Source organism: Imperialibacter sp. (genome assembly GCF_040222815.1).
Lineage (GTDB): Bacteria > Bacteroidota > Bacteroidia > Cytophagales > Cyclobacteriaceae > Imperialibacter.
In genome coordinates this window covers 288,357-403,699 of record NZ_JAVKCH010000057.1, presented here as the reverse complement: position 1 = coordinate 403,699, position 115,343 = coordinate 288,357, and the positions used below count along the sequence as shown (strand labels likewise).

102 protein-coding genes and 1 tRNA gene (2 of these 103 cut by a window edge) are annotated in these 115,343 nt (G+C 43.1%); 14 read left to right on the top strand and 89 right to left on the bottom strand.

Annotated elements, in window-relative coordinates; genetic code table 11:
- On the bottom strand, positions 1 to 592 hold the 5' end (the start) of the coding sequence (locus RIF36_RS27795; protein ID WP_350091897.1) for a sensor histidine kinase. Its footprint begins 677 nt before the window's first position; 592 of the gene's 1,269 nt are visible here — the first part of the coding sequence; it begins with the start codon at positions 590 to 592; its stop codon lies off the left edge, out of view.
- Between the two features lie 142 nt (positions 593 to 734).
- Between RIF36_RS27795 and RIF36_RS27790 the strand changes: the two genes are divergently transcribed.
- From RIF36_RS27790 to RIF36_RS27770, 5 genes are all read left to right on the top strand, one after another.
- A complete protein-coding gene (locus RIF36_RS27790; protein WP_350072547.1) occupies positions 735 to 1,115 on the top strand; it encodes a DUF1573 domain-containing protein in 381 nt (126 codons plus the stop codon).
- Between the two features lie 97 nt (positions 1,116 to 1,212).
- Positions 1,213 to 1,365, top strand: a complete 153-nt coding sequence (locus RIF36_RS27785; protein WP_350072549.1) for a hypothetical protein — start codon at positions 1,213 to 1,215, stop codon at positions 1,363 to 1,365.
- A 95-nt stretch (positions 1,366 to 1,460) separates the two neighbouring features.
- Positions 1,461 to 1,538 (top strand) — tRNA-Val (locus tag RIF36_RS27780).
- 68 nt (positions 1,539 to 1,606) lie between these two features.
- On the top strand, positions 1,607 to 2,524 hold the full coding sequence (locus tag RIF36_RS27775; RefSeq protein WP_350072551.1) for a hypothetical protein: 918 nt from the start codon (positions 1,607 to 1,609) through the stop codon (positions 2,522 to 2,524).
- Positions 2,525 to 2,645: 121 nt separating this feature from the next.
- Complete coding sequence (locus RIF36_RS27770; protein ID WP_350072553.1) at positions 2,646 to 3,476, top strand: universal stress protein; 831 nt, start codon at positions 2,646 to 2,648, stop codon at positions 3,474 to 3,476.
- Between the two features lie 56 nt (positions 3,477 to 3,532).
- Here the strand turns inward: RIF36_RS27770 and chrA are convergent, their stop codons facing one another.
- From chrA to RIF36_RS27735, 7 genes are all read right to left on the bottom strand, one after another.
- Entirely contained in the window at positions 3,533 to 4,726 is a 1,194-nt protein-coding gene (gene chrA, locus RIF36_RS27765) for a chromate efflux transporter (protein WP_350072555.1), read from the bottom strand.
- 7 nt (positions 4,727 to 4,733) lie between these two features.
- A complete protein-coding gene (locus RIF36_RS27760) occupies positions 4,734 to 5,705 on the bottom strand; it encodes an isopenicillin N synthase family dioxygenase (RefSeq protein ID WP_350121966.1) in 972 nt (323 codons plus the stop codon).
- Between the two features lie 109 nt (positions 5,706 to 5,814).
- The gene (locus RIF36_RS27755; RefSeq protein WP_350091912.1) at positions 5,815 to 6,273 is read right to left on the bottom strand and encodes a DUF4399 domain-containing protein; all 459 of its coding nucleotides are present in this window, start codon (positions 6,271 to 6,273) and stop codon (positions 5,815 to 5,817) included.
- A gap of 88 nt (positions 6,274 to 6,361) precedes the next feature.
- Positions 6,362 to 7,054, bottom strand: a complete 693-nt coding sequence (gene recO, locus RIF36_RS27750; RefSeq protein ID WP_350121968.1) for a DNA repair protein RecO — start codon at positions 7,052 to 7,054, stop codon at positions 6,362 to 6,364.
- A 4-nt stretch (positions 7,055 to 7,058) separates the two neighbouring features.
- The gene (gene porZ / locus RIF36_RS27745) at positions 7,059 to 9,326 is read right to left on the bottom strand and encodes a type IX secretion system anionic LPS delivery protein PorZ (protein ID WP_350149716.1); all 2,268 of its coding nucleotides are present in this window, start codon (positions 9,324 to 9,326) and stop codon (positions 7,059 to 7,061) included.
- Positions 9,271 to 9,870: a thymidine kinase gene (locus RIF36_RS27740; protein WP_350072563.1), complete on the bottom strand. Its 600-nt coding sequence runs from the start codon at positions 9,868 to 9,870 to the stop codon at positions 9,271 to 9,273. The genes porZ and RIF36_RS27740 overlap by 56 nt, the downstream gene beginning before the upstream one ends.
- Positions 9,871 to 9,878: 8 nt before the next feature.
- Entirely contained in the window at positions 9,879 to 10,202 is a 324-nt protein-coding gene (locus RIF36_RS27735; protein WP_350121972.1) for a 2Fe-2S iron-sulfur cluster-binding protein, read from the bottom strand.
- A gap of 30 nt (positions 10,203 to 10,232) precedes the next feature.
- On the opposite strand from RIF36_RS27735, the gene RIF36_RS27730 reads away from it, so the two are divergent.
- Positions 10,233 to 11,534 carry a DUF8457 domain-containing protein gene (locus tag RIF36_RS27730; RefSeq protein WP_350121974.1) on the top strand — a complete coding sequence of 434 codons (1,302 nt, stop codon included), beginning with the start codon at positions 10,233 to 10,235 and terminating at the stop codon, positions 11,532 to 11,534.
- 7 nt (positions 11,535 to 11,541) lie between these two features.
- On the opposite strand, the gene rodA is transcribed toward RIF36_RS27730, so the two are convergent.
- From rodA to RIF36_RS27650, 16 genes are all read right to left on the bottom strand, one after another.
- Positions 11,542 to 12,819 carry a rod shape-determining protein RodA gene (rodA, locus tag RIF36_RS27725; protein WP_350072569.1) on the bottom strand — a complete coding sequence of 426 codons (1,278 nt, stop codon included), beginning with the start codon at positions 12,817 to 12,819 and terminating at the stop codon, positions 11,542 to 11,544.
- On the bottom strand, positions 12,788 to 14,620 hold the full coding sequence (locus RIF36_RS27720; RefSeq protein WP_152001380.1) for a peptidoglycan D,D-transpeptidase FtsI family protein: 1,833 nt from the start codon (positions 14,618 to 14,620) through the stop codon (positions 12,788 to 12,790). Before RIF36_RS27720 ends, rodA begins: the two co-directional genes overlap by 32 nt.
- A complete protein-coding gene (locus RIF36_RS27715; protein WP_152001379.1) occupies positions 14,617 to 15,141 on the bottom strand; it encodes a rod shape-determining protein MreD in 525 nt (174 codons plus the stop codon). Before RIF36_RS27715 ends, RIF36_RS27720 begins: the two co-directional genes overlap by 4 nt.
- The gene (gene mreC, locus RIF36_RS27710) at positions 15,134 to 15,976 is read right to left on the bottom strand and encodes a rod shape-determining protein MreC (protein ID WP_350091936.1); all 843 of its coding nucleotides are present in this window, start codon (positions 15,974 to 15,976) and stop codon (positions 15,134 to 15,136) included. The genes RIF36_RS27715 and mreC overlap by 8 nt, the downstream gene beginning before the upstream one ends.
- 7 nt (positions 15,977 to 15,983) lie before the next feature.
- Positions 15,984 to 17,012 (bottom strand): rod shape-determining protein, encoded by a 1,029-nt coding sequence (locus tag RIF36_RS27705; RefSeq protein ID WP_152001377.1) that lies wholly within the window; start codon positions 17,010 to 17,012, stop codon positions 15,984 to 15,986.
- Between the two features lie 86 nt (positions 17,013 to 17,098).
- Positions 17,099 to 18,625, bottom strand: coding sequence for a bifunctional phosphoribosylaminoimidazolecarboxamide formyltransferase/IMP cyclohydrolase (gene purH, locus RIF36_RS27700; RefSeq protein WP_350121976.1), 1,527 nt, complete (start codon positions 18,623 to 18,625; stop codon positions 17,099 to 17,101).
- 83 nt (positions 18,626 to 18,708) lie between these two features.
- The gene (gene purN / locus RIF36_RS27695) at positions 18,709 to 19,278 is read right to left on the bottom strand and encodes a phosphoribosylglycinamide formyltransferase (RefSeq protein ID WP_350121978.1); all 570 of its coding nucleotides are present in this window, start codon (positions 19,276 to 19,278) and stop codon (positions 18,709 to 18,711) included.
- Between the two features lie 5 nt (positions 19,279 to 19,283).
- Entirely contained in the window at positions 19,284 to 20,165 is an 882-nt protein-coding gene (locus tag RIF36_RS27690) for a geranylgeranylglycerol-phosphate geranylgeranyltransferase (protein WP_350121980.1), read from the bottom strand.
- 48 nt (positions 20,166 to 20,213) lie between these two features.
- Positions 20,214 to 21,017 (bottom strand): Rossmann-like and DUF2520 domain-containing protein, encoded by an 804-nt coding sequence (locus tag RIF36_RS27685; protein WP_350121982.1) that lies wholly within the window; start codon positions 21,015 to 21,017, stop codon positions 20,214 to 20,216.
- Positions 21,017 to 22,309 carry an aminotransferase class V-fold PLP-dependent enzyme gene (locus RIF36_RS27680; RefSeq protein WP_350121984.1) on the bottom strand — a complete coding sequence of 431 codons (1,293 nt, stop codon included), beginning with the start codon at positions 22,307 to 22,309 and terminating at the stop codon, positions 21,017 to 21,019. The genes RIF36_RS27685 and RIF36_RS27680 overlap by 1 nt, the downstream gene beginning before the upstream one ends.
- 186 nt (positions 22,310 to 22,495) lie before the next feature.
- Positions 22,496 to 25,027: a heme lyase CcmF/NrfE family subunit gene (locus RIF36_RS27675; RefSeq protein WP_350072585.1), complete on the bottom strand. Its 2,532-nt coding sequence runs from the start codon at positions 25,025 to 25,027 to the stop codon at positions 22,496 to 22,498.
- A gap of 13 nt (positions 25,028 to 25,040) precedes the next feature.
- Complete coding sequence (locus RIF36_RS27670; protein ID WP_350072587.1) at positions 25,041 to 25,457, bottom strand: cytochrome c maturation protein CcmE domain-containing protein; 417 nt, start codon at positions 25,455 to 25,457, stop codon at positions 25,041 to 25,043.
- Between the two features lie 33 nt (positions 25,458 to 25,490).
- Positions 25,491 to 25,760, bottom strand: a complete 270-nt coding sequence (locus tag RIF36_RS27665) for a CcmD family protein (protein ID WP_350072589.1) — start codon at positions 25,758 to 25,760, stop codon at positions 25,491 to 25,493.
- Between the two features lies 1 nt (position 25,761).
- Positions 25,762 to 26,421: a cytochrome c biogenesis protein CcsA gene (gene ccsA, locus RIF36_RS27660; protein ID WP_350073777.1), complete on the bottom strand. Its 660-nt coding sequence runs from the start codon at positions 26,419 to 26,421 to the stop codon at positions 25,762 to 25,764.
- A gap of 13 nt (positions 26,422 to 26,434) precedes the next feature.
- Entirely contained in the window at positions 26,435 to 27,103 is a 669-nt protein-coding gene (locus tag RIF36_RS27655; RefSeq protein WP_350072591.1) for a heme exporter protein CcmB, read from the bottom strand.
- Positions 27,104 to 27,283: 180 nt separating this feature from the next.
- Positions 27,284 to 30,085 carry a DUF7133 domain-containing protein gene (locus tag RIF36_RS27650; protein WP_350149715.1) on the bottom strand — a complete coding sequence of 934 codons (2,802 nt, stop codon included), beginning with the start codon at positions 30,083 to 30,085 and terminating at the stop codon, positions 27,284 to 27,286.
- A gap of 224 nt (positions 30,086 to 30,309) precedes the next feature.
- Between RIF36_RS27650 and RIF36_RS27645 the strand changes: the two genes are divergently transcribed.
- Positions 30,310 to 31,200: a sugar phosphate isomerase/epimerase family protein gene (locus tag RIF36_RS27645; protein ID WP_350121988.1), complete on the top strand. Its 891-nt coding sequence runs from the start codon at positions 30,310 to 30,312 to the stop codon at positions 31,198 to 31,200.
- Positions 31,201 to 31,475: 275 nt separating this feature from the next.
- On the opposite strand, the gene RIF36_RS27640 is transcribed toward RIF36_RS27645, so the two are convergent.
- From RIF36_RS27640 to RIF36_RS27425, 44 genes are all read right to left on the bottom strand, one after another.
- The gene (locus tag RIF36_RS27640) at positions 31,476 to 31,844 is read right to left on the bottom strand and encodes a hypothetical protein (protein WP_350121990.1); all 369 of its coding nucleotides are present in this window, start codon (positions 31,842 to 31,844) and stop codon (positions 31,476 to 31,478) included.
- A gap of 342 nt (positions 31,845 to 32,186) precedes the next feature.
- On the bottom strand, positions 32,187 to 34,847 hold the full coding sequence (locus RIF36_RS27635; RefSeq protein WP_350121992.1) for an ABC transporter permease: 2,661 nt from the start codon (positions 34,845 to 34,847) through the stop codon (positions 32,187 to 32,189).
- A complete protein-coding gene (locus RIF36_RS27630; RefSeq protein WP_350121994.1) occupies positions 34,844 to 35,176 on the bottom strand; it encodes a PadR family transcriptional regulator in 333 nt (110 codons plus the stop codon). Before RIF36_RS27630 ends, RIF36_RS27635 begins: the two co-directional genes overlap by 4 nt.
- Positions 35,177 to 35,393: 217 nt before the next feature.
- The gene (locus tag RIF36_RS27625) at positions 35,394 to 37,274 is read right to left on the bottom strand and encodes a polysaccharide biosynthesis protein (RefSeq protein ID WP_350072602.1); all 1,881 of its coding nucleotides are present in this window, start codon (positions 37,272 to 37,274) and stop codon (positions 35,394 to 35,396) included.
- A gap of 60 nt (positions 37,275 to 37,334) precedes the next feature.
- A complete protein-coding gene (locus tag RIF36_RS27620) occupies positions 37,335 to 37,964 on the bottom strand; it encodes a sugar transferase (RefSeq protein WP_350072604.1) in 630 nt (209 codons plus the stop codon).
- A gap of 1 nt (position 37,965) precedes the next feature.
- On the bottom strand, positions 37,966 to 39,180 hold the full coding sequence (locus RIF36_RS27615; RefSeq protein WP_350121996.1) for a DegT/DnrJ/EryC1/StrS family aminotransferase: 1,215 nt from the start codon (positions 39,178 to 39,180) through the stop codon (positions 37,966 to 37,968).
- Positions 39,177 to 40,022, bottom strand: coding sequence for a sulfotransferase family protein (locus RIF36_RS27610; RefSeq protein WP_350121998.1), 846 nt, complete (start codon positions 40,020 to 40,022; stop codon positions 39,177 to 39,179). Before RIF36_RS27610 ends, RIF36_RS27615 begins: the two co-directional genes overlap by 4 nt.
- Positions 39,997 to 40,686, bottom strand: coding sequence for a glycosyltransferase (locus RIF36_RS28450; RefSeq protein ID WP_502880865.1), 690 nt, complete (start codon positions 40,684 to 40,686; stop codon positions 39,997 to 39,999). The genes RIF36_RS27610 and RIF36_RS28450 overlap by 26 nt, the downstream gene beginning before the upstream one ends.
- Before the next feature lie 508 nt (positions 40,687 to 41,194).
- Positions 41,195 to 42,034, bottom strand: a complete 840-nt coding sequence (locus RIF36_RS27600; RefSeq protein WP_350072612.1) for a glycosyltransferase family 4 protein — start codon at positions 42,032 to 42,034, stop codon at positions 41,195 to 41,197.
- A 289-nt stretch (positions 42,035 to 42,323) separates the two neighbouring features.
- Entirely contained in the window at positions 42,324 to 43,136 is an 813-nt protein-coding gene (locus RIF36_RS27595) for a sulfotransferase domain-containing protein (protein WP_350122000.1), read from the bottom strand.
- Entirely contained in the window at positions 43,090 to 43,974 is an 885-nt protein-coding gene (locus tag RIF36_RS27590) for a sulfotransferase domain-containing protein (protein ID WP_350072616.1), read from the bottom strand. The genes RIF36_RS27595 and RIF36_RS27590 overlap by 47 nt, the downstream gene beginning before the upstream one ends.
- 29 nt (positions 43,975 to 44,003) lie before the next feature.
- On the bottom strand, positions 44,004 to 45,431 hold the full coding sequence (gene wzy, locus RIF36_RS27585) for an O-antigen polysaccharide polymerase Wzy (RefSeq protein ID WP_350072618.1): 1,428 nt from the start codon (positions 45,429 to 45,431) through the stop codon (positions 44,004 to 44,006).
- 25 nt (positions 45,432 to 45,456) lie between these two features.
- Positions 45,457 to 46,341, bottom strand: coding sequence for a sulfotransferase domain-containing protein (locus RIF36_RS27580; protein ID WP_350072620.1), 885 nt, complete (start codon positions 46,339 to 46,341; stop codon positions 45,457 to 45,459).
- A complete protein-coding gene (locus tag RIF36_RS27575; protein ID WP_350072622.1) occupies positions 46,328 to 47,674 on the bottom strand; it encodes a lipopolysaccharide biosynthesis protein in 1,347 nt (448 codons plus the stop codon). Before RIF36_RS27575 ends, RIF36_RS27580 begins: the two co-directional genes overlap by 14 nt.
- A gap of 45 nt (positions 47,675 to 47,719) precedes the next feature.
- The gene (locus RIF36_RS27570) at positions 47,720 to 49,990 is read right to left on the bottom strand and encodes a GumC family protein (protein WP_350122002.1); all 2,271 of its coding nucleotides are present in this window, start codon (positions 49,988 to 49,990) and stop codon (positions 47,720 to 47,722) included.
- A gap of 239 nt (positions 49,991 to 50,229) precedes the next feature.
- The gene (locus tag RIF36_RS27565; RefSeq protein ID WP_350072626.1) at positions 50,230 to 51,036 is read right to left on the bottom strand and encodes a polysaccharide biosynthesis/export family protein; all 807 of its coding nucleotides are present in this window, start codon (positions 51,034 to 51,036) and stop codon (positions 50,230 to 50,232) included.
- Between the two features lie 45 nt (positions 51,037 to 51,081).
- Positions 51,082 to 51,825 carry a glycosyltransferase family 2 protein gene (locus tag RIF36_RS27560; protein ID WP_350072628.1) on the bottom strand — a complete coding sequence of 248 codons (744 nt, stop codon included), beginning with the start codon at positions 51,823 to 51,825 and terminating at the stop codon, positions 51,082 to 51,084.
- A 122-nt stretch (positions 51,826 to 51,947) separates the two neighbouring features.
- Positions 51,948 to 52,859: a hypothetical protein gene (locus tag RIF36_RS27555; RefSeq protein ID WP_350072630.1), complete on the bottom strand. Its 912-nt coding sequence runs from the start codon at positions 52,857 to 52,859 to the stop codon at positions 51,948 to 51,950.
- 2 nt (positions 52,860 to 52,861) lie between these two features.
- A complete protein-coding gene (locus RIF36_RS27550; RefSeq protein WP_350072632.1) occupies positions 52,862 to 54,055 on the bottom strand; it encodes an MBOAT family O-acyltransferase in 1,194 nt (397 codons plus the stop codon).
- 227 nt (positions 54,056 to 54,282) lie between these two features.
- On the bottom strand, positions 54,283 to 55,500 hold the full coding sequence (locus RIF36_RS27545; protein ID WP_350149714.1) for an O-antigen ligase family protein: 1,218 nt from the start codon (positions 55,498 to 55,500) through the stop codon (positions 54,283 to 54,285).
- 45 nt (positions 55,501 to 55,545) lie between these two features.
- The gene (locus RIF36_RS27540) at positions 55,546 to 56,454 is read right to left on the bottom strand and encodes a glycosyltransferase family 2 protein (RefSeq protein ID WP_350072636.1); all 909 of its coding nucleotides are present in this window, start codon (positions 56,452 to 56,454) and stop codon (positions 55,546 to 55,548) included.
- A gap of 8 nt (positions 56,455 to 56,462) precedes the next feature.
- Positions 56,463 to 57,542 (bottom strand): glycosyltransferase family 4 protein, encoded by a 1,080-nt coding sequence (locus RIF36_RS27535; RefSeq protein WP_350072638.1) that lies wholly within the window; start codon positions 57,540 to 57,542, stop codon positions 56,463 to 56,465.
- Positions 57,543 to 57,569: 27 nt separating this feature from the next.
- On the bottom strand, positions 57,570 to 58,487 hold the full coding sequence (locus tag RIF36_RS27530; RefSeq protein ID WP_350072640.1) for a glycosyltransferase family 2 protein: 918 nt from the start codon (positions 58,485 to 58,487) through the stop codon (positions 57,570 to 57,572).
- Positions 58,488 to 58,501: 14 nt separating this feature from the next.
- Entirely contained in the window at positions 58,502 to 59,620 is a 1,119-nt protein-coding gene (locus RIF36_RS27525; protein WP_350072642.1) for a glycosyltransferase, read from the bottom strand.
- A 37-nt stretch (positions 59,621 to 59,657) separates the two neighbouring features.
- Complete coding sequence (locus tag RIF36_RS27520) at positions 59,658 to 60,869, bottom strand: glycosyltransferase (protein WP_350072643.1); 1,212 nt, start codon at positions 60,867 to 60,869, stop codon at positions 59,658 to 59,660.
- Positions 60,848 to 61,819 (bottom strand): glycosyltransferase family 2 protein, encoded by a 972-nt coding sequence (locus RIF36_RS27515; RefSeq protein WP_350122006.1) that lies wholly within the window; start codon positions 61,817 to 61,819, stop codon positions 60,848 to 60,850. The genes RIF36_RS27520 and RIF36_RS27515 overlap by 22 nt, the downstream gene beginning before the upstream one ends.
- A 23-nt stretch (positions 61,820 to 61,842) precedes the next feature.
- Positions 61,843 to 62,685: a glycosyltransferase family 2 protein gene (locus RIF36_RS27510; protein WP_350122008.1), complete on the bottom strand. Its 843-nt coding sequence runs from the start codon at positions 62,683 to 62,685 to the stop codon at positions 61,843 to 61,845.
- Positions 62,686 to 62,689: 4 nt separating this feature from the next.
- Positions 62,690 to 63,484, bottom strand: coding sequence for a glycosyltransferase family 2 protein (locus RIF36_RS27505; RefSeq protein ID WP_350122010.1), 795 nt, complete (start codon positions 63,482 to 63,484; stop codon positions 62,690 to 62,692).
- Positions 63,477 to 64,643 carry a glycosyltransferase gene (locus RIF36_RS27500; protein ID WP_350122012.1) on the bottom strand — a complete coding sequence of 389 codons (1,167 nt, stop codon included), beginning with the start codon at positions 64,641 to 64,643 and terminating at the stop codon, positions 63,477 to 63,479. The genes RIF36_RS27505 and RIF36_RS27500 overlap by 8 nt, the downstream gene beginning before the upstream one ends.
- Entirely contained in the window at positions 64,628 to 65,515 is an 888-nt protein-coding gene (locus tag RIF36_RS27495) for an NAD-dependent epimerase/dehydratase family protein (RefSeq protein WP_350072653.1), read from the bottom strand. The genes RIF36_RS27500 and RIF36_RS27495 overlap by 16 nt, the downstream gene beginning before the upstream one ends.
- A complete protein-coding gene (locus tag RIF36_RS27490) occupies positions 65,516 to 66,157 on the bottom strand; it encodes an acyltransferase (protein WP_350122014.1) in 642 nt (213 codons plus the stop codon).
- A gap of 6 nt (positions 66,158 to 66,163) precedes the next feature.
- Positions 66,164 to 67,018: a glycosyltransferase gene (locus RIF36_RS27485; protein WP_350072657.1), complete on the bottom strand. Its 855-nt coding sequence runs from the start codon at positions 67,016 to 67,018 to the stop codon at positions 66,164 to 66,166.
- Positions 67,019 to 67,025: 7 nt separating this feature from the next.
- Complete coding sequence (locus tag RIF36_RS27480) at positions 67,026 to 68,225, bottom strand: GNAT family N-acetyltransferase (protein WP_350072658.1); 1,200 nt, start codon at positions 68,223 to 68,225, stop codon at positions 67,026 to 67,028.
- 12 nt (positions 68,226 to 68,237) lie between these two features.
- A complete protein-coding gene (locus RIF36_RS27475) occupies positions 68,238 to 69,197 on the bottom strand; it encodes a glycoside hydrolase family protein (protein ID WP_350072660.1) in 960 nt (319 codons plus the stop codon).
- Positions 69,198 to 69,209: 12 nt separating this feature from the next.
- Positions 69,210 to 70,163, bottom strand: a complete 954-nt coding sequence (locus RIF36_RS27470; protein WP_350149713.1) for a glycoside hydrolase family protein — start codon at positions 70,161 to 70,163, stop codon at positions 69,210 to 69,212.
- A 2-nt stretch (positions 70,164 to 70,165) separates the two neighbouring features.
- Positions 70,166 to 70,876, bottom strand: coding sequence for a WbqC family protein (locus RIF36_RS27465; RefSeq protein WP_350072664.1), 711 nt, complete (start codon positions 70,874 to 70,876; stop codon positions 70,166 to 70,168).
- Between the two features lies 1 nt (position 70,877).
- Complete coding sequence (locus RIF36_RS27460) at positions 70,878 to 71,957, bottom strand: DegT/DnrJ/EryC1/StrS family aminotransferase (RefSeq protein WP_350072666.1); 1,080 nt, start codon at positions 71,955 to 71,957, stop codon at positions 70,878 to 70,880.
- A gap of 1 nt (position 71,958) precedes the next feature.
- The gene (locus RIF36_RS27455) at positions 71,959 to 73,230 is read right to left on the bottom strand and encodes an ABC transporter ATP-binding protein (protein ID WP_350122018.1); all 1,272 of its coding nucleotides are present in this window, start codon (positions 73,228 to 73,230) and stop codon (positions 71,959 to 71,961) included.
- The gene (locus RIF36_RS27450) at positions 73,227 to 73,976 is read right to left on the bottom strand and encodes an ABC transporter permease (RefSeq protein WP_350149719.1); all 750 of its coding nucleotides are present in this window, start codon (positions 73,974 to 73,976) and stop codon (positions 73,227 to 73,229) included. Before RIF36_RS27450 ends, RIF36_RS27455 begins: the two co-directional genes overlap by 4 nt.
- Positions 73,977 to 74,079: 103 nt before the next feature.
- Complete coding sequence (gene gmd / locus RIF36_RS27445) at positions 74,080 to 75,225, bottom strand: GDP-mannose 4,6-dehydratase (RefSeq protein ID WP_350072669.1); 1,146 nt, start codon at positions 75,223 to 75,225, stop codon at positions 74,080 to 74,082.
- A 611-nt stretch (positions 75,226 to 75,836) separates the two neighbouring features.
- On the bottom strand, positions 75,837 to 76,982 hold the full coding sequence (locus tag RIF36_RS27440; RefSeq protein ID WP_350072671.1) for a Wzz/FepE/Etk N-terminal domain-containing protein: 1,146 nt from the start codon (positions 76,980 to 76,982) through the stop codon (positions 75,837 to 75,839).
- 11 nt (positions 76,983 to 76,993) lie between these two features.
- Positions 76,994 to 79,648, bottom strand: coding sequence for an SLBB domain-containing protein (locus RIF36_RS27435; protein WP_350072673.1), 2,655 nt, complete (start codon positions 79,646 to 79,648; stop codon positions 76,994 to 76,996).
- 319 nt (positions 79,649 to 79,967) lie between these two features.
- Positions 79,968 to 81,617 (bottom strand): capsule assembly Wzi family protein, encoded by a 1,650-nt coding sequence (locus RIF36_RS27430; protein WP_350122020.1) that lies wholly within the window; start codon positions 81,615 to 81,617, stop codon positions 79,968 to 79,970.
- Between the two features lie 249 nt (positions 81,618 to 81,866).
- Complete coding sequence (locus RIF36_RS27425) at positions 81,867 to 82,682, bottom strand: class I SAM-dependent methyltransferase (RefSeq protein WP_350122022.1); 816 nt, start codon at positions 82,680 to 82,682, stop codon at positions 81,867 to 81,869.
- A gap of 155 nt (positions 82,683 to 82,837) precedes the next feature.
- Here RIF36_RS27425 and RIF36_RS27420 point away from each other — a divergent pair, with 155 nt between their 5' ends.
- Both RIF36_RS27420 and RIF36_RS27415 read left to right on the top strand, forming a co-directional pair.
- The gene (locus RIF36_RS27420; RefSeq protein ID WP_350149718.1) at positions 82,838 to 84,298 is read left to right on the top strand and encodes a flippase; all 1,461 of its coding nucleotides are present in this window, start codon (positions 82,838 to 82,840) and stop codon (positions 84,296 to 84,298) included.
- A gap of 14 nt (positions 84,299 to 84,312) precedes the next feature.
- Complete coding sequence (locus RIF36_RS27415; RefSeq protein WP_350072681.1) at positions 84,313 to 85,224, top strand: glycosyltransferase family 2 protein; 912 nt, start codon at positions 84,313 to 84,315, stop codon at positions 85,222 to 85,224.
- Here the strand turns inward: RIF36_RS27415 and RIF36_RS27410 are convergent.
- From RIF36_RS27410 to RIF36_RS27400, 3 genes are all read right to left on the bottom strand, one after another.
- Complete coding sequence (locus tag RIF36_RS27410) at positions 85,185 to 86,822, bottom strand: capsule assembly Wzi family protein (RefSeq protein WP_502880869.1); 1,638 nt, start codon at positions 86,820 to 86,822, stop codon at positions 85,185 to 85,187. The genes RIF36_RS27415 and RIF36_RS27410 overlap by 40 nt on opposite strands.
- A gap of 299 nt (positions 86,823 to 87,121) precedes the next feature.
- Positions 87,122 to 87,766, bottom strand: a complete 645-nt coding sequence (locus RIF36_RS27405; RefSeq protein WP_350149712.1) for a hypothetical protein — start codon at positions 87,764 to 87,766, stop codon at positions 87,122 to 87,124.
- A gap of 11 nt (positions 87,767 to 87,777) precedes the next feature.
- On the bottom strand, positions 87,778 to 88,896 hold the full coding sequence (locus RIF36_RS27400) for a glycosyltransferase (RefSeq protein WP_350072684.1): 1,119 nt from the start codon (positions 88,894 to 88,896) through the stop codon (positions 87,778 to 87,780).
- A 73-nt stretch (positions 88,897 to 88,969) separates the two neighbouring features.
- Here RIF36_RS27400 and RIF36_RS27395 point away from each other — a divergent pair, with 73 nt between their 5' ends.
- Genes RIF36_RS27395 through RIF36_RS27380 form a run of 4 tightly spaced genes read left to right on the top strand, consistent with a single transcriptional unit; the run spans position 88,970 to position 92,402 of the window.
- On the top strand, positions 88,970 to 89,932 hold the full coding sequence (locus tag RIF36_RS27395) for a glycosyltransferase family 2 protein (protein WP_350072686.1): 963 nt from the start codon (positions 88,970 to 88,972) through the stop codon (positions 89,930 to 89,932).
- Positions 89,925 to 90,089: a hypothetical protein gene (locus RIF36_RS27390; protein WP_350072688.1), complete on the top strand. Its 165-nt coding sequence runs from the start codon at positions 89,925 to 89,927 to the stop codon at positions 90,087 to 90,089. Before RIF36_RS27395 ends, RIF36_RS27390 begins: the two co-directional genes overlap by 8 nt.
- Before the next feature lie 23 nt (positions 90,090 to 90,112).
- Positions 90,113 to 91,255, top strand: coding sequence for a glycosyltransferase family 4 protein (locus RIF36_RS27385; protein ID WP_350072689.1), 1,143 nt, complete (start codon positions 90,113 to 90,115; stop codon positions 91,253 to 91,255).
- Positions 91,236 to 92,402: a glycosyltransferase family 9 protein gene (locus tag RIF36_RS27380; RefSeq protein WP_350072691.1), complete on the top strand. Its 1,167-nt coding sequence runs from the start codon at positions 91,236 to 91,238 to the stop codon at positions 92,400 to 92,402. Before RIF36_RS27385 ends, RIF36_RS27380 begins: the two co-directional genes overlap by 20 nt.
- 1 nt (position 92,403) lies before the next feature.
- Here RIF36_RS27380 and RIF36_RS27375 read toward each other — a convergent pair whose 3' ends face one another.
- From RIF36_RS27375 to RIF36_RS27290, 18 genes are all read right to left on the bottom strand, one after another.
- On the bottom strand, positions 92,404 to 93,345 hold the full coding sequence (locus RIF36_RS27375) for a class I SAM-dependent methyltransferase (RefSeq protein WP_350072692.1): 942 nt from the start codon (positions 93,343 to 93,345) through the stop codon (positions 92,404 to 92,406).
- Positions 93,342 to 94,748: an O-antigen ligase family protein gene (locus tag RIF36_RS27370; protein ID WP_350072694.1), complete on the bottom strand. Its 1,407-nt coding sequence runs from the start codon at positions 94,746 to 94,748 to the stop codon at positions 93,342 to 93,344. Before RIF36_RS27370 ends, RIF36_RS27375 begins: the two co-directional genes overlap by 4 nt.
- Before the next feature lie 74 nt (positions 94,749 to 94,822).
- A complete protein-coding gene (locus RIF36_RS27365; RefSeq protein WP_350072696.1) occupies positions 94,823 to 95,893 on the bottom strand; it encodes an exopolysaccharide biosynthesis protein in 1,071 nt (356 codons plus the stop codon).
- Between the two features lie 6 nt (positions 95,894 to 95,899).
- On the bottom strand, positions 95,900 to 98,500 hold the full coding sequence (locus RIF36_RS27360) for an SLBB domain-containing protein (RefSeq protein WP_350122026.1): 2,601 nt from the start codon (positions 98,498 to 98,500) through the stop codon (positions 95,900 to 95,902).
- 139 nt (positions 98,501 to 98,639) lie between these two features.
- Positions 98,640 to 99,422 carry a 3'(2'),5'-bisphosphate nucleotidase CysQ gene (gene cysQ, locus RIF36_RS27355; RefSeq protein WP_350122028.1) on the bottom strand — a complete coding sequence of 261 codons (783 nt, stop codon included), beginning with the start codon at positions 99,420 to 99,422 and terminating at the stop codon, positions 98,640 to 98,642.
- Positions 99,422 to 100,684, bottom strand: a complete 1,263-nt coding sequence (gene cysN / locus RIF36_RS27350) for a sulfate adenylyltransferase subunit CysN (protein WP_350072702.1) — start codon at positions 100,682 to 100,684, stop codon at positions 99,422 to 99,424. Before cysN ends, cysQ begins: the two co-directional genes overlap by 1 nt.
- A 10-nt stretch (positions 100,685 to 100,694) precedes the next feature.
- Positions 100,695 to 101,600, bottom strand: a complete 906-nt coding sequence (gene cysD, locus RIF36_RS27345; RefSeq protein ID WP_350072704.1) for a sulfate adenylyltransferase subunit CysD — start codon at positions 101,598 to 101,600, stop codon at positions 100,695 to 100,697.
- On the bottom strand, positions 101,600 to 102,208 hold the full coding sequence (cysC, locus tag RIF36_RS27340) for an adenylyl-sulfate kinase (RefSeq protein ID WP_350086439.1): 609 nt from the start codon (positions 102,206 to 102,208) through the stop codon (positions 101,600 to 101,602). Before cysC ends, cysD begins: the two co-directional genes overlap by 1 nt.
- Positions 102,209 to 102,368: 160 nt before the next feature.
- The gene (locus RIF36_RS27335; RefSeq protein WP_350122030.1) at positions 102,369 to 103,037 is read right to left on the bottom strand and encodes a DUF4097 family beta strand repeat-containing protein; all 669 of its coding nucleotides are present in this window, start codon (positions 103,035 to 103,037) and stop codon (positions 102,369 to 102,371) included.
- A 7-nt stretch (positions 103,038 to 103,044) separates the two neighbouring features.
- Positions 103,045 to 103,905 (bottom strand): DUF4097 family beta strand repeat-containing protein, encoded by an 861-nt coding sequence (locus tag RIF36_RS27330; RefSeq protein ID WP_350122032.1) that lies wholly within the window; start codon positions 103,903 to 103,905, stop codon positions 103,045 to 103,047.
- Between the two features lie 38 nt (positions 103,906 to 103,943).
- Positions 103,944 to 104,741, bottom strand: a complete 798-nt coding sequence (locus tag RIF36_RS27325) for a zf-HC2 domain-containing protein (protein WP_350122034.1) — start codon at positions 104,739 to 104,741, stop codon at positions 103,944 to 103,946.
- On the bottom strand, positions 104,728 to 105,270 hold the full coding sequence (locus tag RIF36_RS27320) for an RNA polymerase sigma factor (RefSeq protein WP_350073782.1): 543 nt from the start codon (positions 105,268 to 105,270) through the stop codon (positions 104,728 to 104,730). The genes RIF36_RS27325 and RIF36_RS27320 overlap by 14 nt, the downstream gene beginning before the upstream one ends.
- Positions 105,271 to 105,583: 313 nt before the next feature.
- Complete coding sequence (locus RIF36_RS27315; RefSeq protein WP_350122036.1) at positions 105,584 to 106,231, bottom strand: hypothetical protein; 648 nt, start codon at positions 106,229 to 106,231, stop codon at positions 105,584 to 105,586.
- Between the two features lie 96 nt (positions 106,232 to 106,327).
- Positions 106,328 to 106,666, bottom strand: coding sequence for an SCP2 sterol-binding domain-containing protein (locus RIF36_RS27310; RefSeq protein WP_350072718.1), 339 nt, complete (start codon positions 106,664 to 106,666; stop codon positions 106,328 to 106,330).
- A gap of 190 nt (positions 106,667 to 106,856) precedes the next feature.
- Positions 106,857 to 108,992, bottom strand: a complete 2,136-nt coding sequence (locus RIF36_RS27305; RefSeq protein ID WP_350122038.1) for a 3-hydroxyacyl-CoA dehydrogenase NAD-binding domain-containing protein — start codon at positions 108,990 to 108,992, stop codon at positions 106,857 to 106,859.
- Between the two features lie 110 nt (positions 108,993 to 109,102).
- The gene (locus RIF36_RS27300) at positions 109,103 to 110,527 is read right to left on the bottom strand and encodes a DUF4403 family protein (RefSeq protein WP_350122040.1); all 1,425 of its coding nucleotides are present in this window, start codon (positions 110,525 to 110,527) and stop codon (positions 109,103 to 109,105) included.
- Entirely contained in the window at positions 110,527 to 111,825 is a 1,299-nt protein-coding gene (locus RIF36_RS27295) for an acetyl-CoA C-acyltransferase (RefSeq protein ID WP_350122042.1), read from the bottom strand. The genes RIF36_RS27300 and RIF36_RS27295 overlap by 1 nt, the downstream gene beginning before the upstream one ends.
- 91 nt (positions 111,826 to 111,916) lie before the next feature.
- On the bottom strand, positions 111,917 to 114,940 hold the full coding sequence (locus RIF36_RS27290; RefSeq protein WP_350122044.1) for an AsmA family protein: 3,024 nt from the start codon (positions 114,938 to 114,940) through the stop codon (positions 111,917 to 111,919).
- A 172-nt stretch (positions 114,941 to 115,112) separates the two neighbouring features.
- Between RIF36_RS27290 and RIF36_RS27285 the strand changes: the two genes are divergently transcribed.
- Positions 115,113 to 115,343, top strand: partial view of a DUF4230 domain-containing protein gene (locus RIF36_RS27285; protein ID WP_339784531.1) — the start only. It continues 414 nt past the right edge of the window; 231 of the gene's 645 nt are visible here — the first part of the coding sequence; the start codon lies at positions 115,113 to 115,115; its stop codon lies off the right edge, out of view.

The window sequence follows — 115,343 nt, the reverse complement described above, 5'->3', positions numbered from 1 at the left end:
AATCCCGCTGAATTTCCGAAAGTCGTTTCTGCCTTGTCATCACCACCATGGCGTATGCAAAAAATCCGATCACAAGGAGCAGCCCGCCCGAAGAGTACACCAGAAAGTCCATCCTGCCCAAAAGGTATCCTTGTCTTGAAGGAAACAGCACCCCAAAATAATACTGGTCTTCTTTTAGTGACGGGAAGCTCGCCTTGACCAGCTTCCCTTTGTTTTCTGAAACCTGATTTCCATATACCATGAGTTGCGACTGACAATCGTATATGCCATACTCAAAATCGGTGAAAATATTTCGCTTGTTCAATTCGGCTTTCAAGAAGTATTCCAGGGTTCGGGGCTGTAATGCCTGTGAAGTTCGTACGATATAGTAATTAGCCGATATCTGCTCAATGGGGTTGTAGGCTGGCACATCCAGGCCATCGGTTTGGCACAGCGACTCCACAACATTGCGTAGTGCGAGATGAAGATTATGGTCGAAAGTTCTGGATTCGGCAATGTAGGCCTGCCTGATCCAAAGAAATTGAATCAGCAGAACCCCGGCTACTGAGAGTGCTCCGAGTGAGGTGATAAGCCTGATTGAACGAGTCCTCATGATTCAAAATTAAACAATCCATTGATGAACAGTGTGTCATTAACATTTCATTAACACTTGTTATGCTTTCATTAACAGCCTTTTAAAGCTTCAGTACGGACATTTGAATCATTATTTATTTTTTCACTAAAACACATTAATTATGAAAAAGAACATTGTTGCACTGGCAGGGCTCTTTATTGCCTTTATCGCTCTTTCAAGTTTTCATCCCGCTGATGAATCATTGACATTCAAGGCAATGACTTACGACTTTGGTAAGATCGAAAAGGGAGCTCCCGCAAGCCACAACTTTGATTTCACCAACCCATCCAGTGAGTCAATTACCATCACTAAAGTGACAGCTTCTTGTGGGTGCACCGTAACGGACTATACGAAGGGTAGCATTGGAGAGGGTAGTGAAGGGTTTGTGAAAGCTACTTATAATGCTGCAAAGACAGGGGCTTTTAGTAAGACTGTGAGCGTTTATCACAGTGGCTCCGAGGCCCCTATTGTGCTGACCATTAAAGGAGAAGTAGTAGAATAGTGATATAAGGGTATAGCGTCTGATTTATGTTTCAGCGCTATACCCTTCCCATTTTTTAACCTGACCGAGAAAGGAGCAGACGGTGAAAAGGCAGACCATGAAGTATTTTACCAGCCCAAAAGACCAGCCCACATGGGTTCGCAATACATTGACTATTGTGGCCGTAGTCGTGGGTGTGGTAGTTGGCATAACTGCCATTTTCGAAAAGCCCATCATCAAGGCAGCGACCGACTTTTTTAGCGCTTGCTAATCGGACCTCCCCATTTAAGCCTTTGTTTATTTCGAATTGTTTCTCAAACTTTGCTGGCTAGCAAGTCGCATGTTGCAGCTTCGATGTGTCATTTTGGGAAGTTAGCTCAGTTGGTTTAGAGCACCGCCTTGACAGGGCGGGGGTCGCAGGTTCGAGTCCTGTACTTCCCACCAATGCAGCCGATAACAACCCGGGCTTTCAGATGCTTAGTTTCTACCCAGCCTCTCTAAACAAGGTTTTGATGTCATTTAGAATCGCTTTTTATGCCCTTTGCTTTATAGCTTTGGCAGCTTGCCATGGCAAAAGCGATAGGAGTGACTATGCTGAGGAAAAAGCGAGAGCACCCTTCGAGGCGGCTACCTCAATGGGAATCATAAAAGAAAGTAGCCTCGATGAGATTTCAGGGATAGTGGCCAGTCAGAAATACCCCGGCTTTTATTGGGTGCACAATGATAGTGGCGGCAGTCCTTCCGTTTACCTGATCGATAGTCTTGCTCAGCTCAAAGCTGAAGTAAGGTTGGAGGGAGTGATCAACCGTGACTGGGAGGATATCGCCATTGGTCCAGGGCTGGACGAAGGCTATTTGCTTTACGTTGGTGAAATTGGTGACAATAGAGCTGCTTATGGCAATTATTCAATCTATTCGTTTCCAGAACCTGAATTGAATATATCCGAAGGCGTTCAATCCCTCGGTATCAGCGATTTTTCCACCTATCAATTTCAGTACCCTGATGGTGCCCGGGATGCGGAAACCTTGCTGGTCGACCCCACCAATAGTGACATCATTGTTATATCTAAAAGAGGGGACAATGTTATTGTTTATCACTGGCCTTTTGCGGAGCAGACCCCCGAACCTTATGTGCTGCACAAGGTGGGTGGCATCCCGTTCTGGATGATTGTGTCGGGAGACATATCGCCAGATGGACAGGAGCTTTTACTTAAAAACTACGAGTCGATATTTTACTGGAAGAAGGAGCCCGGCGTTCCCTGGCTGGAAGCGATCATGACGAACCCTCACAGACTTCCGTACCAACCGGAACCACAGGGGGAGGCCGTTGCGTTTACAACAAGCGGCCGTGGCTACGTCACGCTAAGTGAAGGAAAAGGTTTCCATGACTCTCAGCACCTCTATTTCTACCGAAGAAAAAGTGAGGAATAAACGTTATTGGGTTTACACAAACTGACCAATGTCAGGTTTTCTGAATATTGAGGTCATGTCAGGGGGAATTGGGAAGCTTTAAGTTTACTTTTAATTAGCAACCTTGTAATCCGACAAAGACATGAACATTAAGAACATACTTGTACCGACAGACTTCTCTCCGTGTTCGAAGAATGCTGTTAGAATTGCAGTAGGCCTTAGCAAGAAGCTAGGTGCTAAAATCCACCTTATCAATGCCATTCATGTGCCAACGCCGCATATGGACATCGGCGGCCAGGCCATTATTGAACCAATGCTGGAAGAGTACGAGGAGGAAATTGACAAGAAATTTGACGCTTTGGACGAAGAAATTCCAGGGCTGAAGGATGTTAAGCATGATCATAGAGCCTATGTATCTTTCACCATTGACGCTATTTATACGGCGATGGAAACCAAGAAAGTTGATATGATTGTGATGGGCACAAAAGGCAGTCATGATACGCTTGAGAAGTTGCTCGGAGGAGTAAGCAGTGAAGTAATTCGAATTGCTGATGTGCCGGTGCTGGTGGTGCCTGAAACTACCAAAGAATTCAAACCAAGGAAGATTGTATTTGCCGCTGACTTTAATAAGATCGAGTCAATAGGACGGCTAAGTCCGCTCAAGGATATTGCCGAGCTTTTCGAAGCTGAAATCACAATCGTCAATGTTACTGAGGATGACAAATTTCCATTTAGTCGCCTGGTGGAGAGCTTCAAAGTCGACAAATTTCTTAAGAACATTAAGCACTCTTTCGAGACTACAAAGAATGATGATGTAAGAGCCGGGCTTTTTGAATTTGCCGAAAAAAACTCAGCTGACATGATTGCCATGATGCCTAGAAAGCATTCTCTTTTTGAAAAGATTTTCAAAAGCAGTGTTACAAAAAAAGTAGCCATGGGTGTCAAGGTGCCTTTGCTCACCTTTCACGAGTAACACAATATAGATGGCTATTTGGCATCAAGACCCTGAGTACAAGCACTCAGGGTTTTTTATTGGCCTTTGAATACAAAACCCAGGGCAAAGCCAATAAGAATTATAATGGGGCGAGGCATTTTAGTGAACTGAAGCACCAGGAAAGTAATAATGATCACCAGAATATTGAGGAGGTTTTGCTCCAGGGGCTGGTAAAGCAAAAAAGCCGCTGCCACTACCATGCCCGCACTGGCGGCGTTGATCCCCTCCAGTGAGGCTTTCACAGGCCGGTATTTTTTAAGCTGATCCCAAAATCTGGATACGAAGAAGATCAGGAAAGTGCCTGGGAGAAACACACCTATGGAGGCGATAACTGCACCCATTATTTCACCGCTTGTCCCCCATTCCCGCATGGTAAGAGCTCCGATAAAAGCACTGAAAGAAAAAGTAGGGCCCGGAATCGCTTGTACCAGGGCGTAGCCAGAAAGGAATTCCTCTGAGCTGAGGTAGCTTTTGAATTCCACAAACTCCGTATACAGAAAGGGAACAAGTACCTGCCCTCCGCCAAAGATGAGGCTTCCGTTCCGGTAAAAGTTCTCAAATAACCTTATTGGCAGCGTGATGGCCTGGTACTTTGTCGCTGCGCCAAGTAGCGCTGCAAATATCAGCACGCCTCCCCAGAGGAAAAAGTTGGCCCATACGATGTTTATCTTTTGACGCTCTTCTTTTTCGTGCCTTTTGTATTTGGTGGAAGAGATTACTCCACCTGCTAGCAGAAGTACGGGGAACAAATAGGGGGAGCTGATAAAATAGGAAATTACTGCTGATCCAATCGCTAAAAAAATGCTTGTCCGGCTTTTTACCACCTTGCCCCAGATAAGCACGGCTGAATAAGCCACAAAGGCAATCGCCATGGGCTGGATGAACCGGGTAAAATGTAGGCTGAGCTCTTTCACCTGCAGGCTGTTGATCAGGATGGCGGCCGCCGTCATAACCGTTACAGCCGGCAAAATCCAAACCAGCAACGTCAGATAGGCCAAAGGCGGCCCGCCTCTTTTGAAGCCTATGGCGGTAATTGTTTGGGTGGAGGTGGGGCCCGGTAGCAGGTTGCACAGCGCATGCAGCTCAATCAACTCCTCTTCTGTTAAATATGCCCTGAGCTTCACCATCCTGTCGAGAATGATGGCAAAATGTGCTTGTGCTCCACCAAACGAGGTTATGGCGAGGATGAAAACGTCTTTGAGAAAGATGAAATTGCGAATATTGCGCATGGCAATACTATTTCTTGAGGCCTATTTCAGCTAGCCTCTGGTGGAGGAAGGCTCCAGCTGTTATGTCATCGTATTTTTTGGGATGTTCACTATCAACACAGCTTTCCAGGCAGGTGAGATCCATGTCGGACCGGGGATGCATAAAAAACGGAATAGAATACCTAGAGGTATGCATGAGCGCTCTTGGAGGGTTTACTACCCGGTGGATAGTGCTTTTAAGCTTGTCGTTGGTCAACCTGGCGAGCATATCGCCCACGTTCACAACCAACTGCTCAGGTAGTGCCGTAATTGGGATCCACTTTCCGTCCCGCCTCAAAACCTGGAGGCCGTCTGCGCTGGCTCCCATCAGCAGCGTAATTAGGTTGATGTCACCATGTTCGGCCGCCCTTACTGCATCGGCAGGAATGGCGTCGGGATTCTCAATCGGAAAATAATGAATCGGTCTCAGGATACTGTTCCCATTTTTTACCTTTGATTCAAAATAGTCTTCCTCTAGCTCAAGATACAATGCAATGGCTCTCAGCATCGCTCTTCCTGCATTTTCAATAGTTCTGTAAGCTGTCAGGGCAATTCCTTCGAATTCTGGAATCTCTTCAGGCCAAATATTGTCAGGGTACTCCTCTTTGATCGGGTCGTTGTCGGTTACTTCCTGGCCGATATGATAAAACTCTTTTAAATCGCCGGTCGACCTTCCCTTCGCATGCTCCTTTCCCTTGGAAATATACCCCCTTTGACCAGCCAGCTCCGGCTTTTCATATTTTTGTTTTACTGCGTCAGGTTCGTCAAAGAACTTCTTGATGATACTGTAGAGCTTTTGCTGTAATTCGTCGGTCAAGCCGTGATTTTTGATAGAAACAAAGCCTATGTTGTTGTATGCTTCCCCGAGTTTCTCAACAAATTTTTTCTTTTTTTCAGCGTCTCCGGAAGTGAAATCAGCCAAATCGAGAGAGGGAACCGCATCAAATAGGACCTGGGCCATAGTTGCTTGTATTTTGTATAATGATAGTGAAAAACGAAAAAAAAAGCCACCATACTTAGTCAACGTGAGTTGGAAGCTAGCATGGTGGCTTTTAGCTGTTTTATAGAAATTACTTCACCGTAATCTTGATGCTGGCGGCCATGTCAGGGCCATACGATGTGTGTACTCCATCAGCAAATTGCAGCGAGATAGTGTAGTCGCCTGGAGCAAGCTCAAGCTGAGTGTCAGTCTGTCCTTTGCCAAAATGAATGGTTGAATCACTGGCAGGAATTACCTCACCTTTTGGCCAAAATTCCTGATTGATAAGTATGTGATGATGGCCAAATCCTTCTTTTACCTGTCCTGCTGGTTCAACCTGCATGCCTTCCACACCCATTTCCACAAATACAGGGCTGCTTACCGTGGCTCCGTCGGCAGGAGATTTGAAAAACACCCGGGGCTTAACTGCTTCGGCAACGGTTTCTGTTGCTTCCGGAGTGCTGGCCGTCTCTTCTGTGTTTTCTGTTTTTGGACTGGAGCATGCATATACACCAAATGCTACCATAGCTCCTAAAAGAATTTTTCTCATAATTGACAATTTTTGTTGGTTCGTGTAAAATTATAACTCTTACCACGAAATAACCATCATAGCAGCAAATAGATTCGTGAGGTAAAGCTTAATGAAGAATTTGTCGCAAGACCTCCACCGACTTGAGCGAGCCCAGAGTGCCAAGGTGGTGATCGTAGAAGCTGATGACATTTTTCAGAGCCTCTCTTTTAATCTCCAGGGTGGTTTTCTTTTCGTGAGCGTAGGGAGCGTTGTACAAAAACTCAATAAACTCCAGCACCTCTTTCGAGAGCAGATCACTTTTCGTCAGGTGATACACCTGCTGGTACAGGTCTTCGGTGTTGACCAGGTCGAAGCCCAGGTATTGCGTAAGCTTGACAAGAAACTGTAAATGAAAGCTTTCAAAATTGGCAGTTAGCGTATCGAACTCTTGGAGGGATTTTGCTACGAAATCAAACTGACCGGCGTGATCATGCTCGTTTTCCCTTACGATCTTGCTCAGTACCTCACCCAAAAAGATGCCGATAGTGGTTTTTCGTATTTCAAAGGGAATATGTTGATACGGATAAAAACACTTTATTTCTGAAATACGATTGAGTTGCGCTCCGTCTTTATGATAGATTACCAAATCCAATAATGTGAGTGGCTGGTATAGCGCCATCTTTCCTTTTGATTTGGCCGACCTTACTCCATTAACAATGTAAGACTGCAAACCAAAATCCTCGGTATAAATGCGGGAGATAATCGACGTGTCCCGGTACTTGATGTAGTTGATAGCTATGCCACGGGTTTTCTGTAACATGCCTTTAGTTGATTACGGCTATTTTGCCGACTACAGATTGGCTGCCGTCTCGGGTAGCAGCAAACACAATGTAAATGCCCGAAGCAACCCTGGTTCCGTTGTAGTCGGCCAGGTTCCAGGTCGCCGTTCCGCCGGTGCTGACCATTTCTCTGACCAGGCGACCTGCTTCGTTGGTGATTTTAACAACTGTGTCGTAGGCGAGACCCTCGATGGCCACCACACCATTGAAGCCAGGCCTTACAGGGTTTGGGAAGATTTTTGCTTTTTGCACGACTCTGCTCGGAGCTGTTGCCGTTGTTCTGTACGACAATAAGCCGCCGGAAGTAAGCACGAAGAGCTCACCCGAGCTATTATTAATTGTCAATTGCTGCACATCGTTGGCGGCTAACGGGCTACTTTCTCTTGTAAATGAGGTAAGCGTTCCTACCCCATATTCATCTAGAAGGAACAAGCCTTTGTCTGTGCCAATCCACTTTCTGTTTGCGCCGTCTATTTCTATCGCCTGAACAGGTTCGTCGTTCAATACAAAAGCGTTCTCTGCCACCGGATAGGAGATCAAAAGATCGACTGGGTCTAACACCTCGTAGGTGTTGGCTACAATGGCCAGGCCGCCTGATGTAGCCAGCCAGGTGTAGTCGTCTTGGTCGAAAGCGATGTCAGCCACTGTTGACGAAGGAAGGCCAGATCCTGTGTTAATGATTCTGTATTCTTTCGAGTCGATGTTGAAAACTATTACACCGCTATTTGAGGAGTGTGGCAAAATTCCCCAGAAATCGCCGTAACTGTTTTGCTGAAGGGAAACGGCTGGCGGCAATGTGTCCGGGATAAAGCTAAGAGGCTCCCAGCTTCCGTCGGCAAGCATCAACATGTACTTGTTGCTGGCCTGATTGGAGCAGATAATCAGGTTGTTATTTTGATCCACGGCCATGGCCGTAACTGGCACAAAGCCGTTGGTCGCTTGAATGAGGCTGCCCGGCGTTTGGTGGTCGATGAGCTTACCTGAGCTGTTTTGAATAATGCCTTTTCCATAGACCAGGACATAATAATCGTCGGGGTCACCTGCCGAAGCAATCGAAGAAGCATCCTTAAAGAGCGAAAGACTTCCTGACAGAACAGGCTCCCAGCCCTCCTTTGTGAAAGTCGATACTGAAGCGTTTCGGTTAAAAGGAATAAGGCCATTGTACTCAAAACCACCACTCAGGGTAAAAACTTTATTCCCAATCGCCGAAACATCGGCAATGGCACTTTCGAACGGGCCATTCACCACGTGATAGGTGATTCCCTCTGCGGTAGACTTACCCAAACCGTTTTTTTCATCTGCAAACCAGATGGTTCCCTCGTCAGCAAAGGCGTCTGCCACCACAGTGCTGTTTCCCAGGGTAAAGGCGGAGGTTTGGCCATTCACAGATCGTTTGGAGACTTGATTCCCTTTTCCATAGAGCAACTCTCCATTTTGCAGCGTGAGAAACTCTGGTTTTGTAGTAAAAGAGATTTCTTTCCAGCCACTTCCTTCATTTACCCATAACCGCCCTTGCGTGCTGGCAGCGTAGGAAATTTCATCCGAAACTTCAATGAAATCAATTTGGCTCACCCCTTCAAGCGATCGCTTCCAATTGCGGAAGTCCAGTAGATTAGTATTGTTTCGGCGGCCTGAAATAATGCCGGCTGTGGTAGCAAGCACAATGCTATCTCCTTTGATGCCTCCATCCAGAATGCCTACGCTCGTTCCGTTTCTTCCCAGCTCCCGATAGTCATTCACAACCTGAAATGAGTGCAGGTCAATTTCCAGCATGCCAAAGCTGGTAGTGGCGAAAAAGGTTTCTTCCCCGACGAAGATATTGTTAATTACTTTACTGGAAGTGATATTGGCACGCATCAGGTCGTTGACATTAATAGTCTCTGACTCTTTGAGGATATCAATATTGCCATTGGCATAGCCAATGAGAAGAGAGCTGCTTGACTCATGCGCCGCAAGTGCTGTGATACCCACATCGCTTAAACCATTGGCTTTGGTGATTTTTCTGATAGCCATGTTTTCACTGTCAACCTCTATCAGGCTATGAAAGGCGTTGCTGTAGATTCGTTCCTTTAGCTTGACTACTCCATATCCCTGGTTATAATTGAAGTGCGTTCGCCACTGCCCCACAGGTATGTCGTTTTGCCCTTGGGCAACAGCGGTCAACAGGAGAAGTGCAAAAGAGACTAGCGAACTTTTTCTATTTCTTGTCATTACCCATAGCTTCCCAAAAGCATTTGCGGCACCTTGCTTCATAGGCTTCTTTTTCACCGAGCATTATTTTATTGTTTCCCAACGAAGTACGATATGAGTAGGAAGCAACGTCGCCACAGTTCATACATATTGCGTGAATTTTTGTCACAAATTCTGCGACAGCCATTAGCTGTGGCATACAGCCAAATGGCTTGCCCATAAAGTCCATATCGAGGCCAGCCAGTATCACTCTCTTGCCTTTATTTGCAAGTGCTACACTTACGTTAACGATTTCGTCATCAAAAAATTGAGCTTCGTCTATGCCTACCACCTGGCTCTCTCCGGCCAGCAAAATAACATCGTCGGCAAATTGTACAGGGGTTGACCGGATGCTTCGGTCGTTGTGCGACACCACATTTTTGTCGTGGTATCTTTTCTCAATGGCAGGTTTGAATATCTCCACTTTCTGTCCAGCAATTACCGCCCTGTTCAATCGCCTGATGAGCTCTTCTGTTTTACCCGAAAACATGGAGCCACAGATTACCTCAATCCAGCCCGACCGACGGCTTTCCCTTCCCGACCCTTCTAAATGTGGCTCTATTAGCATTCTTTCCTTTATCCTGTGTAGTCAATATGCGGGAATTTATTCTCATCCGCTACACTTATTTCAATATCGTTCGAGACCCTGCACTGGCAGGCAAGTCGCTCATTGCTTTCCAGCCTACCCATTTCCACATACTTTTTTTCCGCTTCGGTCAGTTCACCAAGCAATGCCAGCCCTTCATGAACGATCGCCTTGCAGGTTGTACATCGCCCTTTGCCGCCGCAGGCGTGCATCCAGTCAATGTAGTTTTCCTGCAAAATAGAAAGGAGGGTTCGGCCACTATTTTCGCTGAATAGGCGTTTGTTATTCAGGTTTTGTATAACGATCTTGGGCATAAAACTAGCTTTGCAAAAGAAACAAAATATATGCGGGAGAGCAAACTGAATCATGAGGCTATAGAAGCGTTTGCTGAATTGTTTACAAAGAGAGCTTGTGATTCTTTCTTTGAAGGCACTGATACTATTTCGGGGAAGGAAATAGTGGATTTAACTCCTGTAAAGCAGGTGAATTATTTTGTGTTGAAAATTCTTTTTCGCAAATGGCAAAAAGAGACGCTGCGCCTACAGAGCCCCTATTTTAATTATAAAAATGAGGATGTTCGCAAGGCTCTTCTATCATTTATGAATGCGCTTTCCCAGCAGATAAAGGTTAATAGGGTGAACTTTGAGCCTTTGCTACAGCAAGCTACCAGGGAAGCAATTTTACTGATTGTGTCTCCCTACGATTTTTTCAGAGAGGAATTGACCGGGCACGAAAGCGGCAAGCTGAATGACAAGTATTTGAAAAACAGTTCAAAATACATTAAGGTCAATCAAGAAATTTTTGAAAGCTATGTGGCGCTTTTTGGGGAGAAAGCGGAGGGCGACTTGTCGCATGACGACGCTGTTGTCTTACTCGATGAGCTTTTTGCTGCTGGAGACCTCTCCATTGAAAACCGCCAGGAGTATGAGGAGAGGTTTAGCGAAGTAGCACAGGTTGATTTCTCAACTTTTGTAGAGGAGGAGGATTCGTCGGAAGAAGATGACGACGACAATGATGATGATTTTGATGAAAATCCGGAAGAGGAAGAGAGTGAAACCTCAGAAGACGAGGACGATGATAGCTCAATGACTGTGGAAGACAGAGGCCCAGCCGAAACTGCAGAAGAGGACGAAGATGATGAGTTGATACGTTTTGTTGACGAGGAGGAAGGCGAGGAGGAAGACGAGAAACCCTCCTATGATGCCCTGGAAGAAGTGCAGGAAACGCAGGCAGAGGAGGAGGTTAAGGGCAAGGGTTCATTTGAGTTTTTGGGAGATGAAGAAAGCGATGATGACGCTGAGCCGGATGCTGCACCCTTGAACAAGCAGTTTTCGTCTGAAAAAACGCCGCTCCATGAGCAACTAAAAGCCGAGCAAAGGCCTTCTTTGGCTGAGGTGCATCAAAGTCAAAAAATTGATAGCATAGCTGGCAGCATTACGGTTAACCAACGTTATATGTTTGTTAACGAGTTGTTTGACGGTGACAGTGATGTTTTTCTGGCCGCAATGAAGAAAGTGGAGGGCTGCGATAGTTTCGACGATGCTGTTGAACTCCTTATCCAAACCTATTCCAAAAAACTGGAATGGGACATGAACGCTCCTGAGGTAAAGGAGCTCCTTAAAATTGTCTTCAAAAAGTTTCGCTAGCCGTCTTTCAAGATCTTGTGAAGATTTGCATGCGGTGTGCGTCCAGCTTCAAAAAGATAAACAGCAATATGGTGAATGCCCACAGTGAGGAGCCGCCATAGCTGAAAAAAGGCAGTGGAATGCCAATAACAGGAAACAGCCCGATGGTCATGGCAATGTTAAAGGCAAAGTGAAAGAACAAAATGGACGCTACCCCATAACCATATACCCGGGCAAATTTGGATTTTTGGCGTTCAGCCAGCTGGGTAATTCGCAGGAGCAGCGCTAGAAAAGCGGCGATCAAAATAAGTCCACCAAACCAGCCGTGCTCCTCTCCAACAGTACAAAAGATATTGTCCGTGCTCTGGTCTGGCACAAAGTCGAACTTCGTTTGTGTGCCTTGCAGGTAGCCCTTACCAAACAGGCCACCAGAACCAATGGCAATCTTAGACTGGGTCACCTGCCAGCCAGCGCCGAGTGGATCAGCGTTCGGGTCGATGAGTTGCATCACCCGTTTTTGCTGGTGGGGCTTCAGCACTTTGTTCATAATAAAATCGACACTCTGAACAAAGCCAAACATGAACACAGTCGACACGATGACAACGCCAATTTTTTTGATATTTCTGCCAGACAATGCCGCAGCCAAAAGACCGAGCGTTAAGAGCCCGATAATGAGCACCAGCTTATTCACCAGCAGTGTAAGAATGAAAAGGAGCACGAATGCAAAGCCAATCATGAAGAAGACAGGGCTTAGCCCTTCCCTGTAAAGCACAATGATAAAGCAGGCAAACACCATGGCAGTTCCGGTGTCGCCCTGTAGCAAAATCAGAGCCGCTGGCACGGCAATAATGCCCAGGCTCATCAGTTGGGTGCTGATTTTCTCGAACTTGATGGTTGGCTGGCTGAGAAACTTTGCCAGCGCCAGTGCAGTCGCAAATTTTGCAAACTCCGAAGGCTGGATGCCAAAAGCACCTATACCAAACCACGATTTGGAGCCCTTCACCTCGGAGCCGAAAATAAGCACGCTGACAAGCATGACCACAATGACACCCAGCACAATGAAGGCAAATGAGTCGTAAAACCTGAAATCAATAATGCTTATGACGAGGATAATTAGGACGCTGGTACTGATCCAAATCAGCTGGCGGCCTGAGTTGATGCTGAAATCAAAGATGCTGGCGCCGAGTTCATCATCGTACACAGCTGCATATATGTTTAACCACCCCAGGAGCACAAGGAGGAAGTACAGAGAGACTGCGAGCCAGTCAAACTGGTTAGAGGTTAAACTTAGCCTTCTCGTCCGCATCTAGAAAATCTCCTTTTAGTACGTAGGGTTCCATTCTCAACTTTGCCTTTTCTCCCTTGAGGTATTTTTCGATAATAAGGCCGGAGATAGCTGCTGCCGCTCTTGCGCCCTGGCCTGCATTTTCTACGTACACTGACACAGCAATCCGTGGGTTATCCATCGGCGCAAAAGCGATGAAGGCCGAGTGATCGGGGCTATTGGCGTTTTGTACGGTACCGGTCTTACCACAAACGATGATATCGTCCAGTTTGGCTCTGTATTGGCCAGTGCCGTGTTCTACTACGTTATGCATGGCTTCAACAGCAATATCAAAGTATTCGGGATTGATACCGGTGTGGTGCTGCACTTCATATTCCGGCCTGGGCTTGCCTGTGTCGCTTATCGCTTTTACGAGGTGAGGGGTGTAATAGTAACCACGATTGGCCACGGTGGCAGTAAAATTGGCCATTTGCAGCGGAACGACCAGGTTCTCGCCCTCGCCTATGGCAATGGAATAGATGTTAGAATATTTCCAGGGTTGATTGTTATAAGCCCTGTCGTAGTAAGCTACGTTGGGCACCATACCACCTTTTTCATTGGGTAAATCTATTCCCAGTGTGCTGCCAAAACCAAAGTTGGCTACTCTGCCCCGCCATTTCTCAAGCCCAATTCGGGTATCTTCGTAGGTATCCCTGGAGACATCCTGATTCACTACCCGCTTCAATACCTGATGAAAATACGGATTGCAAGACATGGTGATGGCCCCCAGCAAATTCTCAGATGGGCCATGATAATGGCAACCAATCACACTCTGGTTGCAGGCGATCACCGTGTTGGGGGTAATCACTCCTTCCTGCAAGCCGATCATGGCCTGCATGATTTTAAAAACTGAGCCGGGTCGGTACATGGCCATCAGGGGCCTGTTAAAAAGGGGAACCAGACTGTCTTGGGAAAGCTTCGTAAAGTTGGTGCCAAAATCCCTGCCGCTCAACACCGCCGGATCGTACGACGGACCAGACACAAAAACCAGGATTTCCCCAGTGGCTGGCTCAATGGCTACAATGCTTCCCACTTTTCCTGCCAATAGCTTTTCTGCATATTGCTGAAGCTCAATGTCCAGGGTTGTGGTAATGTTTTCGCCAGGAATACTTAATGTGTCGTATAACCCGTCTTTGAAGCTCCCCTTATCAACCCCACGAACGTTAACAAGTTTGTACTTCACACCTCTTTTGCCTCTCAGTTCTCTCTCATACGACAACTCGAGGCCGCTGATGCCGATGTGGTCTCCCTGGCTATAGTAACCAGTGCGGTCAGCGTCAAGTTGCCTTTTGCTAATTTCACCAGTATAGCCCAGGGCGTTGGCGGCGCTTTTTGTGGTGTAGCCCCGCACTGTTCTGGCCGACACATAAAATCCGGGAAAGTCGATGAGGTAGTCCTGTGTTTTCGCAAATTCTTCCGGCGACAGAAGGTTCACAATTTTTGATGCCTTTATGGGGCTGTATTTTCTCGCTGCATTTAGCCGTTCGATCAAGTCAGCTTTGGATATATTGAACAGGCGGCAGAACTTGGCGGTATCGAGGTTTTCGATTTCCTTGGGCACACCAAGAATATCATACACCGGGCTGTTGTACACCAGCAGTTTGCCATTGCGGTCATACACTTCGCCCCTGTACGGATACTCAATTACCTTTTGAATGATGTTACTATCAGCAGCACTTTTGTAGCTGGTGTCAACTATCTGGATAATGAACAGCCTGACGAGCAGGATAACACCCACCAGCACCATTCCAGTTTGGATATATAGTTTTCTGCTATCGTTCATAGCCGGCTACCTTTCTGAGGCATTCTTATATATAGTATGATCAAGCTCACCACAAGTGTGAAAATTGAACTCATAGTTGCTTTACCTAAAGTTACCCAAAACATCCCCAGATTTCCTGCTTCTATAAAGAAAAGCGCTACATGATGGATAAAGATCAGAGGAATAAAATAGGATAGTACCCATCCCCAACCCAGCTCGGCAGCCGATATTTGCGTTCCAGCGTCGTACCCACCGCCTGGAGTTAGTATTCTGATCAGCCCCGGTCGCAAGTACATTACTAACACAGCACTGGCCGCATGAATTCCAGGCGTGTCATAAAAAGTGTCAATTGAGATTCCGTACAAAAAACCAGTAGCCATTAATGCTATGGCAGATACCTCAAGAGGAATAAGAAGCAAGGGTAGGATATAGATGAAGCAAGATGAATAGTTGCCCAAAATGAGGTTTTTGAGAACAGTCACCTGGAGTAATCCAAGAATAATAAATGCGGCAGCCAGACTTATGTAATTGCTTCTATTCATAATCTGGAATAGTTACTTGTTCGAGTGAGTCTTTTTCTTCGGCCAACAGATTTTTCACTACATACACGTATCTGAGACTGTAGAAGTCGGTAGCGAGCTTCACCTTAACTGTGTAAAACGTGGCGTCATCAGAAATAGTAAATTCTGAGATGGTACCTGCCTGATAGCCTTCCGGGAAAATGGTATTGAATCCGGAGGTAACAATGGTGTCTCCCACCTGGAGGTTTACATGTCGGGGGACGTATTGCAGATCAGCGTAAAGGGCATCTCCCGATGTCCAGCGCAAAGTGCCGTACACCTGATTTCGTTTGACGGCCGTGGATATCAAAAACTCAGTGTGCAGCAGCGAAATCACCGATGAAAAATGCTTCGAAGAATATTTTACTTTGCCCACAATTCCCTGGGGCCCTACCACACCCATACCCGGGACTATGCCGTCATCCGACCCCTTGTTGATTGTAAGATAGTTGTTGACCCTTCTAGTGGAATTATTGATGACTTTGGCAGCCAACATTTCATATACATAATTAGATGAGTCTATTGAAACTGAGTCAACCCTGATCGGGTCTATTCCTTTGGGGGGTTGATTCAACAACATTTCGTGCAGTTGGCGGTTTTCTTCAGCCAGTTGTGCGTTTACCTTACCCAGAGAGAAGTAGTCAGATACATTAGATGAAACGCTCAGCACATTGGCGGCCAGCCGGTTGGACGAGTTGAAAAACTTCGCCCCCAAATAGCTTCTGTCGTTTAAGACCAGCCAAAAACTTATTACCTCTAAAAACAGAAAGGTTAGAAAAGCCCTATTTCGGTAGAGAAATTGGAATAATGAATACATTCAATGGTTAGGTCATCAAAACCGCTTTGTATGCATTAAGATTTTTCAAGGCAAGGCCGGTTCCTCGCACAACAGCTCTTAATGGATCATCTGCAATGTGGATCGGAAGTTTAGTTTTCATGGCCAGGCGCTTGTCGAGACCTCTCAGCAGCGCACCGCCACCCGTCAAATGAATGCCGTTGTCATAGATGTCCGCAGAAAGCTCCGGAGGGGAAATTTCCAAAGCTTTGAGTACGGCTTCTTCTATTTTCGATACAGACTTGTCTATGGCGAAAGCGATTTCAGAATAGGAAATCTTGATCACTTTTGGAATGCCCGTCATCAAGTCACGGCCTCTGATTTCAAAATCTTCGGGCCCTTCGTCGAGTTCAGTAAGGGCCGAGCCAACTTCGATCTTTACTCTCTCAGCGGTACGCTCACCAATCAGCAGGTTGTGCTGGCGGCGCATATAGTCGAGAATGTCTTTGTTGAAGGTGTCGCCGGCTACCCGGATCGACTGGTCGCACACAATGCCCGAAAGTGCGATGACAGCAATCTCAGTGGTACCACCTCCGATGTCCACTATCATGGAACCAACAGGTCTTTCGATGTCGATGCCAATACCGATGGCCGCAGCTATCGGCTCCGGAATCATGTAAACCTCTTTGGCACCGGCGTGCTCAGCGGAGTCACGTACCGCTCTTTTTTCCACTTCAGTAATGCCGGACGGGATGCAAATAACCATCCTGTGGGAGCTTGGGAAAAAGGACTTACCACCCTGATGGATCATTTTGATCATGCCTCTGATCATGTGCTCAGCAGCATGGAAGTCGGCAATCACGCCGTCTTTTAACGGACGGATAGTTTTGATGTTCTCGTGAGTTTTTTCATGCATTTGCATGGCCTCACGTCCTATCGCTAATACTTTGTTGGTGTTTTTGTCAATGGCAATAATCGAGGGCTCGTCAACTACAATTTTGTCCTTATGAATGATAAGGGTGTTGGCCGTGCCCAAGTCTATGGCTATATCGCTGGAGAAAAAATCTAAGAATCCCATTGTTTATTTTAATTCGCTCAATTACGCTGAAAACGTGTCGAAAATACAAATTTGAGACTAATAATCTCGTTGTGTTTTAATATTAATCAATGTTTGAAATGGCGATACCCGGTAAACACCATAGATAGGCCATGTTGGTCGCAATAATCGATCGACGCCTGGTCTTTGATAGAACCACCTGGCTGAATTACCGATACAATGCCAGCCTTGTCCGCAATCTCTACACAGTCGGGAAAAGGAAAGAAAGCATCAGACGCCATAACTGCACCCTTTAGGTCAAAGCCAAAACTTCTGGCCTTTTCAATGGCCTGGTTCAGTGAATCAACTCTGGATGTTTGTCCAACACCACTCGCCAATAGTTGATTGCCTTTGGCGAGTACAATAGTATTAGATTTGGTGTGCTTGGCCAGCTTGCTGGCAAACAGCAACGCATCAATTTGCTCACCAGTGGGCTCGGCCTTTGTCACCACCTTAAGGTCTTTTTTGCCATCGGTATGCAGGTCACGATCCTGCACAAGCACGCCATTCAAAATGGTTTTCGCCTGCTTGGTTGTGTCGATCCCAGCCTTTTGCTTCATTATGATTCTGTTCTTCTTTGATTTAAGCAGCTCTAAAGCAGCCTCATCATAAGACGGGGCAATCAGCACCTCAAAAAACAGCTTGTTTAGTTCCTCTGCCGTTTCCAGGTCAATTTTTTTATTGGTTGCCAGCACGCCGCCAAAGGCAGAAACAGTGTCGGCTTCAAATGCTTTGAGATAGGCCTCTTTCACAGTTGAAGCCACAGCCACGCCACAAGCATTGGTATGTTTGATGATGATAAAGGCCGTTTCTTTCGGGAATTCCTCCACAAGTGAAACAGCTGCATCAATGTCCACGAGGTTGTTGTATGAAAGCTCTTTGCCATTGAGCTGATCAAACATTTTGGCCATGTCGCCATAGAAAACGCCCTTTTGGTGAGGGTTTTCGCCGTAGCGAAGGGTGGTTGCTTCGTCCTCGGCCATTCGCAACGATGGAATTTCGTCGTCCTGATTGAAGTAGTTGAATATGGCCGTATCATAGCCCGAGCTTATTCTGAAGGCATGGGCAGCAAATTTCTTTCTGTCAGTTTCGGAGGTCTCACCCTTCTTCTCTTCAAGCAGGGTGCTCAAGTTTGGATAAAGGTCTCTCGATGCCACTATGGTGACGTCGTGGAAATTTTTGGCCGCCGCCCTGATGAGCGAAATGCCTCCAATATCAATTTTTTCTATGATTTCCTCTGAGGTTCCCCCCGCTGCCACTGTTTCTTCAAATGGGTACAGGTCAACAATGACTAAATCTATAGATGGAATTTCAAATTTTCCGGCCTCTTCAATATCAGAATAGTTGCCTCGGCGGTAGAGAATGCCGCCAAATATTTTTGGATGGAGCGTTTTCACCCTGCCCCCGAAGATTGACGGGTAGGCTGTAAGCGACTCAACTGGTGTCACTTTTATGCCAAGCTTTTCAATGAATGATTGGGTGCCTCCGGTGGAGTATAACTTTACACCCAGCGAGTGAAGTTGGCGGATAATTGGCTCAAGTCCATCCTTGTAATAAACTGATATTAAAGCAGAAGTGATTTTTTTTTGGCTCATTTACGGTTAGGAAAATTAAGGTGCAAAGCTAATAAAATTTGCCTGCGTGAGGCATTGTTAGGTTGAAAAAAACCCTGTGTTTTTTACTGAATCACCTGATCGTGTATTACTTGAGGAAAATAGGCGTATTCAAGCTGATGAATTTTGGCAGCCAGGCTTTGCGGCGTTTCGTCCTTTTCAATATCGCATGATGCCTGGAAGAGGATTTTGCCTTCATCATATTTTTCATTCACCAAATGGATAGTAATGCCGCTGTCCTTTTCACCTGCCTGAATTACGGCCTGGTGAACTCTGTCGCCATACATGCCTTTGCCACCGAACTTGGGCAGCAGTGCCGGGTGTATGTTGATAATTTTGTCAGGGAAAGCTTTAATGAGATTGTCAGGAATAAGCCAAAGGAATCCAGCTAGAACCACCCAGTCAACGCTGTGAGCTTTTAGTACTTCCAGCACATTATTGTTTTCGTAAAAGTCAGGTCTCGAAAAAACATGAGAAGGAATTCCCAGTTTTTTGGCTCGGTCAAGCGCTCCTGCATCCTTTTTATTTGACAGGATGAGCTCAACGGCTACGTCGCTGCTACCTTTGAAGTGGTTGACAATGTTTTCTGCGTTTGTTCCACTTCCGGAGGCAAATATGGCCAGGTTCTTTTTCATGATTTTTAATTGGCGGCAAAGAAAGCCATACTGATGATACCACTCAATATAAATAGCTTACAAAAGGTACTTAGGTTGGCAAATTTGTCTTTGGTATCTGCTCTCAAAAAGTAGATGATGAAGAGAGAAGCTGGAATGATCATCACCATGAAGTAGGTATTGAGTATTTCGTTTTTTGCCTTGAAAACGAAGTAGAATATGCTCGCAACGAAGACAATGAGCAGCAAAAACACAAACTGCTTTGTTTTGCGAATGCCCCACACGATGGGAAGCGTCTTACAGCCGAAAGTTTCGTCGCCTTTCAGGTCTTCCATGTCTTTGATAATTTCCCTTACCAGCGTAATGCCAAAGGCAAAATAGGCGTAGGTAAAGATCAGCCAATTTTTTTCTCCAAAGAAAACCGCCACCACTAGCACCGACACGCCAGTGAGTAATGCAATGCTGAAGTTACCAACAAAGGGAAGTCGCTTGAGTTGGTTGGAATAGAGCCACAATGTGAACGCAGAGAAACAGTGGATGAGCCCGATCCAGGGAGACAGGAAAAAGCCGATGAGTATGCCTGCCAGGTTAAGCCCCAGCTGCCAAATCATGGCAATTCTGCGCTTTAGAATCCTGCCTACGATCACCCGCTCGGGCTTGTTGATGTAGTCGATTTTTACGTCGTAGTAATCGTTGATGATGTAGCCAGCCGCAGCAAGCATGAGTGTGGAGCTGGTGAGCCAGAACAAGCCCGTGTGAGTGAAAATTGCCCATAAACCGTGAGTGGAGGTCGTAAGAAAGAGGGCCGTCATGTATTGAGTGAGGGCAATAATAAGAAGGTTAGGAAACCTTGTCAGCCTAAAAAGACCGGTGAATGAGAAATTCCTGGGCCGGGACGACTTTGCCATTTCCTCCAATTAAGGTTCAAAGAAAGTGCAGAACCACTGGATTTCAAACTACACGTCCGACTCATATTTGCTGTCGATGATTTCCTGAGAAATCATGCGGTACATTCTTTGCAGCGATTCGTCATCGGCTAGAAGTAAGGTCTGAGCATCGATAGTAGCGAAATCTTCTCTTGCTGCCGGGCCGGTTTGCGCATTTTCAGGCCCGATTTCAAAAGCTTTTCGAATAGTTTCCACCACAAGAGGTTTCAGTATATCCAGAGAAATGTCGTCTTTTTCAAGCACCCGCTCGGCCGACCTCAGCATAAAGTTGGTAAAGTTGCTGGCAAACACGGCCGCCACGTGCAGGTTCTTCCTTTCTTCCTCTTCCATGAACACCGGCTCTGAGCCAAGAGATGCCACTACACGGTTAAGGATTTCCAGTGTGTAATCGTTGGAGCCTTCTATAATAATCGGAAGCTGCGAAAAGCTGATAGCTGCGCCATGGCTAAAGCTCTGAAGCGGCCATAATACACCAAAGTTTTCGGCGGCAGTCACCTCTAGTATGCTCATGGGTGTGGCGCCCGATGTGTGAACAACGATGGCCTCGTCGGGAAGCACAATTTCGGTGGCCACCTGCTCTATGGCTTCGTCGGGCACGGCGATAACGAAGAAGTTGCAGTCGCTGTCGGAAAAATCGAGGCTATTGACCAGCTGACTTGAATAGAGGTTATAGGCCAGCTTCTCCGCTGATTTTTGAGAAGGGTTGAAAATTTCGGCAATCCGGTGACCGCCTTTTTCCAGGGCCATGGCCAGTTGCGTGCCCAGCCTGCCCGAACCGATAAGAGCTACTCTGAAGGAAAATCGTTCTGCCATTAACTGTCCGCTATTTTGTGTATTGCGGCAGCTAATTTATCTAATTCACTGGTAAGTGTATACACGTGTGGCGTTACTCTTACTCCTTTGATGTTTTCCCACACAATGCCCACCACGTGGATTTTGTAGTCGTTGAACAGACGGGTAGCGATTTCGCCGGGCTCTTTGCCCTCGACGGCGAAGTTGCCAAGGGCACAGCTAAAGTCGGGTTTGAGAGAAATGTTGAGTTTGACTTTCGGGTGGTCTTTTACCTTTTCGCACCAATAATTTTTGAGGTACCGCAGCCTTTCTTCTTTTCTTTTTGGGCCTATGGCATTGTGAAAGTCAATGGCCTGACCAATGGCCTGCTCTGGCGCAAAGGAGCGGGTACCAAGCGATTCAAACTTGCGAATATTATCACCCCTGGGGTTATCGTTAGTGAAAATAGGCCAGATTTCAGTGATGCGCTCTTTTCGCAGGTAGAGCATGCCGGTGCCAAACGGGGCGCAGAGCCATTTGTGGAGGCTGGTGCCGTAGGCATCACAGCCAAAGTCGGGTACCTTGAAATCCATATGGGCAAATGTGTGGGCGCCGTCCACCAGCGAGAAGATATTTCTTTTTTTCGCCTCTTCGCAAAGTCTCTTCACGGGCATGATCTGCCCGTTCCAGTTGATCATGTGGGTGATGTGAAAGACTTTGGTTTTCGGTGTTACGGCATCGGTAAATGCTTTAACAATGTAGTCGGCATTTTCGGTTGGCATATCGAGGTTGAGCCATACCAGCTTAATGCCGTCTCTAAGCTCACGCTGCTTCCAGGCATTGATCATGTTGGGATAGTCCTGCTTTGTTAGGATTACTTCGTCGCCTTTTTTCAGGTCCATGCCATAGATCACCGTATCCAGTGCTTCGGTGGCATTCCGGTTAATGGCGACTTCTTCAGGACTGCAACCCGCTAAACTTGCCAGTTTTTCACGTAAAGGCTCACGACCCTGGTCGAGAATGCCCCACATATAGTAAGAGGGAGCTTCATTGCTGAGGTGATAGTAGCGATCGTTGGCTTCCTGCACCACTTTGGGCTGGGGGCTTACACCGCCATTGTTGAGATTGATGATGGAGGGAGATACAGTATATGCCTGGCGCACTGCTGCCCAGGAGAGTTCGTCTTCGGCGGCGGTAATGGGGTCGAGCGATTGCAGGGATTTCAATCCATCCGCCACTTCGAAAGAGGCAGCTTTTGCAGCCATGCCCGACAAAGACAAGGCCCCGGCTGCGGCACTCATTTGCCTGAAAAAAGATCTTCTGGATGCCTTCATAGGTCGATTGATTGTTCGCCTATGAAGGTAGTAAAATTGACTTGATTGTTGAACGACTTTACTTGAGTGGCCTGCTAAAACCTTCCGGGGGTTCACTTTTGCCGTAATGTTTCCTAAAGTTTAAGAACGGCCCCTATAGGCCCGGAGACCCTTGAAGGGTTACTAAATTAAAAGTAATTGAGTGGTTTATTCCTCCTGCCCCTTGTCTCTCATTTTGATAAACTCGACGTAGCGCCTGCGAATAGCCATGGCGAAACCTAGCACCATCACAAGTGTGCCAGTCCAAAGTATGTTGATGTAAGGCTTAACTACTGCCTCCAGAATGACCCACTCTTTTTGTGTGGTGTTGATGCCAAAAGTGAAGCTATTGCTTTCAGGATGCACGTTAACGAAAGTAATTTTTGCACCCACATCATTTACCTCCTCTGGTATCAGGCCGATCATTCTGTCCTTGATCAGATAAATAGGCTCCACGATATAGTCTTCATCACTTCCACTGATAACGATTCTCGCCTTGATTGCTACGTCTTCCGGCCCCAATGTCACTTGTGGAATTTCCGTTATTCTTTCAATGCCCTGCACCCTGGCCACGAAGTCGTTCACAAAAAAAGTCTCTCCAACCTTTACAGTCACTTCTTCCGTTTCGCTCCACTCTGTTTCAGATTCAGGATCCGGGAAGGTTCTTACGTGGGTATATAAATCGGAGGTGAGCGTTCTTTTTATGTCCGGAGAATAAACTTGTCCCATGGATTCGTTCATCTGGAGCCTGGGATACAAATTAAAAGTCTGCCCGTTCTTTTTTGAGTATTCTATTTCAAAGAAAATGTTTTCCGGGTTGTCAATCTCCAGCGTATCTCCTTCGGAGAAGTATTTCTTTCCCTTCCACGTAATGTCCTTTCTTGCTACCACTTTGTGCTTATCTCCAAAGGCCTCGATGGCGCTGGTGCTCACGTAGCCAGGAAAGCCTTCTATCTCTTTTCTGATCCCTTTGTAGTTCAACGAATAGTCGCCCATTTGCATGGCTTCATGTTGAAAAAGCAATAGGTTATCTGTGTTCATTTCTTCAGGGAAATCTTTGTGCCAAACCATTCCGGTGTTATTGATAGAAATGATTTTTGAATAGCCAGAGGAGAAGAGAACACCTACAAGCATCATTGCAATGCCAATATGCGCCACGGCACCACCTGCCAGCTTCGCATTTGATTTAAGCAGCAAAAAGAGAATTTTTCCATTGGCAACAATGGAATAGATGCCGGCGGTGAGCAAAAGGATGTAGGCCGGTTCAGTGACTTTAGCCACGACGATAATAATTCCGGAAGCCAGTAAAGAGATAACTGCGGGATAAAAGAGGGATTCTTTGAGCTTTTGTTTGTCCACTTTTTTCCACCAGAAAAACTGCCCTGTTCCCGATAGCAGAGCCAAAATCACAGCAAGCCAAATTTGCCACTTGCTGTAGAAAGCGACCTGATCAACTGGAGGTGCTACGTTGGATATGCCGCCAAACAATTCGACGATAGCATTCCACACAGGGATGGATGTAGGTATGATTACCTGAAAGGCCATTACACAAAGAGTGGCTGCCCCCATGAAGATCCAGAATTCCCTGGAGTACGTGGATACTTCCTCATCAGAAGTTGGGATCTTGCCCCACGTTTTGGCTAAAAGCCAAATAGACAGTGCTGCAAAAGTTATCAGATAGACCAGGAGCTGGCCAGAAAGACCGAGATCAGTAAACGAATGAACAGACGAGTCTCCAAGTATGCCAGAGCGGGTAAGGAAGGTGGCATATAGCACCAAAATGAAAGTAGTAATGGACAGCACCATGGCAGCCTTCAGTGCGTTGTTGCTTTTCTTGAAGGTGATCATCGTGTGGATAGCTGCTACCAGCACCAACCAAGGCACGTAGATGGCATTCTCCACGGGATCCCAGTTCCAATAGCCACCAAAATTGAGCGTTTCATACGCCCAATAGGCACCCATCAAAATGCCAACGCCAAGTGTTACCGCTGAAAACAGCGCCCAGGGCAGTGCGGGTCTGATCCACTCTTTGTATTTCCCTATCCAAAGCCCAGCCATGCAATACACAAAAGGGATGATAGTAGTGGCAAACCCAAGGAACAAAGTTGGGGGGTGAATGACCATCCAGTAGTTCTGAAGGAGAGGGTTAAGGCCAGAGCCATCTTTGGGGACGAAGTCTGGGTTGAGCTGAAAAATAGGCGCATTCATTGCCTCCCGCAGCAAGATGAACGGAGAGCTTCCAAATTTGACATTGAAAATAACGACCCCGAGGATCATTGAAAGAAGAAATGCCTGCACAGCTGCGAAAACAGCCATGATGGGTGCTTCCCAAAACTTGTTGGTGTTGATAAGGATCGCCCCAAGAATAACATGCCAGAATGCCCATAGCAGGAAAGAGCCTTCCTGGCCGTTCCAGAATGTGGCAATCTGATAGTATACCGGAAGCTCAGCAGAGGAGTGGCTCCAGGCATAGTGGTACTCGAAATAGTGGCTGTTGATAATGTAGAAGAGTGATGCAACAACACCAAAAACAGAAGCACCGTGAATGTAAAAGGCGATGCGTGCGTAGCTGAGCCACGAGGGCCTTGCAATTTCGTCGGAACGCTGGGCTTTCCAATATGAAAATGCGCTGATGAGAACAGAAACAAACGCTGTGATCACTAAAAAGTGACCTAAATTACCAACAAAGGTATGTATCATCTACTTTTCGGGCTTATCTGACCTCTCCAACTTTTATTTCATTCTCCTGATATTTTGAAGGGCACTTCATCAGGATTTTGTCGGCAACGAACATGTTCTTTTTGTATGAACCAACAACCACTACCTGCTCCGACCTCAGAAAGTCCATAGGCATGGGCTCGTTATAAATTACTTCTTGCTCAAGGTTGTTTTGATCAACCATGATGAAGGAAAAAGAAAGCATATCGGGGCTGGTTTGGATACCCACTGGCTGCCCTTGCTGGTCTTTTTTCAGGGCACCTACTACGTGGATCATGCCCGAGTTCCCTTTTGCAGCCAGTTCCTGTGCTTCTCCAAAGCTCACATAGGTGCTTGCGTCACCTGCTGTGGAAACAATAACCATGACAGCCACGGCTATGATAATGATTCCGAATATGTGCGACTTTTTCATTGACTCTCTTTTTATATTTCAACTACCTAAACCTTATTTTCTGTGCAGAAATTCCTCCACCTTTTTTTCCAGCCCCGCCACTTTCATGTCCATTCTTACCACGTAGAAGGTAAATCCTCCCAATAGGGCCACCATTACTGCTACTACCACATAGATTTTCCCTTCAGCCCGGAAGCCGTCTGCCATTTCAACAGATTGATTGGCATAATCGTTTTCATCTATTTTATGTTTTTCCTGTGCCCAGAGGCTGGTTGAAAAAAACATGCCTGTGGTAAACAGTGCTATGGAAAGTGTATGCTTCATTTTATTGCTCTGTAACATGTTGAACTAATCTCATTCTGATCCTGATGGTGGCGATCCAAAAACCTATAAGCGACCAGCCTATAACGGCAGTGTAAAACACTTTCCTCAGTTTGCTATCCAGGTCATAGGCATTGAAACCTGGGTTGCCGCCGTTGCCGGGGTGCAGTGAGTCGGTAAGCCGGGGAAGGATAAACAAAAGAGGGATTAAAATGGCAAAGGCAAATATGTTGTAAACCGCACTGATCCTTGCCTTTGTGTTTTCGTCCTCTATCGATCCTCTAAGTATAAAATAGGCGAAATAGATAAGGATGCCGATGGCGGAAGCGTTTTGCTTGGGGTCGTTGCTCCAGGGCTCTCCCCAGGTAAAATTGGCCCAAATCATGCCAGTTACAATGCCCATCACGCCAAATGCTACACCAACGTTGGCAAACTCTAAACTATAGATATCGTTTTTGGGGCTGGGGCTGGAAAGGTTCTTGATGGCGTAAACTACCGAGGCCAGCAAAAGCAAAATCATGCCGAACCACATGGGTACATGAAAGTGCAGCACCCTGATGGTTTCATTCAGAATCACCAGCCGGGGAACGTCAAAAAGAAGACCTGCACACACTACATAGAGCATGAGCACAACTGCCAGGATTTTCCACCACCATTTTCTTATCAATTTATCCATATCAGCTTTTCCAGAGAAAAGGAAACAACACATAGCCCAACGCAATTCCAATGCAATCTACGGCCGCCAGCGTAATTAGTTCGTCTGATGTGTCGGGCCAAGTTAGGTCATCAATAGCATTCTTTACAGCTTTAATTGACAGCAGGAGAATGGGTATGAGCAAGGGCAGACTCAAAATGGCCATAAGTACAGTATTGTTACCAGCTTTTGAAGCAATGGCTGACATCATCGTGAGCACCGATGAGATGCCTATGGAAGCAAGCGCCACCACTGAGGCGAACATCAGTGTGTTGATGACCGGATAGCCCAAAACCGTTCCGTATACTACCACGGCAATCACCGCCAGTACCACCATGAGCAAGCTGTTGTAAACCATTTTTGCCATAATCAGGCTTATCGGATGCACCGAAATATAGTAGTATAACTGCCTGCCGGGAGACTCCTGAAGGAAGCTTTTGGCAATGGCATTGATGGCGGAGAAAAGGATGATGATCCAAAAGAGGGCATTCCACAAATGGTCGGGAAGTCCGGCCTGATTTTTAACTCGCAGACTCAGGTAGATAATAAAAATGGTGCTGACAGTAAATAGCAGTAGGCCGTTGAAAGCATACTTTTGCCTCCATTCAAGGGTTACCTCTTTGAGGAACAGATATTTTACTTCAGTCCACATATTTTTTGGTGGCGCAAAGTTACATCAGAAAAAAGTGTTTTGGTAGCAAAACGCAGTTAAAGAGCGCTGATTTGAAGCATCAACAGGCACCATAAAAAAGTTGAGGGAAGCAATTTGATTGCCTCCCTCAACTGTCAAATCCGAAAAACTTTTTGGTAAAGAGAAGATCTGTTGATCTATCTACTCCATAAACCCATAAAGCTTCATCTCCCGCATGGTCCAGGTGACCTCAAAGTCGACGGGGCGCCCACGGAATTCTCCATGCACGATAGAATCGGATTTTGTTAAAGTCAAGCGCAAAAATTTCGTTTCTACCGGAGCTATTCTGATAGCCATTGCAGCATTGTCACCCTCCGCCTTCTCCAGTAATTTTGTCCATTTTTTGCCATCCATCGACACCTCCAGGTCATACTCTTTTGGATAGGTATGGATAGGAGGAGGTGATCCTGGCCGCCAGCCTCTGCTTATTGGTGGCGAGGTGAAATGAATTTCAGTAATAGTGGCAGGTTTAGGCAATTGCACCTGGTACCACATGCCCGCCTGTTGGGTAATGCCTGTTGTCCAGCCTTCAAAGTTAAAGGCACCCTTCGCCGATGCTGTGCTTCCCTTTCTGGTGTTGGCAGTATGGCTGGCTGTCATTTTCCAGCTGTCTGTTGGTGTTAAAACTTTGGGAACTGAAGCCAACAGCTCTGGATAAGTGTAAGACTTAGTTTGCCCTGCAGTGTTTGCCCGAACCCTGGCCACATCTTCGGCGGTCACTAGTGAAGATTCGTTCTCAAAATTGGCCCTGATAAACGAGGCTGCCGCAGCGATCCACTCATCGTCATTGTTGCCCATTGGGGCCATCATGATGCCTGTGTACGAAGTGCCTTCGATATCTCCTGTGAGGCCGTGCAGCAGAGTCTTAATCACATAGTCCGGGTGGCCCTTTACTCGCTTTGAAGCGGCCAGCGATGGTGCCATTAACTTGCCTTGCCCGCCAGGAGCTCCGAGCCCCAGCGTACCATGGCAGGTAGCACACAGGCTGTTGTATATATCGGCACCTTTTTCAAGCAGCACCTGCTCTTTTTCCGAATAGTTGGGGTTGTTGCGCCCAAAGAATGAATTAACTACGACTGGTTCCAGTACCTGCTGCGCCACAAGCTGCATGCCAGCTGTTTGATCTGCGGCCATTATTGCCTTCACTGCCTCTTCCGTTCCCGGAATTTTGAGAAGCCTCCCCGTCATCATCGCCCGCATTTTCACCATGGTGTCCTCATCGTTCATCATACGTACGTAGTCAGCACCCAGGGAAGTGTCACCAGCCTTATAAAGTGTTTCGCCCACCCACATGGCTTGAATGCGCATACGTGGATTGGAATCTTTCATCATTTCCCTGACAAGACCAGCATCTAGTGCACCGATACCTTCAAGTATCCACAAAGCGTGAAAACGAGCCAAAAGGTTGTCACTTGTCTTAGCCATCTTAACTAACTCAGGAGCTACCGATTTATCCTGGCGTTGCACCAGCACCTGCTGAGCCATGTCTCTCCACCAACCATTAGGGTGACTGAGGTACGCCAGAAGTTCCGACGATTTTTGGTCGTACATCTTTGGCTTTGTCTTATCCCTTTCCATTCCCTCATAAGAAAGCCTCCAGATTCTGCCGAGACCAACTACTTTATCAAGTTGATACTGCTCTATTTTCGCTCTCAGGTAAGAGCCCACCGGCGTCCATTCTCCTTCCTGAATAATGCCATGGTACATATCGGTGATGTACATGGTGCCGTCGGGGGCGGTGGTCATATCAACCGGGCGGAAAAGCGGATCGGTGGAGCGAATAAATTCTGATTTTTGATCTTGAAAAACGTTGTGAAGTGTTGTTAGCCCTTCGTTAACTACAGGATTGATCTGTCTGACAATTCTTGCTACGGGCTCTCCATAGAAATATTGACCGTAAAGCTCTTTTGGTAGTCTGTCGCCCCTGTACACGTCGTTGCCAGCTGCACCCGTCACTCTGTTCAAGGTTCCCTCGGGCATTCTCACCGCTCCCATGCCTCCTTGCATATCGGCTATCTTTACGGGTGCTCCCCAGGGCACATCGAAACCCTCTGCGTAGTTCACGTCTTTTACGATATAGTCGCCATAATGAATTGGGAATTGAAAGGACATGGGTAAACCGTTAGACCCGCCCTGAAACCAAAGCTTGCCGTCATCATCATGCGAAATTCCCCACTGGGCGTGGTTGGAGCCTGTGGCTTCTCTGATGACACCATTTGGCGTCCACCTGACTCTGAATGGGTTCACTGTGCTATACAGCCAGTTGTCCATGCCCCAGTACAAAAAGGCCTGCTGATGTTCCACATTGCCGGGTCGGCCAAAATTATCTGTAAAGAAATCCTTTTTGTCTGCCTTCCCGTCATTGTCGGTGTCAGTAAACATGTATACGTTGTCGGTATTGGACTCCATCGTCAGCACACTATTGGGACCAAAGGCCAGAACAAATCTTGGGAAAACGAGACTGTCGACAAATGTTCCCCCGGTTTCATATATGCCATCGTTGTCTTTGTCTTCCCAGCGGGAAATGGCGCTGACTGGCTCCAGGGTGCCTTCAGAGTCTGCTGTGAGCATGTAGGTGCGTAATTCCAGCACGTACATTCTTCCGTTGCCATCAAAAGTAATGGCACCCGGTTGCTGAATTTGTGGTTCGGATAAAACAGGCTCCAGGCTGTAGCCGGGCTGTAGCAGAAACTTCTCCTTTTCACCAGTTACCGACAATGGAATCACCGGTTTCTTTGGCTCAAGGTCAATCCCCTGCCAATAGGCATTGGTGGTGTCGGCCCCTTCAGGAAGACTCACCATGGGAAGGTTGACAGTGTCCTGCGGAGTGCTAAGCCGTGGAGTCTGATCAAATTTATTGCTCGGGTCGGAGCATGAAGCAATAGAAATAATTACAAAGAAAGCGATCGCCATGGATCGCCATGGACGTTGTGTAGTTTTCATAGGATAAAATCAATATAGATATGCCGTTGAAAATTAACCAATGTCAAAGTGTATTCCCATTAGGTAGCATTTCATTGGTTGGTTTTCTTGCATAATACCACCCTATTGTGATACAAATGGAGTTCCTGGTAAGACCGTTTGGTGCAACTCCTGGTGGAAAACGTGTTGTACATTCCTTAAATTAAGGCTAATATGAACATGTGAATCACCCTAAATCAAAAAACATGAAAAAGACAATAACCCGTTTCTCTGAAAGAACGATTTTGTTGCTGCTGCTGGCTCTTTTGGCAGGCTCTCCGGCGATAATGGCTCAGGAAATTGGCATTCAGATGGGTAGCATGAGAGAACTCATGAAAGTAGATGTGGAAAAGACGCTGGCTCGTCTACAAGAGCTGGGCGTCAAAGAGCTTGAAGGAGGCACTCCACGTGGCATTGATAAAGAGGCCTATAAAAAGCTACTCGAAAAATACGGGCTCAAAGTAGTAGCAGTTGGTAGCAACTTCGATGCACTGCAAAAACCAGATGAGCTTCAGGCAATCATCAATAATGCGAAGTTTTACAATGCTAAATTTGTGCTCTGCTACTGGATTCCCCATACTGAGGAAAAGATGACTCTTGAGGAGATGAAGAAGGGGGTGGAGGTGTTCAACGCAGCAGGCAAGACGCTTAAAGAAAACGGATTGACCTTCGCCTACCATGCGCATGGCTATGAATTTGTCGACTACGAGGGAGGCAAAGGCACCTTGTATGAATACTTCATGGACAACACCAACCCCGATTATGTCACCGTTCAAATGGACGTGTTTTGGATGCGTAATCCAGGACAAGACCCTGCTGCGTTGCTGAGAAAATACCCGACTCGCTTTACTTCGCTGCATTTGAAGGACAGGAAGCCAGGCAGCAAAGACAACCTGCAGGGCCGTCAGGATCCTGAAACCAACGTAGTGCTGGGCCAGGGCGATGTTGGCATTGCCGAGGCCATGGAAGCTGCTATGGAGATAGGTATCAATCATTACTTTATTGAGGATGAGTCGTCCAGAGCCCTAGAGCAGGTGCCTCAAAGCCTCGACTACCTGGCTTCGCTGAAGACGAAAAAGGGTAAGAAAAAGAAATAGACAGTCATGAGAAGAGCCATGTTTTCATTGGCACTTTTGTGTGTGTTCAATGTCGTCAAAAAAACAAAATTTGGTTTTTTGAGACAGACTTCTAGCCGTACCATCTTGGAATTCCCCGGAGGCCAACCCTCCGGGGTTTAAACTTTAAAGTCATGTACATTGAAGTAATTTCACGGGCATGTCAAATACCAAACCCCGACCCCTTTCTTTGCTTGTCCCAATGGGCGAGCAAGAACTTGCCAAGCAGGTGGAGCATGCTAAACCGCTCTGCCACGTCATACTTCCTTCTCATTGATTTCCATCCATTCACTGATTCCTTCGTATTCCGCCCATTGACGGATCAAGACTAGCTTCTTATGATACACTTCTTTGTGGATCCACCAGTACAATGAAAAGTAGTCGGGCCCAAACTCCCAATAGTCATAGACAAAGTTTCCCTTGCCTAGCAATGATTCAATCTTGCGGGTCAACTCTGGCACAAATTCACCTTCTTCCATTATTTCATATCCCAACTCAATAAGTTCATCGGGCGTCATATCCTTTCGGTAGCTAAGAAATGCATCACCTGCGTAGAAATGCGACTTTACCTGGTTATGGAAGTAAAAGGCCTGGTAAATATGTGTGTCTTTCCGGTCATTTTTCATGGCCTTATAGTCTTGCTCTGTCACTTTTTACTCGTGCCATTAGTAGGAATCAGACAGGTAATATTCCAAAAATATTGCTTTTGTCGGCAATCAGGATGAATTTACCAAAGTATCGCATCAATTGAATAGTTAAAACACGGTATTTCTCTGTCTGCGGAGTGCTATAACGGATTTGACGTCCCGCTTTTCAAATGCCATAAGTAACCTCCTGCTTGCAGGGGCTTAATGTTCGTTGAGATCACTGTCGACCTCCCCTCTCGCCGTCTTAGCAAGCCAGGACAAGAAGCGTAAACAAAGAAGGAGCTATCTGCGCCCCTTCTTTGTTTATCAAATATTCAGAATCTATTCAGTCCTCAGCGACCTGGCCGGGTTCATCGAGGCCGCTTTTACCGACTGAAAACTTACGGTAATCAAAGCGATAACGGCAGCCGTCAGACCCGCAACAGCGAATATCCACCATCTTATGCCCACCTGATAGGCAAAGCTTTCCAGCCAACGGGTCATCGCATACCAGGCAAGGGGTGTAGCAATCAGCATTGAAATCAGCACCAGCTTCATAAAATCAGCTGACAGCAATGAAACAATTTGACCGAATGAGGCACCGAGCACCCGCCTTATTCCAATCTCCTTGATTCGTCGCTCTGCTGTCCAGGCCGCAAGGGCAAAAAGCCCCAGGCAGGCAATGAATATGGCCAGCATGGCAAATACTCCGAATACTTTCCCAAACCTGACATCAGCCTGGTATTGCCTGTTAAACGAGTCATCCAGAAAACTATAAAGGAAGGGTCGGTGAGGGGCTAGCGATGCCCATTTCTGTTCCACCTCCCTGATGGTAGCGGGCAAATCATTCGGAGCGACCTGTAGCGTAAGGTAGCTCATACTATATCTCGGTTCCAGTCGGAGGGTCAGTGGTTCAACTTTATTGTGTAAAGAGACGTAGTTAAAATCCTTGACTACTCCGATTATTCTGCCTTCTTTCCCCCACTGAGAAAACTTTTTCCCCAGAGCATCTTCTGGGTTGGTATAACCCCAAAGTCTTGCTGCTGCTTCATTGATCACCATCGAGTTGGCAGTGTCGGCTGGAAAATCTCTTGAATAGGCACGGCCTGCTACAACGTCAATGTCAAAATGGGGGATGAAGTCGAAGTCAACTTCGTAAAGATCAGGAGCCTGACTTTGCATTTCGCCCGCAGCAGTTTCAATTAGCGTGGTTGCCTTAGGAAAATGGCCGCCCGGGACTGTTCGAGATGCTGCGGCGGAGATAATCGAGGGATGTTTCTCGAACTCATTCTTGATCATCTCTAGTCGCTCTTGCACCTTACCGTCGTAGTCAAAATTAATCACCAGCATTTGCTCCTGATTGAAGCCGGTGTCTATAGATCGGAGGTGCTCGAGCTGAGAGAAGACTACAACAGTGCCTGCGATCAATGCAATTGACAGAGTGAACTGAAAAACTACCAGCCCTTTTCTCAATGCAGCCCCCTGGAAAGAGGCCTTAAGAATCCCCTTGAGCACCTGCGAGGGTCGAAAGCTTGACAAAACCATGGCGGGATAAAAGCCGGCAAAGAAACCCGAAACGATTGTTGCCGCAAGCAGCGCCGTCAACACTTTTGGCGCCAGGATCAGCTCATAGCTTAGTTGCTTACCTGTAAGCGCCTGGAATGAAGGTAGTAAGAGTAATGCAATTGCCAGGGACAGCACTCCAGCCAATAAAGAAAGCAGTACGGCTTCAGTAAGAAACTGTGCTCTAAGTACCCCCTGTTGAGCCCCTGCCACTTTGCGAACACCCACTTCCTTGGCCCGTGTCATTGACCTCGCTGTGCTTAAGTTCATGAAATTAATGCAGGCAATAAATAGTATGAACACGGCAATTGCTGAGAAGATATAGATATTGGACAGGTTGCCGGTTACACCTGGTTGCCGTTTGGCCTTAGAATAGAGGTAGGCCTTACTCAATGGTTCAATCATGACGTTGTAGCTCCAGTCGGTCACATGCCTTCTTGTAAAGGCATGCATTTTGGCTTGTAGAAGTGCTATATCAAAGCCCTCTGGCACCACAAAATAAGTGTAGGAGTCCACATAACCCCAAGCAGTGAACACACCAGGTCTCGACTTTTTGAACATACTCATCGGCAAAAGCACGTCGAAAGTAAAGTGAGAGTTGTGAGGAATGTCTGCCAGAATACCAGTTACCATGCAGGTTGATCGTTCATTAATGCGTCCTGCGATAGCATCCACTTCAATGGTTTGACCCAATGGATCTTCATCTCCAAAGTATTTTTGCGCCGTCGATTCTGTCAGCACAACACTGTTGGGTTGTGCAAGGGCTGTTTCAGGGTCGCCCGCTACGAACTTCCAACTGAATACATCAAATACAGTAGAATCAACGATAAAGATGTTTGGCTCATTAAAAATATTATCTCCCTTTCGCAGCACCGTACTGGCTCTTCCAGAAAACCGTACCACCTGCTCCACTTCTGGAAACTCTGCTTTCAGCGCAGTGGCAACAGGAGCATTGCCCCACACCGAATAGTCAGCTGGGTTGTTGCTGGTGGAGACAGTATCAGCCAAGTTGCCTGAATTATGCAGTAGTCGGTATATGCGGTGAGCCTTGCCGTGGTACTGATCATACGAGAGCTCATCGAGTACATACATAGCGATAAAAATGCAGCAGGCAAAGCCTATGGCCAAACCGGAGACGTTCGTGAAGCTAAAGAGCTTGTTTTTCAGCAGCACTCTCCAGGCCACTAGTAAATGATACTTGAGCATGATTTGATAGTTTAGTCCTTTTGTAAAATTGTTGCGCATCAGGATGCCGGGACGGAAAAAGCGAATAGCATTCCACACCAGCCTTCTCTTAGCTTTATTCTTGTTGTGTTTGAGTAAGTCTCTGTTGTATCGATAAATAAGGTCACCCTCTATCTCTTCATAGAGATACTCTGGGCAGATGAGTTGAAGGAACCTCCGCACCCAATTGGGGATTATCTGATCCTGTTCCCTCACTCCGCTGCGATTTTAAGCTCGGGCACCATGTTCCAAAGTTTCAGCCTGCTGTCCTTGATGTTTCTGAGCATGGCCATACCGGCGCTGGTGATGGTGAAAATTCTCTTTTTGCGCCCACCACGCATGCTGGTGCCACCGCCAAGCTCCGATTTGATAAAGCCTTTGTCTTCCAGCCTGTACAGGGTAACATGCACTGCACTCAGGTTGACTTCCCGTGCTAGTTTCGATTCTATCTCTTCTGTGATGGCCGCCCCATAAGCATCGTCTTTCAAAGCGGCAACGAGTGTGAGGATCAGCTCCTCAAACTCGCCTATGTGTTCTTTGCTCATATACTTACAAAAGTATATGCTTATATTTTGTAAAGCAAATTAGTAAAACAACACGAAAAAGAAAACCCCGCTCAATAGCGTGTACAATAGCAAAGAACTACGGGCTTTCCACGGCTTGAAAAAGCCCTGGGCTAAAAGAATAATTAAAACTGTAAAGCAACAAGCTCCCAGAAACAGAATGGCAACCTGGAAAGCCGAACGGCCGTCTGTCAGAGCATTAGGGTGTATACGATGGGATTATTTCTTTATATGCTGCTTTGATTTTGACGGTATCTCCAGTTTGTGCAACTTTTTCAAGCATCGAAACCATGGTTTCGATGCCTCGAGGGTGAACATTTTTCTTAGCGGAAAATATTTTTCCATGCACTGTGGCTTCAAGTGTTTCCTGCGATGTAAGCAATTCCTCAAACATCTTTTCCCCAGGTCTAACTCCTGAAAATACAATTTTTATATCCTGATCAGGAATTAGGCCAGAAAGTGATATCAAGTCTCTCGCCATATCCAATATTTTCACGGGCTTGCCCATGTCTAAAATAAATAGTGAGCCATTCTTATTCATTGCGCCCGCCTGCAAAACTAACTGGCTGGCTTCCGGTATAGTCATAAAATATCTAACCATTTCAGGGTGAGTAATGGTAATAGGCCCACCGTTTTTAATTTGCTCCTTGAATATCGGGATCACACTTCCCCTGCTTCCAAGCACATTTCCAAACCTAACCGAAACAAAATATTGATCCTTTTCAGCTTTTGAAGACGCTAGCGAAACAAGGTGCTCGCTCACCCTTTTTGACGCTCCCATAACTGAGGTTGGATTTACAGCCTTATCTGTCGAAATATTGACGAAATATTTAACACTATACTTAAGTGCAAGTTCAGTCAGGTTCTTGGTGCCAATAACATTGTTGAAGACAGATTGAGCCGGGTTGTCTTCCATAAAAGGAACATGCTTATGAGCTGCAGCATGGAAAATCACCTCTGGCCTGTATTCATCAAACAGCTTTTCCAGAGTGTCTCTGTCTCGCACATCGGCAATTTTAACATCAAATTTTTGGAACCCCCTTTTATCCCTCAACTCAATACTGATCAAATGTAAGCTGCTTTCCCCTCTCCCTACCAATAGGATGGTGTCGGGATCAAACCTGGTAAGCTGGCGAACAATCTCGGAACCGATGGAGCCACCCGCACCCGTAACCATTACCCTTTTTTGCTTCAAATAAGCAGATATTTTGGTGCCATCTAGTTGCACCGGCTCCCTCCTCAGCAAATCTTCCAATTCGACATTCCTAAGAAAGTTAATATTTACCCTTCCGCTTATGAGATCATTTAACCTTGGGATTGTTCTGTGTGGTATGTTGGCCAGTTGAGCGTACTCGACGATTTTTCGTATTGTGTCTCCTGTAGCATTGGGCATGGCTATAATGAGCTCGTCAATGTTCTCTTCATCAATAATTTCACTCATCTCCTCGATCTGCCCAAGAACAGGAACCCCCAAAAAACGTTGGTTACTTTTAGTCGGATCATCGTCCAGAAACGCCACAGGAAGGAACCCTTCTTTCGGGTTTCTAAGCATTTCTCTCGCAACCATTGTTCCCACGTCTCCTGCACCGGCAATCAGCACCCTTTTCCTTCGTGGGAAATTTCTTTTGGAAACGAAGTTTTTGAAGTAATATCTAAAAAGAATCCTTATGCCACCAAGACTCAAAAGCATTAGTGCGGACTCAATAAATGGGATCGAGTATGGAACAACAAAATTTGGCCGTAAAACAAAAACAAGCACCCAAGCAAAAAATCCAACTACTACATCCGCTTTTACTAGTGAATAAAAATCCGAGAGGCCTACATTTTGCCATGACTGTTTGTACAATTTGAAATGCCAAACTGATGCAGCCTTGACGAAGAATAACAATGAAGAGTAAACAAATAGGGACTCAGCCAACCTTTGGATATCTCCCTCAAGACGCAAAACAAAACTAACTACGGTGAGAGTTGTCCAAAGCAGGACATCAATCATGAATTTGATTATCGATTTATTGCCTATTATGAAACTATGACTACTTGTCATTTCGCTTAGTTTTCCCAAATGTCTGACCTCCTTCACTGATGCCTTTTGTTATCAAAGTCTGCCTGGTGTAAATAGTGCTAAATTGAAAAAAAAGCGTCAATGAATAGTTGCCCCCCGGCTGGTACCCTTTCCACCTGATCTTGATAATAATTTCCTCAATGTTAGATAGATTATATAAAAATAATTTCTTACTGACGGGTTCTCTATGTAAAATTGATTGAGGCTGATTTTATGTGGTAAAATTTCTTTGATATAGAGCGAGTCAGGATCAGAAGCTAGACTTAAAACGTCATTTTCATCTTTATAGAATATTGAGGCCATATCGGTAACTCCTGGCCGGATGAGAAGAATCTTCTTCTGATCTTCTGTGTAATGTTCAACATATCTTCGAACTTCCGGTCTCGGCCCAACGAGGCTCATATCCCCTTTGAAAACATTGATCAATTGAGGAACCTCATCTATTTTATATCTCCTCAAAAATAACCCAAATTTTGTTATCCTACTGTCATTTGCCCCAATCGTCAAAAGACCATTTTTGTCAGCACCACTCCTCATAGTTCTGAGTTTATATAAAGTAAACTCCTGCCCCCCCCTACCTACTCTTTTCTGAAGGTAAAAAACCGATCCAGAAGAGTCGGCAACAATTAGCGCAGCAAAAAGTAAAAAAGCGGGAAGAAATAATATCATTCCCAAAATGGATATCGTTAAATCTAGCAACCTAATCATTTCAGCGCAGAACGTTTGAAACGGCAGTAACTAAACAGTTGGTTACATACTCAATATGCTCATCAAGAAGTTGAGGATAAATCGGGAGTGATATCTCATTGGCGTAGAGATTGTAGCTCACTTCAAACTCACAAATATCATAAGCCTGTTCTTTAAAAATAGTAAGTAAAGGGAGCGGTATAAAATGAACGTTCACCCCAATGCCAGCTTGTGTCATCTCTTCAATAATTAAATCTCTTTGAGCTTCATTTGCTCCCTTAATGCGAATTGGGTACAAGTGATAACTTGACTCAGTGCTTCCATGTCTCAAGGGAGGAAGAATTGCCCAGCTATGCTTGGAAAAGATTTCCTGATACATATTTGCTATGCTTCTTCTTCGAGGTAGAAGAGTACTTGCATATTTTCTTAGTTGAGCAACTCCAATTGCTGCACATATGTCTGGCATGTTCATTTTGAAGCCAGGATACACAATGTCGTACTTCCACCCTCCCGCTTGCAACTTAGTAAATGCGTCTTTTGTTTGCCCATTAAGGCTCCAAAGCCTCAATGTTTTATAGACGTCGCCGTTGTCAAATGGCTCTGGGAGATTTAAGCACAATGCTCCTCCTTCAGCTGTCGTAATGTTTTTTACTGCATGAAATGAAAAAACACTGATATCGGGCAACGCTCCAACGGGCTTTCCTTTGTAAACTGCCCCAAGAGAATGGGCTGAGTCGCTTAGAATAAGAACTCGACCCAGCTTCTTTTGTGGGTCTGATGTGGGGTTAAAATATTTTTCGGAAGCATTTCTTACAATTTCGATTATTTGGCCGTAATCGCATGGCCAGCCGGCTATGTCCACTGGAATGATTGCTTTGGTCCTGCTGGTGATCGCAGCTTTCATCTTTGCAGGATTAAGGGTAAAGTCGCTCTTAACATCTACCATGATGGGGGTCGCTCCAATATGCTTTACTGCCAAAGCCGTAGCACAGTAAGTATACGCAGGAATAATAACTTCATCACCTCTTCCCACTCCGAACCAATGAAGGGCCAGCATTAGCGCTGAAGTTGCTGAATTGACAGCTACAGCAGAATCACACTGATTGAACTTTGCGATGAGATCTTCTAACTCCTTTACTTTGGGGCCAGTAGTTATCCAACCTGATCTTAGCGTATCAGTTACTTCAGTTATTGTGTCTTCATCAATAAATGGTGGCGAAAAGGGAATATTCATCATAAGCTGTCAATTTTTTTCATCGTCGACTCAACAATTGGTAAAATTACAATTAACTGTTCTTCGAGAAAATTGGATTTGCCTCTCCCCACGTGGTCACTTGTTATCAAATCTTTTTCGGTTGGCATAATAGAGAATTGCGGGTCTATAAATTTAAAGATACGCTCGAGCACAGCTTCAGAGTTGTAAACAAGGTCTTCATATTTAATTTCGATAAGCCGTCCGGAATCTATTGATTCCCGGGCCTCAAGCATTTTACCAACACAATATGTCCATTGTTGCGCAACTATTTGATCTATCGATTTAAATTGAAGATCTTTCGACATTCCTGGGAAGTTGACTCCCCAAAAGAAATCATTTTTCCTCTTAATGAGATTTCTCTTCAAAAACTTCATTCCGTAGTTAATTAACAAAGAAGGAGGCGTATTTCTCATCTTTTGGAGAAGGTATTTGCTGTCAAGAGGGGCCTTCCATTGTCGGATTACTGACTCGCAGACGTCAATTCCGTTTCGATACAGAAATATATACTTTGCGCCAGGGTAATTCCTCCGCAGGAATGGGATTCTGATGGTATTCGAAACCGATTTCTCAATCAAGTAATCTCCTTTCTTGGCATATCTCTCCAAATATTCGTGTATCCGATGCTTATTCTTAGCAGAATAGTTAGCAGGACTTAATTCGTCATGCTCTAACGACTCGTTTCCCCACCTCCAGACAAAGTTTATGTCGTATGGGACTTTACTAATGCCTGGATGCTGGGCAAGCACGTCCCTCAACATTTTTGTGCCTGAGCGGGCCGCTCCGATAAGAAAAACAAGATTACTCCCTTCTTTTGATAACTTCATCTATACATTGTAAATAATTCTGTGCTATAATTGATGGTCTAAAGTTGCCATCGTGCGTAGCCCGACAATTTTTTGATATCTGCCTTACTAATCCTGGGTCTTCTACAAGCGACACTATATAGCGCTCCATTTCATCAATATCGCCGTTCAGAACGCTTTTTCCCAACCCATGTTCTGCAATCAATAGTGCAATCTCAGAACTGTTGCCTCCTTCATAAATTACTGGCTTGCCAGCTGCAATGGAACTATAGAACTTACTTGGTACCATGAGGCCCTCATAGCCACTTTTTAAGGAAATAAAGTGCGCTAAAGACTCCTGGGAAACTTCTTGAAACTTGTCGTCAGGTAGGTAGTCGATCAACGAAACGTTAACAGGAGACTGGTCAGCAATAAAGTTTTCTATTAGACTTCTGTGTGCGCCTTTTCCAACAAACAAAAAATGAAGGCTCGACAGCCTCGCTAGTCTTTTCGAAACACCAAGAATTGTCTCGAACTCATGGGCCACACCCATGTTGCCCGAATAGAGTATTATCGATTTTCCCTCCAGCCCAATGTCAGACTTAATGCCAGTATTTACTACTGTATCGGGGCTGTAGGTTGAAACGTTGTGAATCAGTTGGATTCTTTTCTCATTCACACCCTTCCTGACTAATAGGCTTTGCATACACCGACCAATTACGATTACCTCTTCAGCTTTCTTAAGTGCTCTTAGGCCAAGAAAATTAAGCAGCTTATAAACCGGCCCCGTGCGTCTAAGCTTTCCCATGACCACCAGCAATTCAGGTTGAAAGTCCATTATGTGAACAACATAGGGAATTCTGACCAATCTTGAACAAAAAGCCCCCAAAATGTAAAATAGAGGGGGTTGCGTGTAAAAAATATTGACTTTAGGCCTGCTCCATAAAATTTTGATGGGTGTCAGCAAGAAGTAAGTTAAATGGGAGACTAACTTATATTTCCTCAGAAATGGAATCGTCCAAACATATTGAATGTGTTGACTAATATTACTTGGTTTAGCTCTATAAATCCCTTTGCTTATTACTGCCGACGTTTTCAAACCCTGAGATTCAAATTTCTCAATTATCCAATCCCAAAGAGGAATCGCTATTTCGAAGGTGTTATAAAGTTTGATCAATTCGTGCCTGTTTTTAATTGATGAAGGGAATACGTTCCTACTTCAAAGTTTCCAAAAAATCCATGAACTTCAATTTAACAATGTCTGGATAAAACTTCTCTTCAAATACCCTCCTCGAACCGGTGGCGCACTCGATCCAATACTGGAAATCGTACAACCTGACTATTGCGTCACGTATTTGCAGCGGCGACATTTTTTCCACCAAGACGCCATTCACATCCGTTTTTACGTACTCTGGAATTGCTGCATGAAAGGTAGAAATAATAGCGTTGCCCGCATTCATCGCTTCAATAATACTGACTGGCTGGCATTCTGTGGGATAGTAGGTTGGCAATATAAAAACATGGGCTTCCATAAGTGCCCGCCGAAGTGCTTGCCGGTCGGAGATGGCACCAAGCACAGTAACGAATTTCTCAAGTTTATTCTCGGACAGAAACCTCAAAAATTCCAATTCATCGGATCTCGCCATCCAACCTCCGATAAAAGTTGCATGGAAGTCAATAGCCGAGTTCCCCGAAAGCAAGACGAGGGCTTTTGCTAGATCCTTATATCCTTTGGAGGGGATCATATTCGAAATATAGATCAGTTGAAAAGTATCTTCCTTTTTCCGACTACGAATCTTTAGCTCTACTTCGTCTTTTGAGACCAGCAGTTCTTTACTTAACGTATTCTCCAGAACAAACTTTTTGTTTAACTGGATATAAGACGCACACTCTGCATACATTCTCTCGCTCGAAAAAATAAAGCGATCAACACCCGTAACAAAGGACAAAGTAAAAGGCCTAAGCAAGTTCTTTCGAAATAAAGAAGAGTAGCTTCCTGTATGGATGTGCCCAACAATAAAATCGACCTTTCCCCTGGCTGCCAATGTAGTCAAGTAATTTTTTAAAAAACCGAGCGTTGAATGAGAGAAAGTCATGTATAGGCAATTATATCTCCTTCGATTGAGCTCCTTTCGCAGCCCAATCAATTTTTTGATGTGAGAGACAATACCGCCTATTCGAAGCAATCCCGTTGACTGAAGTCGTCCCTTACTATTCGAGATATTAATCTTTTTCTTTTGCGCGTCGTTAAGCCACCCAAATACCAACTCGTTATTCACGGTGTGGCCAGTGTAGGGGGGAGGGAAATTAGTGAAGAATAATACAGACGTCCTTTGTGCTTTGCTAGTATGCATTTAGCCGATACTTACTTTTCAATTCTTGATAATACTCTAAATCTCTTTCTGAAAAGTATTCAACCCATTGATTAGTTTTCCCTTTATTGAAAAACATTTGACCCCCGGAAAAGAAGTTCATTTTCGACATTCCGTGAATCTGTTCATTTGCTTTTAACTTATCAAAAGCGGCATTGTCAAATGCCATTGATAAAATTTCAGTGTTGATATCAAGACTTAACTTCTGCAAAGAATCCGAAATTTCCTTTAATCCGTCTCTCTTCAAGTCTTCGTACCTGATAACGCAGGTTGCCTTTTTCTCCCACGATTTTAAATGTTTGAACCAAGCTTCCAGACCAAATTTTTTGTCTCTTATAAATGTCTGGAAACTCTCAGGGTTCACTGCCGACACCTGCTTGCTCCTGTAATTATAGTAAGAAACCATGGTATCCCGAGGGTCTCTCACTATGAGAAGGCTTTTTTTACCGGCGAATAGGGGTTTCCATGCCCAATGGGTTTTCACAAATCTTGGCATTGACTTATACGGCCATGGTTTTAAAAGGTCATTGACCCCAAACTCCGGCATAACTTGATCCAGAGAGGAAAACGTCACGATTTTCCCATTGAGTTCACTCAGGGAGATGTAATTATTTATTACAAATCTAACCCATGTGTTCCCGGATTTGGGGAATGAAACCAGAACGATGTCCCTCTTGCTAAGTCCCAATACTCCCTTAGCGTATACAATTATTCTCCCGAGACGGTTTCTCACAACATTACCAGTTCCAATATCTAGATACACTATCACTATGTTTTTTGCCATCACTTAGCTTCAGCAGCTTTGCAGCCAGTCCTGAGTTCATTTCCTTATAATGGCTATTTAATGCGCTTGTTATCCCCTGATCAAAAACCTTCTCCTTTACCTGATTTTTTAAGACTCTCGCAAGAAACTGGTTAGTAACGTCCGCAACCTTCGACACAATTTTATTTTTTCCGCCTAACCTTTCAATCAAAATCAATAAGGAGTTATAAGAGTTTCGTTTCGGCCTTGAACCAATTGATTGTGGAGTAAAATTCCTTTCTACTCCTATGAATGAATATATCGCACTTAAAGCCTTTTGAGGGTTCTGGCTAATATATTCAAAAAAAACAACGTGGAAGTGAGTTGGGTCAAAGCAGGCTAAATAATTATCCAGCTGCTGTTCATAATATCCTCGACCTAGAAGATCTCTCACAATTCCCAACTCTTCATCATCTGAATTGGAGGATATAGCTTTCAGAATCTGTGTCTTTATATTTAGTGTCTGATCGATTAAACCTTTCCTCAGATACCAAAAGTAGGCCGATTGAAACCGTTCTGTTGGATTTCTCAAAAGCAGTATAAATTTGCAGTCCGGCAAATGCTTCTGTATTTCAAATGGAGATTCTTCAGAATAAAAGTATTCGACGGAGACATCCCCAATTTTCTTTCCTGCTGTATTATTTCGTCCAAACAACCCGTAGTACCAAGTTATTCCGCCCTCTTTATTATATCGAGGACCTCCTATGTACTCAACTTCCCTTTTTCTATCGGGAAGGATCACTTCCGGGTGCTCCTTTAGGCAAGTATATAGCCAGGAAGTGGCAGATTTTTGTACCCCTATAACCAAGAAATCTATCACGATCTAAATGAATTGTTTTAATTTAAAAATTACCTCACCAAATCAATGTATGTTCCTTTTCTGCTTATGAGCTTAACAAAAACCAGGGTTGGGGCTATTTTTGCAAGAAAATCAATCGCCGTTTGAGACACAGAACCTCCAAAAAAGACATAGGCCAAGTTTAGGACAAGAAGCAAATAAAAGAGTACATTGTTTGGATCTAAAGCGGAATTAATTACCAACGGAAATTGAAAAAAGAGGGTTTTATATATAATCCCAAATATCCCCATTAGGACGATAACGCCGACACTGCCAAAGTTAATGAATAGCTCTGCTATAATTCCAGGTGGAACCCCTGATCCACCGGAATATGAATTTCTTTTGGCGTCGAAAATAGCGGTCCCTACCTCCTTGCCAACCGAAACATTGGGTTTTTGAGGCCATACACTCCTTGGAATTGGTGCATAAACCCAGCTTACCATGGTAGACCCATATTTGTAATCAATTTTGTGTGGAACACCATTAATTATGTGGGCAGTCTTTGAAATACCCAACATGTTCCTGTTGACGGCTACCTTCTCAATAAGATTATACAAAGAGTAATTGGCATCTTGCTTTTTGGCCCTTAACGAGGTTATAGCGATAATCAAAAAGAATGAGCCAACAACCCCTAAGGTGAATAGCTTAAGATTTAATCTATTATATAATACCAGAATTATGAAAAGGTTTAGAAAAAATATTAATAGGCTTGAACGACTCGATGAAAACAATGGAAAAAAAACATTAATAAAACCGAGGCCAAAAATTAATGCGGTCCTAGGCATCGTAAACTTTCTCTTGTATTGAAAAGTATCAATAATTAGAATATAAAATGCCAATTCTGATAGAGAAATAAGAAGTCGCAAATAGCCTAAGCTTGTAGCCCAGTCACTCCCTTCAACAACAAAATATCTCTTCTTGGAAATGTTTTGAAGCAATGAATCAAAGCCGCTAATTCCACTGTATTTCAAAAAAACAATTAGTGACGTTAAAGATATTCCAAAAAGCACCCAAATAAGCAAGTCAACTTTCCATTTCACCCAAATTGAGCTACTGAAGTTTCGGGCCATTGTAAATAATCTTGGTTGAAACAACGTAAAACAAAGCATAAATGACATCAGCCCCAGCAATAAAATAATACTCGGCCAAATAAAAGAAGTGACATTTTCATTTAACCTCAAATAGTCCAGTACGTATACATCATCAGAGTAAACCAAAAAATAGGATCTAAGCAAAACTGATGCGAGAAGGGTTAAAAAAAGAAAAAAAAGCGGGTTAAAAATTAGGTTCTTCGACATTAACAATATCCCAGCAATGGCAACACAAATTAAGTTGCAGATAATAAGAAATATGCTGTCATAACCTTGCCAAAAGACAAGGTGCATTACTATTAGTATTGAACATACTATTATGACCGCTTGCAAAAAGAGTCGCCCCATTCCTTAATAAATAAACTCAAAGTGGTTAATTTTGTCTTTCTGTATTTACGAAATTCGTATCCTCAATGAAAATTGGCCGAAGAAGCTCTTTTAAGCTCTGATCTATTTTCCCGTGAGATGCTTCCTTCCGGTTTAGCTTAATCAAGATTTGAAATACTTTTCCCACATATTGCCTTAAAGCAAAAGGAATATATATCCTAAAGTCGCTGTCTCTCAATTTATGAATTGCACGAACTAATCCTTTCCACCTTATATCATACTGTTTATTGAAATTTTTGGAAACCTCATGATGATGGTAAGGTGTCAACCCGAGGAATTGATATACAGCGTTCAGTGTTCCCAACCGATCTCCTTTAAATGAGTCCAAATCAAGAAAAAGCATCTGATTTCTTGGAAAATACTCTAAAAACCTGTCTATATTTTTCTTGTAATGGCTAATATTACAATAATACCTAAATTTAGGGTGGTTCATTTCTACAAACTCCTGAAAAGGGGGCAATTCGAAACCTAACTTCATGTCTTGCCAATAATGGGAATATATTCTTTCAACAGGGTCTCTAACCATAAATATAAACTTCACTTTCGGGGCATGATCAAAAATCAGCTTTGGGGAATCATCATTGATAAAATATAAAGTTGATGCCTCTCCATAAATTTTATTTGGCCCCTTCTCAAATAAGCTACTATACCAAGACATTCCATAATCAAAACGACCGGATAAATTTGGCCCATACTCAGCCAGATTTGACTTTACAACGCCCGGGGTTCGTGAAAAAAAAACAGGCTCCTTAACTTTCGACATGCTTATCAAAGGATGCTGATTGAGTATTGCGTATAATGCGGTAGTGCCACATTTCGGTGCTCCAGCAATGATAAAATCTGGAAAGCTAGCTTCTTTATCGTTTGACATAAAAGGCTGGAAAAGTTACAATATTAAGCTTTCGAAACAAGTATAGCGAAGCTGCAACATTCTGTATTGCCAAAGCAGAAGAACTGGCGATAGCCCCGCCTATGTATCCATAGGTTGGAATAAGCAAGAACGAAAGTGACGCAAGAAAACCAAAACTAATAAAAAAGGAATTTTTCATACTATCCTCATTTCCACTCATCATAAGAATAACACCTACAGGCCCTGCTATCACGTTAATTAATTGACCAATTATCATTATTCTAATCGTGACACTTGACTGAGAAAAGGATCTTCCAAATAAGTCCAGCACCAGTTCAGGATAACCGAACAACAAAACAGCCAACGGGAGGGTGACTACTACTATTAGCAAGGTCACTTTTTTTGCCAAAGTAGCGACCCTCTGTATTTCGTTTCGAGTAACTAACGCCGAAATTTTCGGGGCAAATACAGCGTTAAATCCCATCAGGAAAAAAGACAAGAGCGTCGCACACCTCCTGGAAATTTCATATTCAGCAACATCAGTATCTGATTTATAATATCCAATCAGAAGTGTTGGTAGCCACAAAATGAATTGCTGAAAAGTAGTTGACCAAATCACGGACTTTGAGTTAGCCCAGAGTTCTGCGCCTAAAGTTTTTTTGTCAATAGGATCTATTTCCTGGATATTAGCTGTAAGCTTTCTCAATTGATTTTCGATGAGGCCAAATCCGATCATTAGCGTAATTATCACTGCAATAGAATAAGAAAAAATTGCTGTCAATTCACTTACAGACTCAATGAATATAGTGCAAATAAAAAGTCCGATGACTGAGACAATACTAACTACCGAGCTTTGCAAAAAAAGCCCGATTTGAATCAATCCAAGACCTTTTAAGTATTCACAAAAATTTTGGTGCAATGATAATGGCAAAATAACTATAGAGAAGCTCCTTATATCGGAACCAAGAGTAAAATCATTAAATAAATTCCCGGCGATAAAATCAGCAAACACAAATGTTGCCATCGAAATAAATACTGTAAACCCCACAACACTCTTCAAGGACACATGTCTAAAGTAAAGCAGACTAGCTACCGAATTCAATTCTCGATATTTTGAAACAAACCTTAAAAGAGTTCTATCATAACCAAGCTTGCCAATAGTGCTAAGAATTGAAATAAAAGCAAAAATAAGAAAGTATCGCCCAATTAACTTAGGCCCCAATACTCTAGTAAAATAGACATTAAAGAAAAAAGTTGAGAGTATCCCTAGAGACTTATTGATAATTGCCAAAAACGCTTTTGTACTTAACTGGCCAAATTCCGATGAGAAAAATTTTGAATATTTGTCAATCATAATTATAAGAATCCTTTCAAGCCAATAAATTACCCACGAATTCTTTTAAGCTTTGAGGGCTGTGGAGAAGTTAAATACAAAGCCAATATTTTTGAATTTCAGAGTATCCTGAAGTTTATCGATTTGTTTAACGTCTTCTATTGAAGATTGCTTCCTTTTGATAACTACAAAGGTTGAATCAACCTTTTGGGCTATCATCACTAAATCAGCTTGATCATTGAGTGACGAGGCGTCGATAATTACAAAATCAAACTTAGCCTTTGCAGATAGAATAAACTCGCCAAAATTGTTGGGCCAAATCATTAAATCTGATGAATCTAATACGGATCCTTTTCCTATAAAATGTAAATTCTTATGGTTAGTCGTTTTTACAACCTCTTGCCAGTTAGATCCCTCAAATAAAATATTGGTCGTCCCTAAATCGTTGGGCTCCGAAAACGCTTCAGAAAGCTTAGCGTGCGGAAAATCCAAATCTAACAGCAAAGTCTTGTAGCCTGATCTCGCAAAAGAAAGCGCAGTATTCAATGAACAAAAGGTTTTTCCTTCTCCGGAATTTCTAGATGTAAAGAGTGCACTTTTTCCACCATTTGAACCATTGTCTAACATTGTTAAGAAGGAACAAATTCTTTTGAAGGACTCTCTAGTTGATAAACTCTTTCCAAACTCCAAATTATCCTCATCAAATGGAATTGTCGAAATAACGGGAATATTTGACGCGCTATAGATGTCGCCAATTCCGTGGACTTTGCCGGTCAAAAAATCATAAAGCACAATTCCAAAAATGGGAAGCAACAGTCCTAGAAATATGGCAATCGACAAATTCAACAGTAACTTAGGCCTTGCCTGACTTATTGCGATTGCATTGTCTATCACGACTACTGACATTTCATTACTTGCTAAGGCTATTTCAGCTTCTGCTTTTTGTTCTTGTAAATACAAGTAAAGGCTTTCAGATAATTTTAGATTCCTTTGAATAGAGACTAGATACTTTTCGCTACTTGGTAATTGTTTGAACTGACTTTCAGTTAGAGAAATTCTTTCATTTAAGTTTTTTATTTCCAGTTCAGTTGCATTTTTTAGATTAACTACATTTTCTCTAATAGAATTTACAATTGAAAAATACAGAGTCTCAAGTGTCTTATACTGTGGGTTGATAGTAGATGTTGAAGCTTTTAACTGAACTATTTCATATGAAATGCTATTTAGATTTGTAATTAAATCATTTAACACTGGGTCGGAAATGCCTACAGAAGAAGGGCTTAATATCTCATCTAGTTTAGGGTTTTCTATGTAATTGGTTAGGTATAGGTAATACTGCAAATTCAGTTCACTCTTTGCCCGTTGCGTCTCTAATTGACTTAACGTAGTATAAAGTACATTTCCTTCTTGAGTGATGTTCAGGATTTTATTTTCCTTTCGGTACGACTCAAATTCAGATTCAAGCTCTTTAAGTTTGCGTTCAACACTGACCAATTGACTGTCAATAAAATCAACAAGGTTTACCGCCTTTGCATTCTTTATCAATGATTCTCTTTGAGCGTATTTTTTAACGAGTAGATCAATAATCTCAATACCATGTTCTTTGTCGGATGTTTCCAATGAAATTTCTACAACATTTGATTTTGAGCTAACGGACTTTATTTTAATTTCTTCAACTAATCCAATCGTATACTGTCTGGGGTTTTCAACTTCAATACCTATCTCATTTGTCAAAAATTGGTCAAAGTTGTTTGATTTCAGAACGACAAATTGCGTTGCTCCTAATTTGACTACATCCCCAAAATGGAAAGTATTTTGAATCAACTTGATATCACCGAATACTTCATTGGTAATTTTGTAGCTATCAACACTGGTCAAGTCGATATAAAGATTGAAATATTCTGAAGCGTCGGAGCTTTTAACTATATCTAGTATAATTGGCGAAGAATCCCTGCTCAGGTATTGTTTCCTTACCCCGTCACTGGAGTAGTAATTGATATTGGATCTAAGGCTATCTACAACCTCCCTGAGAAGTGAATATGAACTCAAAATCTCCATTTCGTTTTCTATGCTGGTTGGAGTTTCGAAGTAGTCTAACTCTTTAAAAAAATCTTTCTCATTTTTATCGTTTTGCTTTATTAAAATACTGGACTTTATTGTGAACTGCGTTTCTATGAAAAAATTGGCTGCAATAGAAATGATTAGAAAAACAGTAAGACTTGCTGCGATCAATCTCCATCGATAAAGTATTTTCCTCAGAATATCTTGAAAGTCAAATCCCTCGTCTTCTGAAAAAAAAACATGTTGTAAAGTGGATTTTTGCTTGTTCGTATTCATGGAGCGTGAGTTTTCGAATTAGTCTTTGGGCTTACAACTGGACATTGCATCCATATCTACTCAATTGAAAAAACATGTATGCCGGACTTTCTGGCGTGGAAACATATCTAAATGTTGTGAACTGCACCCGGAGCTAGTCCGGCTAAGTCGAGAGCCGTATTTTGTGGCAGCGAAACAGAAATCCATTTTGAGTCCCATCAGTTCTATACCTATTTTTGTTCTGGCTTTATTACCGTTAACTAATTTCCTGCATTGGTAAATAGCCAAATCACTGCAGACACAGCAACAACAATTAGCGCCACATCTCTGCCTATTAAAACAGCCGGACTGACTTGGCTCAGCTTATGTGGCTCAGCGTAGATTAGGTCGCCCTGTTTTATATAAAAAAAAGGGCTATCTATTAAAGAAATGTCAGTCAAATCAATATGATAAATATCTTTTCCATCCGAGCTTTGTCTTATAAGAACAATTTTTTTTCGATTGGCAAAACCTGTCAACTCGCCAGCATTTGCTAGTGCTTCAAAAATCGTAAGTCTATCCTGTAAAACGGTGTATCGACCTGGTTGCACTACTTCTCCAATTGCAGTATACCTGATACCTCCAGTTCTTACCACAATGAAAGGGTCATTTATATACCTTTTAAGTTGACGCTCTATTGAATTCTTAAGTGAGTCTATTGTGAGTCCCTCGGCCGCAATAAAGCCTATCAATGGCAATTCAATTTTGCCATTTTGGCTAACTTTATAGCCGGTCAAGAAATTTGCATTAGCGGCAAAGTCAATTTGGGTAGTATTGTTTGAGCCACCAACGTTCTTAAATATTTCAGTGACTTTTGGGTCAATTGAACGCACTTCAATACTAACAACATCACCTTTTTGCAAGGTGTAGATATTGAAATCATGAGTAGAGTGTTGATCAGCAGAGGTGGTGTTTGAACTATCTAGTTTCTGTAGGTAAAGGACATTTCGATGAGATAAACACCCCTCCAAAAAAAATGACAACGTTAGTGCAATAATAATGTTCCTTCTTTTTACGGCCCTCTTCATTATAAATTTTTGATAAACTTTTGGAAAACTAACTGTTAAATACACCTAAAAAAACTGAATAACTTTCCTAAGTGGCTTGAGACTTAATGTATAGGGCTTAGGTCTTACGTTGTTGATTTGCCATGCCTTTCTATCTTCTGTATTTGCTTGAACCCTATTTTTTAAAGACTTGTTACTAACGCCACCATCCCTCATTTTAATAATTACTTGCTGAAAATAGTGGCAAGTAATTTTTTTTACGAAAAGCACTCTTAACATCATTTCGTAATCTGCTGAAATCTTAAGTGATGGATCATAGAGGCCGTATTTTTCATAAACGCTTTTTCTAACAAAGAATGTTGGGTGAGGTGGCGACCATCCAAAATAAAACCTCTTCCTTTCAAAGTGGCCACTATGCCACCGCCTTACAACATCGTTAACTTTGTGTCTTTTAACATACTCTACATCTGAGTATGAAGCGTCAATTGATTTATCTTCGAATATTCCGGCTATTTTATTAAGCACATCAACATCAACATAAAAATCATCTGCATTCAAAATGCCTACTATTTCACCTGTCGCAAGTGCGATGCCCTTATTCATTGCGTCGTAAATCCCATCATCGGGTTCGCTGATGATTTTTGCAATTCTATCTGAATGCCTAAGTATCTTTTCTAAAGTTCCGTCCGTAGAACAGCCGTCGATTATTATATATTCAACATTTGAATAGCTTTGTCCTAACACTGAGTTTATACAATCCTCAATAAAGCTTTCATTGTTGTAAACGACAGTGATAATACTAACCTTCATTCTTTTATTTTCTCTGTAGGCCTAAACATGGGCTTTCAAATGTAAGACACTAAGGTGACAAAAATTCTTAAATAAATCGTCCACAGACTTTTCCAACAATTGTACATTGAACCCAAGTAGGATTATTTGTCCAGAGAGCTGTGCATAAACTCGGTTAGCTTTTTGCTTCCCGTGACATTTGTATGGTACCCATCTGCGAAATCCACTTCTAAAAGGTGAACCTCGTTGAGATCGATTGGGTGAATTTTGTATTTATCTGACATGTACTTAATTGCTGAATCATAGTTAGTGAGCTTTCGCCGAAACGACTGATGAAAAGGTGCAATAAAGAACCTCAGATCCAGAGCCTTATTTTTGGCAATAGACAACAATTCCTCGAAAGCCTTATCTTCAATACTTACCTGAACACAACAAACCTGCTTATAGTAATTTATGATAGACAAATCAATAGTTCTCGAGTTAATGTACTCCTTGTCATTCTTGAGCAAGTAAAGGAGTATCCGATATGTAGATTGAGTGTTAAAATTTAGAAGCTTCAAATAATCGTTAAAACCATAGTTCCTATTGCTATAAACAGTGTCAACGGAAGGGTACAGATTTCGAAATGGCAGATAGAAATCATCGACTTCACGCTGCTTCGAAAATGATAGCTTATTCAAACATTTCGAAGACGTGCTGTCGGAAACGATTTGCCATGGAAGAAAAGTTGTCAGCTCAACAAAAAATATAGCATCTTTCGTGTTTTCGGCGTCAGCCAAATCGTTGACAAAGGAGTTAAGCACTGTCGGCTGCATACCATTGAATGACATATTTATTAGGCTGGTCGAGTAGTTGTCATTCCAAAAAGCTTCGTTGATACTATTTACTCCTCTCGAATCGCCCAATACTACGATGTCATTTCTTACGTTCCTTATTGCTCTTGAAAAACGAATATTACTTTTTGACGTAAGAAAATTTAACGTATGATAAGCGATCTTATCTACAACAAAAATAGTCGTCACAAGAAGTATTACTGCTACAAGAAACTTCTTCATTCTTAAAATTGAAAATAAATGAAACTCAGTGCCCTCCAGTTTCCCAGAAATATTAAAAGGACAGCAAGGAGCACTACAGTAAACCAGTTCTTAAAAACTAAGCCCCGCTCTTCACACAAATCAACTGCCACAACTATGCAAGTTAATAATACCCCCTCTGCCAAGTCAAAGTAAGACAATGGTAAAGAAGCCCCACTGCCATTTTTGAAAAAGCTTGCAAAGATGTTGACTGTGTCTGTAAGATTCAAAGAACGAAATGGAATCCACGCCAAAGAAACAACAGCGAACACAAACAATCTATTTAAGATAGCTGGAAAAGGTATTTTTAAGGGCTTAAACATTCTCTCTATTGCGAGAAAGGCACCATGCAAAGCGCCCCAAATTATAAAATTGAAACTTGCGCCGTGCCATAAACCACCAAGGGCCATGGTGATAAAGAGATTACCATAGGTTCTAGCCTGCCCCTTTCGATTACCACCTAGAGGAATGTACAAATAATCTCGCAACCAGGACGAAAGGCTAATGTGCCACCGTCTCCAAAACTCTGAGAAGGATTGACTAAAATACGGTCTGTTAAAATTTGTATTAAGGTCAATACCAAATAGTTTGGAGGTTCCTATCGCAATATCGGAGTAACCCGAAAAGTCGCAATATATTTGGAAACTGTAGAAAATAATCGAAAAAATAGTGTAGAGATGGCTCTGAGAGTACAACCCTACATTGCCATAAAAGCCGTCAACTATGACTCCTAAATTGTCTCCTACCGCCACCTTTTTAAAAAGCCCCCACACAATCAAGTGTATGCCTTGAATAGCTGAAGTGTAGGAAAATGACCTTCTTTTTGTTATCTGCGGGAGGAGTACAGCGGCCCTTTCGATTGGGCCGGCCACCAGCTGAGGAAAATAAGCAACAAATGTAAAGAACGACAAAAAGCTTCTTGTTGGCTGTAGTTGATTTCTATAAATGTCAATTGTATATGACATTGTTTGAAATGTGTAAAATGAAATCCCAACTGGAAGTACAATATTCAAAGTTGACGCGGTCATTACCACACCAAAATTGGCCCATGCCTGTATCCATGAGTCAATAAAAAAATTATAATATTTAAAGAATCCGAGAACCCCGAGGTTGAAAAATATACTTGTAAATAGTATCAGTCTTTTATTGTTTTGAACCCGAGCCCGATCAATGCCCAAACCGCAAAAGTAGTCGACAACTGATGAGGCAAAAATCAGGCTGAGGAACCGCCAATCCCACCAGCCATAAAATACAAGAGAGGCCAACAACAGAAAGCCGTTCTGGAGCCTCAAGTTTTGCCGGAGCACTAGCCAATATATAAGAAATACGGTCGGCAGAAATATTAAAAACTCGACTGAATTAAAAAGCATTCGGTGTAGACCTAAATTTCATGTTAACCTTTTCGCTAGCCTAAAGTTTCGGGCTTCCTGGCATTCACAAGTATATATTTAATTAGGAAAAAGTTGATGAGGAAAGGAAATATACTCCTTGTTAGCAAATAATAATCAGAAATTAGATTAGTTACTATGTAAGCCGTAGTCAAAGAAAAAAGTACATAGTAGGCTTTCTGATAGTCTTTTTTTAACGGGATTATTTGCGTTATGTAAATGTTGTAGAGAAGTATCGAGACAATAAATACTCCCAAGATGCCAAAGTAAGCATTAATAGTTGAAATAGCCCCATCGTACCAAAGCGCATCGTGAGAAAGAAACCCTCTGCCAAACAACAAGCCGAACTGATAGTTATTCTCAAACGACATAATTAATTTTGCCACTCGACCTTGGGCACTTTGATCTTCTCCCAAATCAAAACTAAGAGACCTTTCTATCAGTCGGTTGTTAATGATTTGATCAGAGGCAACCACCCCAGCAACAATGAGACCAATAAGCAAAACAAAGTAGATAGGCAGCCTCTTCCGTGAGATATAAGGCTTAAAAGTGAAAAGACTATACAACCCAAAGTAGACAGCCAGAAAAACCAAACCCGACCTTCCACCGGTTAGCAGTAGAGAGGCAATAGCCAATACAAACAAAATACCCCTGAAAAGCCTGTTTTTTATCGCTTTGTAAATAAAAAAAATCAAAATGAAATACATCGCCAGCACCGTGGAATAGAATGGAGAGTCACTGGTGTAGTTGTCTTCATTGAACGGCAAGCTTGGTCGGAAGCTCCCTCTAATCACGCCCGTAAGGCGAAAGTACAAGTAAGCATAAACCCAAAGCACAAGGATTAGAAATATGAGAATTTGATAATTTATAGTTGAGCTTATCTCATTTTCGGCAAAACCTCTTTTTTCAAGTGCCTTAAATATTAGTAGCGGCATCAGAAACTTGTATGCAAAAAATATTGTGTCAAATCTGGTTACACCATACTCAGACACCGAAAGTACTGTGGATATAGATACAAGAATTGCCAAGCCGATATAAATGGTGAATGTTTTGGAGGTGATGCTAATGTCTTTAATATAAATAAGGATCAACAGCATCAGAGAAATATCCAAAAGTCTAAAAGGACCTAAAAGTTTTAGGTTAAAAGGCACAGCAAGAACAGACACACTCAGTAGAATGTATGAAAAATCGACCGTAATGGTTCTCCTGCTGGTTAGTCTTAGTTTCAACACCATGGCTATCTCATCGCCTTTTGATTGTGCCTGTTCCCGTTTTATAAATCAATTGGCAAAACTATCCATTTTCCACTTAACTCTGGTAATTATGGAGGCAATTTGGGGAAAGAAGCATATTAGGATCAATTTTAGTTTGTGTACATGTTTCAAGTTACTTTTAATGATGCCCAGCAGGCTAAAATCTGACTTCAGGAGCTTGTTATATTCCTGGCTATAACGAAAGATCTCTCCGTTTTCCAACCCGAGAGTATCAATATTTTGCTTTAGCCTCTCTATTAGAACCAGCATTCTATTAGCTCTGAAATTGATTATGGCCTTGTCGTAGTTAAGAACACCTCCGAATGTCTGATTCGGGTGCTGACGGTAGAGGTACAGTTTCTCCTTTATGTGGTAAATTTCCCGAGCATACCTTTTTATAATTAAAGAAAACCAAACATCTTCGAAGGGCAAGTGATCTGGCATAGGGAAAACCTTTTCTGCAATATGCCTTTTCATTGACCAGCCCCACCTTGGAATCGAAATAAGATATTTTACCACCGAGTGGTAATCTTCTGTGATGACTAGGCGATTGATGAAATAGCTGCCCAATTCCTTCATTTGCTCGTCGACAACAAAACTATCGTGACAGTGCGCATCGTACCGGTTTAGCTCGTCTATATGACTGAAGAACTCAGGAAGTAAAACATCGTCAGCATCGATGCACTTAATGACGTCGCCAGTAGAAAGGCTGAAGCCATAGTTGAGGCCCTGCACTTTGCCGGCACCAGCATTTTTGAATATCTTAATCCTTGAATCCAGCTCGCAAAGCTTCTGAACTATTTCCAAAGTACCGTCAATGGAATGGTCGTCAACAACAATAAGTTCCCAACTGACTTGGGTCTCCTTTTGCAGTGAATTGATCGCCTCCTGGATATATGCCCCTGCGTTTTTAGCAGGCATTATAAATGAAATCATAGACCTCCTTACTTCAAATGTTGGTAGATGGATTCAATCTGATCACCTACCGTTTGCCAGGTAAAAAACTTAAGTGCATGCTCCCGTGCCTTAAACCTTCTCTCAGTGCTATCGTCGTATTTTAGTTTAATTATTGCTTCAACGTATAGCACCGGATCATCGGGCAACATGAATGAGAAAGTCAAATCTAGATAAGATTCCAGTGAAGGCAACTTTGAGGTTATGACAGGCAAACCACTTGCTATTGATTCTAGGATAGCATTATTAGCTGTACAATCAATCATTGGTAACAATAAAGTATCGCATTCTTGATAGAGATCTTTAAGTTCATCATCAGAAATATGGATGTGAAACTTAACTTGCCGATGCCTTGCCAACGCATAAAGCCTAAAGTCGTTCGTTTGACGGGCGAGAGGATAAACGAGATGCACGATAATATCCGGATCCTGTGCGAGCAATAATTCTACAACACCTGACAGCAATTCAATATTGCGCAGCCAATTTCCGACAAACAAGCAACTAAAGCTGCTCTTTTTAGCATCTGTTCTTGGTGATGGCTGAAAATACTCGATACTTACTCCATGAGGAACAAAAAAAGTAGGCGCCTTTACCGCCTCGCCGATTGTCTTTTTTTCATACTCACTTAAGACGATTATTTTGTTTATCGATAAAACCAAATTTAGGTTACCTGTGACCTTCCACCACGATGTCGGTTGATGTATGGTACCAATTATTGACGGTTTCCCCCTCAACAGCCTCTGCACCTTTGGACTACCTAATAGACAAAAACTGTCTTCTACATAAAGGAAGTGTATTATATCCATTTTGCGAAAGATGGCATACCCAATCACTCTAAGTTCCGTAACCAGCCCCCCCCCAGTATAAAATGGGGTACGAAAACCAAACTGCTTCCAAAATTTAGAAGCTGCCTTCAGTATTAACTTGTTAAGTCTTGTCGGCTTTGACTTCCAAATGAAGCTTACTGCAAGAGTTTCCTTCCTGCTGTGAAGCTCATCAGCTAGTAAATCATAACCACTATGTCTACCCATGTGGCTATATCCCCCTCTGACCACTAAAATCCTCTTCATCAGTAACAATATTAAAAAGCAGACAACTTACTCGCTAGTATACCATTTTGGCTTCCTAAAACCACTTTTTCCGGCCAAATAGTACAGCGGACCATAAAGTTTCAGCACAAAAGTTCCCTTTTTAAAACTGGAAGCGAACAATAGCTTAATGAAAAAAACCGGAGCCATTGCAGTTGCGAATCCTATTCCCTTAGCCAAATTAAGCCAGGTTCTGTTTTTCTTTCGAAACGTTTCCGCCGCATCCACGCCTTTTGCGTAATAAGAATCTAACCACCAATCCAGCTTCAATTTGTCTTTTCGTATCAAATGGTCGATTTCAATATCGGGGTTAAAGCCCACCTGAATTCCGACCGCTCTTGCTCTAATTTGTAACTCTATTTCCTCACCATAGCTCACTTTGTCGCCACTCATTCCCAAACTGGTGTTAAAGCCATTCAAACTCTCAAGGATTTCCCTTTTGAAAGTGATATTTCCGCCGCTTGCAAATTTGTTTTCGGATAGTACTCCGGTTTTGGAAAGAAGATATTTGTTAGTTCCCTCAGTTTCAGGAAACCAATCGGGCCTACCAAATTTGAACCATTGGTGATAAACCCCGCCAAAAATAGGATAATCATATTGTTGTATAGTTTCTAAAATCTTTTCAACATAATCATTATGTGAAATGGCATCATCGTCTAGATAATTGACCCACTCAGTTTTTGCAAGTCGCCACCCCGCATTCCTGGCGTGGCTCAAACCCTGGTTTTCCTCCTTCAGGTAATGCACATTATGGTATTTGCCCGCCATTGAATCCACTACCTCCTTTGTTCGGTCAGACGAATTATTGTCTACCACCACCACGTCAAAATTTCTGTCATCCATTGACTGGTTCACTATTGATTCAAGGCATTCTTGTAGCAAATCGGAGCGATTGTAAGTGCAAATAATTACAGTTAGCTTTTTCATTCTTGAATTCGAAATCAGGCAGATAACCCGAGGCTATCCATATATAATTCAGCAATATTTACCACATCGTACTTGGAGACTTTAGCCATTATTGTTTTTTTATCCACAGGTAATTCTATTCTGCTTAACAAGGCTTGAGCCAGAGCGGCGCTATCCGAGACCGGTACCACGTACTGAAGATCCTGACCATCAAATATTTCGAGTGGAATATTACAGTTCGTTGTGACTATGGGCAATCCACAGGCCATCGCTTCTACAAATACCATTGGAAACCCCTCGTACTTTGCAGAGTGAAGCAGACAAACTGCTCGTGACATAATTCTATATGGATTGTCTTGAAAGCCCATAAAATCAACTGCTTGTGCAATGCCAAGGTCACTCACCCTTGCCTCTATCTCATTTTGTAGTGGTCCCACTCCCAATATCACAAGTCTTAAACTCCGATTCTTACTATATGCATCAGCAAAGGCCGCTATCAGTGTAGGATAATCCTTCTGCTCGTAAAATCTCCCCACAGAAACAATAACTTTCAGGGAATGATCATTTATCCAGTGGTGTTCAAATGGCTGACTTGAAAGCTCTTGGATAAGCTTGCTATCAATTGGATTGTTGATGGTAATACCCTTTGCCTCAATTCTGGGTAGAGTACGCAGAACAGACTTCTTAACTTCCTCGGATACGTAAACTATTTGGTTAGTCTTAGTGTAGGCAAATTTCGCTATCAAACTCAGCAGTTTCGATCGTCCATATTTTTCAGGGGCATTAATAAATGTCAGGGCATTGTGTTCTGATATTACTACCCTTGCTTTGTTAGCGTATAGTATATTGCTTAACGGTGCGATGACATTAGGCCATTCACCGACGGCCAAGACCGCCACCGGCCGTAGTTTTACAAGCAACCACCAAAAAGCTATTAGTCTTCCAACAATGTTCGCCCGAACCAACCGGGGGTGTAAACTTGAAACTTTGACGTTTGGATGAAGAGAATTTAAAAACACACCCTGATGACGGATTAAAATCAACGACACGTCCAAGCCTTTTTCTGCAAAATAATTGCAGAGCGTAAGACACACCTTTTCAGCGCCACCGCCGTTCATAGTGTTAATTAAGATCACTAAACTTCTATTTCCCAAAATTACTTGTTTTAGACTTACTTCAATTATCTCATTCCTACAATGACAAAGCCATATTTCTTTTAGCCAGCGAATTTAGCGACTCCACTATCTCCACAGATTTAATCATATACATACTTCTTTTTTTAGTTCCCCCTAAAATTTCCACTAGCTCTTTTCGCCACTCACCCGATTCATCAGAACAAAAGAAATGGCTGTCGTTAAGATGCCTAATGCCTGTAGCGCCGGCTGATGTTGTTAATAATACTTTGCCAAATGAAAGCGCTTCCACAGATTTAATTTTAAGTCCCGTGCCCATTTGCATAGGATTGATGCATATGTCCGCCTGCGCATAAGCCTCCTCTACATGTTGAAGCCTACCTAAAAAGAAAATACCAGACAGAGATCTAATTTTTTCTTTCTCATCGCAAATTGACCCTGCAATAAGTAACTGAGCATCAGGACACTGTTGTTTCAAATCCTTCCAGATGCTCTCGATAAACCAATTAATTCCATGAAAATTAATTGGGTTGCCGGAGCCAACAAAAAGGATATCCTGAGACTGGCTAGGCTCTAGGCGATTGATTTTTGTTAAATATCCAACTTCAACAATTCTAGGGGAGCGGGTGGAGAAAAAAAGCCGTTCAAAAAAAAGCTGATCTTCTTGAGTAATAGCCCATACTACATCTGCCTCGCTCAAAGCCTCTCTTTCTTCCTTTGGTGTCAGACTATACCAGTCCGTAGGCTTCAGACCCTGCTGAACATACTCTTTGAAACGGTCGGTGAGTACGTCATGAGTATCGATAATTTTTAGAGTTGAACGTGGAAATAATCTTAACAGATAGGCATTTATGGCATAATTTACGATTACGACATCATAGCTGTTCTTGGAGGTATGCTCTTTTATAAAAGCGGAATGATGACTATACTGATAATGTCTCAACGGCTTATTGAACCTAAAAGAAGTTAGACCAAACTCTAAAAGAATTTTAAGTCGGGCAAAGAAAGTACAAACTAGCTTTCGGGCTGTGGATACTTTAAAGATGACACTGGCTGAAAAGGTTGTGGCACTTGAATTCGCAACAAATACATTTCCTTCATATAGTTGTGCAGTTGCTTCGTGTACTTTGATCCCTACTCCAAAAATTAGAAAATGCACCTGGAGCCCCATTTTCTTTAATTGTTCGCTAACACTAATTATCCTTAGTTTATTTCCGGCATCCGCCGGATATATATCAAATGTGGAAACTATAAGTACTTTCTTACCCATCTTGTGATTCTAGTGTCAATCAAATAAGAAATTGCACGAAAATGAATTATAGAATCAAACCGCCAAGCCTTGCCGATTATCCTCCAAACTTCGACGGCACTGAGTGAATTTTTTAGCGTCCCTAATTGATGTAGGAACCATTTAATTGGCAAATTATTGTTTTCCAGCGAATGGAGAACCCTTTTTTGACCATATATCCACTCAATGAACTGGTAACAAGCTTGCATCTTAAGGCTTGCTGTGGAAGAACCTTTATCACTCGAAATATTATCACCACTATATCTCCAAAAGACTTGCGCATCGTTTATGGACTTGATTCCTGTTTTCATAGAAATTTTAGACCAAAATAGATCATCAGCTGCCCAAGCAAGGGGTAACTGTGGAAAACCGCCAACCATTTTATATGCTTTTCTGGAAAAAATGTACTCAACCATATAGCTTTCCTCTTGCGCTCTCAACCTTATATTCAAAAACTCCTCTGTTGACATTACATCCGGAAATTTGTTCCGCCTCAAAACATTTCCTTGACGGTCTATTTTACTAGATGCAAATTTATAAACATCATAGCCTGGAGCAGCTTGCAAGGCTTCCTTGAAGGATTCGAGACAATGAGGATCCATTAAATCGTCATCTGAAAACATCCAGACCCACGGTTCGCCGTCGGTCATAGAGACACATCTTTCCCAGTGTTTAACCAGTGAGCTTCCTCCAAGATTTTCGTCGAATCGCTTATAATGAAGCCTGTCAAGGTATTGATGTGACTGCAATAATTGATAGATATTGTGTGGACTTGCATCATCCCCGACGTAAAGGTTAAAATCTAACGAAGTTTGCGAAAAAATAGAATCAAGACATTCAATAATGTAGTCCGGCTTGTAAGCGGGAATGATAATTGCAACTGTTTCCGACACTAATGTATTTTTTCTTACTAAATAATAAGTAACCTTCAATAAATGTGTGGCTATAAGTCGATTTAGCGTATTAGCTTGACAAAGGCATAAAGCAAACGCCCTATCGGGTTATGCTTGACAAAGTTATCCAATTTCTCAACTCGACTCATATTGGCCTCAACGAACTTTATATGATCAATGGTGTCGCCAAAAATTCTCCAGTAAGAACCTATATTCTTTTCAAATATTCTTTTTCTTACTTTTTCAAGTTCCGACTTATCTCCTCGCAACTTGTCATCCCTCGAACCTTCCTTGATCCTGTAGTAAAAGCATACTTCAGGAATCTGATAGACTACCGAACATTCATTCAAATACCTAATGTTAAATTCCCAGTCTTCATAACCGGACACGAATTCTTCATCATAACCTCCAATTTCAGTAAACCTTTCTCGCTTAAAAACGCTTGAGCAGAAAATAGAATTCTCAAGAAGTAATGACTTAAAAGCATATTCGCAAAGGTTCCATCTTCCTGATTTCTCTCCGAAAAACTCAGCACTGGAATAAACTAAGTCAGTTTCGGGGTGATCCTGGAATCTTGCAACTGCCAGCTTCAAATAGCTCTCAGCAATTTTGTCATCGCCATCAACCGGCAAAATTAGTTCCCCTCTACACTTAGCTATTCCATAATTCCTTGCGCTGGATGGACCTCCATTGACCTTTTTGAAATATTCAAATTTGGTATGACTGTCGCAAAAAGCCTTGGCTATTTGACCCGTCATGTCAACACTTCCGTCGTCGACAATCAAAACCTCCCAATTCACGTACGTTTGAAGTTGGATACTCTTTAGCGTCTCCAAAATATAATCCTGCTGGTTATAGCAAATTACGATTATTGAAACCAAGGGATCACGGCCAATAAAGCTCATATTTTTAGAATAAATCCAATCTGATCGATCTTAAAAAACCAATTGCTCTCAGAAGCTTAACGACTCTACTCTTCTTTATTCCTGCATAATTTTTCTGAATTTGGGATAGCAATTCATAGTCTTGAATAAGTAAAGGAAACTCCTTCTTCAATATTTTTTCACGCTCACTAACTTGCAATCCAATATTCCCCGGCTTTGAGCTTAATCCGTCAAACTGAAAAGTTGAGACACATTTAGGTACGTGCGCATATGAGAGTCCATGTTTAACAAGGCCTAATAAGAAGAATTCCCAGTCTGAAACAATTTTGTTTTTTTCATTATATAAACCTACAACGTTAAATGTTGAGCGTTTTATGAATGTAGCGGGGTGAGGTAGCGATTCGTGGAAAAAATAGCTGAACTTTAGTTCGTCTGGATATTCTTTTAGGTATTGTTCTTCGCTGGTAACCACCAAAAGATCTCCATAAACAATATCGTTCAAACCCAAATAGGGAATCAATTCTTCAATGACTGTTTCCGTGCGTAATAGGTCGCCACTGTTTAGGAACAATAAATAGTCGCCTGTCGATAATTCAATTCCTTTATTCATGGCGTTGTAAACACCACTGTCCGGTTCGCTTATCCAGCGTGAAATCCCTGACTCATGCTGCCTAATTACATCTAAACTTGCATCCATTGAGGCCCCATCTACAACGATGTATTCAATGTCAGCATACGTTTGGTCGACAACGCTCTTTATAGTCTTTTCAAGGCCTGGCGCATTATTCAGATTGACCGTGACAATAGATACCTTATACATCCTGGCTTGCTTTAACCATAGTCGCTACATCGAGAAAGTCTCGCCCAAAACGAATTACATCTGACTCATAGTCATAAGAAATAGACTTTCTTGACTCCGCCCATACAATTTTCATTTGCAAGGCAAGTTCCCCAGCGCTATTCTTTTGAAAAAAAAGCCCTTTGTCTCCCAGTTGCTCAACATGAACCGGAAAATCGGAAGCTACTATCTGCTTTCCTAGTGACTTCCCATCCTCGATAACAGTACTCCAGCCTTCAAACAATGATGGCTGAATAACCGCATGAGCGTAATTCATAATAGTAAGCATGTGTTCCTTGGGGATAAAGCCTAACCACAAGAAATTATTTTGCAACCCCTTTTCGGAAATTTTTTCTTTTAGTCTTACTGGATAATTAGGATCTCGATAGTCCGACTCTTTGCCAGTGAAAACAATTCTAATTGAACTGTCGCTTTTTGACAGCAGTTCCATAGCTTCGATTACGAGTGAATGGTTCTTATGCTTCCATAATTGGTTCGCTACTAGAAAATACTTCTGCGGTAGGTTGTAGATTTTAGAACATTCCTTGTAAATAACTTCAAAATCAATTGTTGAATGAGATACAGCAAACCTCACCAGGTGCAACCTGGCCGCACTCTGTGGAAAAAAATTCTTAAAGTCGTTCAAAGCATTCTGACTACTAAAGACAATGTTGGTTTTACTAGCCGCCAATTTTCCCTGCCATTCATTTCTCTGAGTTAACTCCTCAAGAGTAAAAAAATCGGGATAATACTTTTCCTGAAAATCCGGGATCCACCACAACTGATTCTGGATCGCTGCGAGCTCCTTATGAAATCCTGCATTCGGATAAATAACGTCTACTATGGTTGAGCGAAATTTCTTAGGAAAAAAAAGCCGCTTCGAGAGAAGGTAGAAAATTTTATTAACCACTCTTTCAAAAACAGAGTATTTTCTAGTGGCATCTACAAAATCTATAAACGGATAGTTTACTTCCTTTAGAAAGGTCAATTCGAAGTCTCTTTTATAAAAAAGGGTAATCCAGGGTTGCTTTTCTTTCGGCAAAGATTTCAGAGCATGTACAATATTGATAATATAATACAGCCCACCTGTCCAGAGATCAGAATTATCAACAAACAATCCAATTTTCAGCCTTTTAGCCATAATGCGTAATTTTTCAACCCTTCATTTAAAGACACTTGCGGCGAAAATCCTAGCGCTGAAATTTTACGTATATCTGCTTCCCAAAACAGCGGGTCACCCATCCTGTTTTCCCCGCTAAAGGTAATCGGTCTATCACATTTCATGACTTCCAGAAAGCTTTGGATAGCGTCTCTTATTGTGGTTTGCTTTCCGACAGCGAGATTATATATTTCACCTTCAAAGGCGCCTTTATCGGCAATAAACCCAATTGCCCGTGTGACATCATCAATGTTTATGAAGTCTCGTGTTTCATTCCCAGTTCCAAAAAACTGAAGACTGCTGTTGCTCTCAATCCTATTAAAAACATCCCAAAAAAGTTGTTTTTTTAAACCAACACCGTAAGCTGAGAAGATTCTGACAACCCCAGTATGTAGTTTAAAATATTTGTTGAAGTACTGACAAATTTGTTCAGCATGCATCTTATGAATTCCATACGGAGAAACAGGTGACAACGCCTCACTTTCTTGTATTGGAAGGACTTTTGGATTACCATAGACGGCAGCACTTGAAAGTTGAAGAAATTTGCAATCGTGGTTCCATTTAAGAATAGCGTTGAGAATGTTTGCCACCAAATGGACGTTCAGCGTAAAGTCAACTAGGGGTTCTGAAATGCTGAATGGGACAGATGCTGACCCGGCACAGTTGATACATACCTCGAATTGGTTATTCTGGAAAATATCATCAAAGGCTTCTGGCGTTGTTGTCTGAAAGTACTCTGGGCAATCCACTTTTTTTTGAATATCAGCAGACCAAATGTCATGTTGCTGAAGTTGCAAATATCTCATCAATGATTTTCCGATGAATCCTTCCGAGCCAATTATAAGTATTTTCATCTAACAGCCGCTTTTTTTTAATGTCCGAATAACCTGGGCCGGATTTCCCACAGCTACTGACCATGGGGGAATGTCTTTGGCTACTACACTTCCTGCCCCTATAACTGACCCTTCTCCAATCGTTACACCCTTCAGAATAGTAACATTAAATCCTATCCACACTTTACTTTCAATTAAAATTGGCTTACTTACTACATTTGACCAATCCTTATTGACCAGATTATCCCCATGGTATCGAATATAGTCTTCATAGCATTGACGATTATCGTTTTTCCTTTCCTCCCAATGTACGCTATGAGAATTATGATCATAAACCGTGATGCCCCAGGCTAATGTCACGTCATCTCTAATTTCTATCTTGTTTCTGCTAATAAAGGTAGCCCCTCCAATATGTACATTATCGCCAATCACGACTTCGCCCTTTTCTGTTTCAAAAACGAAACTAGCAGTTATTAGGCACCTTTTTCCGATTGTGAGGTAAGGCCTTTTTTCTAACATTTCCTCTCGATCAAATCTCAGACCAACACTTTTCAGAATCGAATCTTCTTCTTTTTGTATATAGTCGACATATTTTTCTACCGAACTAGGCTCACGCTTTTCTGGGTATAATAGTCGATAAATTTTCTTTAGGACTGCCTTCATAAACCTCTACTGGGAATACCTGTTTAAGTAATCCGCCAAACGCTTAGCGGCCGTTTGACGAACACTTTTCTTCACCGGAAAATGTACGGTCTTAAAGGCTTCAAATCCACTTTTTAGAAGTTCCGTATGTTCATCTGAAAAATATCCAGAATCAATCATCAGTTCGTATGCGTTCTGGATTTTCAAAACATTTTTATGATGATCTTGCATACCCCATACGCTATTCATATGCAACCGATGAACACCCATTACAGTAGGAATATAATAATAGTCGCCATGTTGAGCGTTCAAAAGATGAAGTAGCCAATCTCCCAGTTTTGCCTGGAAAAAAAACTCAGGATATTTATCAATAAGATAATTCTTAAATATCACCGAACAGGTAGGCATTGCATTGCTAAAGGTGATATCACTAAATGTGTGTTCTTTGGCTCCGCTGAAATTACAATACAAGAAAGACGCTTTTGTATAGTCGCCTTCATATCGCTCCTCGGTATTGTGAAAGCAGCCAACGAAAGCCGGGTGAGTTTCTAAAAAATCAATCTGGGTTTGCAACTTATTAGGATCGGTCCAAAAATCGTCTCCTTCAAAATAAGCGATGTACTTACCCACAGGGCTGGTGATCAAATCCATCCAATTTCTTGCTGGGCCCACATTTTGCTCCTGAAAAATCAACCTAATTTTTTCAGGATACCGATCTTTGTATTCCTTGATTATCTGACGTGTTCCATCAGTTGAAAAATCATCTGCAATAATGAGCTCAAAAGGAAAGTTCACTTTTTGCATGAAGACCCCATTAAGTGCGTCCCTGATGTAAGCTTCATGATTGTAGGTGATCAAGCAAATTGAAAGAACAGGAATCATTTACCAGTTATTTACCCTTTTCACAGAGAAGAAAAATACTTGAACAAAGATCAGGGTACTGATGCCCGAGCTGGTAGCAACCTTCCAGATACTCATTGCTTATAATGTCCGTTTGCAGGAGCCTGTCCCATTGAAAGTTTGCTAGTGCTTTAAAAAAGATGCCCGTTCGGAAAACGACGTTTAAGCCAGCAGCTTTTGCATCTCGCTCGAGGGTATCAAGAGTATAGGTAATGCGATGGCCATGCTCACTTTCCGCAGGTGTAATGGCAGAATTATGAGAAATAAGCCCCATTTTCACTGCTATCTGCCTTGAAGGTGCGTTGGCGTTAGGGCAAACTAGAAAAAGCCGACCATTGTCAGACAGCCACTGATCATTTATCTTTTTTAGCACTAAAACCGGATCATCAATATGCTCCAGTACGTGAGTAAGTATGACGTTGTCATATTTTTCATTCAATTCAAGACTCTCAAACAGCGAATTAATAAACTTAACTTTACCGCCAAGCTCCTTTTTTGCTAACTGAATGGCCTCATCCGAAGCTTCTACACAAGTTATATCATCAAAATGGGGCACCAGCCTCTTCGTAAAGTCTCCCTTGAAGCTTCCTAATTCGAGTAAAGACCCAGGTCTGAAAAAATTGGTAAACGATTTGAGCATGAAGCCATGCATTACGTCAAAGTCGAAATCATACGCATATTTGTGATCGCTGGTATCTTTTAACTCTTTGTTATAATCCCTGTCCTTCATACTGTTTCTATTCAATTTCAAACTCATTTTTAATACTTCACCGCCCTTGTGACTAGCTTCAAAATTATACTTTTTATATAGATGAATTGCAGGCTTTGCCTGACTATTAACTTCCAGGCTGATTTTATGGTAGTTTCTTTCCCTCCCGTATTCGATACAATTGAATAGCAAACTACCTGCTATACCCATTCCAAAATAGGCTTTAATCGTACTTACGTTGGTTATATAACCTATGCCACGGCTTGCGTCATTAAAATACGCTGCCACTAAGCCAACAAGCCTGTCTTCGGCCCACGCTTCAAAAGTGACAGCATTCGAACGTATTTTAGTTGCGTACTCATTAATATTCACTTTGGTGTCCAAAGAGGGGCTGAAATTTTCTTTGCATTCATTTAAATGATTGGCAATATCCAACCACCCTGCAGCATTTATTCGAAAAAGTAATTCAGTTGATTCCAATTTTTAGAATTCTTAAGTGTCGATCAATTGTGCCAATCCAAAACCGTATTTGCCGAACTCGTTGCCATTATAAAGCATGTAAATCTCATCTTCTACGGTAAAAATATGCGGATAACACATCATTTCAGAGTCCCATCCACTCTCCGACTTCTCTATTCCTCCTGTAGAGTCATCTCTGATCCAGTTAACCAGGTCATGGGAATATGCGTATCCTATTCGATATCCTCTCTCTGGGTTTTTTCTGAAATCTGTGGCGTGCCTGAAGCAAAAGTACATATGGTAGTAGCCGTTATGCTTAATGACTGTTGGAAGCGCCTGACACTCATTTTCATCGATAACGTTACCAATAATCTCAACGCCATCTTTTTTTTCCCAGGTTACTCCGTCGTTGGAGGTAGCGTGCGCAATTTTATACACTCTGGCCGGAGGCTCTTCATTTTGCGCTTCTATCCAATTTTTCCCGAAAATATACCACATGTGAAAAACGCCGTCGAAAACCTTAACAAAAGAGTCTCCCACAAGCATAGGCTCTTTCAACGAAGAAGAAAGCACTGGGCCGTCTCCTATTTTTTTAAATGTATCGCCGTTATCGTCACTAATAGCGAGGCCTGTTGACGTGTCAACAGAGACCGATACTCTTCTGTTCCAACCACATGTATAGGCCATGATTTGACCATTATGTAATAACGGGTTAATAGGAAAGATTCCGTGCTCATCAAAACAACCCAGTTTTCCGAGAGGAATCACCTCATTTTTCGAAAAGTTTATGATTTCCTTTAGCTCCTTATCAAGGTCAACAAATGCTATTTCACTAAGAAACTTCCCTGTTTGGTCTTTCTTTCTGGTTGAAAAATAGATTCTAACGTGCTCTTTGAACACAATTGTTTGTGGAGACTGCGCATAGTCAGTACACTCAAAGTTCAAACCATGATTGGTAGGATCAAATAGCTTACCTTTCTTTTTCCACTTCATATTGTAGCCGCATTAAGTCAATTCAGCGATGCCAAACCCTTCTCTACCAACTTGATTGCCCAGGTAGAGCATATAAACTTTGCCACCAAGTTCAAAAACATGAGGATAACTGACCATTTCTGAATCCCATCCAGTTGCGGAAACATCGATGCCTGCTTTTATATCTTCTCTTTCCCAGCTAATCAAGTCAGCACTGGACGCATAGCCAATCCGGTAGCCCCTTTCTTTTCCCCTATATCCTGTACCGTATCTATAGCAAAAAAACATGTGATATTTTCCGTTTAGAAAAATCACATCGGGGCTTGCCTGGGCCTCATTTTCGTCAAGTATATCAAGAATTAGGTCGCTGTTGTGTTTTGTCCAGTTATACCCGTCGTCTGACGTTGCCATTCTGATTTTGTAGACAGGTTCGGGCTTCCCATTGTCAAGCACCCACCTGCGACCAGCTATGTAGAAAAGGTACCATTTGTTATTAAAGAACCTGATTTTTGGACCACTTAGAATAAATGGCTCATCTGGGGTGTAGGATAGTATCGGCCCGTTTCCCATTTTGTTAAAAGTTATACCTTCGTTATGACTTACTGCCATTCCAATTGCCACATTGAAAGGGACAGATTCACACCTTGTCCATCCAGCATAATAAGCACGATACTCATTATCACACTTCACTACAGATACCGGATAGGTACCGAACTCATCAAACGTGCCCAACTCGCCAAGTTTTAAAATTGGCTCATCGCTAACCCGGATGATGTTGAACAAGTCGTTCTTATCTAAATCCACATATGCAGAATAGCTTACGTATTGACCATTCCTGTCGGGTGAGGGTCTACATGAAAAATATACTCTAACGAAAGCATCAAAAATGACTACAGAAGGAGCTTGAGCAAACTCCTTCAAAAAAGATTTTCCTTGTACTTCCAAAGGGTTAAATACCCTCCCTAACTTTTTCCAGTTAAAGTTCATGTTTAGTTAGACACTAATGTATAGTTATTGATCAATCGATCAACTATCTCATCTACAGAAACAAACATCATCACATCCAAAATAGAGAGCCATGGCACAAAAGCATTTTGAAACTGCGAATACTCAAAAGGACTCGCCTTTAAAAAACTTAACTCTATCCCATCCAAGGCAAATTTTGAACTTGAATATAGCTCAACACCACCAATAGGATTAATATAAGCGCTAGCTCCAATTTTCTTACAAATTTCAATTACTTTGCTTTCTGACCTTAATTGATGATTGATATCTATGGAGGAAGAGATCACGATTTCTGTCTGTATTCCAAATTGATTACAAACGATGCGGACGGAGTTAAGAATATAATCGAAGAGATTTTTGGACTGATAATTAAATATATCCTCCAGTATTGGATATGTTTTATCGGCAAAGGGGGCCTTGCGATAAGCTTCCTTTATTTTTCTAAGGATTTTGGCTCTGTCAGATTCAAACGAATCGGCTAAAAGCCTTTCTTTTACTTGCAAATAGTCTGAATCTTTCTTTAATGGCAAGGTGAAAAATTCGTCTCCACCATTAACTAAAAATCTGTTGCGATTGATCCATCCTTTCTTTGTGAATTCAATGTTGTCATAAATAACGAACTTATCAACCGCATTGATCAATTGAAAATACCCTACATATGGAAGAAAGTAGGGTTGCATGATAGCCACTTTCATATTAATTATTTATTGTTCGCAGAATGATGCGACATATATAATCCACATCTGTCAAAGTAAGGGTATGGTAGAGTGGGAGGCAAAGCACTTTGCTAGCAATTAATTCACTTTCTGGGCATGAAGACCTACCGAAAAGATCGATGGTGTTTAACGAAGGGTAAAAATACCTTCTTGGGGAAATTCTATTGGCTTCGAGATCTTGAATAACTTTCAGTGTTTGTGCCTCACTTTGAAAAACAACAGGAAAGTATGCATAGTTATACCTTGTATCCTTGTTTAAAGTTGGAAATTGGATTACACTATGTCTTAGTTTCTCAATATAATGAAGACTCTGCTGCTTCCTCCTTTGTAAAATTTCGTCTAAATAGTTTAGATTCAATAGACCCATAGCTGCATGCAGTTCAGAGTTCTTGCCATTGATCCCTACCTCCGCAAATTCTTTAGGCCCGTGATGGCCAAAGTTTCTAAGAAAGGCCAGTTTCTTTAACAGGTCTGAATCTTTTGTAAAAACAGCGCCGCCTTCAACTGTATGGAACAGCTTTGTAGCGTGAAAACTCGTGGTACTTACGTCCCCAAATTTGAAAATAGATTGACTCTTATAAGTTGTTCCAAAGCAATGAGCTGCATCGTAGATAACTTTCAAATTGTGCTTGTCTGCTATTTTACCAATCGCCTCAATATCACAGGCATTTCCAAATACATGCGTAGCTAATATTGCAGTCGTTTTAGGAGTGATTGAAGCTTCAATCAACTCTGGGTTTATGTTAAAGTCCTTTGAATTAATATCAACAAAAATGGGCGTGCAGCCTTCCCAGATGATGCTGCTACAGGTTGCCACATAACTAAAGGGAGTGGTTATTATCTCCCCCCGAAGATTCAAGGCTTTAATAGCTAGCTGTAAGGCAATTGTGCCATTTGTTACGTACAGCAAGTGGGGAATATCCAATCTTGTCTTCAATTGCAGCTCAAGCTCATTTACCAGAGGCCCATTATTGGTGAGCCACTGTCGTTGCCACACATCAGCAATTAAGGACTGATATTCTTCTATTGGGGGTAAAAACGGCTTTGTTACTGGTATCATATCAACTGATGACCCATTTAAGGTCTGGTTTCACAATCCCTTCTTTTTGACCACGCCAGCCAAGCTCCTGTTTTTCTTGTTCAACTAGTTCGAACTGAATTATGTCATTAAACTCTGTTAACACCTGACCTTTATTCCTAACTAACAATAGTCGGCTGATATTGTAAATGCCAGTATTCATAAGATTTGGCGGGATAACACACGATGCAGCAGTCTTAAATTTTCCTTTACAGTCAATGTGAGAGTCTGTAGTAGCTACAAAAACTAGATTACCTAGTTCGTCTACTAAATGGTAGGTAATATCAAGGCACTCCCCTGAGAATTGCTTGTTTACAGCCAGCTCAAACTCAAGCAGCAAGCTTTCATTTATTCTTAACACATCCTTCTTATTTGCGCCAGATACTTTTGCCATTAATAATCTAGCTGACTCATTGCCAGGACCGGTTTCTGGCGTGTAGTTCACTTGGGTCTGAGATTCGGAGAATTGCTGCAAATAGCTTTGCATAGCCCCTTGTATTGACCCGTTGAATTCCATTTGTCCATTTCTAAGCACGATGCCTTGTGTGCACAAATTAGTTACTGCACTCATGTTGTGGCTTACAAAGAGAACAGTTCGCCCTTCTCCCTTGCTTATGTGCCCCATTTTACCCAGGCACTTCTTTTGGAACTCTGCGTCACCAACAGCCAAAACTTCGTCCACTATTAGAATTTCACTTTCCAAATGAGCTGCTACGGCAAATGCCAAACGAACATACATTCCAGAAGAGTAGCGCTTAACCGGAGTATCTATATATCGTTCAACTCCCGAAAAATCAACTATTTCATCAAATTTCGATTTTATTTCCAGTTTACTCATCCCGAGAATGGCACCGTTCAGAAAAATATTTTCTCTGCCTGTCAGTTCAGGATGGAAACCCGTACCGACTTCCAGCAAACTGGCAATTCTCCCTTTGACTTTAACAACTCCAGTCGTCGGAGACGTAACATGCGACAGCACTTTCAACAGTGTGCTTTTACCTGCTCCATTTCGACCAATAATACCGACCGAATCACCCTGTTTAATATCAAAGCTAATGTCCTTAAGGCTCCAAACTATATCAGAATCTCCTTTTTTGCTTCGATCATTTGCTTCTCCAATCTTCAAAAACGGATCCTCTTTGCCTCGTGAAAGAGCCCACCATCTTTTGACATCGTTAGCCAATGTACCAGTACTAAACTGCCCAAGCTGGTAGGCTTTTCCAAGGCCCTTTACGTCGATTACAACATTACTCATATGGTATCAACAAAGGTTTTTTCTACTTGCTTAAATGTCAGTATGCCAATAAGGAGCACTAAAACAGAAATTACACCCAGGTAGAGAAGATTCATCAGTTCAAAGTGCCCCTTGCCAAGCAAGCCAAACCTTACGCCCTCAATGACCTGTGTCATTGGATTCGCCGCTATTATTGGCTTGTATTTTTCCGGAACAAAGGATAGAGGATAGACAACAGGCGTAGCATACATCAATAACTGTGACCCAAAGGCGACTAAATAGGCTATATCTCTGTACTTTGTTGTCATGGCGGAGACAATCATTCCGAGGCCCATGCCGAGGCAGGCAGTACACAAAATAAAAATAGGAAAAATGAGGATGTAGGAGTTTGGTCCTATATCGGATCCAGTCGACCAAAAATAAATGAATACTAAAAGAAAAAGGAACAACTGAATACCAAACCTAACCAAGCTTGACAGCACGATGCTTAGAGGCATTATAAGTCTCGGAAAATATACTTTTCCGAAAATTGATTGGTTTTCACGAAACACGTTGGATGTCTTGTTAAGGCAGTCTAAGAAATAGCTCCAGGTTAAAATTCCCAATAGGTAAAACAAGGGTGCTGGCACCCCTTCAGTCGGGATTCTGGCAAACCCGCCAAAAATAATTACATAAACCGTCATTGTAAAAATCGGCTGAATGAGAAACCAGAGTGGCCCTAAGATTGTCTGCTTATACAACGAAATAAAGTCCCGCTTAACAAACATTAGGAGTAAATCTCTGTACCTCCACACGTCCATTAGCTGCAGGTCAAACAAACTCGACCTTGGCTTAATAATACTATCCCAATATCTGGTATTACTCTCCACCTTACTCTGCCTGTTTTAAAACCTTGTGTCCTGCATTAAGCAAATGGATGTCTCTTTGAAAAAGCTTAACATCCGAATCCATCATTTCTTCTACAAGACCTTTCAGTTGGTATTTAGGAGTCCACCCCAACTTGCTATTAGCTTTTGCAGGGTCTCCAATGAGAAGGTCAACTTCAGTTGGCCTAAAATATCGTGGATCTACTTTTACTAAAGTGTCTCCTACTTTTAATCCTTCGGGGAGATCTGAATTCCCAACTTTCTTCATCAACCTATCAGAATCCATTGATTCAAGAACTCCAACTTCATTTAGGCCATTTCCATGAAAAGCCAGGTTAAGCCCAACGTGAGCAAACGACATTTTTATAAAATCTCTTACACTGGTAGTAACTCCGGTGGCAATCACATAGTCCTCAGCAACGTCCTGTTGAAGTATTCTCCACATGGCTTCAACATAGTCTTTAGCATGTCCCCAGTCTCTTTTCGCATCAAGGTTACCAACAAATAAGTCTTGCTGTAAACCCAGAACGATCTTTGCGGCGGCTCTTGTGATCTTGCGAGTAACGAAGGTTTCTCCACGAAGGGGGGACTCATGGTTAAATAGAATTCCATTGCAAGCAAACATATTGTATGCTTCCCGGTAGTTCACAGTTATCCAGTAGGCATAAAGCTTCGCAACCGCATAAGGCGACCTTGGGTAGAAAGGTGTCGTCTCTGACTGAGGCACCTGTTGCACCAATCCGTACAATTCAGAAGTGGACGCCTGATATATTCTTGTTTTACCTTCAAGACCAAGAAGTCTCACGGCCTCAAGAATCCTCAGCGTCCCAATGCCGTCAGCATTTGCAGTATATTCTGGTGTATCAAAACTCACCTTTACATGGCTCATTGCCGCCAAATTGTATATCTCATCTGGTTGTGTCTCCTGTATAATTCTTGTCAGATTCATGGAATCCGTCATATCACCATAGTGCAAAATAAGCTTTGGATGGTCGACATGGGGGTCTTGATACAGGTGATCTATCCTGTCCGTGTTGAACAGCGAAGCTCTCCTTTTTATGCCGTGAACCTCGTACCCTTTTTTGAGCAACAGTTCAGCAAGATAGGCGCCGTCCTGCCCAGTAACTCCTGTAATTAATGCCTTTTTCATCAACTAACTTTTTAATTATAATCATGAACAATAAAGCAACACCATTATCCAGTGCTAATTCAAACCAACATGTCATGATTGATTACTCGTTCAAAAACACTACCCGAAATCTGCACTTTTTTAGTCATTTCAACTTTTCCGAAGGCTCTTTTAGGTCTGAGCAATAAGAATTTTCTATCATAACCATTTTAGCTTATCCTTTTTCCATCCATTTAGCATCGTTACTCACTATTCCCACCCTCCAACTTATAAGTCACCCGATATCTTCTCAGGCAGATATAGCGAAAGACTTTACCATTACCCCAATTTAGAAAAATGCTGAGTTCTTATTCTTAGCATTGCGCAATATAGTGGTGGTGGTGACGTGGCTATCAGTATTCTCAGCATAACCAAGCCACTTAAATTGATTAGTTTCCGAATTAGGTCATTCTCCAAACTCCTCAAACATTCCTTCATGTCATTTTTCAGCGTCGGAGTTATTGAAAAACTCAGTCAAAAGCGTTAAGTGGGTTTTCGAAGTGTTAAGAGACGATGGCAAGAGAATTTATGAGTAACAAAATTACTCGATTGTTAAAAACAATCCAATAAAATCTGGCCTTTTGCATAATAGATTAGTCTATAGGAGTAATTCTCAGTTCCTTGAAGTAGGCGACAAGCAGCATCAATACCTGAATAAAAAAACCAACAGCCGCACCCATCGCTGTATACAGAATGATTATTTTACTTACGATTGGCTCGGAAGGATTGCTTGGAATTGAGACAGGTTCAAACTCAGAAAAAAGAGGTGTTTCTTTTTTTACCTGTATTTCAGCCTGCTCAAGCTGATTGGATAACGTGTTGTAAATATTAAAGGCTAGGGTATACTCAAAATTAAGGTATTGCTCTTTTGATTCAGCCAGCTTGGTCATCCTGCCCTGATTGGAATCACGAAATATGGCCAACTCCTTTTGTGCCTTCAAATATTTAATTTCAGCCTCTATTTTCCTTTCTCTAATAAACTCCAAATCCAATCGAAGCTTTTCTGTTTTGTATTTGGAGAGATAAGTTATGAGTTTTTCAATCACTACGGTGTTCAATTGTGCGGCTACATTTTTGTCAGGCATTGTTACGGTAAGTCCAATAATTCTTCCCTCGCTAGCAATACCTATCCTTTTTTTTAGCTGAGTCATAACTTTCTTTTCATCACCAGACAAAATGAGAACCGAAGGATAATCTTCCATTTTCTTTCTGACATGTTTTGGAATTACTTGGCCTTTACTTTTCGCAAATCCGAAAAGAATCTTGATGTTTAATGGCAAGTCCTTCAAATAGTCTGCTGCCTCAGCGAAGAAGTGCTTTGGCGCAGGCTGAAGGAAAAATTCGTAAAGAGATACGCTTTTTTTCTTTTTTTTGAATTGGAATTCTTCATCCATCAATTCCAGTAGAAACGGAGTGCTTTTAAGAATTTGTGGGTACATGTCCGATCCCAAACTTCCAGAACCTCCATCACTTGACCTTCGATTTGTCCGAACCCCCGCCAAACCGATAAGGTCACTAAGCCCACCAACACTTCCGTCGTCTCCACCCTCCGATAAAATTTCAACCGTGGCCTCGTATTCTACTGGCGTAGTGCTTGCGACAATCACACCAATTATAAGAAAAAGAACAATTGAAGCAGCCAGATAAATTTTTCTGTTATAAAACAGCCAGAAAATATCAAGCAGAGCAATTTCGTCACCAGAAAACGTCTCTTTAACAGTAATTTTTTTATTTCTCATAAAAAAGCTCATTAATTCCTAAGCACCTGAGAATTTACCAGTAAATAAAGCGTCAGGAAGCTAGTAGAAAGCCCGACAATTTCCTGGATCGAAATAGGTCTACGTGCTGGCGCAAGTGGAACTATAATTTCAGCTCCAGGGTCAATTTGAGGGTAAAATCTAAACCCCAAAAATCGTTTTGTTCGCTTTACTTCCCCGTTAGCATAAACAACATAAGATCTCTTCCTACTTGCATTTTCAGAGAAGCCCCCCGCATTTCCAATATATCCTTTTAAACCTTTACCAGTTTCATACCGAGTCGTTGTTGGGTAGAGTACTTCGCCTCTTAGCCTCACAGTCTGTAGCTCTTTTGGAATGGTTAGTAAATCACCATCTTTCAGTATCAAATCATGAGGAGATCCTGGGTTCTTAATAATCTCATCAAGATTTATACCCACCAATTCTGCCTCCTTCATTTCTTTTTCCTTGACCGTACCTGTACGAATAAGTCTTTCCGTCCTGGCTTCCTCAAGAAGCTCCTCATCAGACTGATTCAATTCACTCATCAAAACAGCCTCATTCCCCTGGGTAACCCTTGCATCCAATCTTTCAAGCATCTTCCTTTCAGATTCAATGTTTTCAGCATCCTTTCTAAGGGTATTTGCCTGCAAATCCGTCAATTTCTCCAACCTTATTTCTTCTTCTGGCTTAGGCTCATAATATTCTGTCCTCCTCAGAAGCGTTGCACCCTTGGCATAAGCAAATTGATTTAAACCGCCAGCTCGCTTTACAAGGTCTGATATTCTCATTGTGACAATATCGAGAGCATATTCTCCCGGATAATTAACCTCCCCTTCAATGGTTACCAACTTTTGTTCCTGATAACCAGGGCTTTTTCGAACAAAAACATGATCAAATGGACTTAAAGTAATCTCTCTTTCTTCATTGGCTATTGACAAATTATTGTTGATCGGAAAAGTAATGATAGAAGCTATTTTTCCTGAATTGTCGTTGCTTACTCTTCTTGCAATCTCTATAATTGAGTTAGCAGCTGATTCTTTCAAACCCCCTGCCCTGAGTAGCAAATCACCGATTGTCATGTTTTCGGCATATGGGTAGTTTCCCGCTTTATTAACCTCGCCGCTAACTTCCACGGAGTATTCCTCCCGAAGGTCAAAAATGCTCACAATACTAAGCAAATCCTCGTTTTGCAAAGCCAAATCCTCAGTTTTCCCCTCAAGTACAGCGCCTAAATCTATTGACGCAGCTCTGAGAGTAAAGTTCTCCGAAGTCCTGTATAAAGTAGCTCTGCTCAAAAATGCATCGCCTTGAAGTCCGCCGGCTTTTTTTAGCAGCTCAGCGATCGTTAGCCCATCAGTTAATTCATATTGTCCCGGACGAACTACTGGGCCTTGTACCTGAACACGGTTCGAGAACCTATCCTGAATTTCCCCAATAGTAAAAATATCCCCATCTCTGGGGAAAAACCGCTGCTGTAGTGCCTTGTCGAGGGTTTCAACTGTTTTCATTTCGTCGCCTACTCTGGTAACAGTGATCATTTCAGTATAGGCTAGTTCATTGAAACCACCTGAGAAGTAAATCAAATCTTCAAATGTCTCATGAGGCCTCATTTCAAAAAGCCCTTGTATTCTGGTAGCCCCAATAACTTCTACTCTATTTGAAATAGGCCTAATTAGAATAACGTCATCATCTTCCAACCTTACGTTAGTGCTGTCGTCGCCTTTGGTTAAAAATGGATACGTATCTACTTCAGAAACAAGTTTGCCAGATCGGTACACCTGAATATGCCGAAATGTACCATTGGTAGTAGGACCGCCAGCCACATAAAGGGCGTTGAAGACTGTAGACACTGATGGCAATGAATAAGTACCAGGGCTTTTTACCTCTCCGACAATATTCACTTTAATTGTCCTTACATTTCCGAGCGTTAGTGACAGAAATGTGTTTGGATTGTTTCCTCTGAGGCCCGAATAATAGTTGCCTAACTTGCTAGTCAACGATGAGATAGCGGCTTCAACAGACAGTCCACCGATATTTATCAACCCGATAAATTTCATGTTGATTTTTCCATCCGGAGTTATGATTTCTTTGAAGCTGTCGGTTGTCGCACCGTAAATATTGATTATAACCTCGTCGCCCGGGCCCAAAATATAGTTCTTGGGCGTAGGCATATTCAAATTGGGAGAAAAATCGAGAGGCTTATTGTGAAAAATGGAATATCCAAAGATTTTCTTCTCAAGGCTAGTTAATTCGTAGCCCAAGCTATCACGACCCGTTATTGACTCAAACAAGTTGTCGCTACCAAACCTTTGAGTCTTTCGCAATGCTTCGGCTGAAGATTCTTGTCTTTTCTCTCTCCTGAGTCTCACATTGCTAACTTGTATTACTCTTTTTTCAAATTTCGCATGCTCGGCGGGAAGCATCCCTCTTTGGCGCGCCAAAGCAATCAACCGATCTTGTGAGACACCCAAAGTCTCCGCCTTAATCAAAAGATCTTCAATTTGTTGGTCCGTCAACAAATCGACTTTGATCGAGCTCAAATCCCCAAAGGACTGCGACTTCAGATCGTTTGGAGCCAGAATGACGATCAGAAGAAAGATTATTGAAGCTAATTTAAACAACCCTTGCAACCGAGAAAACGATATACCTAATTTTACTAATTTCATTAAATGTTTTGAGTTTTCGTTTAAGAGAAACACTGTCTTTTATATTTCTGCCTAGCAGGGTTTATTACCAATGCCTGGTTGTAAACGGTCGCAAATATAAATAATTATAGCAAGAGTGCGCAGAATTCCCATATTTCTGAGGCATTATCGCTTTTACCTTATTTGCTGGTCAAAGTAGGGCCTAATCTGCTGACACAAGCTTAGTCCATTGGGCCAGAACGGGTTGTCTAAGTTCTTCTCAAGTTCACTCTTTTCTTCAATTGCAATAGGGCTGCACTAAAGTCGTTGCAATCAACGCACATCGCAACTTATTGTAAATCTACCTGCCAAAGCGGTAAACAGCTTTGACATTTCCAAAGGTATTTAACTTTCTCTCGCCCCTCGGAAGTACTGCATTCTCTTCGCCAGGCCTAAAGCCCCATTGATAATTGTTCGAATTGACAAAGGAGAGGTTGGCGCTTATGAAGAACCTGTTGAAGTTTCTGTCAAAGAGCAGGGCTGCCGAGGTGTCCACCCATGGAGAATGAAGAGGGTTGTAACTAAAAGCCACATTATAAAAATCGTTATTATGAGTAAGCCTTTCCATTCGCATTCCAATCTTATTTAATCCACTTACCCAACTTGCCTCTAACGACTGTAGGTTACTCCCAGGGCCAATTCCAGCTCCAATCACTTGCCCAAGATGCGTAAAGCCGTTGGTGACTTGCGAATGGAGGTACCAACTCTTGGCATCTCTATTGATATAATTGCTGGACTGCTGCAGCTGTGTAAGCTCTGCATTCAGTTGAAGGTAACGATCCTTCCCAGACAATGCAAAAAGCTTAGAAAAACCAAGTATGTATGCCCTTGAGTGCTCAGGAGTCATAATGAAATCTCTCAGGTTCCAGGATGCGTCATTGCGTCCGTATTCTGCATACAACTCAGCTTGCACCTTTTTCCAAACCCATCTAAAATACACTGAAATCATTTGATCCCTGTTAAACAAATCATCAGAAACTGGATCGTTGGCTTTAAAAATATTTAGTACGCCCGGAAAATAGTCTTTGTTCTTTTTGGTGTCGCCAAAATATTGTTGAAAAACTCTGGAGGCTCCAAAATGAAAGCCTGAGAACCACGATGGAGAATAATTAACGGTGAATCCAGACAAATATCTCCAATCGTCTATGGGATTCAAATAAAGTGGATTGATAATCTGCGTTGGCAGGTAGCCAGAACCTTCGAGCTTTCCCACCAGTGTCTGAAATTCAAAGGTTCCTATCAATGTCTCGATTGGTTTGGTGGTTTTTAACCCCAAGTGATAAAAGCCAGGAGCATTGTTGCTAAAAATCAAAGCGTTTCTTTTTCCCGGGCCCCACCAGATGTTCTGAGAAGAAGCTCCAATAAAAACTGGCCCCAGGTTGAGACCAGCAAAGCTTTGTCCAGGGTGAAGCCTATAGTAAGCGTCGTCACCAAATCTCTCAGGCGAATCTATATAATTATAGGTGTACCGATAGTAAAAAGGCAGCACATAGGGGTTGGTAAAACCTTGATACGCTTGGTTTGCCGACCAAACTGCTTCAGGACGTAGCTGCACTTGAAAGGGCCCCGCTTTAAGATAAAATCCTCCTGAGATGTAAGACTGGAAGCCCCTGGAAGGGATCATCAAACCATCGTTCCACCCATATGGATTAGTAGTGTTCAATTGAGTAGTTAATTCAAAAGGGAGTAACTCTATGCGAGCCTTAGACTTCTTCCCACTGAAAACAATACCACTAAATGCATAGAGCTTTGTCGCTGAATCTGCTAAATAAACCTTACTGCTAAATGGCCGAATATTAAAGGATGGCCTAATCAAAGTATCTCCCAATAGCTGTAGACGCCGTATTCGCTCCTCAAAGGATTTAAAGCCAGTAGGCATATCTTGAGCATTGACTACAAAGGAAATAGCCAACGTTACTATGAAGCCAAAAACTTTTATTCCCTTTTTCATTAGCCTATTTCTCGTTAGCGTGTTGAAAAGCAATGCCACCAAAACCTCAAACTTTGCCTGTCTTTCCTGCTAAGTAGTATTGAAGCAAAACACCTCAAGATACTCATGTGCACCGACCTTGTTTCAAATTAGCGTTGCCAAGATATAAATCCCACAGAAAAGCTTAGACGATATTGTCATCTACCTTTCCGGCGGGCAAATTTGAAAGCAACAATGGCAGATGGGTTTCATCAAACTATAACAGAACTTTCAGTATTTTGGTGGTTCCAGCTTCCAGGAACCCTCCTTAGCCACTGTAACTAACACTTCAAGCTCTTCAGAGAAAATATAACTTGTATTTCCAATTGATGAGAGGATCTTATAAATGCCTTCAACAGGGGTTTCCCATGAATACTGCTTATAGTGATACCTCTTAATATTCACGTGAAAGTCATCCGACAAAAGGTGGAAGTATTTTCTTATCTCTTTTGCAGAATACTCTTTCCAATGGTGGCCATACGTAACCCTCTCAAATATCTCCCCAACGCCAACACCAATCCCCGTCATAGTCAATAAGTTTTTTATGCTTCTGACGATGCTCATCAAAGTCAAAGAATTAGGTGTCGATATATAAATGATCCCTCCAGGCCTTATTATCTTATGAACACTCTTCCAAAATGAAATGGGGTTGAATGTTATGTGCTCCATAATCTCGGTAAAAAGAATCAAGTCGTACCTGGAATCAACGCCTTCCATGGACGTCAACTGTTCGAGATCGTTTTCAACTATCCCTACTATCCCAAAGCCTTTTTCTCTCTTCCTGACAAATTCAAGATCCCAAAAAGGACTTACATCCATGGCGTCTATCTGGTAGCCCAGTTTGGTAAGAATCATGGAAGAATGTAAATAGTGGCTGCCTATTTCCAAAATTTTGCTGCCTGGCGGCATTACCTTTACTACCGAAGACGCCATTCTCCGATACCTGCGTTTGTGGTAATTGAAATATTCCAGGTCGCTTTCTTTTTCTTCAGCAAGTTGAGAATGCACCTCTTCTATAGCTTTTTCGACGTCAATAACTGACCTCATTAAGTTGCTTTATAAAGTTTATCCCGCAAGGAAATAATTTGTGAGGGTAAATATCTAAAGCTTTTTGTATTTATGTGACTTAAATTGAAAATAGATGATCCAATGGTAGTCTGAGAGAACAGACCTATTCAGTTTCCTTGAAAGATTTTCATCTAATGTCGGGTTGGGAGTCGCCTCCTCTAGCTATGAAAAGAAACTATTTTTATAATCTTATTTTTTCATTTTCGAATATCCTTTTTCCTATCATAACCTTTCCGTACGTGTCAAGGATATTGGGGCCCTCTGGCATTGGAAAGGTGCAGTTTGTCACTTCCTTCTCTCAGTACTTTACTCTTATAGCAGCGCTGGGCATCCCCGTATATGGTATTCAGGTAATTGCAGCGGCAAAAGGCGATTTTTTTAAACTTTCAAAGGTCTTTTCTGAGTTGACAAGCATATACATAATTACCAGTTTGTTGCTTTCATTAGCCTATTTTGCCCTAATTTTTTCGGTTCCTTTTTTTGGCAACCAGTTTCAACTGTTTCTATTTGCAGGTCTAATAGTGGTTCTGAGTTTTACTTCAATCGAATGGTTCTACTCAGGCCTCGAAGATTTCAAGACCATTGCTGTCAGATCCGTCGTCATAAAATCGATAGCACTTGTACTTACTTTCACTTTCATAAAGGAAGGTGACGATTACCTGGCCTATTTACTTATTGTTCTATTCACAATACAGGGAAGTCACTTCCTGAATGTGGTCTTGCTGAGAGGAAAAGTCTCTTTGTCATTTTCAGGTTTAAATCTAAAAAGACATCTCAAACCTCTTCTGTTTATCTTTAGCACTACCGTAGCCGCAAGCATGTATACTGTGCTTGACACGGTCATCCTTGGCTTCCTAACAAGCGACGAGTCTGTTGGTCTATACACAGCTGCTGTCAAGCTGACAAGGATCACTATTCCGATCGTGATTTCATTGGGTGCCATATTAGTGCCCCAGGTTGCACGGGCACTTGCAAGAAATGAGCAGGAAGACATGAAGGTAATGGTCAACAAAGCTTTTGGTTTTGTCTTACTTCTGGCTATACCAATTAGCGTGGGACTTCTGCTGCTGGCCCCCGAATTTATTGAAGTGTTTTCAGGTGAGGGATTTTTACCTGCAGTGCCAAGCATGCAAATACTTTCAATATTACCTCTTCTTGTTGGTCTCGGGCATCTATTTGCCTTTGTTATTTTGGTTCCTGCTGGCTTTCACAAAGAAGTGTTTTACTCCGTAGCACTTGGTTTGGGCCTTTGCCTTGCCCTTAATTTTGTTTTGATCCCAGCCTTTCTGGAAGTCGGCGCTTCAATTGCCAATGTTCTAACCGAAGTGGTTGTCACCTGTTCCTACCTTTATTTTATTCAAAGGAACTTTCGCCTTTCATTTAACTGGATGCCCTCCCTTAAGTCGATTCTCTGTGCTTCACTGTTTGTCCCCATTATATTTGGGCTACGGCTGTTATCTTTAAGTGCGGCACTTACACTAACATTGTCAATAGGGTCCTGTGTACTTGTCTACATGACTTTGCAAATGCTCGTGCTAAAGAACGTGCTCATGATGGATTTATGGCAGGCCGTAATGAAAAAGCTTAACCTCTGATGCCTCGAAGGGTTATGAAAGAAAGAAAAGTTTCTGTGGCTATGGCGACATTTAACGGCGGTGCATTTCTGGCCGAACAGATTAACTCGATAGTCAACCAAAGCCTACCCCCCTCAGAAATTGTAGTCTGTGATGACTTATCCCAGGACAACTCTGCGGAAATTCTTAAGAGTTACGAATCGTCAGGCTACCTGCGCTACATTCCCAACGAATTGCGGCTCGGCATTATTGAAAATTTCAAAAGGGCCGTTTCCCTAACTGAAGTTCAAAACTACATTGCATTTTCGGATCAGGATGACATTTGGATGCCGCACAAGCTGGAGATGTTGTTACATCGCATGAACGAAATAGACGATGGAACCACTCCAGCCTTGGTGTATTCAGACTTGGCTGTAATTGACAAAAAAGGTAAAGTGATTAGAGAATCGTTTTGGAATGAGCTTGGACAGGACACCTATGTTCACTGTTTCGAAACACTGTTATACGGAAATTTTGTTACCGGCTGTAGCATGTTGATAAATCCGCCAATGCGAAAGCTATTTCTCGAAATGCCCTCCTCCGCACCAATGCACGACCATTGGATGGCTTTAATTGGATATAGTTTCGGCACAGCATCCAAAATTGACCTGCCGCTTGTAAAGTATAGAAAACATGAAAGTAATGCGGCCTTTTCAGCGTCTCATCAAAAAAAAACTGCTTTCAAGCGGCGACTCCAAAACCTAAAATTTCTAGTCACGGGGGATCAAGACTACCTAAAGAGTGAGACTGCAATAGCTTCGCTTTTTTTAGAGAAGTTCAAGCCAGAGCTGTCAGAAAAACATCGCACTATGTTACTCCGCCTTTCACAATTGAGGAACCGATCCTTTTTGAAAAAGAAAGTCTCATTTCATTTGGCCCTGCGTGGACGATGGAGAAAGGAGAAGTAGCCCTTATCCCACTGCAGCGGGACTGTGCAGGAAATGGCAGGGTGAAAATTTGTCACATCACGTCCATTGCGGAACCAAGGCAAATCAGGGTCAAACACCAGTTCCCACTGATAGTTAATTGACCTGACATAGACAGCTTTTGCGGATAACAATATGTTAGAAATTTTCCAATCGATATGTAGCCCTGCTGTAAAATCGATCCAATGTCTTCTATAATCGCCTGTTCGGGAAAAAGCATATAGCATCCAGTCATTGTCATGTGTGATTCTTTCTAACTGGATACCTATTCTATTAATCCCCCTTATCCAACTGAAATCCAAATACTGCGAGTTGCCCCCTGGCCCAATTCCTGCGCCGAGAAGCTGGCCCTTGTTAGTAAACCCTTGACGAATATAGTCGTCGGAATACCAACTATCCGCATCAAAAATTCCTTCCCTTTGTGATTGTTGTAACTGAGTGACCTCTATTTGGAACTGCAAGTACTGTTTGTTCCTTAAGGGGAACAACTTAGTGAGACCCAGAGTATAGCCTCTGTTTTTTTCGGGCTCCTCAAGCCATCTCCTGAATTTTCTAGGTTTCCCATGGTTGCCGTATTCAGCGTAGATCTCTGCTGATTCTGGTTGAAAGACCCACCTCAAAAAAACAGAAGATTGCTGACTACTGTTTGATTGCCCAATTATTGGAGCCTCAAAGGGGTTTTCTTTCCTGTTAAAGACTGGAATAAAATCTTGAAAGTGCGCTAAATCGTCATGATAGAGCTGCTTTGTTTTATTGTAGCCGAGGAAAAGCCCTTTGACCCATTTTGGCTGCCACGAAAGGTTGATCCCCGAAATATATCTCCATTTATTTCTTTTAGGAGAAAAAAGAGTTGCTCCATAATATGTTCTGGCTTGCTGTGGCAGGGGTTTTCCGGAGTTTTCTATTTTCCCTGCAATAAATTGCCCTTCGAAACTGCCGATTGCAGTAACCACCGGTGCGTTTGTTTCCAAAAATAAATGGGGGAATCCCTGCGCATTGTTGCTCAATATTATTGCGTTTCGATGACCAGGCCCCCACCATAGGTTTTGGGTTGATATTCCCACGGAAAAGTGGCCAAAGCTGTATTTCACGAGGGACTGACCCGGAAGAATTTTGTTGTATTTTCCGTTTGTCAGTTTTTCAGGTTGGTCTATTCTGTTCCACCAAATATACCTCCACATCCAAATGATGTCGTAGTGCACCGAAGGAAACCCATCGTAGTCGAGGTCCCGTGCGAAAATGTATTCCGGCCGTAATTGAGTAGTCAATCGTCCATACTTAATATGCAACCCGAAGCTTAGAAGATTTTGAGCGCCGACAGCTGGTATAATAGCTCCATCATTGCCACCATAAGGAGTTTTTGTGTTGCTCTGAAAGCGATTTTGCAGAGGAAGGACAGCTACTTTAAATTTCTCTTGATCAAAAACCGAATTCCCTTCCCACAGATACCGGACATCGTTAATGTAAGACGAATCGTCATTTACAAAAGACAGTGATCGCCTGGAAAAAGAATATTTATCCGAAATGTTTTCCAATAACTGGCCCCGTCTCAAATAGTCCTCGACAGCACCATAACCCACAACAGGAATCGACTGCCCAAAAACTTGATTGAACAAACATAAACTCAGAAGCCAGAAAAGATACTTTCTCACATTAAATGTACTTTGGGCATGATGCTACTATATGAGCTGGCATAACAATTAAAATATCTATTCATCTTCATTCAATAGTAGCAAGACTCATCTTGATGTATTCGTAACAGTACGAGTGCTTACTCTCTTTTAACTACTTGTATGTCAAAACAAACACACTAAGCCTCCAGCTTTCACACCAAATATTTCCCAGTAGAAAGAAGAATAGTAAATCATTTCAATATGGTCTAATTTAAAGTAAGCGTTTTCAAAGTCAAATTATCAAGAGACCAGCTTTCGTCACATATGTCATTTGGAATAGGTTGGGTGAGCCTATCAAAAAATCTGATTTCCAGCTTATCTCCTGAATGACCAACCGTTTTACTGATTTGGTAAATACTAGTTCCATTACTGAGCTCAGAATAGTAACACAGCAACGGGAGGTCAGTCTTAAAAGCTCCGGTCTTCGGGTCATTCATCCTCCATCCGTTTTGAGGATAAGATTGTTGTATGCACCATAAAGCATTACATATCCCATTGGAAAAAGTGGTTTCGATGATTGACTGCCCGTCAACCAGCATCAGCCACCAATCTGGCCCAGCCGGATACGATAAATTGCCATCCCACGAATCATGAATAAACAAGTCAAAGGAAATAGTTATATAATTATGTTCAGGGAGATCGTCCATTGCCATAGAAAATCCATCGTCAAAGTAATTTCCAATTACCTGATTTCCATTATAATTCATAAGCTTACCTCCGACAATATTATCCATATTGGTACTCTCAAAATCGTTGAAAAATACAATAGCGTCATTTTTCACCGTGGGTTCACACGAAACAAAAAAGATCGCAAAACCCATCCACCAAGAGTATTTAATTGATAGTGACATAGTCCCGATAACTAATTCCGCAGCTTCTTTGCGACTTTATTAAAAGTTTCAATGTACTGGTTGCTCACATTGTCCCAGTTGTACTTAGCTGTCAGCCCTTGCCGGACAACGACCCTAAACTCATTCGCCAGCTTTTCATCCATATCCAACACTTCTATTTTTTCCACCACTGAGTTAGCGTTTTTTTCGAAAAAAAGCCCATACTTGTCTACACCAAGTACTTCTCGACTAAATGGCGTATTCAAAGCCAATATACAACATCCATAGGCCATTGCTTTAAGTAAAGTGGGGTTGGTTCCTCCAAATTCGTGACCATGCAAGTACACGAAGGCATTGTGATAAAGCTCGGCCAATTCCTCTGGATCTGTCACATATCCTGTAAATAGTAACCTGTCATCACTTTCAGCCATTGATTTAATGTTTTTGGCATAGTTGTCTTTGTAGGGCACGTCACCAACAATGACAAGTTTTCTTTCAGAGTTCGAGCGTAGAAAACCCTCTACCAAGAGGTCAGCGTTGTTGTCAGGTATAAGGCGGCCTACAATTAGAAAATATTCTCCTTTAGTAAGGCCCCACTTCGATATTTTAGAGGGATCAATAGATTCTCTAACATTCGCTCCGTACGCAATAACAACTGATTCTCTTTTAAACAGATTTAGATATACCCTCCTCATTTCATCAGAATCATTGACCAACTGATCATATAGCTTTGTGGAAAGCCAGGATGCAAAATAAAAGTAGCGGGCACCTAATCCCTTCCATTTCGGGCGTAGCCATTCCAACCCATCAACATTAATAACGGTCTTCTTTTGGAACAACCTGGTTAGTAGGCCAAATGGCCCATTTGCAGAGTTAACAACAAATATCACGTCTACGTTACTAAAGCATGCATGTACAACCGAAAGAAAGGAATGGGTTAGCTGACTAAGCACTTTTGTCTCCAATGAAGGCAGGTAAACCAAATCGATGCCTTTTAGCCTTTTAGGCTTATCTTTGAAAAGATTTTTGTGACAATAGACAGTAACCTCGATGCCCCTGTCGACCAACCTTTCAGAAAGTTCTTTTACAAGGGTTTCATAACCACTATAAACGTATGGATAACCCCTTGAACCAATGATTGCAACCCTCATTCGAAAAATCAAGTTTTATTTTTTATCAAAAAGAATCTCACTTTTGCGCATTATTGCATTGTAACAATCTTTCATGAATCCGATAGTTTCAGCTATTTACGTTAATCACAACACCTCAGCCCTTTTGCTGGAATCGGCATCCTCGCTGATTGAAAAAAGCGTCTCGTCTTCTTTCGAAATTATAATCATTGACAATGCCTCCAACGAAAAAGAAAAATCGATTTTAAGGTCAGCGTCTCAAAAAAAAAAGACTCAAAATATCAGACTTATATTTTCTGAGGTAAATCTCGGATTCGGCAAAGCTAACAATCTAGGGGCAAAACATGCTTCGGGAAAATATCTTTTCTTTATCAACCCAGACACGTTGATTTTGAACGATGTTCTCGAAATTTTCGTCAGCTTTATGAGGGATTCTGGGCCCACCGTAGCTGCGTGCGGAGGAGGCCTACTAACAAAAAACCTTCAGCCAAATCATTCTTATGGTAACTTCCCCGGCATACTGCTTGAAGTTTGTAATATAGGGCTTGGACTTAGCTTTCTTCTGAATGGATACTATGAAAGAAAAATAGCGATTGGTGCTAAAGTGCATGGGAGTGGAAAATTACAGGTTCCATATATTGTAGGCGCAGATGTTTTTATAAGAAATGAACTCTTTTGGAAGGTGGGTGGCTTCGACGAAAACTACTTCCTGTACTATGAAGAAACTGATGTTTTTCTTCGCCTCAGCAAACTGGGGTTAACCTCTTACATACTCCCAGAAGCCAAAATTATTCATTTTGAAGGTGGGGCAGTAGGGAATAGTCAATCTAATACCTTCAACAGGTTTAAGCATGAAGTGCTTTTAAGAAGTAAACTTTATTATTATAAGAAGTGGTACCCAGCAGCTTATTTGCCAGTTGTAAAGACGCTTATTTTCTTTCAAATACTGGTTCAGTTCTTAAAAGGCAGGATGGGTAACGATATTAAGTCACTGCTTCGTTCCTACCTTACTAGCATTTCGCAAGCCAACGCTCAAAACAGCGTGACAAATGAGTAGAGTAAAAACAATACTGGAGGAATTCACCAACAAGCCGCTTCAGGTCATGCTTCCTTCCAAGGCTTATCTCGATCTTCTCTTCAGGAAACGAGGAAGTGAGGAGCCTGAGATGAGACAGGTTTATGATCTCTTCAATCGACCATCTTCTTTTGAATGATAATATGAAAAAATGCAATGCGGATGAAACTGGCAATTGATACTCACCATCTTCTTACTGAAAAGGCAGGCACCAGGAGAGTGACCGAAAATTTGCTTGAGCAACTAAAAGCAGCGCCCAATACAGAGCTGCTCGAGTTTCAGCCAGGATACACGGTAAAAAAAGGCTCCGGTCTACTCGTCAAACTCCGAGGCCACGCACTTCGATTTTTTTGGGTGCATATTCAACTGCCGTTTCTGTGCGCTAAACATAGGGTTGATTTCTTGCTTTCTCCTGAATTTAATACCCCACTTTTCACAACCTGTCCAAGGGCCGTAATCGCCCACGATGCTCACATGCGGGCTCAGCGAGAGTTTACCAGCACTTTGTGGTTCTATTTCTACTATATTCCATTTATAGAAGTTGCCATCAGAAGAGCTGACTTGATATTCACCGTTTCACAATTTGCTAAAAGGCAAATCGTTGATTTAATGAGTTTGGACGAAAGGAAAGTTCATGTAGTATATAACGGAGTGGACCAATTATTTTTTAAAAGTACACCTAAGTTCAATTCAAAGCTTCCCGGTGGACTTGTGGCAGACCAATATATTCTTTTCGTTGGCACGTTTGAAGCAAGAAAAAATATCGGAAGGCTTCTTGAAGCTTTTAGCATATTGAAAATCAGACACACCGAATCACTTCAAAAATTAAAGTTGGCGATAGTAGGGCAATCTGCTTCCGGGAAGCACTCCGATAGCACTCGGCAAATACGATCGCTGATTAAGAGCCTAAATCTAACGAACGACGTAATACTTTGCGGGTATGTGACCGACGCTGAGCTGCCAATAATTTACCAAAACGCTAAGGTTGTGGCGTTTCCATCTTTGCACGAAGGGTTCGGACTCCCCATAATTGAAGCGTTTGCAAGCAACGTACCTGTATTAACCTCCAATCTGTGTTCAATGCCAGAAATAGCGGGAGACGCTGCCTTGTTGATAGATCCTTACGAAATAGACGATATCAGCAGCAAACTTGAAAGGCTACTTTTCGATGAGGCACTTCGCCAAGTGCTAACTACCGCCGGTACTGAAAGAGTGAAGGAGTTTACGTGGGAAAGATTCGGCTCAAAAGTGCTAGCAAAAATCACATCCTTTTTGAATAAAACAGATGTCAGCGCTGATACATAACAAAAAGAAAAGGCTACTGCTATATGCGGTTAATGCTGTTCTATGGCTACTTTTTCTGCCTAAGAATGTGTTTGGCAAAAGTGTGAAGTTTAAGTCCTTGCCAGCAAAGAAAATTCTATTGGTAAGGCTAGACTACATAGGTGATGTAGTTATGACGAGCCCCTCCTTTTCATTTATAAGGCACCGGTTTCCCAACGCCAAAATCACACTATTGACTAACCCTTCCGCCAAGGTGCTTTTTAGTAAAGACCCAAGGATTGACGAAATCGATACTTTTAATTGGCCTTGGGGGCATTTGAGAGCAAATAACCGATTTAGCTTTTCCTTATTCAAAGAGTTATTCCACCTCGTTTTTCGCCTAAGAAGAAAGAAATTCGATTTGATGGTAGATTTTCGAGGAGACATGAGGTTTGCGTTACTATTCGGCTTCTTTACAGGCGCAAAGGTGCTGGTTGGTAACTCAAGGTCAGGAAACAAATTCATGCTGGACTACGCATCGGAATATGATGCCTCAAAACACGAACTGGAGAGGACTTTAGATGTATTGGCCTGTTTCGGGGAGATTCCTATAGTGAGTCACCCTGAGATATTTCTTTCAGACGAAGCGAAGCTTCTGGCAACAAAACATTTTGAGGAGCTTCTGGGTACAAGCTCGCTAAAAAAACTTGCTATGATTGCTCCTTTCTCTTCAAAGGATATCAAGTCCTGGCCCCTTCCTTATTTTGAAGCCGTTATTAAGCACCTTTTAACCCTGGATTACAAAGTAGTTATAGTTGGAACAAGGGAAGACCAGGAAAATTCTGCATCACTTGCGAGTGCTTTTCCTTCAAAAGTGTACTCTTTGGCAGGCAAAACAAGTCTTAATGAGCTAGCTTGTATGACGTTAATTTCTACACTTGTGGTTGGAGTTGACACCGGTGTTCTGCACATAGCGTCTTGTTTTGACACTCCGATCATAGCCATTTTTGGACCAACACGCTCTTGTGAATACCGGCCTTATTCCAAATTTTCGATAGTAGTGGATAGTGGTGAATGCAAGTGCGATCAACTCACCCATGCAAAGTGTGATAGTCAAGTTAATGGCTATGCAAGATGCATGTTTGAACTAGGCCCACAGGCCGTAATAAGAGCTATTCAGAGCATATAAATCAACCATTATTTCCTTCCGCATGTGAGTTGTTGGCAGCATAAATCCTTATGATTCCGCCTCGTTGAAACAAGCTTGCCACCACTTCCAAAACTGTCGACACCGGTAGTAACAGTCCTACTAACAGATAAAGAGGAATATTTTTCTTGTTTTTTAGACTGTGAATAAGGTCTCCTTTGTAGCCCACCAAGCCGAGGCACGTACGCAACATTCCCAGTAGGCCCACGTGCGAAGAGAAGTAGCTAATTTCGACTGGGCGAAGGCCACAAGACTCAATTAGAGAGATAATAGAGTCTTGGCTAAAATGATTTATATGACGAGGAACGTCCAATTGCAGCCAATTCTTGCCAGCCCACTTTGATTGCCAGCTATCTATATTGGGAACTTCCACAACTACCAGTCCTCCTCGAATCAAATTATCGCTTATAAGATTCGTAAATAGGTCGTGGGGTTTGTTTAAATGCTCTAAAACGTGGAATAAACTTATCACATCAAAAGGAGCGCCCAAAAGTTTGCCTTTGGAATAATAGCTGGAATCTATTTCTAACTGATAAAATTTCCTGGCAAAGTCAGCTCTTGGTTCCGACGTTTCCACTCCGTTTGTCCTGAAACCAGCCTCCTTACACAAGGAGAGGAATTTACCCTTCCCACTTCCAAAATCAAGTACTGCGGGTTCCGAACCATACCTCTTCTGAATCTTGCCAACCACTCGATTGTACTCAAAAGAAAGCATTTTGTCAAAAATAGAATTTCGATTGTCAATGACTCTATAGCGCTCATCCCGATAGATTTCTTCTTCAGAAACATTCACAACAAAATAAGTGTAATGGTGACCGCACATTCCGCAAGTCACTATTGTGAACTCTTCTGAAATTTTGATTCCGTTCTCCAATCCCAATGCATCTGGCTTGGTTGAACACAAAGGACAGGAAGCTTGTTTCATATGGTGTTTAACTTGGGTCGAAGTAAGGGCCTTCTGTTGATCTGATAAACTGAAACACTATATCCCACCATCCACCACGAAACAAAGGCGACATAAAGATATATCTCGGCATTGGAGGTAAAAAGTGGCAAAAACATACCCACTTTCACCGTAGCAGCTGTAAACGGTATTACTTGATGCTCTTTAGAATTCGCTAGCCTATAAGCCTTAAATGAATACCAGACCGACAGAAATAGTAAAAGGCAATAAAGAAAAAGCCCTAAAACTCCCAGCTGAACGCCAAATATGATGAATTGGTTTTCGCCGCCAACACGAAGACCCTCTACTACACCTCGGGCATTCCCACTCATCGCCAGCCCTATGCCCTGAGGTGATGCAATCATACTATCAATTCCCTCAAACCATTCTATGGCATGACCCAGGGTGGACGGCTCTTGAAAAGTAACTGTATCGTAAATGAGATCGACTGTATCCTTTGGAGCCCAAAAATAGAAATATAAGCCAGCGAGTGCCAACAATCCGACCCCAACAAAAATCATTCTGTAATACCTAAATATGATCGTGACGAATACAAGCTCAACAAAGAGCGATGCCATAGAGGCCCGGGAAAATGTTAGCACAAGTGTAATCAGGAGCAAAACTATTAATGCGGCATATTTCCCTCTTGACAGATTTTCTGTCGCATTTAACAGCAAAATGAGCGAAAGAGGGAAGGCAAGTACTACAGCACTTGCGAGCTCTAATGGAGTAGAAAAAAAGGAAGAATACCGTTTATGGCCGGCCGCAGTTTCAAAAGTCCATGAAAGCATATATTCGCCAGTTGGTTCTATTTCATTTAAGGCTTTGTTATACTGAGCATATCCGGTAAAACTATGAAAGTGCGTTCCCATTGCGGCTTCCGCGGCAACAAAAAAGAATGCTATAACCGCTACGAAAAGTATGACGTTAGTAACGATTGTGGTATCACGACCACTTTTCGAGAAGTTTCTCCCAAAGAAGTACATGATCCCAAGCATAAGAATGTTTTTAAAATAGGCCAGCTTTTCTGTAATCCCAGCCCCTCCGAGGGGCAATATTACATATGTAAAAGCAAGTAGAAGGAAGGACATAAATACTATGTCAATACTTAGAAGCTTATAACTCCAGGAAAAAAAGTCTCTCTTAAAAAAAATGAAGGTGAGAAATGCAAACAGGACAATGAGCTCTTTTGCATATTGGAAAAAAACAACGGCTGCCGTTGATCCGGTTTGCTTGTACACTAAACTTAGAATGGTAATATATGCCGGCAGGTATAGACACATAAAAACGATCACATACTCACTCCCACCCTTAAAAAGGATTTTATAAGATGAATAGCCAATAGCCAAAAGTGCGGCCAAGAAAAACAACAGAAATAAGATCATTGTTTACTGACTCTTGTCTTAAAAAGCGTGGTCGATCTGTCTTTCATCCCTGGCCGAAATTCTCATTGAGAGTTCTACCTTGCTTGCAACGCATGTGCAAAGAAAAACTTCACAACAAAAAACCCTGTCGAAAGTAATCCAGAGACGAACATGCCTACAACTAGGCCTTTATACCAGCGCCATTTGTTGTTTTCAAGATGCCTCATAGGTCTGTCAATTATTTGAATCAGTGGTTGCCGATCCAAGTGGTTTAGCTTCGCCAGTTCGAGATTCTTCACAATTTCTGAATATGCAGCGAAGGACGATTGTAAATCCATCTGCTTTTGCTGAATAGGTACATTTTGCTTTCGGTTCAACACATTGTAATTCAACGTTCTCTCTAGGTTTGTTGCAATATCAAGAACGGAACTGTCAAGCACTTTCTTTACACTGTCTGCTTGATGCTGTAGAGTAGCCACTGTCTCGGTTGTCTTTCTTGTTTTACTATAGAGGTAGAAGTCACTCACTTTTTTCACCAAAGTCGTGTCAAAGGCCGCTGAAAAAAACGGATCCTTAGAATTTACCTGCACACTAATAATGTTGAGTCTCCTTGACGGTTTGTCGACTGTTATGTAGCTTTTCTTAAGTTGCTCAACTACTTCAATCAAAATACTGTCATGACTGGCTGTGAACTGCGAACGATCCACATCAAAGGACAATCCCTTAAGATAGCTCTTTGATTGCCAGGACTTGTCCCATTTCGACTCCCTTCCAAATGTATTAATGAGTCTTTCTTTGCTTCCATTGTGTTTTACCTCAGTCAGCAGCGTCTCTACTAGCATTCTCTTCGACCTATAGAGCTCCAAAATATTCTCTCCCTTAAATAGACCTTCCTCATCTCCTCCGAGAGATCCAAGGCTCAGGCCAAGTGAAGAAGCAAGTCCGGAGATTTGACTCAAACTGCTAGACTCCTCAAGTGCGAAGGTTGTCTGCGCCGTATAAGTCGGCTTACGCATCGTATACAGATAGCCTAAGACACCCCCAACCACAACGACCAAGGCGATGATTTTCCATTTATGTAACACATAGTTCACCAGAGCTGCTATTCGCAACAAAAGCTCTCTAAGTGAAATGCTATCTTCCTGAAAATATTTCTCCTTTGCCATGAGGTTCTACTTGAAAGTAATTTGACTAACCACCAAGGCAATAGTTGCCAACCCGGTGGCAACGCCAATAAGATCTCCAGGTTTCAGCGGTATCTTCAGCGGCTTAACTGGTATTATTATCTCAGCCCCAGGCTCAACATTTGGGTAGTTTCTCATAAACAAAAATCCTTTGGTTCTAGCCACCTCCCCGTTAGCATACACCACATAAGTGCGGCCTTTTCTCGCCCGGCTGTCGAACCCACCAGCCCGGTCAATAAAGTATTTAACGGACTTGCCATTCTCATATCGTACTGTGGTGGGGTAAAGTACCCTCCCCCTCAACCTTACTGTCTGTAGTTGCTTCGGAATACTGATCACATCACCTTCTTCCAAAATCAAATCATACTTTGATCCCGGGTTCGACATAATCTCCTCCAGATTGATTCCTATAATTTCGGTTTCCTTCAGCCCTCCGCCAGCCAAAAAAGGATTAGTAAGTCCCATTTCGGCGAGCCTTTCCCGTTTAGCAAAACTGGAAAGATCCTCATTAGAGGAAAGATCGGCTGCCTTCTCGTAGAGCTCTTCATCAATTTTGTTGGACAAAAGGTTCTCAGACTCTGTACGGTCTTTCTGGCTGCCTTCGATATTCTCCTGCACGCCCTCTAAGCTTTTCATCTTTCGTGAAAGCTCAGGCTCTTCGTTGAAAAACTCTGTCCGGCGAATAAGTGTTGCTCCTTTGGGATAGGCAAATTCTGAAAGTCCACCAGCTCGCTTGACAACGTCAGAAATCTTCTCATTCACATTCCTAATGGCATACTTGCCCGGATACAGCACTTCACCGTCAATTTGGATAAACCTTTCAATACGATAGTTGGGGTTTCTTCTGACAACTACATGGTCAAATGGCTCCAGCACTGTGCCCGTGGACGTCATTCCAAGGCTTTTGTCGACCTGAATCACTATTATATCAGAGATGTCTTTAGAGTTGAGGTCTTTTACTCTTCTGGTAATCTCAATGTTCGATTCCGCAGCAGCCTCTCTCAGCCCATTAGCCTGAGCGATAAGATCTTCCACCGTCATTTTTTCCGAATAGGAGAACTCTCCCGCCTGATTTACTTCTCCAGTAATCGTAACATAGTATTCTTCCTTGAGGTCATATTTCGAAAAAACAGTAACAACATCTTCCCTTTGGATGACTATGTCTTCATTTTCTCCTGACAAAACTTTCGCCAGATCGAACGATATCGTTTCTGTCGACAAGTCATCCAGTGTTCTGGTAATCGTAGCCCTGGAGCCATATGCATCTCCGGTGGGCCCGTCGGCCCTTTTGATAAGCTCAGTCAAGGTGAGCCCGTCGGAAAGAGAATAAGAGCCGGCTCGGAAAACAGCACCCTTTATCTGCACCCTGTTAGCATAGCGGTCAAGGATTTTTCCAACCCTGTACACGTCCCCACTTTTCGGAGTGAATATTTCAAACTGGTCTTTGAAAACATCTGCCACCATTTTTTCGGTGTCATTGTTTCTGGTCACATTTACCCGATCCTTGTAGCTTTGATCGGTGAAGCCTCCAGCGTAGTGTAGCACGTCTTTAAACGACTCATCGCCGCTTAACTCAAATATGCCAGGTCGTTTTACCTCCCCTTTAACTTCCACTCTGGAGGTATACGGATCAACAATGATCACATCTTCCTCCTGCAGCATTATATTATTCTCAGCGTTTCCTCCTATCAGGAAATCGTAGGCGTCTACGGTGGCAATAAGCTTGTTTTTGCGGAAGACCTTTATATTCCTGAAAGTTCCATTAGTTGTAATTCCACCCGCAGCATATAAGGCGTTGAAAACTGTGGAAAGTGAGCTCAGCGTGTAAGTGCCCGGTAGTCTCAGCTCACCTACCATATTCACCTTAATAGTGCGCACCAGACCTAAAGAAACATTGATAAAAGTATTGGGTGTTGTCCCCTTGAGGCCAGTATAGGCTACGGCAAGTTTATCGGTAATTTGCTTTTTAGCCTGATCTATCGTCTGACCACTTACCGAAATCGGCCCAAAGTTGGCAATGACGAGCTTGCCTTCTGCATTAACCCTTGCTTCGAAGTATTGCTCTGAAGCACCGTAAACATCTATGAAGAGTACGTCGCCAGGGCCTAGCACATAATTTTGTGGCGTAGGCATATTGAGGCTTGGTTCAAAGGTCAGCTTGAGGCTTTCGTTGTTAAAAAGTGAATAGCCGAAAATACGTTCCTCAAGTGGGGCCTCTTCCTCCTTTTCTCCCGGCTTCTTAGGCCCCATAATCTTATCCCAATCATGCTGCCCTCTTATCTGGCTACTTGGATACGATTTTCCATCGCTCACCCGAGCCGAACTAATTTTATTGACCCTGCCTGAGAGTTTGTTCACCTCAGCAGCAGAAAGTCCCTGGCTCTGTGCCAACTGTAGCATCTGGTCTGGCGAGTACCCCATAGACGTGCCCTTGCTCATAAGCTCGACTATTTGAGCGTCAGAGAGGTTGTCAACATTGATAGTTGAAAGATCAGGGATGGCCTGACTACTTGCTTTTGTAGAGAGGCCAATGAAAATGGCCAGAAACAAAACGGTGAAGAGACGGTATTTTGCGTTCGAAAAGGTCATGATACCTTTTTGCTTAGTCTGGTTTCGAGAAATAATGCGCAAGATAGGATAATTAATTAGCTTACTAAATAGGAATACAGCCCTGACAACGAAGGCGGGAGGATAGTTGGTGTGCTATGAAAATAAAAAAGAGAACCTGTTAGTCCTCTTTTTTGGCCTTTGCTATGAAAAAGTTATTGAGCAATACCTCTTTGTTGTACCTAAGGGACTCGTTTGTTTTGTTGTCTATCACCGAGCCACCTGCTGCTTCCAGTACTGCCTGCGCTGCTGCTGTGTCCCATTCCATGGTAGGCCCGAAACGGGGATAAACATCGGCACCACCTTCCGCCAGCACCATAAACTTCAGCGAACTGCCCATTGATACTATTTCAGGCTTATCGTATTGACTGATAAACTCATGCGTCTCTTCGCTCATGTGAGACCGGCTGGCCACTACTCGTACAGAGCCTGAGTACCCAGACGATTTTCCACCATCAAGCCGAGTCGTCTGACCTTTTTCTTCCAGAAAAGCTCCCTGGCCAATGATTCCCCAATGCAGCTTTTCCTGCACCGGTGCGTACACTATGCCGGCCACTAGCTCCGTTTTGTTAACCAAGGCAATGTTGACTGTAAATTCGCCGTTTCTCTTGATAAACTCCTTTGTGCCGTCGAGAGGATCAACCAGCCAGAAATAACCCCAGCCCGATCTTTCGCTGAAATCTATCCCTTTGCCTTCTTCACTCAACACCGGGATGCCGGTGCCTTCAAGGTGTTTCATGATCACCTCATGCGCTGCCTTATCCGCCTTCGTAAGCGGTGAATTGTCGCCCTTGGTTTCCACACCAAAATCTTCTGTGTCGTAAATTTTGAGAATGGCCTTTCCGCCTTCGATGGCAGCTTCTTTGGCTATACCAATCAGGCTCTTAATTTTAGTTTGCTCCATCAGATAATCATCCCCGCTGCAACGGTTTCGTTGGTGGCCTCGTCGACCAAAATGATACTGCCAGTATTTCTGTTTCTCCTATAGGAATCTACCAATAGCGGTTTGGTCGTCCTGAGTTGAACCCTGGCTATTTCATTGGACTTGATGTCTTTGTCCTCCTCCATACGGTGGAGTGTGTTGATGTCCACTTTGTATTGCACTTCCTTGATGATCGCTTTCACTTCATTGCTTGTGTGAAACAATGTGTACTTAGCTCTTGGCAATGGCCCTTTATTGTTCATCCAGCATAGCATTACATCTATGTCCTGGACTGCTTTGGGTTGATTATTGTCACGCACGATCATGTCGCCACGGCTGATATCAATATCATCTTCCAGCGTCAAAGTAACCGACATAGGAGGAAACGCTTCTGCGATCGGGCCATCTGCCGTGTCGATAGATTTGATTTTTGAAGTGAGGCCCGAGGGCAGCACTGTTACAGCATCCCCAGGCTTGAAAATGCCGCCAGAAACCCTGCCTGCATAGCCTCTGTAGTCATGATATTCATCAGAATGAGGGCGTATGACCGTCTGCACTGGGAAACGACAATCAATGTGATTTTCGTCGCTGGCGATGTGGATTGTTTCCAGCTCGTGGAGTAGCGTTCCGCCGTGAAACCAGGGAGTCTTCTCCGACTTGTTTACTACGTTGTCGCCGTGAAGGGCACTAATAGGAATAAACCTGATGTCTTTCACATCGAGTTTGGCCGCAAAATCTTCATACTGCTTCACCACCTTCTCGTAGGCTTCCTCGGAGTAGTCGACCAGATCCATTTTATTCACACATACTATAATGTGTGGGATTTGCAGGAGGGAGGCAATAAAACTGTGACGGCAGGTTTGCTCAATCACCCCTTTTCGGGCATCTACCAGAATAAGTGCCAGGTTGGCCGTAGATGCGCCAGTCACCATGTTACGGGTGTACTGGATGTGTCCGGGCGTATCGGCAATAATGAATTTCCTTTTTGGAGTAGCAAAGTACCTGTAAGCTACGTCTATCGTGATTCCCTGCTCTCTTTCATCCTTCAAGCCGTCGGTCAAAAGCGAAAGGTCCACGTGACCAAGTCCCTTTTTCTTGCTGGAGTTCTCGACTGAAAGTAGCTGGTCTTCAAAAATCGATTTTGAGTCAAAAAGCAACCTTCCTATCAAGGTACTTTTCCCGTCGTCCACACTTCCGGCTGTAGTAAACCGGAGCAGTTCCATGTCCAAATATCCGTCTGACATTATCTTCTAATTAAAAATAGCCTTCTTTCTTTCTGTCTTCCATAGCGGTTTCAGATCGCTTATCATCCGATCTGTTGCCTCTTTCTGTCTGCCTTAGCGCCGACACCTCAAATACAATCTTCTCCAGCGTATCGGCATCAGACTCTATACCGCCGGTGATCGTGATATCGCCCAGCGTTCTGAACCTGATCTTCTTCTTTTCAATTTTTTCTCCTTCACGAAGCTGCGTGAACTCTGATTTGGGCAACCATGTACCGTCACGCCTGATTACCTCTCTTTCATGGGCAATGTATAGCGAAGGTATATCGATGTTTTCTGACAAAATATATTGCCAAACGTCCATCTCAGTCCAGTTGCTGATAGGGAATACTCTGAAGTGCTCTCCCTGGTTCTTCTTGCCATTGAATAGGTTCCAAAGTTCCGGGCGCTGATTTTTTGGATCCCACTGACCAAACTCATCTCTATGTGAGAAAAAGCGCTCCTTGGCACGAGCCTTTTCTTCGTCTCTTCTGGCACCTCCCATCAGGGCATCAAACTTATTTTCTTCGATAGAGTCCAGTAAGGTGGTAATCTGCAACCAGTTGCGGCTGGCATTTTTTCCGGTTTCTTCCCGAACCCGACCAGCATCAATAGACTTCTGCACAGATGCCACCACCAAATTTACCCCTAGCTCCTCCACTAGATTGTCCCGGAAGCTTATCGTTTCAGGGAAATTGTGCCCCGTGTCGATGTGAACGAGAGGAAAGGGGATTTTGGCAGGCCAGAAAGCTTTTCTGGCCAAATGCGTCACCACTATAGAGTCTTTCCCTCCGGAGAAAAGTATCCCGGGGTTTTCAAATTGAGCAAAAACCTCTCTGATGATAAAGATGGATTCTGCTTCCAGCTCCTTCAGGTGAGTAAGATTGTACCTCGCCATTAATTTTTAATTTTTTTCAAAACTACTTCCAAAATCTTTTTTGTGCACACTTCCAGCGACTCTTCGTTGGTTTTTACTACCACATCTGCACTTTTGGGCTTCTCAAAAGGTGAGTCGATCCCGGTAAAGTTCTTGATTTTCCCTTCTCTAGCCTTTTTATAAAGCCCTTTCACATCTCTTTGCTCGCACACTTCCAGCGGACAATCGACAAATACTTCTATAAAGTTATCCGCCCCAGCCAGGTCTTTGGCCTGCTTTCGATCATCAATAAACGGCGAGATAAATGCCGTGAGCACAATAGTGCCCGAATCGATGAAAAGCTTCGATACCTCACCAATGCGACGGATATTCTCTTTGCGTGCCTCATCACCAAAATCCAGGTCTTTGTTGAGGCCTGACCGAATATTGTCACCGTCGAGAATGTAAGTGTTGAGCCCCTGGGTAAAAAGAGCCTTTTCCACTTCACTGGCCAATGTTGACTTGCCGGAACCCGACAAGCCAGTTAACCAAACCAGCACGGGTCGGTAGCCATTTCGCTCTACTCTGTCAACATGAGTGATACTGTGCTTGTGCGGAATTATATTTTCTGAAACCGAATCAGCAGACATATTTGAAGCAGGAAAAATGAATTAACTATATTCTCTATTGGGTTAGTATAGAATTGAGGCACAAAGATAATTGAAGGTTTCCCGAAAACAAGATGAAAACCCCCATAAACCAATAAAGGGCCATGAAGGCCCTCTATCAATGCTTATCAATGTAAATGTGCTACAGTCTCCGAAGAAGTATGTCTCCGCTGATCGACTTGAGCTGAAGATTCTTCCCTCCGTTGTTCAATTTGGCGTCCAGCTTGACCCCGACAATCTCTTTCAGCCCTTTCCCGCCATCAAGGTACTCGAAGGTCAGGTCGCTATAGATGTCGCCAGAAATAGTTGACGCCTTCAACGAAACGTTTTGTGAGGCTGGCAGCTTGATGTCTACATCACCAGAGATGGTCTCAAGGGTCAGCTCACCGCCTTCAAAGGTAGTTTCAATGTCGGCGCTGATGCTTTTCACGCCAATATCGACCCCTTTTGGTAACCACACCTCCACCGTCATAGTGGGAGTGGAACAGTAACAGTTTTCCCGGCCACTTCTTTGCTTCTTCCAGTAGTCCTCAAACTGTTGCTTTTTCGTGTAGATGCTCAGTGCCGAGGTAGTATTGTCTACGCTGATCGTGAACTCAGGCGTGGGCCAGTCTTCTTTTTCCTCCACACTTAACACTGCCTTTGCTTCCTGTTGATCCCAGTGATTAATCTTTATCACCGACGAGAAATCAAACTCAAGGTATATCTTCTGGCCTGCTCTCACCGGGCTATTGGCTTCGGTGATGTATTGGGCCAGGAGGGAGGTCACGCTTCCCAGAAGCATGACCAAACCCATTGCTATGGCTTTCATGGCTGAATTATTTCTTCCTTAGAAAAATATCACCACTTACCGCCCGGAGCGATATTTCAACACCGCCACCGTTAAACGTTGGGTTGGCATTCATGCCTCCCCACGACTTGAGGCCTTCCTTTTCAGCAAACTTTAAATCAAGGTCAGTATAGATTTCACCAGATACCACGCTTAGCTTAAAGTTAACTTTTGCATCGGAGGGCATGGTAATATCAATATCGCCACTTGTGGCGGCCAGGGAAGTCGGCTTGGTTGCATTCATTTTGCTGAAAACAATGCTAATGTCGCCACTCACTGTGTTTGCCACTATCGGGCCCGATACGTCGGTCAAGATGATGTCGGAGTTTTTCGACTGCACATTAACTTCGCCACTAAGACCCTTCACTACAAAGTCTCCTCCTCCGTGCCATGATTCCTGCTCGTAGGACAATCCCATGGCAGTCGGCATCTTGATTATGTAATCAGAGTCGCTGGCCGCCTTGCCTGCTCCTGAAAGCAAGATGACATTTCCTTCCGTCTTGAGGTTTAACCCTATCTCCGTGTTGTCGGGCCCGGTCGCTGAAAGTGGTTTCAGTCCTTTGGCCTTTTCCGGAATCCCTTCGTAATCAAGGGCGGTAATGACCAGTTCCGTACCGGAATAAGCCTCAAAAGTAATATCGGTTTGTAGGTTGGACACTTTCAGTGTGTACTGCTCTGGAGAGCCTGGAACCTTAAATTTGAATTCCTTGGTTTGGCCTTCTCTCTCACCGAAGGGGCTCATGTCTCGTCTGTCGACCTTGGCCAGCCTCGCCAGTTCCTGAGATTTTGCTGGAAGCTGACTAACCATTGTCAGCGCCAACACTGCTGTAAATAATTTGATTGTTTTCATTGTCCTTTATTTTTTATGCTTATCAATTATTGAATGCTTTATATCAATACTTCTATGCCCAACTGGGCTTGTTTTCTCACTTCAGGTAGCGTCTCTGTGTTGTCAATCAGCGATTTCAACTTGTTCACCGCACTCTTTTCTTCGAGTTCCACCATCATGTTGATGAGGGAGATCTGAACAATCGGCTCCGTCTGAAATTCCAGAGAGCGAACCAGCTCGGCTCTCACTGTGCTGTTGGCAGTGGCAAACTTCTGCAATGCATTGGCTGCCGCCAGCCGCACATTGGGGCTGGCATCGGTATTCAGTGTGGTCACCAGCGCTTCAATCAGCTTTGGGTCAACCTTGTTGTAGCTTTCGACCTGACTCACCGCCTGTATTCGTTCGCTTGGGCGTTGCGCTTTCAGATTGGCTAACATGAGCATTTCTTTTATCTCACCGATTTCTTCCTTCATTTCGGCTACCTGATTGTTATCGGTTACTTGCGGCTCACCTTTATTTCCCCACCAATAACCCATGGCTACCAGCAACACCGCTGCAGCCACTCTCGACATGGTTTGCCAGGAGAAGAGAAACGCTTGTCTCGCTTTCGGACTTGAATGCAAGCCTTTCTTCTCCTCCTCAATCATGGCAAACACATCCTTTTTGAGTTTTTGGCCCGGTTGAGCTGGCTTCACCAGAGAAAACTCTTGTTCCAGCTTCAATTCCTGCTCATAGGCCTGTCTACAACTTGCACACTCATCAAGGTGAAGCTTCACTGCTTCCTCCTGATTTTTTGAAAGCATTCCGCTGATGTACTCCGGCAAAAGCTCCTCTATATGTTTGTTAGTTTTCTGCATGATTGAAATATATTTCTCTCAGTTGCTGGATGGCCCGGTGCATTTGCACCTTGATATTGCCAACCGTCGTATTTCTTATTTCTGCTATCTCTTCGTACTTCATTCCTTCCAGTTTACCAAGCACAATCAGCTCTCTTTTGTCCTCCGGCATTTTGTCGAGCGCCTGGAAAAGTACCGACTCCCGCTCCCTGGTTATTTCGTCTTCCTCATCGCTATGATGCAGGTCGGCGACATTCTCCACTTTCGTAAAATCGTCAGTGAGCTGCTTGTTCTTCCGGTAGTGATCGTGGTGCACATTACGAGCCATCTGGTACACCCAGGTTTTGAATTTGTACTCCGGGTTGAACGATTTGCGGTATTTCATCAGCCGCATGAACACGTTCTGCACCAAATCGTCGCTTACATCCTGATCGAAGGTCATGCGGAGAAAGAAATTGTAAAGCCGTACCTGGTACCGCTCAAACAAATCCTTCAGATAGTCCAGGTCATCGTTTTGCACCTGAATCATCAGCCACTCGTCCGTTATCATCTCCACAGTTTTGGTCAGGCGATTTTGCAAGCTTTTCCGATCGATTTGGTTTGGTTACCAAAAAAGGTACGGAAGGTTACAGGAGGGAAAAAGATTTATTTGGGAAAGTTGGAAATACCCGACTTGAGGATATAAGAAAAATAGGAATAGATTGATATGAAGGAATTTACAGTAAGTGGCGGTTTGGAGTTGTGCCTTTGCATCAAAAAAAGACTGCGTTAAGATAAAGCGATCTATTGCCATGGCTTTGGCCGGTGTGAAGACATACCGTTAAACTAGATATGTATTTAGTTTAGCTTGCTGTCCTTCCCTATCATTCTAGCCTAACAGTCCTGATTTCCAGGCTGCTCATTGACCAGCTTTCATCGCAGGCCGGATAGTCGGTATTGGTTTGCACCAAGCGGTCATAAAACTGAAAGAAGGCTGTCTTACTAGTGTGTGCTATAGTCTTTGTTATTTGATACACGCTGGTTCCGTCAGACAGATCGGCCCTGTGGCAAAAGCCTGGCAAAAAATGAGTAGCGCCTGTTCTGGGATTGCTGAAGTCGGGAAAGCGCTTTGGGTAAGATTGAAAAAGGCAGTAGGTGCTTACGCAAGGGCTATTCGAAAAAGTGACGTCCATGATACGAGCGTCGTCCAGTTCCATATACCACCGATCCGGGCCATCGTCTCCACCGGCGTTGCCGTCCCAGGAATCGTGCAACAACAAAGTGAAGGTCACATCCAGAAAATCATGCTTCGGAAGATCTGAGAGGTCGAGACTAAAACCATCTCTGTTATACGGGCCAACAACCCCATCCCCGTTAAATTCAAAATATTTACCTCCTTCTATATCACCCAATTCGGCTTGGTCAAACTGGTTGGTGTATATCAATTCAGTTAATTCCTCCTTAGGTTGGCATTTAACCAGCAGAATTAGGGTCGAGAAAAGAAATGTGGCTTTAATGCCGTTTAACAACATAGGTGCTCATTCTAGATTACAACGATAAGTTCGTTTCAATATAAAAGTCTATTCAGGAAAGTACTAGGTTCAAATCCCTCCCGCTGCTTTGGCTGCCTAAAACAGCCGCCTAAACAGCTTCGTAAACTTCAGCATCTCGTTCAGGTCACTGACCTTGATTTTGCCCATCATGAAGGCCATTTCGGCGCTGCGCTTTCCCAGCTCAATTTCTTCATACACAGCATCGCTTGTCTTTATCGTGCATTTGGCTTCGCCCTCCAGTCCCTGGCTGACACGGCAGGCTCCTTTTTCTATTACTGCGGTAAATTGCCCACCATTCTTTCCTTCAATATCAAAGTGAAATACCGTTTCAAATCCTTCTTCCAATTTTTCAGGCCTGAAGCGATCCTGTAGTGACAAAACTATTTCCCGTGCTATCTCTGGTTTGGTTTCCATGGTTTCTTGTAGGTATCTAATGCTATTTGTCTTTCTTATATAAATTCTCCCCAATGATTCAAGCGTCCGCCTGGATCAAGTTCTATTCAGCTTTCGGTACTTTGTTCGTCGTGCCACCAGCCTGTGCCTTCGCTGTGGGTACGACGTACGCAAAGCCCAAGCGAGACACTTGAACTATCTACCTTATCTGCTAATAAAACGTCTTACCTTTCTCCGCCTGCTCCACGAGCATTCCCGCTGGCTTGAACCTGGCACCTATTTCTTTCTCCAGCTGAGTCATCTTCTCAACAATAGTTTTGGCTCCTTTGACATCGACGTATCGGAACGGGCCACCCAGAAAAGGAGGGAAGCCCAACCCAAAAACAGCCCCGATGTCTCCGTCTCTTGGTTCTTTCAATATGCCTTCCTGCAGGCAATAAATCGCTTCATTGATCATAATCAATGACAACCTCTCCTGTATTTCGGAATCTTTAAAGGCTTTGTTTCCCCGGCTTTCAAAAAAGCGCAACGCCTCCTCATTCACTTTGCCCCTCAGTTTCTTGCCGGTCTTCTCATCGTACTGTAGAAAACCCTTTCGGTTCTTGCGCCCCTTAAAGCCAGCTTCTGCAAGTTTATTCAGTAAGTCGGAACTCTTCGCTCCCCGCTTGTTGAAGAAAGCTTCCAAATCGCCTTTGTTGATATGAGCACCCACGTCAATACCTACCTCATCTATCAATGTAATCGGTCCGACAGGAAAGCCGAATTTCTTCATTGCCTTGTCCATTTGTAGCGGATCGGCTCCTTCTTGCATGAGCAGCAGCGCTTCATTGATGAAGGGAGCCAGGATACGGGTAGTATAGAAGCCCGGGCCGTCTTTCACTACAATACAAGTTTTGCCCTGCTTCACACCAACTTCCAGCACTGTGGCGGTTACCCAATCGGCTGTTTTACCCGTAACAACTATCTCCAACAGGGGCATTTTGGGCACTGGCGAGAAATAATGCATGCCAATGACTGTCTCCGGCCGGGAGGAGGCTTCAGCGATTTTCGTAATCGGCAATGCGGAAGTGTTGGACGCAAATACGCAATCCTTGCGAATAGCGGCTTCAGTCTCTTTCAGCACTTTGTGCTTAATATTAATGTCTTCAAACACAGCCTCTATGATCACATCCGCTTTGTGGAATCCCTCGTATGTAGTCGTTGTGTGTACCTTATTAATTATGGTTTCGGCATCTGCTTTGGTGATAGCTCTTGTTTTCATCTTTTTTATCAGCACAGCCCATATGTTCTTTTTGGCCTGGGCCAATGCTGGCTCCTGTAAGTCTTTCAGCAATATATCGGTGCCATTTTGAACTGTGACTTCCGCTATGCCTTCGCCCATGAGGCCAGCACCCAAAACTCCTAAAGTTTTCACTGGCCTGGCAAGCGCTTTCATCGGGTTTTTGCGCAGCGCATTCATAGCAAAAAAGATGTTGATCAGCTGAAAAGCTTCTGGAGACTGAAGCAGTTGATCGAAGAGTTCAGTCTCTTTTTCGGCAGCCTGCGCCCGGGTATGGCTCAATCCGTACTTAACTGACTCGAGTATCTTGTAAGGAGCAGGGTAGTTGCCGCTAGTTTGGCGAAGCATCATTTTTGTTGCCTGGCTGAAAATAATTCCCCGGGTCAGCGGGTTGCTTTCAAGCACCTTTGAAGCCAGGGGCATTTTGCTTTTTCTCCTGTACTGACCAGTCGCCAACTTTCTGGCAAATTTGACAGCCGCATCAAGTAGCTTTGGTTGATAAACCAGCTCATCCACAAGCCCCATTTTCAGGGCTGGAAAAGCGTAAACATTTCTTCCCGTCAGAATCATGCTAAGGGCATTCTGCACACCTACGAGTTTTGGGAGCCGGTAAGTGCCCCCCAGGCCGGGCAAAAGACCCAGCTTTACTTCTGGCAATGCCATTATAGTGCTGCTGTGGTTACTGGCCACTCGTCCGGCACAAGCCAGGCTGATTTCCAAACCCCCGCCCATACAAGCACCATGAATGGCTGCCACACAAGGCTTTTTGGAGTCTTCCAGGTCACGCAGCATAGCATGGCCAGCCTGCGCAGTTGCTTTCGATTCGCCTGGCTTCATTTTCAGAAACTTCTCGATATCGGCACCAGCCATAAAACCCTTCTTCCGGCTTATCAGCACCGAGGCTTTAAGGCCTGTGTCTGCCTCAATCTGCTGCATTACCTCCCGAAATTGCGCCTCAGTGTCAATGGAAATCTTGTTCCACTCTTCTCCGGGCAAATCCATCCAGATCACGCCTACGTCGCCGTGTTTTTCAAGAGTCAGAAAGGAGTGTTGTGCTTTTGAAGCCATGATAAATTGAATTAAGAATCGCCGGGAAACGCCCCAGACCTTTAGTATGCATGCAGAGTAAATATAGACGTTTATTTAGGATTATGTAAGGCAAATAAACACGAAGTTCTCTATTGGCTGATCGCCTTTTGTTGCGTACTATCTTTTCGTATTTCCTGTAGCCTTATTTCGGCCATGCCTCTCACCTGAATAATCATTTGAAGGTCTTTAGAAGTAATAAGAGTAGCCAGTGGCACAATCTCCCATGAATCAATATACACCTCCAGTTTTTCCGCTAGCTTTCCCTTTTCTATCCCGCTTGTGATGAGCATGGGGATCATGTCGGCATAGGGTTGGAGTTCATAGGTAAGCTGCCTTTCAACCATCACCTTTATGGAACTATGGAGAAGCCAATCGGCAGAAGCCAGAACGGCATCATCAGAATCTACCACAAAGTCAAAGTCTTCTATCCGAAAGCTTTTGGATGCCCGGTCTATCACCGGCCTTCCCTGAAGATACACGTCGCCCCTCACATCGCCTGTCAACCCCAGCTTCACGGCCAAGCCATCCTCCGTGCCGTATACCTCCACATCCTTGATTTGCGCCGAATAACCTGCCGAATCGATCTTCATTCCTACAAGTTTTTTTCTACTGTATTTGTTGACCCTGTCAAATGGAAGCGTACACAGCACACTTGCCACCAGACTGTCCTGATGGTCTGTTTGAAAACTAAACTCAGGTAATGGCACAGGCGCAACGGTCAGGTCATCTCCTTCCACGAGGGTTGATATTTGAGCCGTCAATTCCGCTTGCGCTGTAATTTGTCTTTCAGGGCCACGAGTCCATCTTGCTTTCAGCGTCTCGGCTTTGGCCAGCAGCCAAATCCTTGGCTCATCCTTTTTTAGTCGGATCGGTTGCTGCAAGTCGCTCCAGATTTTTTCAATGATTTTTCTCGTGTCGATGGTCTCTTTCATAAAACCATCCAGCTTCAGTGTAAGGCTGTCCTGGTGGTCGTTCAGCGCTTTCTCGACAGGTTTTCGGAAATTGATGGTAGTAATTCCCAGATTCATCACGGGGTCGCTTTTCCAGACGATCTCCTCAATAACCGTTCTCGGTCTGATGCTCCAGTCATTTTCAAAACCAAGCTCCGTTTTAAAGAGCAGTTCCAATTCAAATTCTATCGGCGTTTGATTTTGGATTTTCACGCCCAAAATATTCTTCATGTATTGACCTGAAACTTTCAGATGAGCCCGATAGCGAAGGTCTGGTGCTTTCCAGCTTAATATAATGGGCTGTTGCTTCGTAAGCTCAAAGTAAAGGCTATCGTTAGCATTGACCGCTACTCTCTTTTTTAAAAAAGTGCCATCGATTTTTTCATTGATAAGGGTTTCTACCTTATCGAGGCTAAAGCTGAGAGGGATGGTCAGTCTTGAAGCCGGCGGAGCGAGCGTTGAGTCTAGCGAAGTTCTTTCCGGGGCGTCGGTTTTAGTTTTTTTACAGGAAACAAGGGTCAAACCCAAAGCGACGGTAACGGCGAGGCATTTTAAGATATACATTAGATTTTCTCCAGAATCATGCCGTGGCCATGAGCGCCGGCAGCGCACGCTGCAAGCAAGGCCAACTTGCCATTCTCCCTTTTTAGCCGATTCATGGCGGTGGTTACCAATCTCGCTCCTGTGGCACCAAAAGGGTGACCCAAAGAAAGTGAGCCTCCATGAATATTAAATTTGTCCATTTTTATCTCGCCGGCTTTTGCAGTCAATCCCATCTTCTCCTTTGCAAACTGGTCGGAATTCAGTGCTTTGAGATTCGTGACAATCTGGGACGCAAAAGCTTCGTGAAACTCTATAACGTCCAATTCTTTCAAAGTGAGGCTTTGGCGTTGCAGTAATTTATAGGTGGCATATGCCGGGCCCAGCAGAAGCTCTTCATTGGGATCCTGACCCGTGAACACATAGTCTCTGATTTGAACGGATGTGTCGTAGCCCAGGGCTTTGGCTTTTTCCTCGCTCATCAGAAGCACCACAGCTGCTCCGTCGGTAAGGAAAGAGGCATTGCCTGCCGTTATTGTCCCATTCTTTTTATCGAACGCTGGTCGCAGCTTGGTAAGTTTTTCAACGGTCGTGTCGGCACGATAAGTATTGTCTTCCTTGATCGCCTTGAACGATGGCGGAAATTCCGCTGGAGTAATCTCACCGGCCAGTATGCCTTCCCCGGCGGCTTTAGCAGCCAACTGGTGAGACCGGGCAGCAAATTCATCCTGCTCTTCACGGGTCACCCCAAATCGGGTGCCCATCAGTTCACAATCCTGGCCCATGGTTCGGCCGGTGGAGTATTCCGCTATCTGGGGCACTTCTGGTTTGAAGTCTGACGGGCGGAGTGACAACACAAACTTAATCCATTCTCCTGTCGAACGAATCTTCTGGGAAGCGAAGAGCTTAGTTCTCATTTTCTTAGGAAAACCTATTGGAATATCCGACACGCAGTCGGTTCCACCCGCAACAACCACATCGGCATGCCCAAGCCTGATCAGGTCAGCTCCCTGGGCAATGGCCTGGTTGGCGGAAATGCAGGCCTGGGATACAGTATGTGCCGGTGTGGTAAAAGGAATACCTCCGGTGAGGGCACATTCTCTGGCCACATTGGATGTCACAATATTATGCACCACCGTACCCATAATCACCTGTTCAACCTGTGCCGCATCGAGAGAGGTTTTTTTCAAAAGGCCCGAAATAGCCACAGCACCCAGTTGATAGGCCATAAGATCCCTGTAGCCCGTGCCCGACTTTAGAAAGGGCGTTCGTGTACCATCGACTACTACTACTTTCCTTCCGACATATGATTGCTTCGCCATATCTGGGGCTGTTTAATTGAACATAATTATACAAAAAACCCTCAGGACAATAAACATCCCGAGGGTTTGAAACGTCTCGTGAGAGCAGGAATTATTCTCCTCCTCCTTTTTTCTTCTTAAGCAGCCCTTTCAGTTTGTCGGCAGCCTCCTCCTTCACTTCTTCTTTCTTCTCTTCGACTTGTTCCTTCACTTCTTCCTTGGCAGCCTCTTTTTTCTCCTCCACTTCTTTCACAACGGCTTCTTTCTTTTCTTCGGCTTGCTTAATTGCCTCAGCTTTTGCTTCATCAGCTTTCTGTGTCGCCTCATTCTTCTTGGCATCCATTTCTGAAGCCAGCTTCGCCTTGGCAGCATCGGTGGCTGATTTTCCACCTTCGCCTGCATCTACGCCTTTCAATGTCACTTTTGGATCATCATAAGTGCCCCCAACACCGAAGTTCATAACAATGTTAGAGGAGATAGCCGAGCTCACTCCGGTTACTGAAGCTATTGCCTGGTTAGCGGCGGCCGATGCGGCACCGGCAGGCACGTTCATGGCCATGACGTAATCCATAGTACCATCAATACCATTACTTCCGGCAATAGTGGTTTTGTATTTGCCTACATTTACATCGAAGGGCTTCAGCCACACTCTTCCGTCCCTGATTTCTGCCTGCATAATCACGTCCTTCAGGCTCAATGTCCCTGAGTCATCACCAAGCTTCGATACCGAAGAGAGTGCAGTCAGTACCTTCACCTCGTTTACCTTTCCTTCAGCTACCTTTACCACACCCTGGCCAAGGATCGACTCCATGACCGGCATCATATCCTGGCCTAAACCTCCAGCCATCACAAAGTCAGTGGAGAACTTTCCTTCCATCTTCTCAGCTATCGGAGCCAGTTGTTGGACTGTCGTGAATGTATTGTACGCTGCTTTGATTGACATATCGGTGATTGAAAAATCAAAGGCAAATATTGGCTTCTCAAGGTCACGGCTATCGTACTCCCCGTCCATTGCAAACAGGCCATCCATCAGGTTGAACTTACCATTATCAAGTTTTACAACACCGTCTTTCACAATGATATTGCCCTTCATGTTTTTGATCTCCATGTTGTCATACAACAGACTGGTAATGCTTGATCTAAGAATGAAGTCGATATTCTTTGGTACTTCTACCACTTCAAGGGCAGCCGTGTCGGCCTCCACAGTGGCAGTGGTGTCTTCATCGGTCATCCACTCGTTCAGGTCAAACGAGTTTGAAGAAAAATTCAGCTCGCCTTTGATGGTTTCATCGTTCATCACATAGGCCATATAGTTGGTAATGGCACCGGTCATGGCCATGTCGCTACGGCCAAGCGTAGCGTTGAACTTACTCAGGCGAACTTCTTTTGGATTGAAGCTCAGTTCAGACTCAGAAATAGCAAAGCCCTGGGGCAGGTCGGCATCTGCATAATAGAAGTTGCTTACGGTCATCCCTCCACTTGTAGCCAGCTTGTCGTATCTCTCGGCATCTACATCCGACATTTTGCCTTTCGTCTGCATATTGGCAGCGATTTTGCCTTTCAGCTCCATGCCCTCCATTGGAAAGATTTGCATGATCTTCTCGAGATCAACACCTCCATTCACTGCCAAATCCCAGGTATAGTCATCGAGGTTTTCAAACCGTAGTGTTGATTCAAGCCTTTCTCCATCTACCAACATGGTAAATTTGTCCATCAACACCACCGTTTCAGCCATTTTGCCGCTTTCGTTTTTGATGGTAGTGTGCATGTTGATCTGCTCCATGGGCACAGGGTAGTCAGCATATTTGATGAATCCATCCGCCAGGCCCATTTCCATGTCGATTGTTGGAATCGTGTTGGCGATGCTGTCATAAACGCCTTGAGATTTGGCACTCATGCTGAACATGCCCTTCATCTCAAGGCCTTCCATTGGGAACATGGTGGCCAGCTCACCGAGGTTTAGTTTTGCCTGAATGTCAGCCACCATGTCGTAATTCACCAGGTTTTTGATGGTTAGCTTGGCGTCTACCGGATTACTACCGAAGTCGAGGTGGAACTGTTTGATGTCAACCACCGTGTTGTCTATGTTGCCATCAGCACAATCGATCAACATATCAACATTCACATTACTCACTGCTGAGGGCAGATCAGGATATTTAAAATTGCCGTCGATTACCTTCATGCCAAAGTTGAACGCTGGCATTTGAGTGTCGTTGTAGATGCCTTTTACAAGCCCACTGAATTGGGTGTCGCCAGAGGCTGTCAGCCCGGTGAAGCTATCACTGTACATGCCAGGCACAAGCGACAACAATGACTTGAAGCTATTTTCAGGCGATGAAAAATTAATGTCCATGTCGTACCCTTCTTCTGGCATGGCAAAATACCCGTCAAAGTTGAGGCCGAAGTCATTGAGCGACACCACATTGTCCTTAAAGGTAAATTTCATCTGGCCTAAGTCCATATTCAGAGCCATGTCGGCTTTGAGCCTTTTATTGGACATGTATTCTACACCATCATAGGCGACAACCAGATTTTCTATTTCTGTATAAGTGTCCATATCAAACACCTCCAGCGTAAAGTCGCCGCTTCCCGTGTGGTTCATGCCTTTCATCGCCATGTAGAAAGGTATGGTAGCGTCGTCATAAACAATGTTGCCATTTTTGATCTCCCATTTGTCGATGCCAAACTGAACATCACCACTTTCTGTTGGGGTTTCTTCGGCAACTGGTTCCTCCGAGGGCTTGGCTATATCATAATTGGCTTTGCCGTTGGCCAGCACTTTCACGTAGATATTTGGCTCGTTGAGGTACAAACCGCTGATACGGTAGTTGCCGTTGATCACAGACATGATGTTGACCACCACGTCTACCTGATCGACCGCAGCCAGGGTGTCTTTCTTAAATTCATCTATGCCAACAACCCCCAGGCCACCGAGTGTTACTGTTAGATTGGGAAAGTTTTTGAAAAGTGTAAGGCCAAAGCGTGATTCATCAAAATAGACTTTGGCGTTAACATTCTCCGCAATTGCATCGTCGAGCGCTGCCTTAATATCATCTTTATAGATGAATGGTAGTATGGCTGCTGCCAAAAGCACTACTACAATGAATCCACCAACAATCAATAGAAACTTTTTCATGGCTGAGTGATTTTAAATTCGGAAAGGACAATTACCCGTATATATTACGTTTTCGTTTGAAGTAATTAGATGCAAATTAACAATTTAGAATGCTGAATGATAATAACGAGGACATGATTTATTTATGATGTTTATGCATCAGCATCTATTGAATTTATAATTTTCACAAACAATGATCTTTACACCCAAAATAATCTTCAGAATATTGCTATGGGCGCTCTTGCTGGTCGGCGGAGTAGTGCTGTGGTTCAACAGTGGGTTGTTTGTTGAGCCGGCCACGGTGAACCAGCGACACCAGGTGCTGCTGAAAGAAATCGAAGCATTGGGCAAGCTGGAGCTGGTGAAGTACCGGATGCAGGATGTGGTGGAAATAGAGAGACTCAGCAAGCGATACCTGGATCTG

Excerpts from the sequence above, each read along its gene's own strand:
- RIF36_RS27790 (WP_350072547.1), top strand. The coding sequence starts at position 735 with ATGAAAAAGAACATTGTTGCACTGGCAGGGCTCTTTATTGCCTTTATC.
- RIF36_RS27785 (WP_350072549.1), top strand. The coding sequence starts at position 1,213 with ATGAAGTATTTTACCAGCCCAAAAGACCAGCCCACATGGGTTCGCAAT.
- RIF36_RS27775 (WP_350072551.1), top strand. The coding sequence starts at position 1,607 with ATGTCATTTAGAATCGCTTTTTATGCCCTTTGCTTTATAGCTTTGGCA.
- RIF36_RS27770 (WP_350072553.1), top strand. The coding sequence starts at position 2,646 with ATGAACATTAAGAACATACTTGTACCGACAGACTTCTCTCCGTGTTCG.
- chrA (WP_350072555.1), bottom strand. The coding sequence starts at position 4,726 with ATGCGCAATATTCGCAATTTCATCTTTCTCAAAGACGTTTTCATCCTC.
- RIF36_RS27760 (WP_350121966.1), bottom strand. The coding sequence starts at position 5,705 with ATGGCCCAGGTCCTATTTGATGCGGTTCCCTCTCTCGATTTGGCTGAT.
- RIF36_RS27755 (WP_350091912.1), bottom strand. The coding sequence starts at position 6,273 with ATGAGAAAAATTCTTTTAGGAGCTATGGTAGCATTTGGTGTATATGCA.
- recO (WP_350121968.1), bottom strand. The coding sequence starts at position 7,054 with ATGTTACAGAAAACCCGTGGCATAGCTATCAACTACATCAAGTACCGG.
- porZ (WP_350149716.1), bottom strand. The coding sequence starts at position 9,326 with ATGAAGCAAGGTGCCGCAAATGCTTTTGGGAAGCTATGGGTAATGACA.
- RIF36_RS27740 (WP_350072563.1), bottom strand. The coding sequence starts at position 9,870 with ATGCTAATAGAGCCACATTTAGAAGGGTCGGGAAGGGAAAGCCGTCGG.
- RIF36_RS27735 (WP_350121972.1), bottom strand. The coding sequence starts at position 10,202 with ATGCCCAAGATCGTTATACAAAACCTGAATAACAAACGCCTATTCAGC.
- RIF36_RS27730 (WP_350121974.1), top strand. The coding sequence starts at position 10,233 with ATGCGGGAGAGCAAACTGAATCATGAGGCTATAGAAGCGTTTGCTGAA.
- rodA (WP_350072569.1), bottom strand. The coding sequence starts at position 12,819 with ATGCGGACGAGAAGGCTAAGTTTAACCTCTAACCAGTTTGACTGGCTC.
- RIF36_RS27720 (WP_152001380.1), bottom strand. The coding sequence starts at position 14,620 with ATGAACGATAGCAGAAAACTATATATCCAAACTGGAATGGTGCTGGTG.
- RIF36_RS27715 (WP_152001379.1), bottom strand. The coding sequence starts at position 15,141 with ATGAATAGAAGCAATTACATAAGTCTGGCTGCCGCATTTATTATTCTT.
- mreC (WP_350091936.1), bottom strand. The coding sequence starts at position 15,976 with ATGTATTCATTATTCCAATTTCTCTACCGAAATAGGGCTTTTCTAACC.
- RIF36_RS27705 (WP_152001377.1), bottom strand. The coding sequence starts at position 17,012 with ATGGGATTCTTAGATTTTTTCTCCAGCGATATAGCCATAGACTTGGGC.
- purH (WP_350121976.1), bottom strand. The coding sequence starts at position 18,625 with ATGAGCCAAAAAAAAATCACTTCTGCTTTAATATCAGTTTATTACAAG.
- purN (WP_350121978.1), bottom strand. The coding sequence starts at position 19,278 with ATGAAAAAGAACCTGGCCATATTTGCCTCCGGAAGTGGAACAAACGCA.
- RIF36_RS27690 (WP_350121980.1), bottom strand. The coding sequence starts at position 20,165 with ATGGCAAAGTCGTCCCGGCCCAGGAATTTCTCATTCACCGGTCTTTTT.
- RIF36_RS27685 (WP_350121982.1), bottom strand. The coding sequence starts at position 21,017 with ATGGCAGAACGATTTTCCTTCAGAGTAGCTCTTATCGGTTCGGGCAGG.
- RIF36_RS27680 (WP_350121984.1), bottom strand. The coding sequence starts at position 22,309 with ATGAAGGCATCCAGAAGATCTTTTTTCAGGCAAATGAGTGCCGCAGCC.
- RIF36_RS27675 (WP_350072585.1), bottom strand. The coding sequence starts at position 25,027 with ATGATACATACCTTTGTTGGTAATTTAGGTCACTTTTTAGTGATCACA.
- RIF36_RS27670 (WP_350072587.1), bottom strand. The coding sequence starts at position 25,457 with ATGAAAAAGTCGCACATATTCGGAATCATTATCATAGCCGTGGCTGTC.
- RIF36_RS27665 (WP_350072589.1), bottom strand. The coding sequence starts at position 25,760 with ATGAAGCATACACTTTCCATAGCACTGTTTACCACAGGCATGTTTTTT.
- RIF36_RS27655 (WP_350072591.1), bottom strand. The coding sequence starts at position 27,103 with ATGTGGACTGAAGTAAAATATCTGTTCCTCAAAGAGGTAACCCTTGAA.
- RIF36_RS27650 (WP_350149715.1), bottom strand. The coding sequence starts at position 30,085 with ATGAAAACTACACAACGTCCATGGCGATCCATGGCGATCGCTTTCTTT.
- RIF36_RS27645 (WP_350121988.1), top strand. The coding sequence starts at position 30,310 with ATGAAAAAGACAATAACCCGTTTCTCTGAAAGAACGATTTTGTTGCTG.
- RIF36_RS27640 (WP_350121990.1), bottom strand. The coding sequence starts at position 31,844 with ATGAAAAATGACCGGAAAGACACACATATTTACCAGGCCTTTTACTTC.
- RIF36_RS27630 (WP_350121994.1), bottom strand. The coding sequence starts at position 35,176 with ATGAGCAAAGAACACATAGGCGAGTTTGAGGAGCTGATCCTCACACTC.
- RIF36_RS27620 (WP_350072604.1), bottom strand. The coding sequence starts at position 37,964 with ATGATTAGGTTGCTAGATTTAACGATATCCATTTTGGGAATGATATTA.
- RIF36_RS27615 (WP_350121996.1), bottom strand. The coding sequence starts at position 39,180 with ATGATGAATATTCCCTTTTCGCCACCATTTATTGATGAAGACACAATA.
- RIF36_RS27610 (WP_350121998.1), bottom strand. The coding sequence starts at position 40,022 with ATGAAGTTATCAAAAGAAGGGAGTAATCTTGTTTTTCTTATCGGAGCG.
- RIF36_RS28450 (WP_502880865.1), bottom strand. The coding sequence starts at position 40,686 with ATGCAAAGCCTATTAGTCAGGAAGGGTGTGAATGAGAAAAGAATCCAA.
- RIF36_RS27595 (WP_350122000.1), bottom strand. The coding sequence starts at position 43,136 with ATGGCAAAAAACATAGTGATAGTGTATCTAGATATTGGAACTGGTAAT.
- wzy (WP_350072618.1), bottom strand. The coding sequence starts at position 45,431 with ATGGGGCGACTCTTTTTGCAAGCGGTCATAATAGTATGTTCAATACTA.
- RIF36_RS27580 (WP_350072620.1), bottom strand. The coding sequence starts at position 46,341 with ATGTCAAACGATAAAGAAGCTAGCTTTCCAGATTTTATCATTGCTGGA.
- RIF36_RS27575 (WP_350072622.1), bottom strand. The coding sequence starts at position 47,674 with ATGATTGACAAATATTCAAAATTTTTCTCATCGGAATTTGGCCAGTTA.
- RIF36_RS27570 (WP_350122002.1), bottom strand. The coding sequence starts at position 49,990 with ATGAATACGAACAAGCAAAAATCCACTTTACAACATGTTTTTTTTTCA.
- RIF36_RS27565 (WP_350072626.1), bottom strand. The coding sequence starts at position 51,036 with ATGAAGAGGGCCGTAAAAAGAAGGAACATTATTATTGCACTAACGTTG.
- RIF36_RS27560 (WP_350072628.1), bottom strand. The coding sequence starts at position 51,825 with ATGAAGGTTAGTATTATCACTGTCGTTTACAACAATGAAAGCTTTATT.
- RIF36_RS27555 (WP_350072630.1), bottom strand. The coding sequence starts at position 52,859 with ATGAAGAAGTTTCTTGTAGCAGTAATACTTCTTGTGACGACTATTTTT.
- RIF36_RS27545 (WP_350149714.1), bottom strand. The coding sequence starts at position 55,500 with ATGGTGTTGAAACTAAGACTAACCAGCAGGAGAACCATTACGGTCGAT.
- RIF36_RS27540 (WP_350072636.1), bottom strand. The coding sequence starts at position 56,454 with ATGATTTCATTTATAATGCCTGCTAAAAACGCAGGGGCATATATCCAG.
- RIF36_RS27535 (WP_350072638.1), bottom strand. The coding sequence starts at position 57,542 with ATGAAGAGGATTTTAGTGGTCAGAGGGGGATATAGCCACATGGGTAGA.
- RIF36_RS27530 (WP_350072640.1), bottom strand. The coding sequence starts at position 58,487 with ATGAAAAAGCTAACTGTAATTATTTGCACTTACAATCGCTCCGATTTG.
- RIF36_RS27520 (WP_350072643.1), bottom strand. The coding sequence starts at position 60,869 with ATGGGTAAGAAAGTACTTATAGTTTCCACATTTGATATATATCCGGCG.
- RIF36_RS27510 (WP_350122008.1), bottom strand. The coding sequence starts at position 62,685 with ATGAGCTTTATTGGCCGTGATCCCTTGGTTTCAATAATCGTAATTTGC.
- RIF36_RS27505 (WP_350122010.1), bottom strand. The coding sequence starts at position 63,484 with ATGTATAAGGTATCTATTGTCACGGTCAATCTGAATAATGCGCCAGGC.
- RIF36_RS27500 (WP_350122012.1), bottom strand. The coding sequence starts at position 64,643 with ATGGCTAAAAGGCTGAAAATTGGATTGTTTGTTGATAATTCTGATCTC.
- RIF36_RS27495 (WP_350072653.1), bottom strand. The coding sequence starts at position 65,515 with ATGAAAATACTTATAATTGGCTCGGAAGGATTCATCGGAAAATCATTG.
- RIF36_RS27490 (WP_350122014.1), bottom strand. The coding sequence starts at position 66,157 with ATGAAGGCAGTCCTAAAGAAAATTTATCGACTATTATACCCAGAAAAG.
- RIF36_RS27485 (WP_350072657.1), bottom strand. The coding sequence starts at position 67,018 with ATGATTCCTGTTCTTTCAATTTGCTTGATCACCTACAATCATGAAGCT.
- RIF36_RS27475 (WP_350072660.1), bottom strand. The coding sequence starts at position 69,197 with ATGAAGTGGAAAAAGAAAGGTAAGCTATTTGATCCTACCAATCATGGT.
- RIF36_RS27470 (WP_350149713.1), bottom strand. The coding sequence starts at position 70,163 with ATGAACTTTAACTGGAAAAAGTTAGGGAGGGTATTTAACCCTTTGGAA.
- RIF36_RS27465 (WP_350072664.1), bottom strand. The coding sequence starts at position 70,876 with ATGAAAGTGGCTATCATGCAACCCTACTTTCTTCCATATGTAGGGTAT.
- RIF36_RS27460 (WP_350072666.1), bottom strand. The coding sequence starts at position 71,957 with ATGATACCAGTAACAAAGCCGTTTTTACCCCCAATAGAAGAATATCAG.
- RIF36_RS27455 (WP_350122018.1), bottom strand. The coding sequence starts at position 73,230 with ATGAGTAATGTTGTAATCGACGTAAAGGGCCTTGGAAAAGCCTACCAG.
- RIF36_RS27450 (WP_350149719.1), bottom strand. The coding sequence starts at position 73,976 with ATGTTTGTTAAGCGGGACTTTATTTCGTTGTATAAGCAGACAATCTTA.
- gmd (WP_350072669.1), bottom strand. The coding sequence starts at position 75,225 with ATGAAAAAGGCATTAATTACAGGAGTTACTGGGCAGGACGGCGCCTAT.
- RIF36_RS27440 (WP_350072671.1), bottom strand. The coding sequence starts at position 76,982 with ATGAGAAATAAAAAAATTACTGTTAAAGAGACGTTTTCTGGTGACGAA.
- RIF36_RS27435 (WP_350072673.1), bottom strand. The coding sequence starts at position 79,648 with ATGAAATTAGTAAAATTAGGTATATCGTTTTCTCGGTTGCAAGGGTTG.
- RIF36_RS27430 (WP_350122020.1), bottom strand. The coding sequence starts at position 81,617 with ATGAAAAAGGGAATAAAAGTTTTTGGCTTCATAGTAACGTTGGCTATT.
- RIF36_RS27425 (WP_350122022.1), bottom strand. The coding sequence starts at position 82,682 with ATGAGGTCAGTTATTGACGTCGAAAAAGCTATAGAAGAGGTGCATTCT.
- RIF36_RS27420 (WP_350149718.1), top strand. The coding sequence starts at position 82,838 with ATGTCGGGTTGGGAGTCGCCTCCTCTAGCTATGAAAAGAAACTATTTT.
- RIF36_RS27415 (WP_350072681.1), top strand. The coding sequence starts at position 84,313 with ATGAAAGAAAGAAAAGTTTCTGTGGCTATGGCGACATTTAACGGCGGT.
- RIF36_RS27405 (WP_350149712.1), bottom strand. The coding sequence starts at position 87,766 with ATGTCACTATCAATTAAATACTCTTGGTGGATGGGTTTTGCGATCTTT.
- RIF36_RS27400 (WP_350072684.1), bottom strand. The coding sequence starts at position 88,896 with ATGAGGGTTGCAATCATTGGTTCAAGGGGTTATCCATACGTTTATAGT.
- RIF36_RS27395 (WP_350072686.1), top strand. The coding sequence starts at position 88,970 with ATGAATCCGATAGTTTCAGCTATTTACGTTAATCACAACACCTCAGCC.
- RIF36_RS27390 (WP_350072688.1), top strand. The coding sequence starts at position 89,925 with ATGAGTAGAGTAAAAACAATACTGGAGGAATTCACCAACAAGCCGCTT.
- RIF36_RS27385 (WP_350072689.1), top strand. The coding sequence starts at position 90,113 with ATGAAACTGGCAATTGATACTCACCATCTTCTTACTGAAAAGGCAGGC.
- RIF36_RS27380 (WP_350072691.1), top strand. The coding sequence starts at position 91,236 with ATGTCAGCGCTGATACATAACAAAAAGAAAAGGCTACTGCTATATGCG.
- RIF36_RS27375 (WP_350072692.1), bottom strand. The coding sequence starts at position 93,345 with ATGAAACAAGCTTCCTGTCCTTTGTGTTCAACCAAGCCAGATGCATTG.
- RIF36_RS27370 (WP_350072694.1), bottom strand. The coding sequence starts at position 94,748 with ATGATCTTATTTCTGTTGTTTTTCTTGGCCGCACTTTTGGCTATTGGC.
- RIF36_RS27365 (WP_350072696.1), bottom strand. The coding sequence starts at position 95,893 with ATGGCAAAGGAGAAATATTTTCAGGAAGATAGCATTTCACTTAGAGAG.
- RIF36_RS27360 (WP_350122026.1), bottom strand. The coding sequence starts at position 98,500 with ATGACCTTTTCGAACGCAAAATACCGTCTCTTCACCGTTTTGTTTCTG.
- cysQ (WP_350122028.1), bottom strand. The coding sequence starts at position 99,422 with ATGGAGCAAACTAAAATTAAGAGCCTGATTGGTATAGCCAAAGAAGCT.
- cysN (WP_350072702.1), bottom strand. The coding sequence starts at position 100,684 with ATGTCAGACGGATATTTGGACATGGAACTGCTCCGGTTTACTACAGCC.
- cysD (WP_350072704.1), bottom strand. The coding sequence starts at position 101,600 with ATGGCGAGGTACAATCTTACTCACCTGAAGGAGCTGGAAGCAGAATCC.
- cysC (WP_350086439.1), bottom strand. The coding sequence starts at position 102,208 with ATGTCTGCTGATTCGGTTTCAGAAAATATAATTCCGCACAAGCACAGT.
- RIF36_RS27335 (WP_350122030.1), bottom strand. The coding sequence starts at position 103,037 with ATGAAAGCCATAGCAATGGGTTTGGTCATGCTTCTGGGAAGCGTGACC.
- RIF36_RS27330 (WP_350122032.1), bottom strand. The coding sequence starts at position 103,905 with ATGAAAACAATCAAATTATTTACAGCAGTGTTGGCGCTGACAATGGTT.
- RIF36_RS27325 (WP_350122034.1), bottom strand. The coding sequence starts at position 104,741 with ATGCAGAAAACTAACAAACATATAGAGGAGCTTTTGCCGGAGTACATC.
- RIF36_RS27320 (WP_350073782.1), bottom strand. The coding sequence starts at position 105,270 with ATGATAACGGACGAGTGGCTGATGATTCAGGTGCAAAACGATGACCTG.
- RIF36_RS27315 (WP_350122036.1), bottom strand. The coding sequence starts at position 106,231 with ATGTTGTTAAACGGCATTAAAGCCACATTTCTTTTCTCGACCCTAATT.
- RIF36_RS27310 (WP_350072718.1), bottom strand. The coding sequence starts at position 106,666 with ATGGAAACCAAACCAGAGATAGCACGGGAAATAGTTTTGTCACTACAG.
- RIF36_RS27305 (WP_350122038.1), bottom strand. The coding sequence starts at position 108,992 with ATGGCTTCAAAAGCACAACACTCCTTTCTGACTCTTGAAAAACACGGC.
- RIF36_RS27300 (WP_350122040.1), bottom strand. The coding sequence starts at position 110,527 with ATGTATATCTTAAAATGCCTCGCCGTTACCGTCGCTTTGGGTTTGACC.
- RIF36_RS27295 (WP_350122042.1), bottom strand. The coding sequence starts at position 111,825 with ATGGCGAAGCAATCATATGTCGGAAGGAAAGTAGTAGTAGTCGATGGT.
- RIF36_RS27290 (WP_350122044.1), bottom strand. The coding sequence starts at position 114,940 with ATGAAAAAGTTTCTATTGATTGTTGGTGGATTCATTGTAGTAGTGCTT.